We start from the raw sequence: 108334 nt of genomic DNA on the forward strand, positions 1-108334 counted from the left end.
TCCCATTCCGAACTCGGCAGTGAAAACGCGGCGCGCCGATGATAGTGCGGGGCCTCCCCGTGCGAAAGTAGGTCACCGCCAGGCATTTACGATAAGCCCCCGGGTACGCCCCGGGGGCTTTTTTTATGCACCGGCGAGGCCGATATGGCCGCATTTGCGCAAGGCTTCCTCCTCGACACGGGCAGTCCGGATCGGCTCCAGACCGATGCCCTCCGCGCCGAGTTCCTCCGGCTGGGAAGCCCGGAGGTGGAAGTCGTGGTCCATTCCCGGGTCGATTCCACCAACGCCCTCGCCCAGCGAATGGCCGCGGAGGGCCAGGGCCCCTGGGCCCTCATCGCCAGCGAGGAGCAGTCGGCCGGCCGCGGACGCCGGGGGCGCCAGTGGGATTCCGGCCGGGCGGGCGACCTTTACCTTACCCTCCTGGCCCCCCTGCCCTTCCCGGCTGCCCTTAGGCCCTGGGTCCCATTGGTGGCCGGGCTCGGCGCCTGGGAGGTCCTGCGGGAGGCGGGGGCCGGGGTGGTACTGAAATGGCCCAACGACCTGCTCGGTGATGACGGGGCGAAGCTTGGCGGGATCCTGGTGGAAAACGCGTCCTGCCCACCGGGGCCCGGCGCCCTTGCCGTGGGCGTGGGGATCAACGTCAACTCCCTCTCCCTCCCGGAGAATGCAACCTCCCTTGCGCGGATGACGGGCCGCCGCTGGAACCGAAATTCCCTTTCGGGAGCCATAGCCTCGCGAATTATCCAGTGGTTAGCTTGTCTGGCCCGGGAGGGTCCGCAGAAGGTCCGGGAGGCGTGGACCCGGGCCTGCCCCTGGTTGGGGGAAGCGGTGGTGGTACTCACCGAAGGCGGTTCCGTGGAGGGACGTTTTGTCGGTCTCGACGAATCGGGGCGTATGGTATTGGACACAGGGGCCCATGGCCTGGAAGCCTTTTCTGCCGGGGACGTCTCCCTCCGGCGCCTGTGGGGGGCATCGCATTGATCCTGGCCGTTGATGTCGGCAATAGTCGCGTTCGGCTCGGGCTTGTCGGGGACCGAGGAGTCGGCCCATTGGCCCGCGTCCCAACAGACTCCCCTTCCCTGGAGGAAGACTTCAGGGGGGCTCTGGAACGCCTGGTCCGGGGAAGGGCTGGGATACCGGTGGGTTTGGCCTCCGTGGTGCCGCCTGTAACCGAAAGGCTTCGGGCACTCCTGCAGGCGGACGGCCGGGAGGTGATGGAGGTAACGCCCGAGTCGGTGGCCGGGATGCGAATTGGCTATGCCGATCCCGGCGAGGTTGGCGCGGACCGCCTCGCCAATGCGGTGGCGGCCACCCGACACTTCGGAGCGCCGGTGATCGTCGTGGACGTGGGTACCGCCGTGACCCTGGAGCTCGTCGACGGGGTAGGGACCTTCTGGGGCGGGCCGATCTTCCCCGGGCCCGGGCTGGCGCGGAAGGCGTTGGGTGAACACGCAGCGCGGCTGCGGGGCCATCTCCGTCACCAAGGGATGCACGGGCTCCTGGGCGACTCAACGGCGGCCTGCTTGGCGGCCGGAATCGGGCAGGGCTATCCGGCCCTCATCGAGGGCCTAGTGGGGCGTGCCCGAGAGGAGATTGGCTACGAAGCCCCGGCGGTCCTTACGGGGGGCGGTGCGCCCGCCCTGGGAGGGACGTGTCGGGGGATCACGGCCTGGGATCCCCTGCTGACCCTTCGGGGGGTGGCCGCCTTCGCCGAACCGGCCCTCCCTTGAGGGAAGGTGCCCGGATTGGATAAGCTATTACCCCTTGCTGGCGTAGCTCAGCTGGTAGAGCAGCTGATTTGTAATCAGCGGGTCGCAGGTTCGACTCCTGTCGCCAGCTCCAGGCCTTGACATTACGGCCCATGGCCATTAACTTTTCATGCTTCCCATCGCTGGAGGGGTACCCAAGCGGCCAAAGGGAGCAGACTGTAAATCTGCCGGCTCAGCCTTCGGGGGTTCGAATCCTCCCCCCTCCACCAGACAAGCAGGCGAAAGCCTCAGCGCCGATGGCCCAGGCCATCGGCGGATTTCCTTCGGATGGCGAAAAAAGCGGTTGCCGGGGTGCGACGCCCCGCTCAAGCCCACGTAGCTCAGTCGGTAGAGCACACCCTTGGTAAGGGTGAGGTCCTTGGTTCAAGTCCGAGCGTGGGCACCATTCTTAATTGTACTGGCATTAGGGTGCACGATCCTCGAAGGGGAGTTAGTCGATGGCCAAGGAGAAGTTTGAGCGCACCAAGCCGCACGTGAACGTGGGCACCATTGGTCACGTGGACCACGGGAAGACCACCCTGACGGCGGCCATGACCAAGGTTTTGTCCTCGGAGTACGGCGGCGAGAGCCGTGAGTTCACGGACATCGACAACGCCCCCGAGGAGCGTGAGCGGGGCATCACCATCGCCACGGCGCACGTGGAGTACGAGACCTCCAACCGCCACTACGCGCACGTGGACTGCCCCGGGCACGCCGACTACGTGAAGAACATGATCACCGGCGCGGCGCAGATGGACGGCGCCATCCTGGTGGTCTCCGCGGCCGACGGCCCGATGCCGCAGACCCGGGAGCACATCCTGCTGGCCCGCCAGGTGGGCGTGCCGCAGATCGTGGTGTTCCTGAACAAGGCCGACATGGTGGACGACGAGGAGCTGCTCGAGCTCGTCGAGATGGAAGTCCGCGAGCTGCTCGACGAGTACGACTTCGCCGGCGACGATACGCCGGTGGTCGTGGGCTCCGCCCTGAAGGCCCTGGAAGGGGACACCGGGGAGCACGGCGAGGAGGCCATCAACAAGCTGGCCACCGCCATGGACGAATACATCCCCACCCCGGAACGCCCGGTGGACCAGGACTTCCTGATGCCCATCGAGGACGTGTTCTCCATCTCCGGCCGCGGCACCGTGGTGACCGGCCGTGTGGAGCGGGGCAAGATCCACACCGGGGACGAGGTGGAGATCGTCGGCCTCAAGGACACCGCCAAGACCACCGTCACCGGCGTCGAGATGTTCCGCAAGCTGCTCGACGAAGGCGAGGCGGGTGACAACGTGGGCTGCCTGCTGCGGGGCATCAAGCGCGAGGACGTGGAGCGCGGCCAGGTGCTGGCCAAGCCCGGCTCCATCACCCCGCACACCAAGTTCAAGGCCGAGGTCTACGTCCTGAAGAAGGAAGAGGGCGGCCGCCACACGCCGTTCTTCCAGGGCTACCGGCCGCAATTCTACTTCCGGACCACGGACGTCACCGGCACGGTGGAGCTCCCCGAGGGCACCGAGATGGTGATGCCGGGCGACAACGTGACCATTTCCGTCGAGCTGATCGCCCCCATCGCCATGGAGGACGGCCTGCGCTTCGCCATCCGCGAGGGCGGTCGCACCGTGGGCGCCGGCGTGGTCGCCGAAATCGTGGAGTAGCCCGGCTACCTGAGGAAGCAGTAAATGCGTGAACTGATAAGCTTCGCTTGCGGGCAGTGCGGGCGCCGGAATTACACCGGCGACAAGAATAAGCGCAACACGCCCGACAAGCTGGTGTTCCGGAAGTACTGCCGCTTTTGCCGGACGCACACGGAGCACCGTGAGGATAAGATCAAATAGGGCGCTCGGCGCCCTGACCGGTTTGCAGGCCAGTAGCTCGAATTGGCAGAGCAACGGACTCCAAATCCGTGGGTTGGGGGTTCGAATCCCTCCTGGCCTGCCATTTTTTTGGGATAGGGCCGCACCTTCCCTTCCGCCCAGCACCCCGAACCAATCCGGGCATCCAGATGACCGATAAGCCAAAAATCATCCTAGCCGTTGCCGTTTTCGCGGCGGGCGTGCTCGGTTATTACTTCCTCGGGGCGCAGGCCATGACGGCCCAGGGCGGGTGGATGCGCTATGCGGCCATTGCGCTCGGCGCGGTAGCCGGCGCGGGCATCTACGCCAGCACCGATCAGTTCTCCCAGTTCCGTCGGTTTGTCCGGGAGGCCCGTGTCGAGCTCAGCCGCGTGGTCTGGCCGACCCGCCAGGAGACGCTCCAGACCACCGCCGTCGTCATCGGCATGGTGCTGTTCGTGGGTGCCTTCCTCTGGGTCGTGGACTGGGTCGTCTTCACCGCCGTCCGTTACTTGATGGGCTAGGAGGCCCGAATGGCCAAGCGCTGGTATGTGGTCCACGCCTATTCCGGGTACGAGAAGAAGGCCAAAGCCATGCTGGAGGAGTCCATTCGCCAGCACGGCCTGGAAGACTACTTCGGCCAGATCCTCGTGCCGACGGAGGAGGTGGTCGACGTCACCTCTAGCTCCAAGGGTACGGCGGAGCGCAAGATCTTTCCGGGCTACATGCTCGTCGAGATGGAGATGAGCGAGAATACGTGGCACCTGGTCAAGGACGTGCCCCGGATAACCGGTTTCGTCGGCGGCAAGGCCGGGCAGCCCCATCCCCTTCCCGAAAAGGAAGTCCAGGCCATCCTCCAGCAAATCGAGGAAGGTATGGAGAAGCCGCGGCCGAAGGTCACCTTCTCGGTGGGCGAGGCCGTGCATGTGATCGACGGGCCTTTTTCGGGCTTCAACGGGGTGGTGGAAGACGTCAATTACGACAAGAGCACCATCCAGGCATCGGTTACCATCTTCGGCCGACCCACCCCGGTCGAGCTGGAGTTCAATCAGGTCGAAAAGGCCTGATCGCTGAGGAAACGGGGGAGCCATCCCAAGCCACGGCCCGAACGGCCGTCCGGAGAGTAATCCATGGCGAAGAAAATCGAAGCGTACATCAAGCTGCAGGTCCCCGCGGGCCAAGCTCAGCCTAGCCCCCCGGTGGGTCCGGCCCTGGGCCAGCACGGCCTGAACATCATGGAGTTCTGCAAGGCGTTCAACGCCCAGACCCAGGAGATGGAGCAAGGGCTGCCGGTACCGGTGGTGATAACCGTGTTCGCCGACAAGTCCTTCACCTTTACCACCAAGACCCCGCCGGCCGCCATCCTCCTGCTGAAGGCGGCGGGCTTGAAGGGCGGGAGCTCCAGCCCCCTGACCGACAAGGTGGGCAAGGTCTCCAAGGCGCAGGTGGAGGACATCGCGCAGACCAAGATGCCCGACCTCAACACGAACGACCTGGCCACCGCGGCCACCATGATCGAGGGCACCGCCCGATCCATGGGCATTGAGGTCGAGGGCTAGGAGGGGACCATGGCCAAGCAAGGAAAGCGCATCAAGGACCTGAATCAGCAGGTCGAGAAGGGTCATCCTTACGGTCTCGACGAAGCGGTACAGCTGGCGAAGAACACCAGCAAGGCCTCCTTCGACGAATCGGTGGATGCCTCCTTTAACCTGGGGATCGATCCCCGGAAGGCGGACCAGATGGTCCGCGGCACCGTAACCCTGCCCCACGGCACCGGCAAGACTACCCGGGTGGCGGTCTTCGCCGAGGGCGCCAAGGCGGACGAGGCTCGCGAAGCGGGGGCGGACTATGTCGGTCTCGAGGACCTGGCCGAGCAGATCGAGGCCGGCTGGACCGATTTCGACCGCGCCGTGGCCACGCCCGACTCCATGCGGGTTGTGGGCCGGCTCGGCCAGATCCTTGGTCCCCGGGGTCTGATGCCCAATCCCAAGGTGGGCACGGTTACCGACGATCTGGCCAACGTGGTAGCCCAGATCAAGGCCGGACAGGTGGAATACCGGGCCGACAAGGGCGGCATCGTTCACCTTCCCATTGGCCGGGCCAGTTTTGACGACGCGGCCCTGCAGGAGAACCTGAGGGCGGCGGCGGACGCGCTGGTACGCGCCAAGCCCGCTGCGGCCAAGGGTAAGTATCTGCGTAAAGTAAGCATTTCCACCACCATGGGTCCCGGGATCCAGGTGGATACTTCCTTCGCCCGCCTCTAGGGCGAGGGGCGTCCCGTTCCAACGGGATATGCGACGGCACCGGCCCTCCGGGGCCTGGGCCGTCGAAGACCGCAGGTGCCCGAGCGTCCCTCGGGCTTAAACCACCGGCCTGCCGAGACGGCGGTGCCGTTCGTGGCTCCCTTCCAGGGGGACGGCGAGCGGACCGCGAAACCGAGTAGGGGGATCAGCCTTGCTGAACCTGGAGCAGAAAAAGGCGGTCGTCGCCGATCTGCGCGCCCGTTCGGAGGCCGCCCAGGCGGCGGTCCTCGCCGACTACCGCGGGCTGACGGTGGACGAGGTCACCGACCTCCGCGCCCAGCTCACGGCGAGCGGCGTGTTCTTCAAGGTGGTGAAGAACAACCTCGCCAAGCGGGCCGTCGAGGGCACGGACATGGAGCCCCTCACCGAGCACTTCTCCGGCCCCACGGCCATGGCCCTCTCCGAGGACCCCGTGGCCGCGGCCAAGATCCTCACGGAGTTCGCCAAGGACCACGAGGACCTGGAGATCAAGGTCGGGGTGCTGCAGGGCAAGTCCATGTCCCAACAGGACTTGGTGGCGCTGGCTCAACTGCCGGACCGGCACACGCTGCTCACCCAGCTTGCCGTCGGGCTCAATGCCCCGGCTACCAAGCTGGCCCGCAGCCTGAACGCCGTTCCGGCGAAATTCGCCCGTGCCCTGGCCGAGGTTCGCGACCAGAAGGGCGAGGCCGCCTAACCGTCCGCACCGATTTTCCATTTTTACCCATTGGAAGGGAGCCGTATCATGTCCCAGGAAGAAATCCTGAACGCCATCGAGAACATGACTGTCCTCGAGCTGTCTGAGCTTGTGAAGGCCATCGAGGAGAAGTTCGACGTCTCCGCGGAGGCGCCTGCCGCCGTGGCCGCTGCCCCCGCCGCCGGCGGTGGCGGCGAGGCCGCTGCCGCCGAGAAGGACGAGTTCGACGTTCTCCTCACCGGCGAGGGCGAGAAGAAGGTGCAGACCATTAAGGTCCTGCGCGAGGTCACCGGTCTCGGCCTCAAGGAAGCCAAGGAGATGGTGGAGAACCTGCCCGCCACCCTGAAGGAAGGCGCCTCCAAGGACGAAGCCGAGGAGATCAAGTCCAAGATGGAGGAAGCTGGGGCCCCGGTGGAGCTCAAGTAACCCGCCTGCAGTTTCCGGTTTCTGCAACCGGTCGAAGCGGCTGGCGACCCGCGTATGGGGCGCCAGCCCTTCTGTGTTTCTGGCCAAAGGCTTCCGGACGCCCATTCGGCCCGGGGCCGCGGAGCCAGCCGTCGATGTTTTGTTGCGCCGATCCGGAGGGTTGGTGGCGGGCCTGAAGGCCCCCGCCGCAACATGCGCGCCACCCGGGAAGCCCCCGGTGGAGCCTTTCGGCCGCGGGCAGGTTCCCCACCTGTCGCCAATGCGGTTCCGAGGTCTGCGCAGCGGCCTATGACCGACCCCGCGAACGGCACGAGCCTTCCACTCCCGCAGGAGTAGCCATGTACTCGTTCACCGAGAAAAAACGGATCCGGAAGGATTTCGGCAAGAACCCGACCATTCGGGAGGTGCCGTACCTGCTGGAGACGCAGGTGGAGTCCTACCAACGTTTCTTGCAGGCCGAGCGTGGTCCGGAGGAGCGCGATAACGACGGCCTGGAGGAGGTGTTCCGCTCAGTATTCCCCATCGAGGATCAGAGCGGCAAGGCGGCGTTGGAGTATGTGGGCTACGAGTTCGGTCCGCCCTCCTTCGACGTGCGGGAGTGCCAGCAGTGGGGGCTTACCTTCTCCCGTCCCCTGCAGTGCAAGTTGCGCCTGGTGGTCTACGACAAGGACGAGACCACTGGTGGCAAGGCGGTGCGGGACATCAAGGAGCAGGAGGTCTATCTCGGGGAGATCCCGTGGCAGACTGAGCGGGGCACCTTCATCATCAACGGCACCGAGCGGGTGATCGTCTCCCAGCTGACCCGCAGCCCGGGCGTGTTCTTCTCCCACGACCGGGGCCAGACCCACAGCTCCGGCAAGCTCCTGTACAACGCGCGGGTGATCCCTTATCGCGGCTCCTGGCTGGACTTCGAGTTCGATCCCAAGGACCACCTGTACGTACGCATCGACCGGCGGCGCAAGCTGCCGGCCTCCGTCCTCCTGCGCGCCCTCGGCTACTCCAACGAGGAGATGCTCGATCTCTTCTTCGAGCGGGAGCATTTCCTCATGCAGGGCGACACCATCCGCATGACCCTGGAGCCTGAGCGGCTGCAGGGCATGAAGGCGCCCTTCGACGTGGTGGATCCCAGCAGCGGGGAGGCCCTGGTCACCATTGGCCAGAAGGTGACTCGACGCCGGGTCAATCAGATCGTGGAGGCGGGCATCGAGAGCGTGGAGGTCCCGGAGGGCCTGCTGCTCGGCAAGGTGCTCGCCCACGATATCCCCAACACGGAGACCGGGGAGCTGTTGGCGAGCGCCAACGAGGAGCTCACCGAGGACCTCCTGGAACGGCTCCGCGAGGCGGGTGTCACCCAGTTCGAGACGATCTACATCAATGAGATCGATCGCGGACCGTTCATGTCCGACACCCTGCGCCTGGACCACACCACCACGCAGTCCGAGGCGCAGATCGAGATCTACCGCATGATGCGCCCGGGTGAGCCGCCCACGGAGGAGACCGCGGCCAACCTGTTCAACAACCTGTTCTTCAACGACGACCGCTACGACCTCTCGGCGGTGGGCCGGATGAAGTTCAACCGGCGCGTGGGCCGCGGGACCGACGAGGGCCCGGGGACCCTGGACGCCGAGGACATCATCGAGGTCATGCGCACGCTCATCAGCCTGAAGAACGGGTACGGGGACGTGGACGACATCGACCACCTCGGCAACCGCCGCGTGCGGTCCGTGGGTGAGCTCGCCGGGGAGCAGTTCCGCATCGGCCTGGTGCGCATGGAGCGCGCCGTGAAGGAGCGGATGGCCCTGGCGGACGCCGATGACCTGGTACCCAAGAAGCTGGTCAACGCCAAGCCGGTCTCCGCGGCCATCAAGGAGTTCTTCGGCTCCAGCCAGCTCTCCCAGTTCATGGACCAGACCAACCCGCTGTCGGAGGTGACCCATAAGCGGCGGGTGTCGGCCTTGGGCCCCGGCGGCCTCTCCCGGGAGCGGGCCGGGTTCGAGGTGCGCGACGTGCACCCTACCCACTACGGCCGGATCTGCCCCATCGAGACCCCCGAGGGGCCCAACATCGGGCTCATCAACTCGCTGTCGAGCTACGCGCGGACCAACCGCTACGGGTTCCTGGAGACCCCGTACCGGCGGGTGGAGAACGGCCAGCCCACCAATACGGTGGACTACCTCTCGGCCATCGAGGAGGGCAACTACGTCATCGCCCAGGCCAACGCGCCGGTGGACGAGGACGGCAACCTGGCCGCCGACCTGATCTCCTGCCGCCACCGGGGAGAGTCCACCCTGGCCCGTCCGGACCAGGTGGAGTACATGGATGTTTCCCCGAAGCAAATCGTTTCGGTGGCGGCGTCCCTGCTGCCCTTCCTGGAGCACGACGACACCTCCCGGGCGCTCATGGGCGCCAACATGCAGCGCCAGGCGGTGCCGACCATCCGCGCCGACAAACCCTTGGTGGGCACGGGGATGGAGCGGCGCGTGGCCGTGGACTCCGGCGTCGCCGTGGCCGCCAAGCGTGGCGGGGTGGTGGACTCCGTGGACGCCTCCCGGGTGGTGGTGCGGGTTAACGACGATGAGACCACGCCCGGCGAGCCCGGCGTGGACATCTACAACCTCATCAAGTACAGCCGCTCCAACCAGAACACCTGCATCAACCAGAAGCCCCTGGTGCATCGCGGCGAGCGCATCGAGGCCGGGGACGTCCTATCCGACGGGCAGAGCACCGACATGGGCGAGCTCGCCCTGGGCCAGAACATGAAGGTGGCCTTCATGGTCTGGGGCGGCTACAACTTCGAGGACTCCATCCTCATCTCCGAGCGGGTGGTGCAGGAGGACCGGTTTACCTCCATCCACGTGGAGGCCTTCTCGGTGATGGCGCGAGACACCAAGCTCGGCCCCGAGGAGATCACCCGGGACATCCCCAACGTCAACGAGGAGGCCCTGGGCGACCTCGACGAGGCGGGGGTGATCCGCATCGGCGCGGAGGTGAACCCCGGCGAAATCCTGGTGGGCAAGGTAACCCCCAAGGGCGAGACCCAGCTCACCCCCGAGGAGAAGCTGCTGCGGGCCATCTTCGGCGAGAAGGCCTCGGACGTGAAGGACACCTCCCTGCGCGCCCCCACCGGCCTGAGCGGCACGGTGATCGACGTGCAGGTGTTCACCTCCGAAGGGGTGGAGAAGGACAGCCGGGCCAAGGCCATCGAGCAGGAGGAGCTCGAGCGCGCCCAGAAGGACCTGGAGACCCAGCACCGCATCGTCGAGGACGACGCCTACGCCCGGTTGGAGGACCTGCTGGTGGGGAAGGTGGCCGACGGCGGCCCCGACCTCCAGCCCGGTGCCGAGGTGACCAAGGACTACCTGCAGAACCTGGCCCGGCGCCGCTGGTTCGAGATCCGCATGCGCGACGAGGCGGTCAACGACCAGATCGACAAGATCCGGGAGCACCTCGAGGAGCAGCGCCAGCTTCTGGAGCAGCGCCTGGAAGAGAAACGCGAGAAGCTCACCTCTGGCGACGAGCTGTCCCCGGGCGTGCTAAAGATGGTCAAGGTCTTCGTGGGCGTGAAGCGGCCCCTCCAGCCCGGCGACAAGATGGCCGGACGCCACGGCAACAAGGGCCTGATCTCCAAGATCCTGCCCCAGGAGGACATGCCCTTCCTGGAGGACGGCAGCCAGGTGGATGTGGTGCTCAGCCCCCTCGGCGTGCCTTCGCGCATGAACGTGGGGCAGATCCTGGAGACGCACCTCGGCTGGGCGGCCAAGACGCTGGGCCTTCAGCTCGGCGGCATGCTGGACAACGGCGGCGATCTCCGGGAGGTCCGCGAATTCCTCGGCGAGGTCTACGACCACGACGAGGAGCGCACCGCACTTGCCGAAATGGAGGACGGCGAGATCCGTAATCTCGCCGAGAACCTCCGGGGCGGGGTGCCCACCTCCACGCCGGTGTTCGACGGCGCCAGCGAGGAAGAGATCAAGGGCATGCTCAAGAAGGCGGATGTTCCCGAGTCCGGCCAGGTGACCCTGTACGACGGGCGGACCGGCGACGCCTTCGAACGCCCCGTGACCGTGGGCTATATGTACATCCTGAAGCTGCACCACCTGGTGGACGACAAGATCCACGCCCGCTCCACCGGTCCGTACTCCCTTGTCACCCAGCAGCCGCTTGGCGGCAAGGCGCAGTTCGGCGGCCAGCGCTTCGGCGAGATGGAGGTGTGGGCGCTGGAGGCCTACGGTGCGGCCTACACCCTGCAGGAGATGCTCACCATCAAGTCCGACGACGTGGCCGGCCGCACCGCGGCCTACGAGTCGCTGGTGAAGGGCGACGACAAGTTCCAGCCCGGGATCCCCGAGTCCTTCAACGTGCTGCTTAGGGAGCTGCGGGCCCTGGCCATCGACGTGGAGCTGGAATAGCCCCGGCGCATTCCGCGGTGGGACCGGCGGGGGGCCGGTCCCTTCGGGCCGGCGGTAGCCCCGCCGGCGACCGCATCCAGGCGTAAAAGGCGCCAAGGAGGATGACCTTGAAGGACATCATGAACCTGTTCAAACAGACCAGCCAGCAGCTCGACTTCGACGGCGTGCGCATCGCCATCGCCTCGCCGGAGAAGATCCGCTCCTGGTCCTATGGCGAGGTCAAGAAACCGGAGACGATCAACTACCGGACCTTCAAGCCGGAGCGGGACGGCCTGTTCTGCGCCAAGATCTTCGGCCCGGTCCGTGACTACGAGTGCAACTGCGGGAAATACAAGCGGCTGAAGCACCGCGGCGTGGTCTGCGAGAAGTGCGGTGTCGAGGTCATCCAGTCCAAGGTGCGCCGCGAGCGCATGGGCCACATCGACTTGGCGGCGCCGGTGGCCCACATCTGGTTCCTGAAGTCCCTGCCCTCCCGCATGGGGCTGCTGCTCGGCATGACCCTCAAGGACTTGGAGCGGGTCCTGTACTTCGAGTCCTACGTGGTGGTGCATCCCGGTATGACCCCGCTGGAGCGGGGCCAGCTGCTCACCGACGAGCAGTACCTGGACGCGGTGGAGGAGTACGGCGACGAGTTCACCGCCATGATGGGCGCCGAGGCCATCCGCGACATGCTGCGGGACATCGACCTCGAGACGGAGGCCCGGCAGCTGCGGGAGGAGCTGGAAGAGACCCGCTCCGAGGCCAAGCGCAAGAAGGCCGCCAAGCGCCTGAAGACCGTGGAGGCCTTCCTCTACTCCGGCAATCGGCCGGAGTGGATGATCCTGGAGGTGCTGCCGGTGATCCCGCCGGAGCTGCGGCCCCTGGTGCCGCTGGATGGCGGCCGTTTCGCCACCTCGGACCTGAACGACCTGTACCGGCGGGTGATCAACCGCAACAACCGCCTCAAGCGGCTGCTCGACCTCAAGGCGCCCGAGATCATCGTGCGCAACGAGAAGCGCATGCTGCAGGAGGCGGTGGACGCCCTGCTGGACAACGGCCGGCGCGGCAAGGTGATGACCGGGCCCAACAAGCGGCCCCTGAAGTCCCTGGCCGACATGATCAAGGGCAAACAGGGCCGCTTCCGGCAGAACATGCTCGGCAAGCGCGTGGACTACTCTGGCCGCTCCGTGATCGTGGTGGGTCCGGAGCTCAAGCTCCACCAGTGCGGCCTGCCCAAAAAGATGGCGCTGGAGCTGTTCAAGCCCTTCATCTACAACAAGTTGGAGTCGCGGGGCTACGCCACCACCATCAAGGCGGCCAAGAAGCTGGTGGACGCCGAGCGGGCCGAGGTGTGGGACATCCTCGAGGAGGTGATCCGCGAGCACCCGGTGATGCTCAACCGCGCCCCCACCCTGCACCGCCTGGGGATCCAGGCCTTCGAGCCGGTGCTCACCGAGGGCAAGGCCATCCAGCTGCACCCGCTGGTTTGCGCCCCCTACAACGCCGACTTCGACGGTGACCAGATGGCGGTGCACGTGCCGCTGTTCACCGAGGCCCAGATGGAAGCCCGGGTGCTCATGATGAGCTCCAACAACATCCTGGGCCCGGCCAACGGCGAGCCGATCATCACCCCCACCCAGGACGTGGTGCTGGGCCTGTACTACATGACCCGCGAGGCGGTGAACGCCAAGGGCGAGGGCTCGGTCCTGCGCGACCCCGAGGAGGTGCGCCGGGCCTACGACACCGGCGCAGTGGATCTGCAGGCGCGCGTTGAGGTCCGCATCCGGGGTGAGCGGGTAACCACCACCGTGGGCCGTGCCCTGCTGCTCGACATCCTTCCCGAGCAGCTGGACTTCGCCATGGTGAACAAGGTCCTCGACAAGAAGGCCATCGGCGCCCTGGTGAAGGCCAGCTACCGCAAGGCTGGCCTGAAGACCACGGTGGTCTTCTCGGACCAGCTCATGTACACGGGCTTCCATTACGCCACCAAGTCGGGCATCTCCTTCGGGCTGGACGACATGGTCATCCCCGAGGAGAAGCACACCCTGCTGGATTCCGCCCAGAGCGAGGTCAAGGAGATCTACCAGCAGTACACCGACGGCCTGGTGACCAACTCCGAGCGCTATAACAAGGTCATCGACGTCTGGGCGCACACCAACGATAAGGTGGCCGAGAAGATGATGGACCGCCTCGGCACCGACAAGGTGGTCGATGCCGAGGGCAACGAGGTGGAGCAGGAGTCCTTCAACTCCATCTACATGATGGCCGACTCCGGGGCCCGGGGCTCGGCCCAGCAGATCCGGCAGCTCGCCGGCATGCGCGGCCTCATGGCGAAGCCGGACGGCTCCATCATCGAGGCGCCCATTACCGCGAACTTCCGCGAGGGCCTGAACGTCCTGCAGTACTTCATCTCCACCCACGGCGCGCGGAAGGGTCTGGCGGATACGGCGCTCAAGACCGCCAACTCCGGCTACCTCACCCGCCGCCTGGTGGATGTGTCGCAGAGCTGCATCGTCGAGGAGGAAGACTGCGGCACCGAGAACGGCACCGTCATGACGCCCCTGGTGGAAGGCGGCGACGTGGTGGAGCCCCTCTCCGAACGCGTACTCGGCCGGGTGACCGCGGAGGCGGTCTACCACCCCAACAGCGGGGAGGTCCTTTTCGAGCGGGGCACCCTGCTGGGCGAGGACGAGGTGGAGCAGCTTGACGAGCTGGGCGTGGACCGCGTGGTGGCGCGCTCCGTGCTCACCTGCGAGTCCCGCCACGGCGTATGCGCCAACTGCTACGGCCGGGACCTGGGCCGCGGCTCCCGGGTGACCACCGGCGAGGCGGTGGGCATCGTGGCCGCCCAGTCCATCGGCGAGCCGGGCACCCAGCTCACCATGCGGACCTTCCACATCGGCGGCGCCGCCTCCCGCTCCGCGGAGCAGTCCTCGCAGGAGACGAAGTACGGCGGCTACGTGCGGTTCGAGAACCTCAAGACGGTTACCGACCGCAACGAGCGGCACGTGGTGGTTTCCCGCAATGGCGAGCTGACGGTCAACGAGGAGACCGGCCGGGAGCGGGAGCGCTACAAGATCCCCTATGGCGCCACCCTGACGGTGGACGAGGGGGGGTACGCCGAAGCCGGCGCCACCCTCGCCGAATGGGATCCGTACACCATGCCGATCCTCACCGAGGTGGGCGGTACCACGGTTTTCCAGGACATCGAGTCCGGCACCACCGCGACCCAGCAGGTGGACGAGGTCACCGGCCTCACCAGCCTGCAGGTGACCGACGTCTCCGGCACCAAGGCCCGGGACATGCGGCCGCGTCTGGAGCTGGTGGACGAGGCGGGCACGCCGGTCAAGATCCCCGGCACCGACCTCCCCGCCCGCTACTACCTGCCGGCCGGGGCCATCATCTCCGTGAACGACAATGATGAGCTGCACCCCGGCGACGTGCTGGCGCGGATTCCGCGGGAGACCTCGAAGACCAAGGACATCACCGGCGGCCTGCCGCGTGTGGCCGAGCTCTTCGAGGCGCGCAAGCCCAAGGACCACGCCGTCCTCGCGGAGACCGAGGGCTTGGTCTCCTTCGGCAAGGACACCAAGGGCAAACGCCGGGTGCTGATCCGCTCCGAGAACGGGGAGGAGCAGGAATACCTCATCCCCAAGGGGCGTCGCATCGCGGTGAACGAGGGCGACCACGTGCGCCCCGGCGATCCCATCGTGGATGGCTCGCCGGTGCCGCAGGACATCCTCAACATCCTCGGCATTGAGGCCCTAGCCCGCTACATCGTGGACGAGGTGCAGGAGGTCTACCGCCTGCAGGGCGTGAAGATCAACGACAAGCACATCGAGATCATCGTCCGGCAGATGCTGCGCCGCCGGGAAATCCTGGAGGCCGGGGACTCCCGCTTCCTGGAGGGCGAGCAGACCGACCGCGCCGTCCTCGAGGAGGAGAACGACCGCCTGCGCGCGGAAGGCAAGGCGGAGGCCGTGGGTCGCCCGGTACTGCTGGGTCTGACCAAGGCCAGCCTGTCCACCGAGTCCTTCATCTCCGCCGCCTCCTTCCAGGAGACCACCCGGGTCCTCACCGAGGCCGCCATGGAGGGCAAGAAGGACACCCTGCGCGGCCTGAAGGAGAACCTCATCGTCGGCCGGCTCATCCCGGCGGGTACGGGGCTCGCCTACCACCAGCTGCGGCAGGCTCCGTTCGAGGCCGAGGCTGGCGGGGAGGCCCCCTCCGCGGAGCAGGAAGGCGAGGCGGTGGACGCCCAGTGGGCGTGACCCGCGGCCGGTAACGGACGCGCCGGCGGGCCCGCGGCCCGCCGGGCCCTTACCTTGACAGTACGTTGGACGCAAACTACAATTCCCCGCTTTCCCATGACGGGCCGATAGCGGCCTGTCATTTATTTTGAAGGGAGCGAGTCGCATGCCGACCATCAACCAGTTGGTGCGCAAGCGGCGCAAGAAGGTCGAAGAGAAGAGCAATACCCCCGCGCTGGACTCCTGTCCGCAGCGCCGTGGCGTATGCACCCGGGTTTACACCGCAACGCCCAAGAAGCCGAACTCGGCGCTGCGCAAGGTGGCGCGCGTGCGGCTCACCAACGGCAAAGAGGTGAGTACGTACATCCCTGGTGAGGGGCACAACCTCCAGGAGCACTCCGTTGTCCTGGTGCGCGGTGGCCGGGTGAAGGACCTTCCGGGTGTGCGCTATCACGTGGTCCGCGGTGCCCTGGATACCGCCGGGGTGAGCGACCGCCGGCAGGCACGCTCGAAATACGGCGCCCGGCGCCCGAAGTAGAGGGAAGGTAAGATGCCCAGGAGACGTGAGGTACCGAAGCGCGAGGTGCTGCCGGATCCGAAGTACGGATCGAAAACGGCGGCCAAGTTCATTAACCACCTCATGCGCGACGGGAAGAAAAACACCGCCGAGCGAACCCTCTACCGCGCGTTCGATCAGATCCGCGATTCCAAGGGTGAGGACCCTGTGGAGGTGTTCGAGACGGCGCTGGAGAACATCCGTCCCGTGGTGGAGGTCAAGAGCCGCCGCGTGGGCGGGGCCACCTACCAGGTCCCTGTGGAAGTGCGCGCCCAGCGGCGCACGGCGCTCGCCATGCGCTGGCTCGTGCAGTACGCGCGGCAGCGCCAGGAGAAGAGCATGCCGCAGCGCCTGGCCAGCGAGGTGATGGAGGCCGCCGACGGCCGTGGCGGCGCCGTGCGCAAGCGCGAGGAGACGCACAAGATGGCCGAGGCCAACAAGGCCTTCGCCCACTACCGCTGGTAACGCGGAAGAAATCCGAATTTTGTACGTAGACGGACCAAGAGGCTCCCGCCGTGGCTAGGAAGACCCCCCTGGAGCGGTATCGCAACATCGGCATCATGGCCCACATCGATGCCGGTAAGACGACCGCTACCGAACGAATCCTGTTTTACACCGGCATCTCCCACAAGATGGGGGAGACGCACGACGGTGCGTCGGTGATGGATTGGATGGAGCAGGAGCAGGAGCGCGGCATTACCATCACCTCCGCCGCCACTACCTGCTTCTGGCGCGGGATGGAGCAGCAGTTTCCCGAGCACCGCATCAACATCATCGACACCCCTGGCCACGTGGACTTCACCATTGAGGTGGAGCGCTCCCTCCGGGTGCTGGACGGCGCCATCGCCGTCTTCTGTGCCGTGGGCGGGGTGGAGCCGCAGTCCGAAACGGTCTGGCGCCAGGCCGACAAGTATGAAGTTCCGCGCATGGCGTTCGTCAACAAGATGGACCGTATGGGCGCGGACTTCTACAACGTCGTCGATGAGATGAAGAGTCAGCTTGGCGCCCGCCCCGTCGCGGTGACCCTCCCCATAGGCGCTGGGGAGGAGTTCGAGGGCGTGGTGGACCTCCTGCGGATGAAGGCCATCCATTGGGACATGGAGACCATGGGGGCCAACTTCACCGAATCCGAGATCCCCGCTGATCTCCAGGAGCTCGCCCAGGAGTATCGCGAGACGCTGGTGGAGGCCGCCGCAGAGGGCGACGAAGAGCTGATGGAGAAGTACCTCGAGGAGGGCGAGCTCTCCGACGAAGAGGTGCTTAAAGGTCTGCGCATGGCCACCCTGGCCCAGCAGATCGTCCCCGTCTACTGCGGCACCGCCTTCAAGAACAAGGGCGTCCAGTCGCTACTCGACGGCGTGATCGAGTTCATGCCCAGCCCGAGCGATATCCCCGCCATCAAGGGTGACGATCCCGACTCCGGCGAGGAGTTGGAGCGCCACCCCGACGACGAGGAGCCCTTCTCGGCCCTCGCCTTCAAGGTGGCCACCGACCCCTACGCCGGCCAGCTGACTTTCATGCGCTGCTATTCGGGGAGCCTTTCCTCCGGTGCCAACCTCTTCAACCCGCTTAAGAACAAGAAGGAGCGCATCGGCCGCCTGCTGCACATGCACTCCAACGAGCGGAAAGAGGTTACCGAGGTGCACGCCGGCGACATCTTCGCCGCCGTGGGGCTCAAGAACACCGGGACCGGCGAGACCCTGTGCGACCCCAAGAATCAGATCATCCTGGAGCGGATGGAATTCCCCGACCCGGTGATCTCCGTGGCCATCGAGCCCAAGTCCAAGGCCGACCAGGAGAAGCTTGGTACGGCGCTCGGTAAGCTGGCCCAGGAGGACCCCTCCTTCCAGGTGCGCACGGACGAGGAGAGCGGTCAGACCGTGATCTCCGGCATGGGGGAGCTGCACCTGGAGGTGATCGTTGACCGCCTCAAGCGCGAGTTCAACGTGGAGGCCAACGTCGGCCAGCCCCAGGTTGCCTATCGGGAGACCATCCGCAAGCCGGTGGAGCAGGAAGGGAAATTCATCCGCCAGTCCGGCGGTCGCGGCCAGTACGGTCACGTTTTCCTCAACATCGAGCCCAACGAGCAGGGTGCGGGCTACGAGTTTGTCGACAAGATCGTCGGCGGCGTGGTGCCCAAGGAGTACATCCCCGCGGTGAATCAGGGTGCGCGCGAGGCCCTGGATAACGGCATCCTGGCGGGCTACCCCATGGTGGACGTCAAGGTGACCCTGTTCGACGGCACCTTCCACGAAGTGGACTCCAGCGAGGCGGCCTTCAAGATCGCCGGCTCGCAGGCTTTGCAGGAGGGCGCCCGAAAGGCCGACCCGGTGCTGCTCGAGCCCATGATGGAAGTCGAGGTGGTTACGCCCGAGGAGTTCATGGGCGATGTCATCGGCGACCTCAACAGCCGGCGCGGCCATGTGGGCTCCATGGAGGACAGCAAAGCCGGCAAGGTGGTCAGCGCCGAGGTGCCGCTCGCCGAGATGTTCGGCTACGCCACCACCCTGCGGTCGCTGACCCAGGGCCGCGCCACCTACACGATGCAGCCGAGCAGCTACGCGGAAGTGCCGCAGAGCGTTGCCAAAGAGATCATCGCCAAGGCCCACGGCTAGGCGAACGGACCGCTTGAGGGGAGGGACACGCCATGTCCAAGGAGAAGTTTGAGCGCACCAAGCCGCACGTGAACGTGGGCACCATTGGTCACGTGGACCACGGGAAGACCACCCTGACGGCGGCCATGACCAAGGTTTTGTCCTCGGAGTACGGCGGCGAGAGCCGTGAGTTCACGGACATCGACAACGCCCCCGAGGAGCGTGAGCGGGGCATCACCATCGCCACGGCGCACGTGGAGTACGAGACCTCCAACCGCCACTACGCGCACGTGGACTGCCCCGGGCACGCCGACTACGTGAAGAACATGATCACCGGCGCGGCGCAGATGGACGGCGCCATCCTGGTGGTCTCCGCGGCCGACGGCCCGATGCCGCAGACCCGGGAGCACATCCTGCTGGCCCGCCAGGTGGGCGTGCCGCAGATCGTGGTGTTCCTGAACAAGGCCGACATGGTGGACGACGAGGAGCTGCTCGAGCTCGTCGAGATGGAAGTCCGCGAGCTGCTCGACGAGTACGACTTCGCCGGCGACGATACGCCGGTGGTCGTGGGCTCCGCCCTGAAGGCCCTGGAAGGGGACACCGGGGAGCACGGCGAGGAGGCCATCAACAAGCTGGCCACCGCCATGGACGAATACATCCCCACCCCGGAACGCCCGGTGGACCAGGACTTCCTGATGCCCATCGAGGACGTGTTCTCCATCTCCGGCCGCGGCACCGTGGTGACCGGCCGTGTGGAGCGGGGCAAGATCCACACCGGGGACGAGGTGGAGATCGTCGGCCTCAAGGACACCGCCAAGACCACCGTCACCGGCGTCGAGATGTTCCGCAAGCTGCTCGACGAAGGCGAGGCGGGTGACAACGTGGGCTGCCTGCTGCGGGGCATCAAGCGCGAGGACGTGGAGCGCGGCCAGGTGCTGGCCAAGCCCGGCTCCATCACCCCGCACACCCGTTTCAAGGCCGAGGTCTACGTCCTGAAGAAGGAAGAGGGCGGCCGCCACACGCCGTTCTTTGCGGGCTACCGGCCGCAGTTCTACTTCCGGACCACGGACGTTACCGGCACCTGCACCCTGCCCGAGGGCACGGAGATGGTGATGCCGGGCGACAACGTGACCATGGAAGTCAACCTGATCGCTCCCATCGCCATGGAGGACGGCCTGCGCTTCGCCATCCGCGAGGGCGGTCGCACCGTGGGCGCCGGCGTGGTCGCCGAAATCCTGGAGTAAATTCCATATGGCCGTCGTAAAACAGCAAAAGATTCGCATCCGCCTCAAGGCCTACGATCACAAGCTTCTGGACCATTCGGCGGCGGAAATCGTCAATACGGCCAAGCGTACCGGGGCCCGTGTGCAAGGCCCCGTTCCGCTTCCTACGCGGGTGGAGAAGTTCACCGTCCTGCGGTCCCCTCACGTGGATAAGCGCGGCATGGACCAGTTCGAGTGCCGCACCCACAAGCGGCTGCTGGACATCGTGGACCCCACCGACCAGACGGTGGACGCCCTGATGAAGCTGGACCTGGCGGCCGGCGTCGACGTACAGATCAAGCTCTAGCGGGATCAGCTCATGGCTATCGGTGTAATCGGAAAAAAGATCGGGATGTCCCGTGTGTTCACCGAGACCGGGGAAAGCGTTCCCGTGACGGTGATCGAGGTGACCCCCAACCGCGTCACCCAGGTAAAGGAACCCGGACGGGACGGCTACGCGGCGGTACAAGTGGCCGCCGGGGAGCGGAAACCCCATCGGACGCCCAAGCCCCTCGCCGGCCACGCGGCCAAGGCCGGGGTCGCTCCAGGCCGAATCACCCGGGAGTTCCGTCCCGCCGAGGGCGAGGAGCTTCCCGAGACCGGTGGGACCCTGGAGCTGGACCGGTTCGAGTCGGGTCAGCGCGTGGACATTAGCGGCATTACCAAAGGCCGAGGCTACGCGGGGACGATGAAGCGGTGGAACTTCGGCGGAGGTCCCGCTACCCACGGTGCCCACAAGATCCACCGCAAGGCCGGCTCGATCGGGCAGATGCAGGACCCCGGTCGGGTGTTCAAGGGCAAGAAGATGGCCGGGCAGATGGGCGGACGCAAGACCACCCAGCAGAATCTGGAAGTGGTCCGGGTGGACACGGAGCGCAACGTCCTGCTGGTGCGGGGCGCGATACCCGGCGCGAAGGACTCCGACGTCCTCGTCCGCCCCTCCGTAAAGGCGTAATTTTCCGAGGGGGTCAGAGCCCGGCCCCTTCATGGAGAAAACAGGAAATTCAGCGCTAACACCGGGAGGTGGTCCTTGCCCGGGAGTGCGCCGCAAGTGCGGTCGCACGAACCGACACCGACCCGGGTAAGGGATGGGCGCGTAGCCGGTCCGGTACCAACCGGCCGGCGCGCCTCTGCGAATCGCAATCGAGTACCCCGGTGACTACGGCGGGCTGAAAGGGAAAACCATGCAGATCCCAGTAAAGACCCCTACGAACGAGGATAAGGGCACGGCCCAACTGGCCGACGAGGTCTTCGGCGTCCCCTTCCGCGAGGGGCTGGTCCATCAGGTGGTTCAGGCCACCCTGGCCGGACAGCGGACCGGGAACCACGATACCAAGACCCGTGGCGAGGTGGCCGGCGGGGGGCGCAAGCCCTGGCGCCAGAAGGGTACCGGGCGCGCCCGGGCCGGTACCATCCGCAGCCCGCTGTGGCGTGGCGGCGGCACGGTTTTTGGCCCGACGCCGCGCTCCTACGCCCAGAAGGTGAACAAGAAGATGCGGCAAGGGGCGCTCCGTTCGATGCTCTCCGAGCTCGCACGGCGGGAGGAGCTGCTCGTGGTGGAGGACCTCGGGGTGAAGGAAGGAAAGACCCGGGAGCTGGCCAGCACCCTCAAGGCACTTGAGGCCGAGGATGCCCTCGTCATCACCCCCTCGGGCGATGAGGCCGTTGCCCGCGCCGGCGGCAACCTGCCGCGGGTGGCCGTGATGCCGAGCAACCAAGTCGGGGCCCTCGCCCTGGTGTCGCACGCCAAGGTGGTGACCACCGAGAGTGCCCTGCGCGAGCTGGAGGAACGCCTCTCATGAACCACGAACGGCTGACCCAGGTGCTGCGTGCGCCCATCGTCACCGAGAAATCCACGCGGCTCCGCGCCGAGGGCAACCAGATTGCCTTCGTGGTGGCCCCCGATGCCACCAAGCGGGAGATCAAGAAGGCCGTGGAGGATCGCTTCGGGGTCGATGTGGAGAAAGTCCAGACCGCCAACGTGAAGGGCAAGCCCAAGCGTTTCGGTCGCATCCAAGGGCGCCGGAAGGATTGGAAGAAGGCCTACGTCCGCCTCAGCGAGGGGCAGGACATCGACTTCTTCGGCGCGGAATAAGGGTAGGAGCCTCGAATGCCGACCAAGAAACGCAAACCCACCTCTCCCGGGAGCCGTTACCGGATCACGGTGCTGCAGCCGGAGCTCCACAAGGGAGAGCCGGAAAAGAGCCTCATCGTCAAGAAGACCCGGACCGACGGCCGCAACGACGGCGGACGGATCTCGGTGCGGCGGCGGGGCGGAGCGCATAAGCGGCGCCTGCGCATCGTCGATTTCAAGCGGGACAAGGACGGCATTCCGGGGCGGATTGAGCGCCTGGAATACGATCCCAACCGCAGCGCTCATTTGGCACTGGTGGTGTACGGCGACGGCGAAAAGCGTTATATTATTGCGCCTCGCAACATCAAGGTGGGCGACCAGATCCAGTCTGGCGAGGAAGCGCCCATCCGCCCGGCCAATTGCTTACCGATCCGGAACATCCCTACCGGGACGGTAATCCATAACGTCGAGCTCAAGCCCGGTAAGGGCGGCCAGATTGCCCGCTCCGCCGGAGCCAGCGCCCAGCTGCTCGCCCGCGAGGGCCGGGAGGCCCAGATTCGCATGGCCTCCGGCGAGGTCCGCCGCGTGAGCGTTGACTGTCGTGCGGTAATCGGCGAGGTGGGCAATTCGGACCACGCCAACCAGGTGCTTGGCAAGGCGGGCGCAAGCCGTTGGCGGGGTCACCGGCCCAAGGTGCGGGGCGTTTCCATGAACCCGGTCGACCACCCCCATGGTGGCGGCGAGGGGCACACCAAGGGCGGTCGTCACCCGGTGACCCCCTGGGGGCAGCCCACCAAGGGCCACCGTACCCGCAACAACAAGCGCACGGAAAAGCTGATCGTCCGTCGCCGAAAGAAGAAGTAGGCCCGCGCGGCAAGAGGGAGCGTATCGATGCCTCGTTCAATCAAGAAAGGGCCCTTCGTCGACGACCACCTGGTGAAAAAGGTGGAAACGGCCTCGGCGGGGGGCGACAAGAAACCGATCAAGACCTGGTCGCGGCGTTCGACGATTACGCCGGAGATGATTGGTCTCACCATCGCCGTCCATAACGGTCGGCAGCACATCCCGGTGGCCGTCAACGAGAACATGGTCGGGCACAAGCTCGGGGAATTTGCCCCTACCCGCAATTTCCGGGGGCATAAAGTGGACAAGAAGGCGCGTCGGTAATGAGTGAAGAAAAGCTTGAAGCACGGGCCATAACCCGGTCAGTGCGGCTTTCTCCGCGCAAGACCCGTCTGGTGGTGGACCAGATCCGCGGCAAGCCGGTCGAGAAGGCGCTGGAATACCTCACCTTCGAGCGGCAGAAACCGGCCCACTACGTCCGCAAGACCCTGGATTCCGCCATCTCGAACGCAGAGCACAACGAGGGGCTGGACGTGGATCAGCTCGTCGTCAAGGAAGCGTTCGTGAATGAGGGCCCGGCCCTGAAAAGGTTTCGGCCCCGGGCGATGGGACGGGCCACCATGATCCAGAAGCCCACCAGCCACATCACCATCGTGGTGGCGCAGGCATAAAGGGACGCACGCTATGGGACAGAAAGTCCACCCGATCGGGATGCGCCTGGGGATCGTCAAGAATTGGGATTCCCGCTGGCTGGCGGAGCGCAAGGAATACTCCGACCAGCTCGCCGAGGACATCCGGATCCGCAACTTCATTGAGGACCGGCTCCGGCATGCCGCCGTCTCCAAGGTGGTGATCGAGCGCCCGGCCCGTAACGCCCGGATCAGCATTTATACCGCGCGTCCGGGCATGGTGATCGGCAAGAAGGGCGAGGACATCGAGAAGCTGCGCCGTGCGGTGCAGAAGCTCTCCTCGGAGCAGATCCATATCAATATCGAGGAGATCCGCAAGCCCGAGACCGAGGCCATGCTGGTGGCGGAGAACGTCGCCCAGCAGTTGGAGCGGCGGGTCTCCTTCCGGCGGGCCATGAAGCGCGCCGTGGGTAACGCCATGCGGCTCGGTGCCCAGGGCATCAAGATCTCCGCCGGCGGACGCCTTGGTGGCGCCGAGATCGCTCGCACCGAATGGTACCGGGAAGGCCGCGTGCCTCTGCACACCCTGCGCGCCGATATCGATTACGGTCTGGCCGAGGCCAAGACCACCTACGGTGTGATCGGCGTGAAGGTGTGGATCTTCAAGGGCGAGGTGCTCGAGGAGCAGGAAACCTCCGCCTCCACCTCCGCTCAGGCCCAGGCCGGCTAGGCGCACTGGAGAAGAGGCCATGCTACAGCCGAACAAGACCAAGTATCGGAAGCAGCAAAAGGGGCGCAACCGCGGCCTGGCGTACCGGGGCGACAAGGTCAGTTTTGGGTCCTACGCCCTGAAGGCCACCGGGCGCGGTCGGATCACCAGCCGCCAGATCGAGGCCGCCCGTATCGCCATCACCCGCCACATCAAGCGGCGGGGCAAGGTGTGGATCCGGGTCTTCCCCGACAAGCCGGTGTCCAAAAAGCCGGCGGAGGTCCGCATGGGCAAGGGCAAGGGCAACCCGGAGTTCTGGGTGGCCCAGGTGCAGCCGGGCCGGATCCTCTACGAGCTGGAAGGGGTTCCCGAGGACATCGCCCAGGAGGCCATGCGGCGCGCCTCCGCTAAGCTCCCCTTCAAGACCCGGTTCGTCAGCCGCGGCGGCGGAAACTAGGAGGCGGTGATGGCGAGCAAAGTTGAGGAGATTCGGAACCTGAGCGCGGAAGATCGGGCGCAGAAGCTCAAGGACCTGCGGGACGAGCAGTTCAACCTGCGCTTCCAGCACAGCACCGGTCAACTGGAGAACACGGCCCGGATGCGCCAGGTTCGCCGGGAGATCGCCCAGGTCAAGACGGTGATGAACGAACAGGTCGAGGCGGCGGAATAACATGGCTCAGGAAACCCGTAAGCGCCGGATGAATGGCGTCGTGGTCAGTAACAAGGGCGAAAAGACCGCCGTGGTCCGCGTGAATTACCGGCGGCCGGACGAGCTCTACGGCAAGTACGTGCGGCGCTCCACCAAGCTCCACGTCCACGACCCGGAGAACACCTGCCAGGAAGGCGACTTCGTGACCGTCGAAGAGGCCCGGAGGGTCTCCAAGAACAAGGCCTGGCGCCTCGTGGAAGTCGTGGAGAAGGCCGTCCAGGTCTAGGCCGCGCCGAGCCCTGAGGGGAGATAGCTAATGATTCAGATGCAAACCCGTCTAGGGATTGCCGATAACAGCGGGGCCCGCGAGGTACAGGCCATCAAGGTGCTCGGCGGCTCCAAGCGGCGATTCGCGAACATCGGCGATGTGATCAAGGTGACCGTCAAGGAGGCCGCCCCCCGCGGCCGCGTCAAGAAGGGCGGGGTCTACAACGCGGTGGTGGTCCGCTCCGCGAAGGGCGTGCGGCGGCAGGACGGTTCCGTGATCCGGTTCGACCGGAACGCGGCGGTCCTGCTCAACGACTCCCTCGAGCCGATCGGCACCCGGATCTTCGGTCCGGTTACCCGTGAGCTCCGGTCCAAGAACTTCATGAAGATCATATCCCTGGCCCCGGAAGTCCTGTAAAGCCCGCGGGAGAGTGGCAGATGCAAAGAATTAAGAAAGGCGACGATGTGGTCGTCCGCAGCGGGAAGGACGCCGGCAAGCGCGGCACCGTGCAACGGGTTCTCCCCCGGGATAACCGGGTGGTGGTCGCCAACGCGAACATGGTGAAGCGGCACGTCCGGCCCAACCCGCAGGCAGGAATCGCGGGGGGGATCCAGGAGCGGGAGGCAGCCTTGGATTTGTCCAAGGTGAACCCCTTCTGCCGGACCTGTAACAAGGGTGTCCGGATCGGATTCAAGACCCTCGAGGATGGTCGCAAGGTTCGGGTATGCCGTTCCTGCGGCGAGGCATTGGACAGTTAGGAGTGTCGGCGATGCAAGCCCGGTTACAGCAGCGCTACAAGGAGGAGCTCGCTCCCCGGCTGTTGAAGGAGTTCGGCTACGCCAGCCCCATGCAGGTTCCCCGGCTGGATAAGATCACCATCAACATGGGGGTCGGGGACGCCGCGCGGGACCGCTCCGCTCTGGATAACGCCATGGAGGAGCTGACGGCCGTCACCGGCCAGAAGCCCATGGTGACGCGGGCGCGGAAGTCCGTGGCCGGTTTCAAGATCCGGGCTGGCATGCCGGTGGGGTGCAAGGTCACGCTGCGGCGCGAGCGGATGTACGAGTTCCTCGAGCGCTTCATTCAGGTGGCTTTGCCCCGGATCCGCGATTTCCGCGGCCTGAACGGCAATTCCTTCGACGGCCAAGGCAACTATGCCATGGGCGTGACCGAACAGATCATCTTCCCCGAGGTGGATTACGAGAAGATCGATCGCGTCCGGGGAATGGACATCATCTTTTCCACGACGGCACCCACCGACGAGGAAGCCAAGGCCCTCCTCGACGGTTTCGGTATGCCGTTCCGGAACTAAGTAAAGAAGTGAGGTAGGCCGTGCCACGGAAATCGTTAATCGCCAAGGCCAAGCGCAAGCAGAAGTTCACGGTGCGGGAATACAACCGCTGCAACAACTGCGGACGTGCGCGCGCCTATTATCGGAAGTTCGGACTGTGCCGGCTCTGCCTCCGGAAGCACGCCCTGAAGGGCGAGGTTCCGGGCGTGACGAAGTCCAGCTGGTAGTGGGGGCTGAGCAATGAGCATGACCGACCCTATCGCCGACATGCTGACCCGTATCCGCAACGGGCAGATGGCCGAAAAACACACGGTCAGCATGCCGGCCTCGAAGCTGAAAACCGCCGTCGCCCGCATCCTTCAGGAGGAAGGGTTCATCGCCGGCCATGAGGAGCACGACGAGGGGAACGGTAAGCGCACCCTTACCGTCGAGCTCAAGTACTTCAAAGGCGAGCCGGTGATCACCTACCTCCAGCGGGCGAGCCGCCCTGGCCTCCGCCGTTACGCCGGCGCCGACGAGATCCCCAAGGTCCTCCGCGGCCTGGGGGTGGTGATCCTCACCACGTCCAAGGGCGTGATGACCGATCGCCAAGCGCGGGCCGAGAACATCGGCGGCGAGCTACTCTGCACCGTCTACTGAGGGGAACGGACCCATGTCCCGTATCGCAAATGCCCCCGTGCGGGTCCCGGAAAAGGTCGAGGTCAAGATTGAGCCCGATACCATCCGAGTGACGGGCCCCCAGGGCGAGCTGGAGCAGCCCGTGCACCCGCGGGTCCGCATTGAGGAGGAGGAAGGCGCCCTGCGCTTCCGCCCCACCGACACCTCCCGGAAATCCGTGGCCTTCGCGGGCACCATGCGCTCGCTGGTGAACAACATGGTCACCGGCGTCAACGAAGGCTTCGAGCGGCGCCTGGAGATCAACGGGGTCGGTTACCGCGCCGACGCCAAGGGCCAGACCCTTAACCTGCAGCTTGGCTTTTCCCATCCGGTGGCCTACGAGATCCCGGAAGGGGTGTCCGTCTCCGTGGAGGGCAATGCGGTGGTGGTTCGCGGGGCGAGCAAGGAAGCCGTCGGTCAGGTTGCCGCCGACATCCGCAGCTATCGGCCTCCCGAGCCTTACAAGGGCAAGGGAATTCGCCTCGCGGATGAGCGCATTATCCGCAAAGAAGCCAAGAAGAAGTAGGCGGAGCCATGAGCAAGATCACGAAGAATCATCGCAGGCAACGGCGCGCCCGCAAGGCCCGCGCGAAGATCCGCGAGCAGGGGAAAGCTCGGCTGGCCGTTTTCCGGTCCTCCAAGCACATCTACGCCCAGATCATCGACGACCAGCAGGGCCACACCCTGGCGAGCGCGTCCACCGTGGACACGGAGCTCGCCAAGGACCTGACCCAGAGCGGCAACGTTGAGGCCGCCAAAAAGGTGGGCGCTACGCTTGCCGAGCGGGCCAAACAGGCCGGGGTCGGCGACGTGGCCTTTGACCGGGGCGGGTTTCAGTACCACGGCCGGGTCAAGGCCCTCGCCGAGGCCGCGCGCGAGAACGGCCTGAAGTTCTAGAAAAGGAGACGGTTGTGGCAGGCGCGAATCCAAAAGCCGACACCCCGGCGGACGATCTGCAGGAAAAGCTGGTTAACATCAACCGCGCGGCCAAAGCCGTCAAGGGCGGTCGCCAGTTCCGGTTTGCGGCCCTCGCTGTCGTTGGCGACGGCGAAGGAAAAGTGGGCTTCGGTCGGGGCAAGGCCCGGGAGGTGCCCGACGGCATCTCGAAGGCCATGGATCAGGCCCGCAAGCACATGCGGCACTATCCCCTGCATGGGGATACCCTCTTCCACACCGTGGAGGGGACCCACGCCGGCGCCCGCGTCCTTCTCAAGCCCGCGAGCCCTGGTACCGGCATCATCGCCGGCGGCCCGGTGCGCGCCGTAATGGAGGTGATGGGGATCAAAGACGTCCTCGCCAAGTCCCTCGGGTCGTCGAACCCGGTGAACGTGGTGCGGGCCACCTTCGATGCCCTGGACCAGATGGTCAGCCCGGAGCAGATGGCCGCCAAGCGGGGCAAGCCCGTGGACGAGATCTGGAGCTAGAGACGATGGCAGGTACCATCCGGATAACCCTTACCAAGAGCCCCATCGGCTCGAAGCAGAAGCACCGCGCCACCCTCCGTGGGCTGGGGCTGCGCCGGATGAACCATACCGTGGAGCGGGAGGACACCCCGCAGGTCCGCGGCATGGTCCGCGCGGTCGCCCACCTCGTGCGAGTCGAGGAGCCAGCATGAAGATCAACGAGCTGAAGCCGGCACCGGGTAGCCGCAAGGCGCGCAAGCGGGTCGGCCGGGGGGAGTCCTCGGGCTGGGGCAAGACCTCCGCTAAGGGCCACAAGGGGCAGAAGGCACGCTCCGGCGGCTCCATCAAGGCGGGCTTCGAGGGCGGGCAGATGCCCCTGCAGCGCCGCCTGCCGAAGCGAGGCTTCCACAACCGCTTTGCCGAGCGCTACGCGGAGATCCGCCTGGATCACCTGAACGCCTTTGAGGACGGGGCCGAGATCACCGAGGAAACCCTGCGCCAGGCCGGGATCATGAAGACCGCCGACCGCTGGGCCAAGCTGCTGGGCTCCGGGAACCTGGAGCGGCGGGTCACGGTGAAGCTGAGCAAGGTTACCGGGGGCGCCCGGAAAGCCGTGGAGGGCGCTGGCGGCACCGTGGTGGAGGGCTGATCCCCTCCCCTTCCCCGTTTCACGCGGCCGGGAAGGGTGCCCCGGCCCGACGGCAGGGGGCTGAGCGCCCCCGCCTGCCGGCAGCCAATGGCCGTCCCCTGGGGACGGTTCGCAAGCGCTGGAATTCCTCATGAACAAGGCGGGATAACCCATGGCAGTCGGGAGCAGCCTCGGCGGGCTCGCCCAGGTCGGTAACCTGACCAAGGTCGACGAGCTCAAGCGGCGAATTCTGTTCGTCCTCGGCGCCCTGATCGTGTACCGGATCGGCGCACATATCCCCACCCCGGGCATCGACCCCGATGCGCTGGCGAACTTCTTCAGCCAGCAGCAGGGGTCGATGCTCGGGCTGTTCGACATGTTCTCCGGGGGGGCCCTGTCCCGGCTGACGGTTTTCGCCCTCGGCATCATGCCGTACATCTCCGCCTCCATCATTCTCCAGCTCGGGACGGTGGTTTCACCCAAGCTGGAGCAGCTGAAGAAGGAGGGGGAAGCCGGGCGGCGGAAGATCAACGTCTACACGCGCTATCTTACGGTGGCCCTGGCCACCTTTCAGGGGCTGGGCGTATCCATCGCCCTGGAGTCCATGGAATCCGGCGGTAGCCAGGTGGTCCTCGATCCGGGCTGGGGCTTCCGGGCCACCACTGTGATCACCCTGGTGGCCGGAACCACCTTCCTGATGTGGCTGGGAGAGCGCATCACCGAGAAGGGCATCGGCAACGGCATCTCGCTGATCATCTTCGCCGCCATCGTGTCCGGATTGCCTTCGGCCCTGTACGGCACCCTGGAGCTTGCGCGCACCGGGGAATTCCAACCCTTGTTCGTGCTGTTCCTGCTGCTGATGGCGCTGGCGGTGACCGGTTTCATCGTCTTCATGGAGCGGGCCCAACGACGGATCACCATCCAGTACGCCAAGCGCCAGGTGGGGCAGAAGATGTTCGGCGGGCAGAGCACCCATCTGCCCCTCAAGGTGAACATGGCCGGGGTGATTCCCCCCATTTTCGCCTCCAGCATCATCCTGTTCCCGGTGACCGCGGCCAATTGGTTCGGGACCTCGGAGGGCATGGGATGGCTGCAGCGGGCGGCGGAGGCCATCTCCCCCGGTCAGCCGCTGTACGTGGTGCTGTATTCCATCGCCATCATCTTTTTCTGCTTCTTCTACACGGCCATTGTCTTCAATCCCCGGGACACGGCCGACAACCTGAAGAAGTCCGGTGGCTTCATCCCGGGTATCCGGCCGGGGGAGCAGACGGCCAACTACGTGGATCGGGTGCTGACCCGGCTGACCTTCTTCGGTGCCCTGTACGTGACCGCCGTCTGCCTGCTTCCCGAGTTCCTGATCGTTAACTGGAACGTTCCCTTCTACTTCGGCGGAACGTCCCTGCTGATCATCGTGGCGGTGACCATGGATACCGCCAACCAGATCCAATCCCATCTGGTCTCCCATCAGTACGAGGGTCTGATGCGGAAGGCGCGACTGAAAGGTGGACGAGGCTGATGACCCGAATGGTCCTACTTGGCCCTCCGGGGGCCGGCAAGGGAACCCAGGGGCAGATGCTCTCCCAGCGACTGGGCATCCCCCAGATCGCCACGGGCGACATCTTGCGCAACGCGGTGGCCAACGGCACCGACATCGGGCTGAAGGCGAAATCCTACATGGACGCCGGGGACCTAGTTCCCGACGAGATCATGGTGGAGATCATCCGGGAGCGCCTCCAGGAGCCCGATGCCCAACAGGGCTACATCCTGGACGGCTTCCCTCGGACCGTTGCCCAGGCCGAGGCCCTGGACGAGATGCTCGAGGCCATCGGCCAGCGGCTCGATCGGGTGGTCCACGTGGACGTGGATAACGAGACACTGGTGGAACGGCTTTCCGGGCGGCTGATCTGCCGGGATTGCGGGGCCACCTACCACGTCCGCTTTCATCCGCCCGCCAAGGACCGGGTATGCGATGAATGCGGGGGCGAGCTCTACCAGCGCGAGGACGACCAGGAAGAGACCGTCCGCTCGCGTCTGGAGGTGTTCGCCGAGCGCACCCAGCCCCTTGTGGATTATTACCGCCAGCAGGGGATCTACCACAAGGTGGACGGGGATCGGGAGCCCGAGACGGTGCTTGGCGACATCCTTCGGCTCACTGAGGCAGGGTAACGAGGACGTATGGCCAAGGAAGATACCATCGAGATGCAGGGCGAGATCGTGGAGACCCTGCCCAACGCCACCTTTCGGGTGGAGCTGGAGAACGGCCACGAGGTGATCGCCCACATCTCCGGAAAGATGCGGAAGAACTACATCCGGATCCTCCCCGGGGACAAGGTCACCGTGGAGCTCACCCCCTACGACCTAAACCGGGGCAGGATCACATACCGGGCGAAATGATCCGGACGTGAGGCCGGTCGGGACTGAGGAGAGAAGCGATGAAAGTGCGTGCGTCGGTTAAGCCGATCTGTCGGAACTGCCGTGTGATTAAGCGCAAGGGCCGGGTCCGGATCATCTGCTCCGATCCGCGGCACAAGCAGCGGCAAGGTTGACCGCAGGGCGGTTGCTGGCCTAAAATTCATTCTTTTCCCTCCGCCACGCAGGCGGAGCGGATGGATATGTAGCGAATACGAGGAATACCTATGGCCCGCATTGCAGGTGTCAATATCCCCGTGCGCAAGCGGGTGGAGATTGCCCTGACCTACATCTATGGGGTAGGTCACACCCGAGCGAAGGAAATCTGCCAGCAGGCCGGGGTGGACCCCTCCACACGCGTCAAGGATCTCACCGACAGCGAGGAGGTGGCCATCCGCGACACGGTGAACGGGTACACCGTGGAGGGCGATCTGCGCCGCGAGGTGACCATGAACATCAAGCGCCTCCGGGATATCGGCAGCTACCGGGGAATCCGGCACCGGCGAGGCCTGCCCGTTCGGGGCCAGAACACCAAGAACAATGCGCGCACCCGGAAGGGGCCGCGCAAGCCGATCAACCGCTAGTGCGGCCAGCACAGAGGCAGTGAACGGGAAATGGCAAAGCAACAGCGCCGCGCCACGCGCACGAAGAAGAAAGTCAAAAAGAACGTAGCCGAGGGGGTGGCCCACATCCAGGCCACCTTCAACAATACCTTGGTGAACATCTCCGACCGGCAGGGCAACACCCTCTGCTGGTCCACCCCGGGCGCCACGGGCTTCAAGGGCTCGCGTAAGAGCACGCCCTTTGCCGCGCAGGTCGCGGCGGAGCAGGCCGCCAGGGTGGCGCAGGAGCACGGGATCCAGAGCCTGGATGTGGAGGTGAAGGGACCGGGGCCGGGTCGGGAGTCGGCCGTTCGCTCCCTGCACGCGGCGGGTATCAAGATCACCAGCATCCGCGATGTGACCCCCCTGCCCCACAACGGCTGCCGGCCGCCGAAGAAGCGTCGGGTGTAACCAAACAACGAGGGTGTGGAGTTAGCCTTGGCGAAATATACCGGTCCCAAATGCCGCATCTGCCGTCGGGAGGGCGAGAAGCTCTACCTGAAGGGCGAGAAGTGCTACACCGACAAGTGCGCCATCGAGAAGCGCCCCTACCCGCCCGGAGAGGCGGGCCAGAGCCGGCGGCGGCAGTCGGAGTTCGGTCTCCAGCTGCGTGAAAAGCAGAAGGTGCGCCGTACCTACGGCCTCATGGAAGATCAGTTCCGGCGCGTGTACAAGGAAGCCGCTCGGCGCAAGGGCAATACCGGCGAGCTGCTGCTGCAGCTCCTGGAGCGGCGCCTGGACAACATCGTCTATCGGATGGGCTTCGCCAACTCCCGCGCCGAGGCCCGGCAGGTGATCCGGCACAACCAGGTCCAGGTGAACGGCGGCCGGGTGAATGTCCCGTCCTACCAAGTCAACGCCGGGGACGAGATCGTCGTGGCGGAGGGTGCGCGCCAGCAGGGCCGCATCCAGGGGGCCGGCCAGCGGGCCGAGGACCTGGGGCGGCCCGAGTGGCTGCAGGTGGACGCCGGAAACTTCAAGGGCACGGTGAAGTCCATCCCCGAGCGTTCGGAGCTTTCCTCCGCGGTCAACGAGCACCTCATCGTGGAGCTTTACTCCAAGTAAGGGGCTGCCGGGCGCAAGCCGCCCGGTGACCCCCTCCGAGCCCGATGCGGCGGGGCCCGTTGCGCGGTCCCCGCTCATCCCTTCCAGATCGTCGAGAGGGAGTGGCGGCCATGGCGGACGCCTTGATTACACCGGACAACATCGAGATCGAGCCCAATGGGAATCGCGGGGCCAAGGTGACCCTCGAGCCGCTGGAGCGTGGCTACGGGCATACCCTCGGTAACGCGCTGCGGCGGATCCTGCTGTCCTCCATGCCGGGGACGGCGGTCACCAAGGTGCAGATCGACGGGGTCCTTCACGAGTTTGGGTCCATCGAGGGCATCCGCGAGGACGTGGTGGACATCATCCTCAACCTCAAGGGTCTCACGGTGGCCATCTCCGGCGACCACGAGGAGATTACCCTCCGCCTCAGCAAGGACAGTGAGGGGGTGGTTACCGCCGCCGATTTCGAGGTTCCCGCCGACGCCGAGGTGATCAATCCGGACCTGGAGATCGCCCACATCGCCTCGGGCGGTAGCCTGAGCATGGAGGTAACCGTGTCGCGGGGGCGGGGCTATGAGCCCGCCGCCCTTCGGGAGGATGACGGCAGCTCCACTATCGGCGTGATCCCCGTGGACGCCACCTACACGCCCATCACTCGTGCCACCTACAAGGTGGAGAACGCCCGGGTGGGCCAGGTTACGGACTACGACCGGCTGATTCTGGAGGTGGACACCGACGGCGGCCTCTCCGCCGAAGAGGCGGTCCGGCGCGCGGCCGAACTACTTCGTAGTCAGCTGAACATCTTCGTGGAGTTGGCGCCCTCCGCCCCGACCGAGAGCCGCGAGGGCGAGCGTTCCGAGGTTGATCCCAACCTCCTCAAGAGCGTCGACGATCTGGAGCTCTCCGTGCGGTCGGCCAACTGCCTGAAGGCGGAGAACATCCGGTTCACCGGGGACCTGGTCCAGAAGACCGAGCAGGAACTGCTCAAGACCCCCAACTTCGGGAAGAAGTCCCTGAACGAGATCAAGGAGGTGCTAGCCTCCATGGGTCTTTCCCTGGGCATGAAACTGGAGAACTGGCCGCCCGACAACCTCCCCGAGCTGGAGGAGGAGGGCAACGGCGACCAGCAGGTCGGCTGAACGGCCGACACCGGCGGCCGAAGCCGGACAAGGAATCATAAAGGGACTCAAGCATGCGTCACCGCAAATCCGGTCGGAAACTGAATCGCCGCGCCTCCCAGCGCAAGGCCCTGCTTCAGAACCAGGCCAAGTCGCTGATCGAGCACGAGCGGATCACCACCACGGTGCCCAAGGCCAAGGAGCTCCGCCGCTACGTGGAGCCCATGATCACCAAGGCCAAGGAGAACACCGTGCACCGCAAGCGCCTGGCCTTCGCCAAGCTGCAGGACCGGCGGATCGTGGGCAAGCTCTTCGATGACCTCGGGCCGCGGTTTCAACAACGCTCCGGCGGCTACACGCGCATCCTGAAGGCGGGCTACCGCGAGGGCGACAACGCCCCCATGGCCATCATCGAGCTCGTGGATCGCCCCGAGGCGACCGAGGCTGCCGAGGCCGAGTAAGGTCTCCATCGCCTAGCTGGGGAGAAAAGGGCCGGGTCCTGCGGGGACCCGGCCCTTTTGGTTCGTCCCCCTACATGAGGAGGGAGCCATGTCCCAACCAGTCATCGCGCTGTTCACGGATTTTGGGGTCAGCGACCCCTATGTGGGGCAGATGCATGCCCGGCTCGTCGCCGAGGCCCCCCAGGCGCGGATCGTCGACCTTCACCACTACGCCCCGGCCTTCAGCCCGGGTCCGGCGGGGCTCCTTCTCGAGGCCCTCGTTCCCCATCTGACCCCGGGATCCGTGGTGGTGGGGGTAGTGGATCCCGGGGTCGGCACCGCGCGGGGCTCCCTGGCGCTCGCCACGGACGAGCACTGGTTCGTCGGCCCGGACAACGGGCTTTTCGCCTCGGTGCTCGAGGCCCGCGAAGGGCGGTGCTTCCGGCTCCGGGAGCCCGAAGGGGACGGCCTTTCCGTCAGCTTCCACGGGCGCGACCTCTTCGGACCGGCCGCCGCCGCCCTGGCCCGGGGCGATCGGATGGTCCTCGGGGAGGAGGTGGCGGAGCCGGTCCGCGCGGAAGCACGACGGGATGCGGTCCTCTACGTGGATCACTATGGCAACCTGATGACGGGGCTGGTCCCACCCGAGGACGGCGGGGCCCGGTTGCGGGTGGAGGGGCGGAACATCCCCTTCGCGCGAACCTTCGGGGAGGTGGGGCCGGGGGAGCTGTTCTGGTACCGCAACAGCCTGGATCGCGTGGAGATTGCGGCGCGGGAAGGCTCCGCGGCGAAGCGGCTGGGCGCCGGAACAGGGACGGCGGTCGCCTGGATTGGGGGCGTGTAGGGCGTTCGGTAACACGTTGCGGGGATCCCGCCCTGTGGGTTCCTTGGCCGCAAAGGACCCGTTCCTCTCGCCTGCCCTACGGTCTTCTAAGGATGGGCCCCGGTTCCCCCGTATTGACCGGGTCCTGGCCCCAGGTGACCGTGGCCCTGAGGAGGCGGGTTATGAAGGCACAGAGTTTATGCCCCATCGTTTGCCTGGGGATGGTGGCCGCGACTCCCGCCGTTGCGGCGGGGGACCGGGGCCCGGTCACCGTGGAGGTTGAGGGCGGCGGCGTCTGGTTCAGCGGCAACGACGTCCGGGTGCCCGGCGATTCGGGCACCCGCTTCGACCTGCTCGACCTCACGGGCACCGGCGCGAACGGCTTCTACCGCATATACGGCGCCTGGGACTTGACCCGGCGGCACGGGCTGCGCCTGGGAATTGCGCCCCTGAAGGTAAGTGGCACCGGGAAGCTCGGGAAGCGGACTCGTTTTGCGGGCACCACCTTCGATCCCGGACGGACCAAGGCCACCTACCGCTTCAGCACGTACCGGCTCACCTATCGGTATACCTTCGCGGAAGGACCCCGGGCGGCCTGGCGAATCGGCTTTACCGGGCTGGTCCGTGACGCCAAGATCCAATTGGAGCAGGACGGGCAGCGGGCCCGCGACACCAATGTGGGCTTCGTTCCCCTGCTGCATCTGTATGGCCGCGTCCGCCTCACGCCGGACTGGGATTTTGTCCTGGATTTCGACGGCCTGGCCGCTCCCCAGGGGCGCGCCCTGGACCTGGGCCTGAAGGTGGTGCGGGATGTGGGCAGGAACTGGCAGGTGGGCGCCGGGTACCGGACCCTGGAGGGTGGGGTGGACAACGACGAAGTCTACAACTTCGCCTGGCTGCACTACGGTTTCGCCTCATTGGCCTACCGCTTCTGAGAGGGGGCGGGGCCCTGGAGGGCCCCGGCGGCGCCTCAGGTGGCCTCGGGCTTTATCTCCGGGGCGGCCGGGGCCTCCGTGGGCTGCGCCTCGCGGCGCTCCTCCACCTTCGCGTTGACGATGTTCTTCAGGGCCAGGAGGAAGCCGAGCACCAGAAAGGCCCCCGGGGGCAGGATCATGAGCAGGAAGCTGCCGTAATCGGGAATGACGGTGGTCTCCATCCATGCCCAGGCCGGCCCGAACATGTTCCCCGCCCCCGAGAACAGGGTGCCGTTGCCGAGCAGCTCCCGGATCATCCCCAGGACGAGCAGCACGCCGGTGAAGCCCATTCCCATCATGAAGCCGTCCCAGGTGGCCAGGGGCACGGGGTTCTTGGAGGCGAAGGCCTCCGCCCGACCCAGCAGGGTGCAGTTGGTCACGATGAGGGGCACGAAGAGCCCCAGTACCTTATGCAGGTCGTGGAAGTAGGCGTTCATGAGGAGGTCCACCGCCGTGACGAAGGAGGCGATGAGGATCACGAAGGTGGGGAGGCGGACCTCCTCGGGGATCGCGTTCCGTACCAGGGACACTGTGGCGCCGGATAGGGTCAGCACCAGGGTGGTGGCCAACCCCATGCCCAGTCCGTTGACGGCCGTCCCGCTCACTGCGAGGAGGGGACACAGGCCCAGCAGCTGAACCAGAACCGGGTTCATGTCCCACAGGCCGTTGCGCCCGACCTTCTTCACTTCGTCCAGGGTGATCTCGCTCATTGCTCCGTCCTCGGGGTGTCCCGCCGGGGTCTAGGGCTGGCTCCCCTCGCCCGGCTCCCCCGTCGTTGGCTCGGCAAACAGGGCGGCGTTGCCCCGCCGCTCATAGAATGTAAGGGCCCGCTGTACGGCCTTCACCACCGCGCGCGAGGTGATAGTGGCGCCGGTCATCTGGTCGAAGGCGCCGTTGTCCTTCTTTACCTTCCACTCGCTGGCGGGCGGGTCCCCCAGGGACCGGCCCCGGAACTGCGTGATCCAATCGCTCTTGGCCACCTCGATGCCGTCGCCCAGGCCGGGAGTCTCGGCGTGAGTGATCGTACGGACCCCCGCCAGGGTCCCGTCGCTCCAGATGGCCACCAGGAGCTGGATGTCCCCATTGTATCCATCGGGGGCGACCACCCGGAAGGCGGCGGCCACGGGCTCCTCGTCCTGGCGCGCCCGGTAAACCGTGACGGGTCCGGGGATGCCCAGATGGGCGCGGTCCCGCACCTGGATGGTGTCCTCGAGCAGGTCGTTGTCGAAGCGGTCGTCCGGGATGAGCTCATGGAGCTGGGACAGCCGGTCGGCGCGCTGGTTGGCCTGAATGGTGGGCTCGGTCACCTCCTTGGTGCCCGCGAGCAGCCCGGCGCCCACCACGGCGATCACGGCCAGGATGGCCCCGACGATCCCCACCTGCCTCATTCCCCGCCCCCCAGCGGCGGGCCCCCGGCCCGTTCCTTGCCAAACACCCGGGGCCGGGTGAAGTGGTCAATCAGGGGCACGCAGGCGTTCATCAGCACAATCGCGAAGGACACCCCTTCGGGGTAGCCGCCCCAGGTGCGGATGATGTAGGTGAGCGCCCCGCAGCCCAGGCCGAACAGGATCTGCCCGCGCGGCGTGGTGGGGCTGGTGACCATGTCCGTGGCGATGAAGAAGGCCCCGAGTAGCAGGGACCCGTTGAGCACATGGTACAGCGGTCCCGCGAAGGCGTCGGGGTCGTACACGTGGAAGATGAAGGCGAGCGCGGCGGTCCCCGCCACCATGGCGCCGGGGATGCGCAGGTCGATGACGCCGCGCCACCACATGTACAGCCCGCCGAGCACGATGAGCACCGCCGAGGTCTCCCCGGCGCTCCCGGACAGGGTGCCGAACAGGGCCATGGTGTGGTCGTAGCCCTGCGCCAGGATCTCATCCACGGTGCGGTTAAGGGTCAGCTCGGTCTTGAGGTGGCCCAGGGGGGTGGCGGCGGAGGTCGCGTCGGGCGTCAGGGCGAGGCCTTGCTCGCCCAGGAACGTGACCCGCAGTCCCTCGGTGAAGGACAGGGCGCTGTCCGAGAACAGGGGGCGGATGGCCGGCCAGGTGGAGAGCTGCTGGGGAAAGGAGATCAGCAGCATCACCCGCGAGATCATGGCGGGATTGAAAGGGTTGGCGCCGAGGCCGCCGTACACCTGCTTGCCAACGCCGATGGCGAAGGCGGCGCCCAGCACCGCGATCCACCAGGGGGCGGAAGCGGGCAGGGACAGGCCGAGCAGCAGACAGGTGACCACGGCGCTGCCGTCCGTGAGCGCGGGCCGGACCGGCCGGCCCATGAAGCGGAGGGCGAGGGCCTCCGTGGCCAAGCCGGCGGCCAGGGTGGTCAGGAGCATAAAGACCACCGGCCAGCCGAACAGGTACACGGAGAACAGGGTCACGGGCACCAGGGCGATGATTACCGTGGCCATGACGCCGGAAACGCCCCCGCCGCCATGGGCGTGGGGGGAGCTGGGGGTGGCCAGGGGAGCGGTGTTGGACTGCGCCATGCGGGCCCTTTACTTCGGCTCTTGCTGGTCGGATCCGGGGGAGGGCTCCCCGCTGTCGGCGGTGGCATCCTCGGGGCCCGCGGCCTCTTCGCCGCGCATGGACCGCCGCTTCTCCGCGGCCTTCCGAGCGGCGGCCTCGCGGGCGTCGCCGGATTCCCCCTTGCCCTCCTCTTCCTTGGCGGAGGCCTTCTTCTTGGCGCGGCGTTTGGCCTCCTTCTCCTCCTTCTCGCGCTGGAGGCGGGCATCGCGCGCCTCGGTGCGGCGCCGGGCGATGTCCGCCTTCTCCTTCTCCCGCTCCTTGGCCTGGATCTCGCTCTTGGCGTAGCGGTAGTAGTGGACCAGCGGCAGGTGGGACGGGCAGACGTAGGTGCAGCACCCGCACTCGATGCAGTCGAACAGATCGTAGTCGGCGATCCGCTCGAACTCCTTGTTGCGGGCCAGGTTGTACATCTCGTTGGGCATGAGGTTCACCGGGCAGGCGTCCACGCAGGCGCCGCAGCGGATGCAGGGCAGGGCCAGCGCCCCGTCCACCTCTGCCCGGGCCTGGAAGATCAGGCCGTTGGATTCCTTGACCACCGGCGCCGTGGTGGCGTGCAGGGCCGAGCCCACCAGCGGCCCGCCCATGATCAGCCGGCCCAGGTCCGTGTAGCCGCCGCAGGCCCGGGCCACCTCCTCGATGGGCGTGCCCAGGCGAACCAACAGGTTGGCCGGCTCCGCCAGCGCCGCCCCCGACGCGGTCAGCACCCGCTCGACAAGTGGCTCGCCGTGCACCACGGCGCGGTAGATGGCGTAGGCGGTGCCCACGTTCTGGTTGACCACCCCCACATCGGCCGGCAGGCGGCCGCTCGGCACCTCGCGGCCGGTGATGGTCTGGATCAGCTGCTTCTCCGCGCCCATGGGGTAGCGGTTCTCCACCATGACCACATCGACCATGGGCCACCCCGCCGCCGCCTCTTGCATGGCCGCGAAGGCCTCGGGCTTGTTGGCCTCGACCCCCACCACGATGCGCTCGGCGCCCACCGTGTAGGCGATGATGGAGCCGCCCTGCAGGATCTCGCCGGCCCGCTCGCGCATGAGCCGGTCGTCGCAGGTGAGGTAGGGCTCGGATTCGCCGCCGTTGAGGATGACCGTGTCCACGGCGCGGTCGGGGCCCGGGTTCAGCTTGATGAAGGAAGGGAAGCCGGCGCCGCCGAGGCCGACGATGCCCGCTTGGCGGACCAGGGCCCGGATCTCCCCCGGCTGGAGGTGCTCGAAGTCCGGGTGGGGCTCCAGGTCGGTCCACTCGTCGCGGCCGTCGGCCTCGATGGTGACGGCTGGGGCCGACAGCCCCGAAGGATGGGGCGCCGGATAGTCCGCCACGGCGGTGACCGTGCCGGAAGTGGGGGCGTGCACGGGCACCGAGACGAAGCCGTCGGGCTTGCCGAGCACGTCCCCCTTGCGCACCCGGTCGCCGGCCTGGACCACGGCCTGGGCGGGGTTGCCGATGTGCTGGCTGAGGGGGACGTGGAGGACCTCCGGCACGCCGAGCTCCCGGATGGGCCGCCCGGCGGTGGCCTCCTTGTGCTCGGCGGGGTGGATGCCGCCGTGGAAGAGCCCTTGCAGGATGGGGGTGTCGTGGTCAGCCACCGGCGGTCGCCACCTTCCTGTCCGGTTCAATCTCGGGGGCTGCGGCGGACAGCTCGGGGTGCCGCCATTTCCAGTTCTCCAGGGTCTCGGGGATGGGCACCATGAGGATGCAGTCCACCGGGCAGGGCTCGATGCACAGCTCGCAGCCGGTGCAGGCCTCCTCGATCACCGTGTGCATCTGCTTGGGGGCGCCGACGATGGCGTCCACCGGACACGCCTGGATGCACAGGGTGCAGCCGATGCATTTGTCCTCCTCGATGATGGCCACCGAAGGCGGCCGCTCCTCCCCCTCCAGGCTGGGCGGCTCCACGCCGAGCAGTTCGGCCAGCTCCTCCACCGTCTCCTGGCCGCCCGGCGGACAGCGGTTGATCTCCGCCTCGCCCCGCGCGATGGCCTCGGCGTAGGGCCGGCAGCCCGGGTATCCGCACTGGGCACACTGGGTCTGGGGGAGGCGCTGGTCGATCTCCTCCACCAGGGGGTCCTCCTCGACGGCCAGCTTGCGCGAGGCGTAGCCCAGGAACAGGCCGATGGCAAGCGACAGGGTGCCCAGGCTGAGAATGGCAGCCCACATGCAGGTAACCTTTATGTCTATGGCGTAACGGCCCGGCGCCGTCGGGTTGCTAGATGCGCACCAGGCCGGTGAAGCCCATGAATCCGAGCGAGAGCAGGCCGGCGGTCACCAGTGCGATGGCCGACCCTCTGAAGGCTATTGGAACATCCGCCAGCGCGATCCGTTCCCGGATGCCGGAAAACAGGATCAGAACCAAAGAGAAGCCCAGGGCGGCGCCGAAGCCGTAGACGGCGCTCTCCAGGAAGCCGTGGCCCTGCTGCTGGTTGAGTAGGGTGACGCCCAGCACCGCGCAGTTGCTGGTGATCAGGGGCAGGAAGATGCCCAGCACCTGGTAGAGCAGCGGGCTGGTCTTGCGCACCACCATTTCGGTGAACTGCACCAGGGCGGCAATGAGCAGGATGAAGGACAGGGTGCGCAGGTAGCCCAGGTCGAAGGGCGAGAGCAGGAAGTGGTCGATCGCCCACGAGCTGACGGAGGCCAGGGTCAGTACGAAGGTGGTGGCCAGGGCCATGCCGACGGCGGTCTCCAGGCGCTGCGAGGTGCCCATGAAGGGACACAGGCCCAGGAACTTCACCAGCACGAAATTGTTCACCAGGACGGTGCCCACGAGGATCGCCAGGTAGTGCGTCATGGCTGTCCTGCCTTGCTGCCGGCTGCCCGGCGGCCGGCCAGGGCCCGCCGTGGTCTGGGGTAGAGATGTCGCATTGGATATATTAGAATTTGCTAAACCAAGGGTCAAGGCGCCGGCCCCGTTTTCGAGCCGGTGCCCGGATAGTATCATGTCCGGTTTATCAGCCGAGAAGTCCCCCGAATTCGATCCATAATCCTGACCAATAGGGTCAGGTAAACGCGCGTATTTCGCAAGGAGTCGAGGCCATGGCAACCCCGACCGAAGAGGCCATCTGGGAAGCCCTACGGCAGGTGGAAGACCCGGATTTTGAAAAGGACGTGGTCTCCCTGGGCTTCATCCAGGACCTGGAGCTCAAGAAGAACAAGGTCAGCTTCACCTTCGGCCCGGATACCCCGCTGTGTCCCGGCCGCAAGGAGGTGGGCGAGAAGGCCCGCGCCGCCGTGGAGGCGGTGGAGGGCGTGAAGAAGGTGGACGTGACCATGGAGGGCCGCATCCGGGCCCACAAGGTCCAGCAGGGCGTGCAGCTGATGGAGGGGGTCAAGAACGTCATCGCCGTGGCCTCCGGCAAGGGCGGCGTGGGCAAGTCCACCACCGCCGTGAACCTCGCCCTGGGCCTGGCCGCCTGCGGCGCCAAGGTGGGCATCCTCGACGCCGACATCTACGGGCCGAGCATCCCCCGCATGCTGGGCGTATCCGGCAAGCCCACCTCCAAGGACGGCAAGACCCTGGAGCCCAAGGAGGCCTACGGCCTCAAGGCCATGTCCATCGGCTTCCTCATCGACGAGGAGACCCCCATGGTGTGGCGCGGGCCCATGGTCATGCAGGCCCTGGAGCAGCTGCTGGGCGATACCAACTGGGGCGAGCTGGACTACCTGGTGGTGGACCTGCCGCCCGGCACCGGCGACACCCAGCTCACCCTCTCCCAGAAGGTGCCGCTCACCGGCTCCGTGATCGTCTCCACGCCCCAGGACATCGCCCTGCTCGACGCCCGGCGCGGCTTCCAGATGTTCGAGAAGGTGGGCGTGCCGAGCCTCGGCATCGTGGAGAACATGTCCCTGTTCATCTGCCCCAACTGCGGCGAGGAAACCGACATCTTCTCCCACGGCGGCGGCCAGCAGTTCGCCGACGACTACGGGGTGGAGTTCCTGGGCTCGGTGCCGCTCGACGCCGGGATCCGCGAGCAGGCCGACACCGGCCACCCCACCGTGGCCGCGGCCCCCGATTCCCGGCAGGCCGAGATCTACCAGACCATCGCCAACGCGGTGGCGGTGGAGATCGCCAAGCAGGGCGAGGACCACACCCACAAGTTCCCCAACATCTCCATCCAGGCCGACTAGGGCCTGCGGAGAGGAGAGCAGCGCAACGGCCCGGCGGGGATCCCGCCGGGCCGTTTGCTGTGGCGGCCCCGACGGGGCAGGCCTGCTAGAATGCGCTGCCAGCGAATCCATTTCCGAGGCAAGGGCGAGGGAGCCATGGCCATCAAGTCCGACCGCTGGATCCGGGAGATGTCCCGCGAGCACGGCATGATCGAGCCGTTCGTGGACGGGCAGGTGAAGGAGCACGCCGAGACCGGCGAGAAGATGATCTCCTACGGGCTGTCCAGCTACGGCTACGACATCCGCGTGGCCGACGAATTCAAGGTGTTCACCAACGTACGCAACGCCATGGTGGACCCCAAGGCCTTCAGCGAGGACAGCTTCGTGGACTTCCAGGGGCCGGAGTGCGTGATCCCGCCCAACAGCTTCGCCCTCGCCCGCACCCTGGAGTACCTGCGCATCCCGCGCGACGTGCTCACTATCTGCATCGGCAAGTCCACCTACGCCCGCTGCGGCATCATCGTTAACGTCACGCCGCTCGAGCCGGAGTGGGAGGGCCACGTGACCCTGGAGTTTTCCAACACCACCCCCTTGCCGGCGAAGATCTACGCCAACGAGGGCGTGGCGCAGATCCTGTTCCTGGAGTCGGACGAGGCCTGCGAGGTCTCCTACGCCGACCGCGCCGGCAAGTACATGGGCCAGTGGGGGGTTACCCTGCCCCGTTCCTGAGCCCGCCTCCGGGCGCAAACCCCGGCCGGGCGTCCCACGTCACACCCCGGAGCCGACACCGGTGGAGCCGAATCCGCCCCCGCCCCGTGCCGTCTCGTCCAGGTCGTCCCGGGGCTCCCACGCCACTCGGGTGACGGGGGCCACCACCAACTGGGCCATGCGGTCCCCGCGCGCTAGGGTGACTGGCTCCGCCCCCAGGTTGATCAGGATGACCTTGATCTCGCCCCGGTAGTCGGCGTCGATGGTGCCGGGGGTGTTGAGCACTGTGACCCCCTGCTTGGCCGCCAGGCCCGAGCGGGGCCGCACCTGCGCCTCGAAGCCCGGCGGAAGCGCCATGGCAACCCCCGAGGGCACCAGGGCCCGCTCACCGGGGTCGAGGGTGAGCGGCTCCTCCACGGCGGCCAGCAGGTCCACGCCGCTGGCGTGGTCGGAGGCGTACTCGGGCAGGGGCAGGTCTCCCGCGTGGTCCAGTTGCACGATGGGTACCTGGAGGGGGGAATGGCTCATGGGGCTCCTTTCGGCGCAGGCAGGGCCGGGGGAAAACGGTGCGAGCACGGGCGGCTTGGCGCCCTGGGAACCATAGGGGGTTTGGGGCCGTTAGGCAATGCGCCGGTGCGGGGAAGGCGCGGCTAGGCCAGACGGGGGGCGATCCGGGCCAGCAGGGCGCGGGCCACCTCATGCTTGGTGCCGAAGGGCAGGGTCTCCTCGCCGTCGGGGCCGAGCAGGGTGACCCGGTTGGTGTCCGCCTCGAAGCCGGCGTCGGCCTCGGTAACGTCGTTCACCGCCAGCCAGTCCGCCCCCTTCGCGGCGCGCTTTTCCCGGCCGTGGGCCAGGGCGTCGTGGGTCTCGGCGGCGAACCCCAGGGTCACGGGGCCGTTATCCAGGGCGGCCACCGCGGCGAGGATGTCCGGGTTGGGGGTGAGCTCCAGGGCGAAGCCCCCCTTGCCCTTGCGCTTGCGATCGAGCCGTTCGGCGGGTTTGTGGTCGCTCACCGCGGCGCAGCCAACGAACAGGTCCGCGTCCGCGGCCCGCTCCTGTACGGCGTCCAGCATCTCTTCCGCGGTCTCCACACGCACCGTGTCCACCGCCACCGGATCGGGGAGCGCGGTGGGCCCGCTCACCAGGGTCACTGCTGCGCCGAGCTCGGCGGCGGTGGCCGCCAGGGCGTAGCCCATCTTCCCCGAGGAGCGGTTGCTCACGAACCGCACCGGATCCAGGGGCTCGCGGGTGGGCCCGGCGGTAATGACCACCCGTTTTCCCGCCAGGGGCTTGACGGCCAGCCGGATGCGCAGGTGCGCCACCAGCTCGGCGGGCTCCAGCATGCGGCCGGGGCCCTCCTCGCCGCAGGCCTGGTCGCCCGCCGCCGGGCCCAGCAGGGTGACGCCGTCGGCTTCGAGCTGCTCGGCGTTGCGCCGGGTGGCGGGATGGGCCCACATCCGATGGTTCATGGCCGGGGCGGCGAGCACCGGTGCGGTGGTGGCGAGGTGCACCGCACCGAGCAGGTCGTCGGCCCGCCCCTGCACCAGGCGGGCGAGGGTGTCGGCGGAGGCGGGGGCCACCAGCAGCGCGTCCGCCCAGCGCGCCAGGGCGATGTGGTCCATGGCCGACTCCTCCGCCGGGTCCAGCAGGGCGGTGCGCACGGGGGCGCCGCTCACCGCCTGCAGGGCCATGGGGGTGACGAAGTGGGCACCCCCTTCGCTGAGCACCACGCGCACCTCCGCCCCTGCCTCGCGCAGCCGGCGCACCAGCTCCGGGGCCTTGTAGGCGGCGATGGAGCCGGTGACGGCGAGCAGGACGCGGGCCCCCGCCAGGGGGTCGGTGCCGGGGTTCTCCGGGGGTTGGCTCATGGCGGGCGCCCCGGGCTCAGTGACCGCGGCCGGGGACGCGGTCCAGGACGAGCCCCAGCAGCAGACCGGCGCCCAGTCCCACCCAGCCCGCCGTGGACGGGGCCAGGGGCACCACCTCGCCGCGCGCCAGTGCCCACAGGCCCACGAAGCCCACCAGGGCGAGCAGGGCGGGCGGGATCAGGCGGTCGAGCAGGTTGCTGACCGGGTTGGACTGGGGGTCCGTCATGCCGAAGCTCCGGGTCGCGAAAGGGTCACCATAGCAGGCCGGGCCACACATGATAGAACATCAGGGTGAGCAGCGCTGTAAGCACCGCGGTCATCACCAGGTTGAGCACGATTCCGGCCCGCAGCATGTGCGCCTGGCGCAGGTAACCGGAGCCGAAGGCCACGGCGTTGGGCGGCGTGGCCACCGGCAGGGCGAAGGCGAAGCTCGCCGCCACGCCGCCCGCCACCGCCAGGAACACCGCCGCGCCGGTCTCGGACAGGCCCAGCGTGCCGGCCAGCAGGCCGCCGATGCCGATGAGCAGCGGGGCGATGATGGTGGCGGTGGCCGTATTGGAGGTGACCTCGGTGAGGAAGATCACCAGCAGCACCACCGCCCCAACCAGCAGCACGATGGGGGCACCCGTGAGGGCGGAGAAGAAACCCTCCGCCACCCACTCCGTGGCCCCGGTGCGGGCGAAGGCGTCGGCCAGGCAGATGCCGCCGCCGAACAGCAGGATGGTGCCCCAGTCGATGGGCACCAGGTCCTCCCACTCCATGGTGTCCGCCAGCACCAGGGCGGGGATGGCGGCCAGGCCCACCAGCACGTAGTAGAGCAGCCCCTGGTGGCCGTTGCCGGTGCCCAGCAGGTTGGCGCCCTCGCCGCCGAACAGGGTGGTGCGAGCGGCTTCCGGCAGCCAGTCCCCGGCCAGGAAGTCCAGGCCGCCGAGCACCCATAGGGTGGCGGTGACGGCGAAGATCCAGGCCACCCGGCGGCCGCGCGGCTCCAGGGGGCCCTCCTCCGCCAGGGTGCGCCCCGCTTCGGCCCGGGCGCCGGCCACATCCAGGTCCCCCGGCGGGTAGAGCCAATAGGTGAGCAGGTACCAGGCCAGCGGCAGGGTCACCAGGACGATGGGCAGGCCGATGAGCAGCCAGTCGGCGAAGCCGATGGAGTAGTCCAACAGCCGGTCCAGTTGCGCCGCCACCACCGTGTTGGGCGGGGTACCGATGAGGGTGGCCACGCCGCCGATGGAGGCGCCGTAGGCGGTGCCAAGCAGCATGGCCACCTGCAGGTTGGTAAAGGCGTGTGGAGGCTCGGCGTCGGTACGGACCCCGTGGCGGCCCACCACCTGGGCCAGGATGCCCACGGCGATGGGCACCATCATGGCGGTGGTGGCGGTGTTGGATACCCACATGGACAAAAAGGCGGTGGCCAGCATCACCGCCAGCACCAGCAGCCGCGGCGAGCTGCCCATGACCGCCAGCAGGCGCAGGGCGATGCGTCGGTCGATGCCGTATTTCTGCAGGGCGTTGGCCAGCATGAAGCCGGCGATGAACAGGAAGATCAGGGGGTCGGCGAAGCCGGCCAGGGCCGGCTCCATGTCGCCGTAGACGCCGAGCGCGGTGAGTAGCACCGGGATGGTAAGCGCCGTCACCGCCAGCGGCAGGGCCCCGGTGACCCACAGGAAGGCGGCGAAGAACAGGGTGGCCAGGGCGTACTGCCCCGCAGCGGACAGACCGGCGGGGGTGGGCAGGGCGCCGATGAGGGCGGTGCCCGCCGCGGCGGCGGCGAACAGCGCCAGTCTACGGGCGGCGGGGGTGCTGGCCACGGAGACTCCCCTGCGGTGGGCCACGAAAGTCGGAAGAAAACGTCAACAAGCCAAGAAGCGGAGAACCGCAAAGGACGCCAAAGGCGCCAAGGGCAGCGGGGGTTGCAAGAATACCTTTTTGAGCAATGGGATGCAGCGGTTGGCTTTGCTCGGCACCCGGGGAGTGCTCCGGAAGGTCGCGGCGGGGGCCGCCGCTCCTACCACGGAGCTGAATCGAAGGTGTAGAAGGGACCTCCAGGTTGCGACAATCTCGTTTGGCCTACCCGGTCGCGGTCTGGAGACCGCTCCTACATTGACTGGATAGGCCCGTAGGAGCGGCGGCCCCCGCCGCGACCACCAACCCGGGCCTCCCGGTTCTTGGCGCCTTGGCGTTTTCGGTATCCTCCCCGCCCAACCAGCCCGAAAGAGCCAAGAGGCATGGCCACCAGGAAAGCCCACGCGCATACGCCCCTGGAGCGAGTGCTCGCCGATCTGGAGGGCCAGGACCGCTTCCGCCGGGAGCGGGCCCACTACCGCTACGTGCCGCCGCGGCCGGCGACGTACGGTGACCTGGACCTCGATCCGCGCCTTGCCGAGGTGCTGGCCGCCGGCGGAATGGAGCGCCTCTACACCCACCAGGCCGAAGGGGTGGCGGCGGCGCGCCGCGGCGAGCACGTGGTGGCCATGACGCCCACCGCCTCCGGCAAGAGCCTCGTCTACAACCTGCCGGTGCTGGAGGCGGCGCTGGCGGACCCCGCCGCCCGGGCGCTGTACGTCTTCCCCCTGAAGGGCCTGGAGCAGGACCAGGTGGGCGGCCTCAACGCCCTGGCGGGCGAGCTGGGCCTGCATCCGGCGCCGGGAGCCCGCGAACAGGGGCCCCTGCAGGCGGCGGAGGTCTATGACGGCGACACCCCGGGCCACCGCCGCACCAAGATCCGCCAGCAGCCGCCCACCGCCCTGTTCACCAACCCGGACATGCTCCACCTGGGCCTGCTGCCCCACCACGACAAGTGGGCGGAATTCTTCGCCAACCTGCGCTATGTGGTGGTGGACGAGATCCACACCTACCGCGGGGTGTTCGGCAGCCACGCCGCCCAGGTCTTCCGCCGCCTGCGCCGGGTGGCGCGCCACTATGGCGCCGAGCCGCAGTTCATCGCCTGCTCGGCCACCATCGCCAACCCCGCCGAGCTGGCGGAGACCCTGCTCGGCGTGCCCTTCACCGCGGTCACCGAAAGCGGCGCGCCGGCCGGCGGCAAGCACTTCTATTTCGTCCGCCCCGAGGCCAGCCCCTACACCACCGCCACGGACCTGTTCCTGCGCTGCCTGGAAACGGGCCTCAAGTCCATCGCCTTCACCCGCGCCCGGCGCGCCACCGAGCTGGTCTACCAGTGGGCCGCCGAGCGCGGCGGGGCCCTGGCCGAGCGCATCAGCCCCTACCGCGCGGGCTTCCTGCCCGCCGAGCGCCGCGCCATTGAGCAGCGCCTGTTCTCCGGCGAGCTGGACGGCGTGGTCTCCACCTCCGCCCTGGAGCTGGGCGTGGACATCGGCGAGCTGGACGCCTGCGTGCTGGTGGGCTACCCGGGTTCGGTGGCAAGCACCTGGCAGCGCGCCGGGCGGGTGGGCCGGCGCGGGGAGGACGCGGTGATCTTCCAGGTGGCCGGCAACGACGCCCTGGACCAGTACTTCATGCGCCACCCCGAAACCTTCTTCGAGCGCAGCCATGAGGCCGTGGTGGTGGACCCGGCCAACCCGCGCCTGCTCGGCCAGCATCTGCCCTGCGCCGCCGCCGAGCTGCCCCTGCGCGGCGACGATCCGGTCTACGCCGGAAAGGATCCGGGCCCCTTCCAAGAGGCCTTGGCGGGCCTGGAGGCCGACGGCGGCCTGCGCCGCGAGGGGGACACTTGGTACGCGGTCTTGCCCAGCCCCCACCGCGCCGTGGGCATCCGTGCCATCGGCTCCGCCTTCCGCATCCTCGACGAGGCGGGCAAGCCCCTGGGCGACCTGGACGGCGACCGGGTGCTGCGCGAGGTCTTCCCTGGCGCGGTCTACCTGCATCGGGGCCGGAACCACCGCATCGTCGAGCTGAACCTGGAGGGCCGCTACGCGGTGGCCCGCCCCGCCAAGGTCCACTACTACACCCGGGCCCTGTCCGACGAGGACACCGACATCCGCGAGACGAGGCGCCGGCGGCGCGGCAACCGGCTCATCCCCCATTTCGGCGACCTGCGCATCACCCGCCGCGTCACCGGCTACGAGCGCCGCCGCACCTCGGATGGCAAGCGCATCGGCACCCACGACCTGAGTCTTCCCGCCACCACCTTCGACACCGAGGGGCTGTGGCTGCCGGTCACCGGGGACGCGCAGACGGCCATCCGGGAGGCCGGCGCCGACCTGCCCGGCGCCCTGCACGCCGCCGAGCACGCCCTGATCAAGATGCTGCCGCTGTTCGCCCTGTGCGACGCCACCGACGTCGGCGGCGTCAGCTACCCCCTCTACCCGCCCCTGAACGGCCCGAACATCTTCGTCTACGACGGCTACGAGGGCGGCATCGGCTTCTCCCGGCGCGGCTTCGAGACCCTGGGCGACTGGCTCATCGCCACCCTCCAGGCCCTGCGGGAGTGCCCCTGCGACGCGGGCTGCCCCTCCTGCGTGCAGGACCCCCAGTGCGGCAACGCCAACGAGCCCCTGGACAAGCACGGCGCCATCGCCCTGCTGGCCCATTGGCTGGGGGAGCCAGCGGCCGCGGGTCCCGCGGCCCGCCGGGCAACGGCTTAATGGTCCCGGGCGGGAGCCGGGCTTTTCCCTTTTGGAGAATCCCCGCCGAACGGGGCGTTGGCCCTCAGGCCTGCTCCGGGCCGATCCAGCGGTGGGCGGGCGCGGGACGGGCGGTGGCGAGGGCCTCCAGCAGGGTCTCCGGCTCAGGGGCCTCGGCCAGCAGGGCGCGCTGCTCCGGGCGCAGGAAGCCCTCCGTGACGGTCTCGTCCAGGAAGCGGATCAGGGGGTCGTAGTAGCCGGCGGCGTTGAGCAGCCCGCAGGGCTTGGCGTGCAGGCCGAGCTGGGCCCAGGTGAAGACCTCGAACAACTCCTCCAGGGTGCCTATGCCCCCGGGCAGGGCGATGAAGGCGTCGGCCAGCTCTGCCATGCGCGCCTTGCGGGCGTGCATGGAGTCAACCACCTCCAGGTCGGACAGCTGGTGGTGGGCGAGCTCCCGGGTGCACAGGGCTTCGGGAATCACTCCGACCACCTCTCCCCCCGCTCCCAGGGCGGCATCCGCCAGCACCCCCATGAGCCCGGTGTGGCCGCCGCCGTAGACCACCCCAATGCCGCGGGTTGCGAGGCGGCCTCCGAGCGCGGCGGCCGCCTCGGCGTAGGCGGGCCGGTTACCGGACCCGGAGCCGGCGAAGACGCAGATGCGTTCCATGGCTTCCCTCTTTAGTAGGTTGGCGTTGGCCGGCCGCGGTCTAGGGGCTCTCCGGGGAGGTCGGTCGGCGGTTGTACCAGCGCCCCAGGAACACCAACAGGAGGGCGGCCAGATTGGGATACCACACCCAGGGCTGGGCCCAGGAGACCCCGTCCACCGTGTAGCCGGACAACGGCCACAGGAACGGGGTGGGGAAGTAGGCCGCCGTGTGGGTGGGGATGTCCACCAGGATGTGCAGAGGCCAGGCCAGCATGGCGAACCCCAGCGGACGGTTGTAGCGCCAGGCCAGGGCCGCGCACAGCCCCGCCACCAACAGGCTGTGGCCCCAGGCGTAGTTGGCGAACACCCACCCCGGGAGGAGCTCCAGCGGCGGCGGGCCGTCGTGGCCGCCGAATTGGCCGGTGAGTAGCCGTCCGGTGAACCAGGGCCCGAAGGAGACCAGGTCGGGGAAGGCGCCGAAGAACAGGGCGGTCTTTATCCGGCCGCGGAAGCCGAACAGCCCGCCGCCCCACAGGGTGTGGCTCAGGGTGTCCACGTCGGGTCCGCGCTCCTGCGTCGCTGGGAACCCGCTCGATCCTGCCGCGGCCCAGCGCCGGGCGCAAGAGGAGCAGTCAGATCCAGAACTGCGGGTAGCGGCGGTTTTTGGGCAGGTTGTTCACCAGCAGCCCCACCGCCAGCATGAGCATCGCCCCCGTGCCGGCGGGCACCAGCGCGAACAGGTAGCCCAGCTCGTGGACCTGCTCGCTGCCGATCACCGCGATCAGGGCGGTGGCGCCCCCGGGCGGGTGCAGGGTGCGGGTGGCGTGCATGGCGGCGATGGCGGTGGCTACGGCCGCCGGAATGGCCACGGAAGGTAGGTCGCCGAGCAGCTGGTAGCAGGCCACACCCACCAGCGCCGATACCACGTGGCCGCCCACCAGGTTGCGCGGCTGGCCCAGCGGGCTGCGGATGGCGCCGAAGACCAGCACCGCCGATGCGCCGAAGGAGCCGATGAGCAGCATCAGGTCGCTGCGGGACACCATCTGCATGTGCAGCTCGGCGATGAGGGCCATGCCGAGGAAGGAGCCCAGCCACGACCAGCCGATCTCGGCCAGGGGCACGCGCGGGGGGGCGTGGGTGGCGCCGCGCATCTTGAGGAAGTATACGAGCAGTCGCCGGAAGGGACGCCCCTTCCGCCAAAGGATGCCTTGCATGTCGGTATGGTTCCCTAGGGGGTCTGACTGCCGGCGGAGAAGGCGGTGAAGACGGATTCCACCAGGTCCCAGCGGGACACGATGCCGGCCAGCCGGTCCTCATCGTCGAGCACGGGGAGGCGGTTCACCTGCCACTCCGCGAACCGGGCGGCGATCTCGGGCAGGGGGGTGTCCTCCCGGAGGGTGGCCACCTCCCGGGTCATTATGTCCGTCGCCACATGGGCGTAGGCGTGCTCCTCCGCCCCGGCTGTGGCCGGCAGGATCTCGATGACGGTGTGGTCGCCCTCCTCGCGGGCGTGGGTGACGAAATCGTGCTCCGAGACGATGCCCGCCACCCGTCCGCGCTCGTCCACCACCGGCAGTCCGGAGATGCGGTGGCGGATCATCAGCCCCGCCACTTCCGTGAGCGGCGTGTCCGGGGTCACTGTGACCACGGCCCGGACGAGGAGGTCCCGTGCCCGCAGCGCCCCGCTGAGGCGCTGCAGGGCGTGGCGGAAGGCGAGGTGGTAGATCTCCCGGAAGTCCTCCGGGGTGATGTCTATATAGGCGCGGATGGCCGTCATGGCCGTCTGGATGTCCTCCTCCGTGAGCTCCACCTCCACGGGGGGGACCCGGCCGCTGCCTTCTCCTGAACCCGGCATGGGGAAAAATATCCTGATATTAGAATGAAGCAAAAATTATACATCATTGAGAGGGTGAGGGGAGACCGGCCTGTCCCCCGTGCGGGCGGAACGTGCTAGTGTCCTGATGATGAAGGGGAGGCGAGAAAGGGGAGCCTATGGCGATCACCGACTGGCCGGCGGAGGCCCGGCCCCGGGAGAAACTGACGGAGCGCGGGCCGGAGGCGCTCACCGACGCCGAGCTGCTGGCCATCTTCCTGCGCACGGGCACCCGCGGCCGCTCGGCGGTGGACCTGGCCCGCGACCTGCTGGAGCGCTTCGGCGGGCTGCGGCCGCTGCTAGCGGCGGACGAGGCCGCCTTCTGTGCCGCCCCGGGCCTGGGGGCCGCCAAGTACGTTCAGCTCCAGGCGGTTACGGAGATGACGCGCCGCTACCTGGCCGAGGGGCTGTTCCGGGACGAGCCCATCGAATCGGCCCGGGCGGCGCGAGACTACCTGACCGCCCGGCTGCGGGAGCGGGCCCGGGAGGTGTTCGCGGCGCTGTTCCTGGATACCCGGCACCGGGTGGTGGCCTTCGAGGAGTTGTTCCAGGGCACCATCGACGGCGCGGCGGTGCATCCCAGGGAGCTGGTGAAGCGGGCCCTCCACCACAACGCCGCCGCGGTGATCGTGGCCCACAACCACCCCTCGGGGGTGGCCGAGCCCAGCGCCGAGGACGAGCGGATCACGGCGCGGCTGCGCCAGGCCCTGGAGCTGGTGGAGGTGCGGCTGCTGGACCACTTCGTCATCGGCGACGGCGAGGCGGCGTCCTTCGCCCAGCGTGGTCTCCTCTAGGAGTGCCCCGTCTGCTATCCCTGGGCGGGAACCTCCCCGAGCCAAGGGGATAGGCCGCAGAAGACGGGTCCGTTCCGGGACATCCATCGCGTAGGGAGGTAGCCATGAACGGGGGCATCCGCCTGGGCAGCGTAGCGGGCATCGAGGTTCGCATGGACTGGAGCCTGCTGGTGATCTTCCTGCTGATCCTGGTCAGCCTGGGCGCCGGCACCTTCCCCGCCCTGCATCCCCAGTGGGCCCTTGCCACGTCGTGGGCCACGGCCCTGGTGGCCGCCGTGCTGTTCTTCGCCTCGGTGTTCCTGCACGAGCTGTCCCACGCGCTGGTGGGACGGGTCTACGGCATAACCGTGCGCCGCATCACCCTGTTCATCTTCGGCGGCCTGGCGCACATGGAGAACGAGCCCCGCCACTGGCGCGGCGAGCTGCTCATGGCCCTGGCGGGGCCGGTGACCAGCCTGGCTCTGGGGGTGGGCTTCCTCCTGCTCGGCGGGCTCGCCCTGGGCCCGGAAGGGCTGGATCCGGAGCGGCCGCGGGAGAGCCTGGCCCGGATGAGCCCGGTGGCCACCCTGCTGTTCTGGCTGGGCCCGGTGAACCTCATCCTCGGCGTCTTCAACCTGGTGCCGGGCTTCCCGCTCGATGGCGGGCGCGTGCTGCGGGCGGTGATGTGGGGGATCACCGGCAACCTGCGGCGCGCCACGCGCTGGGCCTCCCGGGCCGGCCAGGGCTTCGCCTGGCTGCTGATCCTCACGGGCGCGGCCCTGATCCTGGGGGCGCGCCTGCCCGTCCTCGGCGCGGGCCCGGTCAACGGCCTGTGGCTGGCCTTCATCGGCTGGTTCCTGCACAACGCCGCCCTGGCCAGCTACCGCCAGCTCCTGGTGCGGGAGGCCCTGCACGATGTCCCCGTGCGCCGGCTCATGGAGGCGGACCCGGTGGCGGTTCCCCCCGACATGACCCTGGGGGCGCTCGCCGACGGCCCCTTCGAGGGGGCCGGCCAGCGGGTCTTCCCGGTGGTGGACAACGGGCGGATGGTGGGGCTGGTGGGGTGGCCGGAGGTGCGGACCCGCGACCGCGAGGCGTGGGAGCGCGTGCGGGTGGCCGAGGTCATGGTGCCGGAGGAGCGTGTGGCGCGGGTGGCCCCCGGGCAGGAGGCGGAGGAGGCCCTGGCCGTCCTGACCCGGGCGGGAGTCAACCAGCTACCGGTGGTGGAGGACGGGCGGGTGCTCGGCCTGCTGCGGCGGCGGGACCTGCTCCATTGGGTGGCCCTGCACGGCGACCCCGAGCTGGCGGACCTGGAGCGGGGCGGCTAGCGCCGCCTCCGGCCCCGCACCATGCGGGCCAGACCGCGGTCCGAGGGCGGCAGGAGCAGCAGCCGCAGCAGGATGCGGTAGACCTCGCCGCGGGGGACCTTGATGGTGTCCTGGGCGTCCAGGAGGCGCTCGGGCTGGGCCTCGATGCGGTCCAGGGTGCGCTTCGCCAGGACGGCCGGCAGGGCGGCCGCTGCCCGGCGCCGGAGCCAGCGGTGGGGCAGGTGGTGGAAGAATTCCAGGCCCGCTTCCAGATCGGCGTGGGCCGCGGCGATCTGGGCGTCCAGGAGCGGGCGGAGGGGGCCGTGGGCGTCCGGGAAGAACAGGTCGCGTGGCTCCAGGCCATGGGCGGACAGGCTGCTCTCCGGCAGGTAGCAGCGGCCCTGGCGAATGTCCTTGGCCAGGTCGCGCAGCACGTTCACCCGCTGCAGGGCCTTGCCCAGGCGGACGCCGGCCTGCTCCATATTCTGCAGGTCCAGCCCGGTGATGCGGTGGGAGGTGGCGGCCAGCTCCTTGGCCCAGTAGCCGCCCACGCACCCGGCGTTGCCGTAGAGGTAGTCCTCCAGGGCGGGCTCGTCGGGCAGGGCCACCACCCGCTCGCCCGCCTCGGCGAAGCGCCCCAGGTCCTCGCGCATGGCGCCGATCAGGGTCACCGCCACCTCCCCCGCCCGCTTGCGGGCCGGCACCTCCATCTCGCTCACCCAGCGGGCCACGTCGGGAAGGCGCTCCAGCAGGGTGCGCTCCTGCGGACCGCCGCCCGGGCCCAGGGGGGCGGGCTCCAGGGTGACCGGCTCGCCGCGGGCCAGCCGGGTGGCCGTGTCCTCCAGGGTTTCCAGCACCCGCAGGCGCGCGGCGGGGTCCACCGCGTCGGTGTCGGCCACGGTGTCCGCCGCCCGGGCGAAGAGGTAGGCGCGGGCGAAGTGGTCGCCCATGGCGGGCGGCAAAAGGCGCAGGGTCAGCGCGAAGGAGCGCGCCAGGACGTCCAGCAGCTCCTTGGGGTCCGGGGCCTCTTCCAGCCTCGCGTATTCAGCACTGTTGTCCGAAATGGCTCGCCTTCTCCCGGAAATAGGCACGCAATTGGGCTTCGAAGTCCTCGGGGACGGACCCCGGGATGCTCGGGCGCTCCGCCAGGGCCTGCCACCAGGCCCGGACCCGGGGGAAGTCCCCGTAGTCGGACAGGTCCACGATCCGCTCCAGGATGGCGAAGCGCTGCAGCAGGGGCGCGTAGGCCGCGTCCACCAGGGAGAAGCCCTCGCCGTTGAACAGGGGTCCGGTGATGGCCTCCTCGAGGCGGGCGAGGCGGTGCTCCGCCTGGTGCCACCGGTCCTCGAACCCCTTGGCGTCCTCCGCGATCATCATCTGGAACTGATCGAAGATCAGCTGCTCGCCGAAGGCGATCCAGGCGCGGTTGTGGGCCCGCCGCACGGGGTCTTCCGGGTGCAGGTCGCCCTCGGTCACCTCGTTGACGAACTCGCTGATGACCGCCGACTCGAAGATCACCTCCGAGTCGTCCACGCGGAGCACCGGCACCTTGCCCTCGGGGCTGATGGCCAGGAACCAGTCCGGCTTGTCGGCCAGGTCGATATAGGTGGTTTCGAACGCCGCGCCCTTCTCCAGCAGGGTGATGATGGAGCGCTGGACGAACGGGCACAGTGGAAAGCTGATCAGCTCGAGCTTCATGGGCTCCCTACCTCTCTCCAGGACGGGGCTAGTTTAGGGACAAACCGGGGCCTTGCCCACCCCGGGGAACGGTCGGCAACGGGGGGGCGGGCGGCTACAATAGGGCCCACCTTGAGCCCACCCATGCGAAGGAGGCCCGGCTTGAAGATCGCCACCTGGAACGTGAACTCCATCCGCACCCGCAAGGAGCATGTGCGGGCCTTCCTGGAGGAGCACCGTCCCGATGTCCTGGGGCTGCAGGAGATCAAGGTGACGGACGACCAGTTCCCGGCGGCGTTCTTCGCCGAGGCGGGCTACCGGTCCACGGTGTACGGCCAGAAGACCTACAACGGGGTGGCCTTCCTGGCCCGGGAGGGCTTCCACGAGGCCGCCGACGTGGCGCGGGGCTTTCCGGACGAGGGCGAGGACGCCCATTCCCGCCTGATCGCCGCGCGCTTCGGCCCCGTGGTGGTGGTCAACATCTACCTGCCCAACGGCTCCGAGGTGGGCTCGGAGAAGTACGCCTACAAGCTCGACTGGATGCAGCGGCTGCGGGAGTGGCTGGACGCCACCTACGGGGCCGAGGAGCCGGTGGTGCTGGTGGGGGACTTCAACGTCGCCCCCGAGGACCGCGACGTTCACGACCCCGAGGCCTGGCGCGGCCGGGTCCTGTTCTCCGAGCCGGAGAAGGAGGCCCTGGAGGCCATCCGGGCCTGGGGCTTCACCGACTGCTTCCGCCTCCACCACGAGGACGCCGGCCGGTTCTCCTGGTGGGACTACCGCATGAACCAGTTCCGCCGCGACATGGGTCTGCGCATCGACCACGTCTGGGCCAGCCGCCCCGCCGCCGAGGCCTGTTCCGTTTGCGACATCATCGTGGAACCGCGCCGCTGGGAGCGGCCCTCGGACCACGCGCCGGTGGTGGCCGAGATCGACCTCTAAAAAATTTAACCGCCAAGGAAAAACGGAAAAGGCAAAGAAGGCTCGGTAGCACCTACATCCAGGGTTGGCAATTGGTAATGGGGTGGTAATCCACCCATTGCCTGGCTACCTGGACCTTTTCCGTAGCTTTTAGCCGTTTCTTGCTGTCTTTGGCCGTTCTTGGCGCGCTTGGCGTCCTTGGCGGTTAGGTGCCGTTAGCCGTTTTTCTCCGCCTGCTGCACCTCCTGCACCGCGAAGGCGCTCATGTTCACCACGTCGGTGGCCGAGGCGCCCCACTCCACGATCTGCACCGGTTTCTCCATGCCCACCAGGATGGGCCCCACCGCCTGGGCGCGGCCCAGATGCATGAGCAGCTTGTAGGCGGCGTTGCCGGCGTCGAGGTCGGGGAACAGCAGCACGTTGGCCCCCGCCGACAGGCCGGCGAAGGGGAACAGCTCCTGCAGCAGGTGCGGCTCCACGGCGGCGTCCGCTTGCATTTCGCCCTCCACCTCCATCTCCGGGTGCGCCTCGTGCAGCAGCGCCACCGCGTCGCGAACCTTTTGGGCCCGCGGCGAGCGGGAGGCGCCGAAGTTGGAGAAGGACAGCATGGCGATACGCGGCTCCATGCCCAGGTGGCGCACCAGGCCGTTCGCCTCCACCGCCAGGCGCGTCAGGTCTTCGGCGGAGGGGTCGATGTTGACGGTGGTGTCGCCGAGGAAGTAGATGCGCTCGCCGACGAACAGCATGTGCATGCCGAACACGCGGCGGTGGGGGATGATCTGCAGGGAGGGCCGCAGGAGGGTGGCGTAGTGATTCTCCACGCCGCCCACCAGGGCGTCGGCGTCGCCGCGGCGCACCATCATGGCCGCGAAGCGGAACGGATCGATGCGCATGGCCCGACGGGCGTCGCGCAGGCTCAGGCCCTTGCGGCCGCGCAGGGTGTGCAGGTCGGCGATGTAGTCTTCGATGGCGGGGAATTGCGCCGGGTCCACGATCTTCAGGCCGTCCGGGGACACGCCCTCCTCGGCCAGGCGCTCGCGGATGACGCGCTCCCGGCCCACCAGCAGCGGCTCCGCCAGCCCCTCGTCGCGGACGGCCTCCGCCGCCCGCAGGATGGTGCGGTTCTCGCCCTCCGGGTAGACCACCCGCTTCGGGGCGCGGTGGGCGCGGCGCATGACCTTGCGCATGAGCAGCATGGAGCGGTCCAGCAGGCCCTCCAGTTGCGCGGCGTACTCCCGGGCCTCCGGGGCGGCCACGGTGGCCGCCCCGGTCTCCGCCGCGGCCTGGGCCACCGCCGGCGGCACCCACTGGATCAGCCGCGGATCCAGCGGCTTGGGGATGAAGTAGTCGGGGCCGAAGGCCAGCCGGTCCACGTCGTAGGCCTGGGCCACCTCGTCGGGCACCGGCTCGCGGGCCAGGGCGGCCAGGGCGCGGGCGGCGGCGAGCTGCATCTCCGTGTTGATCTCGCGGGCTCGCACGTCCAGGGCGCCGCGGAAGATGAAGGGGAAGCCCAGGACGTTGTTCACCTGGTTGGGGTAGTCGGACCGGCCGGTGGCTATGATCAGATCGTCACGCACCGCATGGGCGTCCTCGGGGAGGATCTCCGGGTCCGGGTTGGCCAGGGCGAAGACGATGGGATGGGGGGCCAGGGAGGCGATGTGGTGGTCCTGGAGCATGCCGCCCACCGAGACGCCGATGACCACGTCCGCGCCCTCCAGGGCGTCCTCCAGGCTGCGTGCGTCCGTTTCCGCGGCGAACTCGGCCTTGTACGGGTCCACCTCGTCCTTGCGCCCCGCATGGACCACGCCCAGGCGGTCGGTGAGCCGCAGGTTCTCGCGCCGCGCACCCAGGGCCACCAGCAGGCGCAGGGTGGCGATACCCGCGGAGCCGGCGCCGATGCAGACGATGCGCGCGCTGCCGATGTCCTTGCCCTGCAGCTCCAGGGCGTTGATCAGCCCGGCGGCGATGATGATGGCGGTGCCGTGCTGGTCGTCGTGGAAGACGGGAATGTCCATGCGCGCCTTGAGCGCCTCCTCGATGCGGAAGCAGTGCGGCGCGCCGATGTCCTCCAGGTTGATGCCGCCGAAGGTGGGCTCCAGGCGGGCCACGGTGTCGATGAAGGTGTCCGGGTCCTCGGCGTCCACCTCCAGGTCGAAGACGTCGATGTGGGCGAAGCGCTTGAACAGCACGCCCTTGCCCTCCATCACCGGCTTGGCGGCCAGCGGCCCCACGTCGCCCAGGCCGAGGACGGCGGTGCCGTTGGTGATCACCCCCACCAGGTTGGCGCGGCTGGTGTAGTCGTAGGCGGTGGGCGGGTCGGCGTGGATGGCCCGCACCGGCTCGGCCACTCCCGGGGTATAGGCCAGCGAGAGGTCCCGCTGGGTGGCGCAGGGCTTGGTGGGCTCCACCTCGATCTTCCCGGGGCGGGGCTGGGCGTGGTAGCGCAGGGCGTCGGCGCGGAAGGATTCCTGGCTGGACATGGTGGGTCGCGTCGCTCCGTCGGATCAGGGCAGGTAGATGCGGCGGTCGGCGAAGCCGGCGTGCTCCAGGGCATCCACCGCCACCGGCACCTGGGCGGCGGGGAGGGTGATGACCAGGAGCGTCCCGCCGTCGGTGACATGGGTCTGCCAGAAGGGGGCGTCCTCCTTGGGGATCCCCAGCTCCTCCAGCTTTTCGGTCTGGTCGCCCTGGAACAGGTCCAGGTAGAAGCGGGCGAACCAGCCCCATACGGCGCCGATGGCCACCACCCCCGGCAGCCACAGCCAGTGGAAGCCGGTGGCCCACAGCAGCAGGCCCAGGGGCAGGGCGTATAGGGCGCCTTTGCGCGCCCAGAGCCACGGGGAGGTGAGCTGGCCGAAGTGCTCCGGGGCCTGTTCCGCGTCCACGCCGCCGGGCAGCTGCTGGTGGAAAACCCGGATGTGGCGCCCCTCGATGCCGGCCTCGGTGAGGGCCGTGACGGCCTGCCCGGCCGCGGGCAGGTCGGGGGTGGTCAGCACCACGCGGTGGCTGAGCTCGCCGTGCTCGGTCATCGCACCGCCTCGATCTGTGCGGGGTGGTGGATGCGGACGGCGGGCGTGCCCTCGTGCAGCCGGATCCAGCCGCGCACCACCACGGTTCGTGCCTGCAGCGCCTCGAGGGCCTTGCCGGCGTCGGCGAAGGCCTCGGCCCGGTCCTTGCGCAGGATGGCGACGAAGTCCTCCGCGAAGCGCAGGTAGACGTATTTGCGAGCCGTATCTACCGTTTTCACACGTCCGCGGATGCGGCGAAAGGAGTTGCGCAGGTCCCGGCCGCTATCGGCCCCCTGGACCTCGTAGCGGGACAGGGCCCAGATGCCGCGCCGGTCCCGGCGGGCCTGCCGCTCGGCGGCGAAGTAATCCGCCACCCGGGAGAGGTTGGGCGGGTGGACGGCCACGTGGGCGTGCCCGCGGCGCAGAAGCAGGGCGTTGACGCTGGTGCCGTCGGCGGTGAAGACGTGGGCGAGGGTCCGATCGTAACGGTCCGTCTCCTCCGCCCCCCGCTCCAGCCGCACCCTGCGGCCCGCCAGGAGGTCGCGCAGGAAGCGCCGGGCCTCCGGTCCCCCGCGCTGCGCCGGATCGCCCCCGTGGGCCACCTCCGGGGCGTTGAGGCCGATGAGGCGAACCCGGGTGCCGTTGGCGAGTTCGAGGGTGTCTCCGTCCAGCACCCGCTCTACCTCCCGAAGCTCCCCGGCCTCGGCCGGATCCGGCTTCGTTCCGGCGATCCGCTCCGCCTGCGGGGGCGGACGGTCGCCGTAGTGGACGGTCCCGTCCTCATCCTCCCAGCGATAGACCTCGCTGCCCGGGGCCCCTGGCGCCGGGAGCAGGACAAGCAAAAAAAGGGCGCCCGCCGGCGCCCTTTTCCACATGCCCATCCCGCCGGGCGCGGCCGGCTACTGGTCGCCGGCCTGCTGGCCGTACTTGCGGCGGAACTTCTCCACCCGGCCGGCGGTGTCCACGATCTTCTGCTGCCCGGTGAAGAAGGGGTGGCAGGCCGAGCACACGTCCACGTGGATGTCGCCCACCGTGGTCCGGGTCTCGAAGCTGTGGCCGCAGGCGCAGCTCACCGTGGCGGGTTGGTATTCGGGATGGATCCCTTCCTTCATCGCAGGGCCCTCGAAGCGCTGTAATCGCCGTTGGAAAAGCTTTATAGGATATAAGGAATTGCCGCGCCCCGCAAGCTAGCGGTTCATGCTGGCGAAGAAGTCCTCGTTGTCCTTGGTGGCCTTGAGCTTCTCCTGCAGGAATTCCATGGCCTCGTTGGAATCCATGGGGTGCAGCAGCCGGCGCAGGATCTGGGTCTTCTGCAGCTCCTCCTGGGTCATGAGGAGCTCCTCGCGGCGGGTGCCGGACTTGTTGATGTTGATGGCGGGGTAGAGGCGCTTCTCCGCCATCTTGCGGTCCAGGTGCAGCTCCAGGTTGCCGGTGCCCTTGAACTCCTCGAAGATCACCTCGTCCATGCGCGAGCCCGTATCCACCAGCGCCGTGGCCATGATGGTCAGGCTGCCGCCCTCCTCGATGTTGCGGGCGGCGCCGAAGAAGCGCTTGGGCTTGTGCAGGGCGTTGGCGTCCACGCCGCCGGTGAGCACCTTGCCGGAGCTCGGCACCGTGGTGTTGTAGGCGCGCGCCAGGCGGGTGATGGAGTCGAGCAGGATCACCACGTCGTTCTTGTGCTCCACCAGCCGCTTGGCCTTCTCGATGACGATTTCCGCCACCTGGGTGTGGCGCTGGGCGGGCTCGTCGAAGGTGGAGGAGATCACCTCGCCGCGTACCGAGCGCTGCATCTCCGTCACCTCCTCGGGCCGCTCGTCGATGAGCAGCACGATGAGGTAGCACTCGGGGTTGTTGGCGGTGATGGAGTGGGCGATGGACTGCAGCATCATGGTCTTGCCGGCCTTGGGCGGGGACACCAGCAGGCCGCGCTGCCCCTTGCCCACCGGCGATACCAGGTCGATGACCCGGCCGGTGAGGTCCTTCGGGTCGCCGTTTTCCACCTCCATGCGCAGCCGCTCCTCGGGGAACAGCGGCGTCAGGTTGTCGAGCAGGACCTTGTGCTTGGTGCTCTCCGGCGACTCGTAGTTGATCTGCTCGACCTTGAGCAGGGCGAAGTAGCGCTCGCTATCCTTGGGCGGCCGGATCTGGCCGGCCACCGTATCGCCCACCCGCAGGTTGAAGCGCCGGATCTGGCTCGGCGACACGTAGATGTCGTCGGGGCCGGCCTGGTAGGAGGCATCCGCGGCGCGCAGAAAGCCGAAGCCGTCGGAGAGGATCTCCAGCACCCCCTCGCCGTAGATGCTCTCACCCTGCTTGGCCCGGGCCTTGAGGATGTTGAAGATCAGGTCCTGCTTGCGCAGGCGGCCCACGCCTTCAATTCCCATCTCCTGGGCCAGCTCATTGAGGTCGTAGGCAGTTTGTGCCTTGAGTTCGTTGAGGTTCATGGGTGCGATTCGGTCCTGACTGCGTTTCCTGGATAGCGAGGGAGTTCGGGTCGGTGTGCTCGGGGTGGTCTCGGCTAGGGAATGGCCGTCATAGGCGGCGGAACGGCGGCGCCTGGGGGGAGCCGCCTCTTAGGGTATGTGATGGCCTACGCCACGGCGGCCAGGGGGTTGTCGGAAGATCCTGACGGGCCGGGCGAACGGCAAGCTTGCGGTTGGGGGCAGGGGCCCGGCGGACCGCCCTCTGGCGGCCTCGCGCTGGCCTCCGGCCCCGCCGGTGGTCCGGGTCGGGGGAAGGGCTCCCACTCCGCGGCAGGGGCAGCCCTGGGACGATGTTACAGGTTTTCCTCGACGAAGGCCTGCAGCTGGGCCTTGGACAGGGCGCCCACCTTGGTGGCCTCGACGTTGCCGTCCTTGAACAGCATCAAGGTGGGGATGCCGCGCACGCCGTACTTGGGGGGCGTGTTGGGGTTCTCGTCGATGTTCAGCTTGGCCACCTTGAGCTTGTCGGCGTACTCGTCCGACACCTCGTCGAGGATCGGGGCGGTCATCTTGCACGGACCGCACCATTCGGCCCAGTAGTCCACCAGCACCGGTTTGTCCGCGTTCAGCACTTCCTCTTCGAAGGTGCTATCGGTGACATCCAGAGTCGAGCTCATCCCTTCCTCCTGCGCTGGACCGGACGTACGGGATATTTAACCGCCCGGTCGCGGTTTCGGTAAAGGGGGCGCAGCCTGCCGGCGGCCCCCAGCGGGCCGCGGTGCTTGGTCAATGTAAGGGGGTCGGGGGCGGCGGTCAACCCTGCCTTGGCGGGAGAGGGCCGTCAGACACGCCGTTTGGCGTCCACCAGCTCCTGGAGGGTCATGGCGTCGAGGATCGCTTTGCCCCCTTCGACCGCGGTGAAAAAGACGAAGTTCGGACGCCCCTGGCGCCCCCGGGCCGCCAGGTGGTCCGCCAGGCGGCCCAGGGTCTCCGGGGCGTAGCGCCCGGGTCCCTCCAGGCGGCGATACACGGAGCCCGGAGGGTCGCCGTCGGTCGCCGGATGGGGGTCGGTGATCACCTCCCGGGGGGCGTCCACGTGGAGGGCGTTGGGCCAGAAGGCGGGCGCCTGGGTGGGGGGTTTCTGGGGCCAGACCAGGGCCGCCAGCTTTTCCCCCAGGGGCTCCAGGGCCCGGGCAAGGGGCAGCAGGTCGCCCCCCGCCGCCAGACGCCGGGCCCAGTCGCCCCCCAGGGGCAGGCTGAGGGCGGCGTCCTCCAGGGTGCCCTCCTCCCACGCGGCGACCGTCTCCGGGTCCGGGAGGGCCTGCACCGGCGGGAGCTCCAGGGCGTGGAACTGGGTGGTGTAGTACTCCAGCGCCCAATCCTCCGGGAGGTCCTCCGGGTAGAACCCGCTGGCGTCGTCGGGGAAGACCCAGCCGCGGGTGCCGATGTGGATGCCGCCGGCTCTCCGGTCCATCGGGGACGCCTCTTGGTTGCAATCGAACGGGGTTAGGCGGTTTTGCTATAGTGGCCCGGGATTTTATCAGTCCCGGGATGGTCCACGGAGAAGACGCATCCACTCCACCACCGACGGTTCTCTATGGAGAGGAGCTAGCCGATGAAAGCATGGTTCAAGCCGCGGAACGCCGCCTCCTCCGGCGGTACGGACACGGGCCGCCGGGGGGTGCTGCGCGGTCTGGCGGGGACCGTGGGCGGCGGTCTGTTGGCCCTGGGCGGAGCGCGGACGGCGCAGGCCCAGGACGAGCTGGCCTTCCCGGGGGAGAATCCCGACGCCAAGGTGCTGTATCAGCTCAACCGCAACGACCCCGAGTACCAGGGGCATATCATGCACAGCGCCTCCGTGGTCCTGCAGAACTACGACAACAACGCCGCCATCGTGGTGGAGTGCTTCGGACCGGGGATCCATCTCCTGCTCGAGGAGCCGCGTTCCCCGGTGGATCCGGAGGTGCGCGAGCGGATCCAGAGCTTGGCCGCCTACGACGTGAAATTCCACGCTTGCGGCGAGACCCTGAAGGCCCTCGGTCTCGGCAAGGAGGCCCTCATCGACGAGGCCACCTACGTAGCCAGCGGGGTGGTGGACATGGTCGAGCTGCAGAAAAACGAGGGCTACACCTACGTGGCCTGGTAAGGCCGGGCAAGGAGGAAGAACCATGCTGGGCAAGATCATACTGGGCGCCGGCGCCGTTTCCGTGGTGGCGGGCGGCATCGGCGGTTTCCTGACCGAGTTCCAGTCCGCCGTCTACGCGCTGGTGCCCGTGGGGCTCCTCCTGATCATGGTGGGCATGGTGCAATCCCTGAACACCTCGGACTGACCGCGGCCATGGCGACTCTCTACCATTACCCCTTCTGCCCTCCCGCCCAGCGGGTCCGCCTGGCGCTGGGCCTCAAGGAGATCCCGGCCGAGCAGGTGGCGCTGGCCTATACGGACCTGGAGACCCCCATCGAGCTTGCGGGCAAGAAGCAGGTGCCCATCTTCGTGACCGACGCGGGGGAGGTCTTGCTGGAGTCGGAGGCCATCCTGGGCCGGCTGGACCGGGACGCCCCGGAGCCGCCCCTGTTTGAGGGGGCCATCGATCCGGACGACTACGCCTCCCTGAAACGCTGGATGGAGGGTTTCGAGCCCCTGGTGGACCGGCTGCGCGGGCCGGTCCAGCTGGGCTACGCCGGGCTGGGCGACGACGAGGAGGCCGCCGCGTACTTCCGCCGCCAGGTGGAGAGCCGGCACGGCGCCCAGCTGGAGGAGCTGGTCAACGCCCGCTATGCGGACTACCGCCAATTCGAGGCGGAGGCCGAGCTGAAGCGCTTCGCCAACCTGCTGGCCAAGAGCCGCTTCTTCAGCGGCCGGCTGTCGGCGGCGGACCTCCTGATCGTCAGCGAATGGGGGTTCCTGCGCTGGGTGGACGGCGTGTCGCCGCCCCTGGACCTGCTCTATTACTTCGAGCGGGTGGAGGAGGCCTGCGGCGTGAAGCTGGCGAGCGGGGAGGACGCCCTCTTCTGAGGAGGCCCCCGCCTACACCTCCTTGTAGAACCGCATGCTCCCGGCGTCGGGATCCAGGTCCACCAGGTAGCCATTGCCGTCGGCCTTGTCGTGGAGCTGGGCCAGCGGCCTGAGGTTGTCGTGCCGGCCGGCGCCCAGCACCGCCTGCACGGGGTAGAGGCCGGGGCGCTTGAGCTCCGGCTTCTCGTTCAGGGGGTCCAGGTGCCGCGCCATGGCCACCAGGTCCTCCACCGGCTCGCCCTCGAACCAGACCACCACCTCGTCGCCGCTGTCCAGGGCCTCCGACAGCAGGTTCAGGGAATCATCGTTGTGCCATTGGATTTCCCGGGCCATGTTCCACTCCTTATGCTGAAGGGCTCGTACGTTCCAAGATGGGGCCGCGAGGGGCGCTCTACAACCGCCGGCCGCCTCGATCCCCTCCCGCCGAGCCGTCGTCGATCTGGTATTCCGACTCCTCCGCCACCGATTCGCCATTCTCGATCTTGGCCATCTTGACCGCCAGGCGCACGTCGTTGACGGAATCGGCGTGGCTCTGGGCCTCCTCGGCGGTGATCTCGCCGCGGTTGTACAGATCCAGCAGGGCCTGGTCAAAGGTCTGCATGCCCAGGTCCCGGGAGCTCTCCATCACCTGTTTGATCTCGCCGAATTTGCCCTGGGCGATGAGGTCGGCCACGGTCCCCGTGTTCAGCAGGATCTCCACCGCCGCCACCCGGCCGCGGCCGTCGGCGCGCGGGACCAGGCGCTGGGAGACGACCGCCTTCAGGTTGAGGGACAGGTCCATGAGGGTCTGGTTGTGGCGGTCCTCGTTGAAGAAGTTGACGATCCGCTCCATGGCCTGGTTGGCGTTGTTGGCGTGCAGGGTGGAGATGGCCAGGTGGCCGGTGTCGGCGAAGGCGATCACGTGCTCCATCACCTCGGCGTTGCGGATCTCGCCGATCAGGATCACGTCCGGGGCCTGACGCAGGGTGTTCTCCAGCGCCGACTCCCAGGAGTGGGTGTCCATGCTCAGCTCGCGCTGGTTCACCAGCGACTTCTTGTGGCTGTGCACGTACTCGATGGGGTCTTCCACCGTGATGATGTGGTCGGCGTGGGTGCGGTTGCGGTGGTCGATCATGGCCGCCAGCGAGGTGGACTTGCCGGACCCCGTGGCCCCCACCACCAGCACCATGCCGCGCTGGGCCTCGATGATCTCCCGCACCTGGTCCGGCAGGTTGAGCTCCTCGAAGGAGGGGATCTGGTCGTAGATGCGCCGGATCACCAGGCCGACGGTGCCCCGCTGGCGGAAGATGTTGACGCGGAAGCGCCCCAGCCCCTCGTAGGACAGGGCCAGGTTCAGCTCCAGGTCGCGCTCGAACTCGGCCTGCTGCCGCTCGCTGAGGATGGTGTGGGCGATATTCTCCGTGTCCGCCGGGCGGACCGCGGTCTTGCCGATCCGCGCCAGCTTGCCGTCCACCTTCATGGACGGCGGGGTCCCGGTGCTGAGGTAGAGGTCCGAGCCCTCCTTGTCCACCATGAACTTGAGTAACGCCTTCAGATCCATAAGGAATCGCCCCTGCATGCCCCGATTGGATGGCCGCGGAGCCCCCGGCTCCCGGCGCGGTCCCTAAAGGACTACCACAGCGGGGCGGGGCTGTGCAGGTGTGCCGTTACTCGCCCCGGATCCGAGAGCGGCAAGGTTGGGCCGGTCGAATGGAGTCCGGTGGGTCGCGCCAAAACCCATCCCCGTGGCCCTCGGGGTGCGGTATCCTTGGCGCGGCCGGACACCGGCCCCGATCTTTTCAACTCCCTGCCACGGAGGGTGCGCTTGTGTATCCGGATTCGACCTGGCTGATCGCGGTGGCGGCCGTCGCCGCCGCCTACGCCATCGGCTCCCTGACCTCCGCGGTGGTGGTCTCCCGGGCCCTCGGGCTGCCCGACCCCCGCTACGCCGGGTCCAAGAACCCCGGGGCCACCAACGTCCTGCGGTTGGGCGGCAAGCTGCCGGCGGCCCTGACCCTCATCGCCGATGTCCTCAAGGGCACCCTGCCGGTGGCCGTGGCCATGCTCTGGCTTTCCGGCTGGCCGTTGATGGCGGTGGCCGCGGCGCCCTTCCTGGGGCACCTGTTTCCCCTCTATTCCGGTCTGCGCAACGGCGGCAAGGGGGTGGCCACCGGGCTCGGGGTCTACATCGCGCTGGCGCCGCCGGTGGCCGGCTCCCTGGTGGCCACCTGGCTGGCGGTGGCCGCCCTCACCCGCTACTCCTCCCTTTCCGCCCTGGCCGCGGCGGTGAGCGTGCCCCTGTGGAGCGCCTTCTGGTACCCCGGCAGCACCCCGCTGCTCGGCCTGGGGGTGGTGCTCGCCGTGCTACTCGTCTACCGGCACAAGGACAACATCGCGCGCCTGCTCCGGGGCGAGGAATCCCGGATCGGCGACAAGTCTAAGACGGCCTGAAAGAGGCTAAAGGCGTCGAACCGCCAAGGACGCCAAGACCGCCAAGTACAGCGATAAGGCGCAAGCCCTTCCGGTCGTTGGCCGGGGGTGCGGCCCGTATCGCCTGTCTTTTTGGTCGTTGCCGCTTTCTTGGCGCGCTTGGCGTCCTTGGCGGTTAACCCTTTGTTTGCCGTTATCAGATCGAAGGCGGGGTGAGCTCGTCGAGGGGCCAGCGGGCCACGGCGGTGCGGTCCCAGCCGTCGCGCTCGCCGGCGAGCAGGCGCAGGCCCCCGGCGTGGGCCACCATGGCGCCGTTGTCGGTGCAGAATTCCGGGCGGGGGAAGTGCAGGCCGACGCTCCGCGCCTCGGCCTCCGTCGCGAAGCGCGCGCGCAGGTGGGCGTTGGCGCCCACCCCGCCGGCCACCACCAGGCGCTCCAGGCCGGTCTGCCGGAGCGCCCGCGCCGACTTGCGCCACAGCACGTCCACCACCGCCTCCTGGAAGCTGGCGCACAGATCGCGCCGGAAGGCCGCATCGGCGTCCTCGCCCCGGGTCTTGGCGGCGTTGAGCACCGCCGTCTTCAGGCCGGAAAAGCTGAAGTCGAGGTTGGGCTTGTCCACCATGGGCCGGGGCAGGGCGAAGGCCTCTGGGTCGCCGCCCTCCGCCGCCCGGGCCACCGCCGGGCCGCCGGGGAAGCCCAGCTCCAGGAGCTTGGCGGTCTTGTCGAAGGCCTCGCCGGCGGCGTCGTCCAGGCTCTGCCCCAGCAGCCGGTAGCGGCCCACCCCCGCCACCTCCGCCAGCAGCGTGTGGCCGCCGGAGACCAGCAAGGCCAGGAACGGGAACGGCGGGGGGTTGTCTTCCAGGGCGGGCGCCAGCAGATGGGCCTCCAGGTGATGGATGCCGAGGAAGGGCAGGTCCCGGGCGAAGGCGATGGCCTTGCCCGCCGACAACCCCACCAGCAGGGCACCGAGCAGGCCCGGGCCGGCGGTGGCGGTGACGCCGTCCACCCCGTCCAGGTCCACGCCGGCGTCCGCCAGCGTCTGCTCCACCAGCGGGATGGTACGCCGGATGTGGTCCCGGGAGGCCAGCTCGGGGACCACGCCGCCGTAGGCGGCGTGGACCTCGGTCTGGGAGTGGAGGCGGTGGGCGAGCAGCCCGGCCTCGCTGTCCCAGAGGGCAACGCCGGTCTCGTCGCAGGAGGTTTCGATGCCTAGAACGCGCACGGGGCCTCGCGCAGGTTGGTTGCCGGGCGGCCTATTCTAGGCGCTTCGCGCCCCGGCGGGAATCCGGGGCCCTTGGCGCTCCCGGTTGGGGGTAGTTGCAAGGGCTTGGTCGCCTTGCGTAGAATGAATAGTTTTCCGGTGAAGTCGGCTAGCCACGAGGAGGGGTGTCTATGACAGCCGTGAAGGTACGCGATAACGAGCCGTTCGAGGCCGCGCTCAAGCGTTTCCGCAAGTCCTGCGAGAAGGCGGGTGTGATCTCCGAGGCCCGTCGCCGCGAGCGCTACGAGAAGCCCACCGAGGCCCGCAAGCGCAAGGAAGCCGCCGCCCGCAAGCGCCTGCTCAAGCGCCTGCGCCGTCAGCAGCGCCGGATGGAGCGCGGTTCCAGCGGCTGGCGCAACCGCTAGGTCGCGCGGTGTCCCTCAAAGACCGGATCACTGAAGACACCAAGGCCGCCATGCGGGCCAAGGACAAGGCCCGTCTGGGGACTTTGCGCATGCTGAGCTCGGCCATCAAGGATGCCGAGATCAAGCAGGGCGGCGAGCTTCCGGAGCCCGAGCAGCTCGCGCTGATCAACAAGCTGATCAAGCAGCGCCGGGATTCCGCGGCCCAGTACCGCGATGCCGGGCGCGAGGAGCAGGCTGCCGCCGAGGACGCGGAGGCCGAGCTGCTCGCCGAGTACCTCCCGCCGGCCCTGAGCCCGGAGGAGATCGACGCGGCCATCGACGAGGCCGTGGCCGAATCCGGCGCCAGCGGGCCCCAGGAGACGGGCAAGGTGATGGGCCTGCTCAAGGGCAAGCTCCAGGGGCGGGCCGACCTCGGTGAGGTCAGCCAGCGCGTCAAGGAGCGTTTGGGCTCCTGAGCGGTCAAACAGGCAAGCGCACGGATCGCACCCCCGAGGGCCAACCCGGGGGCGTGCTGTATTTGGGGCCCCCGGCCATTTCCTGCCGCGGGCCCATGTCTTCGTTGGGGCCGGAAGGAACCCGTGGAGCGTAACGAAGCGGCGGTGAGCCAACCGATTTCGGACCGCGAGATCCCCCGCCGGGCCGGTGATCCGGGCCTGGCCACGGCGCTCGGCCGCTACGCCGCCGGCGCCACGCCTCCGGACGACCCCCTGGAAGCGGGCCGCGTCCGCCAGGCCCTGCGGGAGCGCACCGCCCACGTCTACGGGGCCGAGCGGGCCGAAACCCTGGACCCGCTGGCGGACGCGGCGGCGGTGGCTGGCCGCTTGGCCCTGGCCGGCGCAGTGGCGGAGGAAACGGCGGCAGGGCGGCCCCTGCCCCGTCTCGCCCTGGCGGAGATACGCCCCGCCCTGCAACGGGCCAGCATCGAAGGCGCCGTGCTGGAGACCGACGAGCTCGGTGCCCTGCACGGGTTCCTCAGCGCCGCCGCCGAGGTGGAGGCCTGCGCCGCGGAGGCGGAGAACCCGCGGCTGGCCGAATTCCTCGGCGGCTTCGCCCGCCCCGAGGAGCTGGTGCGCCACCTCGACCGGATCATGGATCCGGCCGGGGGGATCCGGGACCAAGCGAGCGCCGAGCTGGCCGCCGCCCGCTCCGGCGTCCGCCAGGCCCGCGACCGGGTACGTGGCCACCTCGAACAGCGGGCCCAGAGCAGCGCCCTGCGGTCGCTGCTGCAGGACACCCGCGTAACGCTGCGCCAGGGCCGCTACGTGCTCCCGGTAAAGGCCGAGAGCCAGGGCCGGGTGAAGGGCGTGGTGCACGCCGCGTCGGGCAGCGGCGAGACCGTGTTCATGGAGCCGCTGGACGCGGTTTCCCTGAACAATGCCCTGGAGAAGGCCGAGAGCGAGGCCCTACGCGCCGAGTACCAGGTGCGGGTCCTGGCCACCCGGGCCGTGGCCCGGGCCCGCGAGGAGATGGAAGGGGCGGTGGGCTTTCTCGGCCTGCTGGACCTGCTGCAGGCCGGGGAGCGCCTGCGCGCCGATCTGGGCGGTACCATCCCCGAACTCGCCGATGGCCCGGAATTCGCCCTGGAGGCCGTCGCCCACCCGCTGCTGGTGCTGGAGCACGGGCAGGAGGGCGTGGTGCCCACCGACCTTGCGCTGGGCGGCGACGACCACTGCCTGGTGGTCTCCGGCCCCAACACCGGTGGCAAGACGGTGCTGCTCAAGACCGTGGGCCTTGCCCACTGGATGGCCTACTGCGGCCTGCCGGTGGCGGGGCGGGGCCGCGTGGGACGCTTCAGCGACCTGTGGGCGGTGATCGGCGACCAGCAGAGCCTGGCCGCCGACCTGTCCACCTTCTCGGCGCAGCTCGTGCGCCTCAAGGGGGTCCTGGAGGGCCTGGACGAGCACCGGTTGGTGCTCATCGACGAGCTGGGCTCGGGGACCAACCCGGGCGAGGGCAGTGCCCTGGGCGTGGCCGTGCTGGAGCGGCTCCGTCAGGCCGGGGCCGTGGCCCTGGTCTCCACGCACCTCGATCGCCTCAAGCACTACGCCGTCCGCAGCCCGGGCGTGATCAACGCCGCCCTCTCCTTCGATGTGGAGCGGCTCGCTCCTACCTACCAGGTGGAGTGGGCCCAGGCCGGCCGTTCCCAGGCCCTGGAGATCGCCGAGCGTCTGGGGCTGCCGGACGACCTCCTGGAGGCCGCCCGGGAGGCCCTGGGCGAGGAGACCCAGGAGGTGGAGCGGCTGCTCGCCGAGCGCGACCGGCTGCTCGCCGAGGCCAATCGGGAACGGGACGAGGCGACGGCCGCGCGTCAGCGGGCGGAGGCCGCCGAGCGCGAGGCCCGGGCCCTGCGCGAACGCCTCGCCGCCGAGCGGGAGGAGGCCTTCGGCAAGGTGGAGGCGGAGTGGCAACAGACCCTGGAGGGCGCCCGGCGGGAGGTGCGGGAGATCATCCGCCACCTCAAGGAGTCCGGGAACACCGCCGCCGCCGACGAGGCCCTGGCCCGCCTGGACCAGCAGTTCCGTCGCCAGGCCCCGACGGAACAGGCGGAACCGGCCATTGTCGAAGAAGGTCCGAAGGTGGCCGTGGGCGACCGGGGGCGTCTGGCTCCCTTCCGGAAGGCGGGAGAGGTGGTGGCTGTGGACCACGACCGCGGTGAGGTGGAGATGGACCTGGGCGGCAAGCGGGTGCGCGGGGACCTGGCCAACTTCCAGCGCACCGAGGCCGCCGCGCCCCGCCCCGAGGAACCGGCGCCGGAGCCCGCCGGTGGCGGCACGAGCGGGCGGGGCCCCGCCCTCCCCGAGAGCACCCGGCTGGACCTGCGTGGGCAGCGTCGGGACGAGGCGCTGGCCACCCTGCAGCATTTTCTGGACAACGCCTATGGGGCCGGGCTGGGCCAGGTGACGGTCCTGCACGGCAAGGGGACGGGCGTGCTCGCCGAGGCGGTCCAGCAGGCCCTCACCGATGACCCCCGGGTGGCCCGCTTTGGCCACGCCCGCCCGGAGGAAGGCGGCGCCGGGGTCACCGAGGTGGAATTCAAGAAGGGCGGTTAGCGCCCGTTCCGGCTGACGGCGAAAAGAGGCCGGCCCATGGGGCGGATCCCCCAATCCTTCATCGATGAGCTCCTGGCCCGCGCGGACATCGTGGAGGTCATCGACGAGTACGTCCCCTTGAAGAAGCAGGGGGCCAACTACAAGGCCCGGTGCCCGTTCCACGAGGAGCGCACCGCTTCGTTCAATGTAAACCCCGATCGCCAGATCTTCCACTGCTTCGGCTGCGGTGCGGGGGGCAACGCGCTCGGCTTCCTCATGGAGTACGAGCACCTGCGCTTTCCCGAGGCGGTGCGCGAGCTGGCCGGCCGCTACGGGCTGGAGGTGCCGGAGGAGGCCGGGGGCGAGCGCCAGACCCGGCCCGCCGGGGGGCCGGATCCGGCCTTCCTGGCGGACCTGAACGAGAAGGCCGCCCGCTACTACGAATACCAGATCCGGCACAACGACCAGGCCGGGGACGTGCAGGACTACCTGCGCAACCGTGGGATCAGCGGCGAGATCGCCGCCCGCTTCCGGCTCGGCTACGCCCCGCCGGGCTGGCGCAACCTGGCCGGCGCCCTGGGCCGGGACGGCCAGAGCCGCGAGGCCCTGGAGGCCCTGGGCCTGGTGGTCAACCGCAACGGCTCCGTCTACGACCGCTTCCGCGGGCGGCTCATGTTCCCCATCCGCGACCGGCGGGGGCGGGTGATCGCCTTCGGCGGCCGCGTCCTGGGCGACGACGAGCCCAAATACCTGAACTCCCCCGAGGGCCCGCTGTTCCAAAAGGGCCGGGAGCTCTACGGGCTCCATGAAGGGCGGCAGGCCCTGCGCCGCGAGCAGCGCGCCCTGGTGGTGGAGGGCTACATGGACGTGATCGCCCTGGCCCAGGCCGGGGTGGACCACGCCGTGGCCCCGCTGGGAACCGCCCTCACCGGCGACCAGCTGCGTCTCCTGCTGCGCACCGTGCCCGAGGTGGTGTTCTGCTTCGACGGCGACGATGCCGGCCGGGAGGCGGCGTGGCGGGCGGTGGAGACCGCCCTCCCCGAGGCCGGCAAGGGCCGGCTGGTGCGCTTCCTGTTCCTCCCCGAGGGGGAGGATCCGGACACCCTGGTCCGCCGCGAGGGGGCCGAGGCCTTCCGCGCGCGCATGGACGCCGCCGTCCCTCTGCTGGAGTTCCTGATTCAGGGGCTCAAAAGCCGCGTGGACCTGGACTACCCCGAGGGGCGCGACCGCCTCCTGGAGCTGGCCGGGCCCTTCTACGCCCGCCTGGAGGACGAGAAGGCGCGTGGTTTGCTGGTTCAGCGCCTGGATGGCATTGTCAAACTAGGCCAAAAACAAGTCGTTCGGTATCTGCAACGGAGCACACCGCGAAATCGCGGGTCTAACCAAGCAGAGGCGGCGGAAACGGAACAACGCTCCCTGGAGTTCTTGCGCCGCCAACCGGTTACGCGGCGCGCCCTGCTCCTTTTGCTGAGCGACCCCCAGGAGCTGGCGGAGGACATCCTGGCCGTCGCGGACAACCTGGCCCGGCACCGCTCCACCGGTATCCGCCTGTTGCTGTCGGCGGCGGAGGCGGTGCGGGCCAACCCCGGGATCTCCGTGGGCGCCCTGATCGAGCACATGCGTCAGGTCCCCTACGGAGAGGCGCTCGGCCAATTGGCCGGGGAGGAGCCCGACGTGCCGGCGGAGGGCCGGCGCATGGAGCTGAAGGGCTGCCTCCACAAGCTCCAGGCCCACGCCATCCAGGCCCGGCTGGATGCCCTGGAGGAGGAGGCGCGCTCGGGATCGCTGGCGGCCGAGCAGTGGCAGGAGTTCACCGAGCTCAAGCGCCAGAAGCAGGCCCTGGAGCGGGTCAACGCGCCCCAGCCGGGCTCGGCGACCCCGTGAGCCGCTCCCGACCCGACGGGGTAACAGGATTTGCGCGAGGACGGTTCGATCCGGACGCGCCCGCACCGGCGCCCGTGTCTCAGCACCGGGACCAAGCATATGTTTCAGTTCAGTCAGGAGGGATTGCCGCATGAGTAACCAGGCCGAGCGCTCCGAGCTAAAGCGCCTCATCGCGCTGGGGAAAGAGCGCGGCTACCTCACCTATAAGGAGATCAACGATCACCTCCCCGAGGATGTTCTCGAGGCCGAGCAGGTCGAGAGCATCATCAGCATGATCGGGGACATGGGGATCGAGGTCCTCGACGAGGCCCCCCAGGATGAGATGCTCATCGGCGGGACGGCCGCCACGGACGAGGACGCCGAGGAGGCGGTAGCCAACGTCGAGGCCGACCTGGGGCAGACCTCTGACCCGGTGCGGATGTATATGCGCGAGATGGGCAGCGTGCCGCTGCTCACCCGCGAGGGCGAGATCGAGATCGCCAAGCGCATCGAGGAGGGCCGGAACCAGGTGATCCGCGCCCTGTGCAGCCTGCCCTCCACCTTCGAGGAGGTCCTCGCCCTCGGGGACCGGTGGGCCGAGGGCGAGGTGCGCCTCGACGAGATCGTCCTGGCCGTGGACGCCGAGGACGCCGAGCAGGGCGAGGCCAAGGAAGGCGACCTCGAGCAGGAGGACGCCGCCCTCGACGCCGCCGTGGAGCAGCTCGAGGAGGAAGAGGGCGACTCGGTGGCCGGCGAGGAGGAGGGTCCCAAGGAGCTCTCCAAGGAGGAGCTGGAGGCCCAGGCCAGCGAGTGGTTCACCCGCTGCCGGGAGCTCTACCGGGAGGCCATGGAGGTCCGCGCCGACCAAGGCGTGGGTGCCGAGGGCTACCACGAGAAACGGGATGCCCTGGCCGCCGAGTTCCAGCGTGTGAAGCTCAACCCCCGCCTGATCGACGACCTCACCGAGCGCGCCCAGCAGCAGGTCAACGAACTGCGCCAGTCCGAGCGTTCCATCATGGAGCTGTGCTGCAAGGAAGCCGGAATGGCGCGCAAGGAGTTCCTGCGCAACTTCCAGGGCTGGGAAGGCAACGCGGAATGGGTGGACCACCTCCTGGAAAAGGACCATCCCCAGGCCAACGGCCTCAAGGCGGTCCGGGATCGCGTCCGGGAGCACCAGGAGGGCCTGGCGGACATCGAGCAGCAGGCCGGCCTGCCCGTGCGCGAGGTGAAGGAGCTGCACCGCCAGATCACCACCGGCGAGGCCAAGGCCCGCCGCGCCAAGACCGAGATGGCGGAGGCCAACCTGCGGCTGGTGATCTCCATCGCCAAGAAATACACCAACCGCGGCCTGCAGTTCCTGGACCTCATCCAGGAGGGCAACATCGGCCTGATGAAGGCGGTGGACAAGTTCGAATACCGGCGCGGCTACAAGTTCTCCACCTACGCCACCTGGTGGATCCGCCAGGCCATCACCCGGGCCATCGCCGACCAGGCGCGCACCATCCGTATCCCGGTGCACATGATCGAGACCATCAACAAGCTCAACCGCACCAGCCGGCAGATGCTGCAGCGGATGGGCCGCGAGCCGACCCCCGAGGAGCTCGCGGAGGAGATGGAGATGCCCGAGGAGAAGGTGCGCAAGATCCTCAAGATCGCCAAGGAGCCTCTGTCCATGGAGACGCCCATCGGCGACGACGAGGACAGCGCGCTGGGCGACTTCATCGAGGACAAGAACACCCAGGCCCCGGTGGACGCGGCCATCTCCGCCAGCCTCGCGGAATGCACCGACGAGGTGCTCAAGGAGCTGACCCCGCGCGAGGAGAAGGTCCTGCGCATGCGCTTCGGCATTGGCATGCAGACCGACCACACCCTCGAGGAGGTGGGCAAGCAGTTCGACGTCACCCGCGAGCGCATCCGGCAGATCGAGGCCAAGGCCCTGCGCAAGCTACGCCACCCCTCCCGCTCCAAGCGGCTGTCCAGCTTCATGGAGGTGGACAGCGAGGGCAGCAGCGCCTAGCCCGTGCCGGAACCCCTTACCCCAGCGTCCGCCTTCCTTTTGCGGGAAGGGTTGGACCTGGGGTAAATTTTGTTCTCCTACGGGCTCGTAGCTCAGTTGGTCAGAGCAGGGGACTCATAATCCCTTGGTCGTCGGTTCAAGTCCGACCGAGCCCACCATTCCCTCTTCCGGAAGATCCGGGTATCCACCGGAGTGTCTGAAGCCCGCCCAGCGCGGGCTTTTTTTTCGGCTATGGCGGGACCGGGGGATTCGAACCCCTACAGGGCTGAAGAGCACTCCGCTTCCTTATTCCGTTAGGCGCCCGACCTAAAGCCCGTGGTGACTGGCCCCTCGGGCCCGATCCCATCCCGCTTGCTACCTCCGTCTGACACGTCCTTTCCCGTTCCCGAATCGGCCCCTTCGGCTTGGTTCCGGTCATGCCTCCGGCCCGGAAATGGCTTGTTTCTGGGGGCTTCCCCGGATGGCGTCTTTCCTTATCGGGAGGAATACTGATGGAAAGAATGCCGGATCGGGAGGGCTGCCGCTGCTAGGCCGCCTTGCGCCATTCGGCGTGTCGCCGCCCCGTCCCGCGCGGGCCGCCCGCGATGGTCCCAGGCGGATGGGCTCCTGCCCTGCCCGGTAGGGTGGGCCTGATGGGGGAAGGATGGACGGAAGACGGGGTGGAAACGCGCGCTGCGACCGAGGGAGTAGGGCATGGCGGCCGAGCCCCGAATCGACCTGGAGCGGGTAGGGGGCGAGGTGTTCCTTAGCCTGTCCGGGGACTGGGTGATCGACCACGCCATCAGCCTTGACCAGCGCATCCAGGCGATCCCGGGAAGGGTGAAGGGGGAGGGCCGGGTGATTGTCCGCGGCAGCGCCATTGGGGCCCTGGACACCACCGGCGCGTGGCTGCTGCAGCGGTTGCTCGAGGCCTTGGCGGAGCAGGGCCTGGACACCACCTCCGAGGGGTTCCGGGAGCCCCACTCCCGGTTCCTGGCCCGCATCAGCCAGGGGTTCGAGCCCCCCGTCTCTCCGCCCCGGCGCCACTGGGCCGGGCCGGTCACGCGGTTGGAGCGGCTCGGGCGCCATTCGGTGGGCGGGATCCGGCACGTCGGGGAGTTGACCGCCTTTCTGGCTCAGGTGCTGCTGGACTTTGTCCGCTGTCTCCTGCTGCCGCACCGGTTCCGGCTCGGGGTGATGGTGGCCAACATGTTCCGCGCGGGGGTGACCGCCATCCCGATCGTGGCCCTTATGGCCTTCCTCATCAGCATCGTCCTGTCCTACCAGGGAATGGTTCAGCTGGAACGCTTCGGGGCCGAGATCTACACCATCAACCTGGCCGTGGTCTCGCTGCTGCGGGAGATGGGAGTGCTGCTGACGGCGGTGGTGGTGGCGGGCCGATCGGGGAGCGCCTTCGCCGCGGAGCTGGGGGTGATGCGCCTCAACGGGGAGATCGACGCCATGCACGTCCTTGGCATGCCCCCGACGGAAATCCTGGTGCTGCCCCGCATCCTGGCCCTTCTGATCATGGTCCCTCTCCTGACCCTCCTCGCCGACCTCGCCGGGCTAGTGGGCAGCGCCTTCAGCGCCCGGATCCTCGTGGGGCTCTCCCTCCCCCAGTTCCTGCATCACGTGCAGACGGCGGTGACCCCGGCGTCTTTCTGGGTGGGCATGATCAAGGCCCCCATCTTCGCCTTCCTGATCGCCCTCACCGCCACCTTCTGGGGGATGAAGGAGGCGGATTCGCCGGAGAAGGTGGGGCAGCAGGTCACGGTCTCCGTGGTCCAATCCATCTTCCTGGTCATCGTCGCCGACGCCCTGGTCTCGGTGGCCCTTTCCCGGCTGGGGGCCTGAATGGGGGCTCCGGGCACGGAGCCCGTGATCCGGGTGGAGGGGCTGGTCAACCGCCTGGGGGGCCAGCTGGTGCATGACGGGGTGGACCTGGAGGTGCACCGGCGGGAGATATTGGGCCTGGTGGGGGAATCGGGGAGCGGCAAGACCGTCCTGCTGCGGAGCCTGATCGGCCTGCAGCGGCCTCTTGATGGACGAATCCTCTTCGAGGGACGGGATATACGGGCCCTGTCCGCGCGGGAATGGCGCGCGGTCCAGGAGGACTGGGGGGTGCTGTTCCAGCAAGGGGCCCTGTTCTCCGGGCTGACCGTGCAGGAGAACGTGGAGCTGCCCATGCGCGAGCACTTCAAGCTGCCGCCCGAGTTGCTGCGCCCCCTGGCGCGGCTCCGGCTGCGTCTGGCCCGGTTCCCCCTGGAGCATGGGGACAAGTTCCCGGCGGATTTGTCCGGCGGCATGACCAAGCGGGCCGCTCTGGCACGTGCCCTGGCCCTGGATCCCGAGGTGTTGTTTCTGGACGAGCCCACCGCCGGTCTCGATCCCTTGTCGGCCACGGCCCTGGACGAGCTCGTGCGCGACCTGCGGGACACCCTGGGCCTGACGGTGGTGCTGACCACCCACGACCTTCACACCCTCACGCAGATCTGCGACCGATTGACGGCACTGGTGGACGGCCGGGCGGTGACGGGGACCCTGGAGGAGATGCGGAGCCATCCCCATCCCTGGCTGCATGCCTTCTTCGGCGGGGCGCGCATGCAGTCGGCATTGAGGACGGACTGAGGCCATGGAGCGCAATGTCCCCTATCTGGTGGTGGGGATCGTCGTGATCCTCACCGGGATCGCCTTTTTCCTGTTTGTCCTCTGGTTCTCCCAGAAGCCCGGGGGCGACGAGGCCGAACACTACACCATCTATTTCCGGGGCAGCGTGGGCGGCCTCGACACGGGAAGCGAGGTCCGGTACCAGGGGGTGGCGGTGGGCCGGGTGGCGGGGGTGGAGGTGCTGAAGGACCGTCCCCGGGACATTCGGGTGACCATCCAGGTCGGGGCCGGTACCCCCATCAACCGGAGCACCGTCGCCACTAGCAGCTCGGTGGGACTCACCGGCCTCTCCTACGTGGGACTGCGCACCGAGGACGCCGGGGCCCCGCCCCCGGAACGGGTCTCGGGGGAGCCCTTCCCGGTGCTCGAGTCGCGCACCTCGGGCATGGACCGCATGCTCGAGGACCTGCCGAGGGTTATGGAGGGGATCCGGTCCGTAACGGCCCGGCTGGAGAAGCTCCTCGGTGAGGATACGGAGCGCCGGGTGCAGGCGATCCTGCGGAATTCCGAGGCGTTCAGCGAGAAGCTCGACCGGCGGGCCGGCGAGCTCGCCGACCTGATGGCGCAAAGCGACTCCACCATGGAGAGCCTGGAAGCCACCCTGGGGGAGACCCGGGAGACCCTGGCGACGGCCCGAGGCCTCGCGCCGGAGGCGGAGGCCCTTTTGAAGCGGCTGCGGGCCACGAGCCGCCGCCTGGACCGGTTTACCGCCCGACACGAGGAGTCCCTCGACCGGTTCGCCGAGGAGGGGCTGGAGGACGTGCATGTCCTCCTCGAGGAGGGTCGCGCCACCCTCCAGGAGATCCGAGAGCTGAGCCGGCGGCTGGAGGAGGACCCCTCTCGCATCCTCTATCCGCCGGGCAAGCAAGGCGTGGAGATTCCCCGATGAGATCCCCAATGCTCGGGGCGTTGGCGGCCCTGCTCATCCCGTTGCTGTTCGCCGGATGCCTGTCCCTTCCCGAGCCGGAGGAGGCCCCCGCCCTGTACCGGTTGAACGCCCCGCCTCCTGACGACCGACCAAGCGGGGAGGAGCGCGCGGGGGAGTCGGCCATGATGGCGGTGGAGGTGCCCCGCGTGGCGCCCGGGCTGGGCACGGACCGGATCGCGCTCATCCGGGACGAGCGGCGGATCGACTACTTCGCCGGGGCCCGTTGGGTGCGGCCCCTCCCCGAGCTGCTGCAGGACTTTTTCGTGGAAAGCCTGGGCCACGGCCTTCCCGAAGTTCAGGGGGCGCGGTCCGGCGAGGTGCGTGGGGCGGAGTATCGCCTGCGGGTGGTCGTGCGGGACTTCCAGGCGGTGTACCCCGAGGGGATGGATGGGCCACCCCGGGTGCGGGTCACCCTGGAGGGGAGCCTGGAACGCCCTGAAGCCGAGGCAATACGCATCCGGAGGACGCGGGACCGGGTGGCCCCGGCCAACCGCCTGGAGGCGGTGGTGGGCACGCTGGAGGAGCTGCTCGCGGACGCCTATGGGGCCCTCCTCCGTTCCCTGGCGGAGGAGCTGGGTCCCGGGGCGGCCAAGGAGGGCCACGCCGGCACCAGCCTGGCCCGTGGGCCGCATGGGACCCCGCTTGCCGGCCAGGGAGGCCGATAAGCCCCGTAGGGGCGCGGGCACGGGCAGCCGTGCGGGGGGGTCAGTCCCGTTCCCGTCCCTTGCGGGCGCGGTCCCACAGGGTCTCGGGGGCGCCGCCGCGCCGGTTGAGCAGCCGGGCCAGGACGAAGAGCAGATCGGAGAGGCGGTTCAGGTAACGCAGGGTTACCGGAGACACGTCCTCCTCCCGGGAGAGGGCGTAGACGGTCCGCTCCGCCCGACGGCACACCGCGCGCGCCGCGTGCGCCTGGGCCCCGGCCGGTCCCCCGCCCGGCAGGATAAACTCCTGGAGCGGGCCCAGCTCGGCGTTGAAGGCGTCGATGCGCTCTTCCAGCGCCTCCACCTGGGCCTCCCGCAGGGCCTCGTGGGACGGGACCACCAGCTCGGCCCCGAGGTCGAACAGGTCGTGCTGGATGTCCGCCAGCAGCTCCCCGAACTCTTCGGGAACCCCCTGGGCGGCGATCACCCCCACCTGGCTGTTGAGCTCATCCACGTCCCCGTAGGCATGGAGCCTGAAGTGGTCCTTGGGCACGCGGGTGCCGTCGCCCAGGTCGCTGGATCCCTGGTCGCCCGTGCGGGTGTAGATGCGGGAAAGCCGGTGGCCCATGGGGGCTGCCTCCTGCGGGGGCGGTTACTGGGCGACCTCGACGTAGTCGCCGCCCCAGGGATTGTCGATTGCCTCGCCCATCTCCAGGTTCACCGTGCCCTCGTCGGCGATGATGCGTTGCCCCTCGGCAGACAGCGCGAAGTCCACGAAGCGCTGCACCACCGGCTTCGGGTCCTTGGAGACGGTGAGATAGAGCGGGCGGTACAGGGGATACTCGGCGCTGGCGATGTTCTCTGGGGTGGGCTTCACCCCGTCCAGCGCCAGCAGCTTCACCTCACGCTTCTTGGCGCTGGACACCCCGGTTACCGCCATGGCGTCCGGGAGCTTTTCCACGGCGGTCTCCAGGGGTCCCGAGGACTGGCGAGCCAGCCCCTGGGTGAAATCGCCCGAGCCGGTGGTCTTGCGGAAGCCCAGCTCACGGAACGCGTAGCCCACCCCGGAGAGCGGCGGAGAGCGGTAGCCGACGATGATGAACTTGTCGGGGCCGCCGAGCTCCTTCCAGTTGGTGATCTCGCCGCGGAAGACCTGCTGCAGCTCCTCGCTGCTGATCTCGTCCACGGGATTGGAGGGGTGGACGATGGCCACCAGGGCGTCCCAGGCCACCTGCACCATCTGGACGTCCTCGCGCTCATCCCCCGCCACCGCCGGCCGGCAGGAGCCGCCGAGGTCGATCTCCCCTTCCTTGACCCCCCGCACGCCGAAGGTGGCGCCGCCGCCCTGGATCTCGATCTCGGTGCCGGTCTTCGCCTCGAAGCGCTCGGCCAGGGCGGACATGAAGGCCTTCTTGGTGATCCCGCAGCCGCCCCATTGCAGGGTTGCGGCGGACGCGGGGGAGGCCATGATCTGGGTGGTGGCCACGACCACGCCCAGGGCGACCAAACGAATGATACCGGGCATACTTGGGCTCCTCCTTGTCCGCCCGGCCCGGGGCCGGGCGCAGTAGGCCGGGGATCCCCTTAGGGGGTGTCCCCACGGTCACAGCTCAATGTGCGCTCCGCCCCAGGGGTTGTCGATCCCCTTGCCCATCTCCAGGTTCACCGTGCCTTCGTCGGCGATGATGCGCTGGCCTTCCGAGGACAGGGCGAAGTCCACGAAGCGCTGCACCTCCTCTTCCGGATCCTTGGAGACGGTCAGGAACAGGGGCCGGTAAAGCGGGTACTCGCCTTGGGCGATATTCTCGACGGAGGGGGCGACGCCGTCCAGGCCCAGGGTTTTCACGTCCCGTTTCCGGGCGCTGGAGGCGCCGGTGACGGCGATGGCGTCCGGCATCTTCTCCACGGCGATCTCCAGGGGACCCGAGGACCGTTGGGCCAGGCCCTGGGTGAAGTCCCCGGCGCCGGTGGTCTCACGGAAGCCCAGCTCGCGGAAGGCCAGGCCCACGCCGGACAGGTCCTGGGAGCGGTAGCCGACGATGATGAACTTGTCGGGGCCGCCGAGCTCCTTCCAGTTGGTGATCTCGCCGCGGAAGATCTTCTGGAGCTCCTCGCTGCTGATCTCGTCCACGGGGTTGTCGGGGTGGACGATGGCGACCAGGGCGTCCCAGGCCACCTGCACCATCTGCACGTCCTCGCGCTTGTCCTTGGCCAGGGCCGGGCGGCAGGCGCCTCCGAGGTCGAGCTCATGACTCTTCACCGCCCGGATGCCGTGGGTGGCCCCACCGCCCTCGATCTCGATGCGGGTGCCCGTTTTCTTCTGGAAGCCTTCCGCCAGCGAGGACATGAAGGCCTTCTTGGTGATTCCGCAACCGCCCCAGCGCATGGGGTCGGCGGCCACGGGGGTAGCGGTCAGCAAGGTGGTGGCCAATGCCGCCCCCAGGGCGATCGCGCGAATGAAACCGGGCATGCTTCGGATCCTCCTTCGTTTGGCCCCGGCCCCGTGCCGGGGCGTTTGCGTGCAGGACACCGGGCCGTACCGCGGCCCGGCAAAAGGTTTTATGGTCAGGGAGATGGGTCCGCACCGCCCGGGTGGGTGACCCCTTGGCCCCTGTGCGGGCCCCGGTATGTCCGCCCCCTCTCGGACTCCCGGCAGGCTTTCCAGGCGGTGGTTGATTCCGTGGCAAGGAGGGCCCCCGTAGGGGGCCGCTCGGCAAGGCCCACGCCATCCGCATTCCCCCAGGGCGGGGAAATGTTTGAATGGAGGACGGATTCTAGCATGTTTATCGATTTTGTCGGAAAAGGGGGACGTTGACAGGTGCCCGCCCCGTCGCTAGGTTCGGTGCCTTTCCCAGCCGGAGAAGCGATCATGGCCCGAATCACCCCCGAAGAGGTGCAAGCGCTTCTGGAGAAGCCCTTCCTCGATCTGGTCTACGAGGCCCAGACCGTCCATCGCCAGCACTTCCGCCCGGGGGCGGTCCAGGTGAGCAGCCTGCTGTCGGTGAAGACCGGGGGCTGCCCGGAGGACTGCGGCTACTGCTCCCAGGCCGCCCGCTACCACACCGATACGGAGCGGGACGGCCTGATGGAGGTGGACGAGGTGCTGGAACGGGCCCGCGCGGCCCGGGAGGCGGGGGCCACGCGCTTCTGCCTGAGCGCCGCCTGGCGGGGGCCCAAGGACAAGGACCTGGATCAGGTGACGGAGATGGTGGCCGCGGTCAAGGAAATGGGCATGGAGACCTGCGCCACCCTCGGCATGCTCCGGGAGGGCCAGGCGGAGCGCCTGGCGGATGCGGGCCTGGACTACTACAACCACAATCTGGACACCTCGCCGGAGCACTACGACGAGGTGATCTCCACGCGCACCTACGACGACCGGCTGGATACCCTGCAGAGGGTGCAGGACGCCGGCATGAAGGTCTGCTGCGGCGGCATCCTGGGGTTGGGCGAGGAGCGCAGCGACCGCGCCGGCCTCATCGCCCAGCTCGCCGCCCTCGATCCCCAGCCGCAGAGCGTGCCCATCAACAACCTGGTGCCGGTACCGGGCACCCCCATGGGCGACCGGGAGCCGGTGGACGCCGTGGAGTTCATCCGCACCGTGGCCGCGGCGCGCATCGCCCTGCCCACCTCCTACATCCGGCTCGCCGCCGGCCGCCTGTCCATGACCGAGGCGGAGCAGGCCCTGTGCTTCATGGCCGGGGCCAACTCCATCTTCTACGGTGAGCAGCTCCTCACTACGCCCAACCCCGATGAGAACAGCGACCGGGCCTTGCTGGACAAGCTGGGCATGACCATCGAAGAGGTCGCCCAGGACGCCCGGGCCTGAAGGCGGGCACCCCGGCGGCGAGCCGCCGGGAAAGGGCACAGCACGAACGGGGCCCGGCGTGATCGCCGGGCCCCGCGTGTTTGGTGCGGACCTCCGCCGCTGCCGCGGGGGTGAGGCGCCGCCGCCGGCGTCGGAGCGAGCCGGTCAGCTCTCCTGGCCGCCCCCCCGCCATTCCTGGATCCGCGCTATGAGCGTGTCCGTGTCCAGGTCCCAGGGGGCCTCGCCGGCGTAGAGGCTGACCCGCCCGCTGCGCAGGTGCTGGTACCAGGCCCCCAGGAACTTGCGGTAGGTCTCGTCCACGTACCGGCTGTCGGCGGCGGCCTCCGGGCCGAGATAGGCCGCCCCGGACAGGCTGTCCCCGTGGGCGGCCAGATCCGGGTCCCCGGCCAAGGGCTCGGCCTCGGGATCACGCAGACGGAAGTTGCCGTCGGTGTCCAGACAGAGGACTCGGCGCTCATCGGCGGGGGCCTGCGCCAGCACCCGCTGCAGGGCCTCCCGGTCCGGGACCCGTGCCGTGCCTTCCCGGTGGGCAATGGGGTGGATGCCGATCTCCCCCGGGGCGAAGGGGCCCCGGTCGGGGGCGGCCTCCCAGGAGAGTCGTCCCCGCCAGTCCTTCTGCAACCGGCCGGCGAGCCACCGCCGGGCCTCGGCGGGATCGGTGGTGGTGAGGTCGCCCGCGCTCAGCGGCTCGGCGAACTGGGCCTTGCGCCAGGTGTGGTCGTCCTGGAGGCGCCAGGCGCGGCTTCCGCTGGGGTTGAGGGCGTCGATGGAGTAGCGGGGCATGGCGGATCCCTTCCGGCGGTGCGCGGCGATTGCGGGGCTTTCCCCCAGGCTAGCGCCTTGGCCCGATCACCACCACCGTGAGGTTGTCCTGAAAGGGGTTGCCGGCCGCATGGACGGCTTCCGCGAGGGCGCTGGGCGCCTCGGGGGGCGGGGATTCCCGGAGGACGGCCGCGATCCGCTCGTCGCCGAGGGTGTCCGTGAGCCCGTCGCTGCACAGCAGGAAGGTCTCGGAGCCCGCCAGGGGCCCTTCTTGGGTGCCGGGGTAGGCCTCCTGCTCCAGGCCCGCGGCCCGGGTGAGGACATGTCCGTAGGGGTGTCGGCGGGCCTCGGCGGGGGAGATGCGGCCCTGGGCCACCCAGTCCTGCACCAGGGTGTGGTCGGTGGATAGCTGTTCCAGCCGCTCCCCCGTCCAGCGGTAGGCGCGGCTGTCGCCGAGCCAAGCCAGCTCCCAGCGGTGGGGGTGGAGGCGCAGGGCCACCAGGGTGGTGCCCATGTCGGAGTCGCGGCGGCGGGCCTCCTCCCAGGTGGCCCGGTTGGCGGCGACCACCGCTCCCGGCAGGTCCGCGTCTTCCAGGATGGCGTGCTTCAGGCCCGCCAGGGCCGTGCGGCTCGCCACCTCCCCGTGGCGGTGGCCGCCCATGCCGTCGGCCACCGCCCACAGGCGCAGGTCGGGGGCCTCCAGGAAGGCGTCCTCGTTGGCGCCGCGGGCGCCGATCTCGGAGACCGCGGCGCTGGTCCAGGGCTCCATGGCGGGCATCCCGCTGTCGGTCAGGGGTCTTCGACGATCCGTTCGGGGTCGGGGCGGGGCGGCAAAACCGCCTCGGCGGCCTCGGGGTCGAGGGCGTGGCCGATCCCCGCCTCGGCCTCGGCGAGCAGCTCCGCTTCCAGCTCCGCCTCCAGCTGCGGCAGCCACGTGCGCTCCTCGAAGCGCACGTGGGCGTTGACGCACTGACCGAGGCGCAGCGTCTCCTCCCAGGCACCCTCCAGGTCGTCGGCGCGCAGGCGGCGGCTCAGGCGCTGGGCCACCCGGTGGATGCCGACGTGCTCCTGCAGCACGCGCGTGGCCAGGGGGTCGGTGGCCGGCCGCTGCCAGCGGCCCAGCAGGCCCTCCTCCTCGGCCCGGAAGTGGGGGACCAGCTCCACCTCCCAGAAGCGGTGGGCGGCCTCGGCCACGGCCCGCTTCTCCGCCGCCTCCGGCGGCGGAGCGAGGCGGCCCCATTGGCGCAGGGTCTTGGCGAAGACCAGGGCGATGTGGTGCTGCCGGCTGAGGGGCTGGAGCGGGTCGCTGCGGCGCATGCTGTCCTCGTTTCCACCATTGCCTTCGGCGGCCGTCGGGGGCAAGGGCTGGAAGGCCGCCGTATGCCAGAATGCGGGAATCCCCATCCCTACCCGGAGACGCCGTGGACCGCAAGATCCTGTACCGCCATCGGGACGACGAGGGGACCATCGAGGTGGTCCAGGAACGGGACGCCCGCAGCCTCTACTTCGGCAGTCCCTCCAAGCAGAGCAGCGTCCGTCCCGACGCCCCCCACGAGCTGGTTCTGCCCTACACTCGGACCCTTACCGCCGCTCTCCTGTTCCGGCCCGAGCCGCGCCGGATCCTGCTGGTGGGGCTCGGCGGCGGGGCGCTGGCCCACTTCTTCCTGCACCACTTCCCGGAGGCCCGGGTGGAGGCCGTGGAGAACCGAGCGGAAGTGGTGGCGGTGGCCCGGGACTTCTTCGCCCTGCCCCTCGACCACCCCCGGCTGACGGTCCACCTGCGCGAGGCCGGGTCCTTCCTCGCGGAGCCGGGCACGGCGCCCCGGGAGGGCTGGGACCTGATCGTGGCCGACGCCTACAACTCCGAGGGTCCGGACCCCGCCACCCTGCTGGAGGACTTCTACCAGCGTTGCCGGTCGGGGATGCACCCCGAGGGGGTGCTGGCGGCCAACCTGTGGAGCAGCCGCCGCCGGCGCCTGCGGGCGGCCCTGGACGCCATGGAGCGGGTCTTCGGCGCCCCGGTCTACCGGCTGCAGGCGCGGGGAAGGGCCAACGTGTCGGCCTTCGCCGGCCGGGGCGGCCTGCCGGCGGAGCCCGGCCCCACCCTGGCGGACCGGGCGCGGTCCCTGGAGGAGCGCATCGGGCTGGCCTACGAACGCTACCTCGCCGACCTGGAGCCCAATCGCAGGACCTGGCTGGACGCTATCTTTCCCTAGCCCGGGCGGGTCAGTCCGTCAGCGGTCCCACCTCGTCGGCCAGCCGCTCCGCCCGCTCCACCATGGAGGCCAGCACGTCCAGACCGCGGTCCCAGAAGCCGGGATCGGCCAGGTCCAGCCCGAGCAGGCCCACCAACGCCTCCGGGGAGTCCGAGCCGCCCGCCGCCAGCAGCTCCAGGTAGCGGGGCACGAAGTCCTCGCCCTGGTCCCGGTAGCGCTCGTACAGGGCCAGGGTGAGCAGCTCGCCGAAGGCGTAGGCGTAGACGTAGCCGGGCACATGAAGGAAGTGGGGGATGTAGGACCACCACGACCGGTAGTCCTCGGTGAGCACCACGCTGTCGCCGAACATGGGGCGCTGGGTCTCCAGCCACAGCTCGCCGAGCCGCTCCGCCGACAGCTCGCCCTCCTCGCGCCGGGCGGTGTGCGCCGCGTGCTCGAAGCGGTTCATGGCCACCTGGCGGAACACGGTGGCGAACATCTCCTCGAGCTTGTTGCACAGCAGCCCCAGCCGGGCGCGCTCGTCGGACTCCCGGCCCATGAGGTGCTCGAAGGCGAGCATCTCGCCGAACACCGAGGCGGTCTCGGCGGTGGTCAGCGGCGTGTCGGCGTTGAAGTAGCCCCGCTCGCGGGCCAGGTACTGGTGGACGCCGTGGCCGAGCTCGTGGGCCAGGGTCATGACGTCCGAGGGGGTGCCGGTGAAGTTCACCATCACGTAGGGGTGAGCGTCCGGCGTGGCGGGGTGGGAGAAGGCGCCGCCCTGCTTGCCGTCGGCCACCGGGGCGTCGATCCAGCCGCGCTCGAAGAACATCTCGGCGATTTCGCGCATCCGCTGGGAGAAGCCGCCGAAGGCGTCCAGCACGGTGGCGCGCGCCTCGTCCCAGGAGACGGTGCGCTGGGTGCCCGGCAGCGGGGCGTAGCGGTCGTAGTCGTACAGGGTATCGAGGCCCAGCAGGCGCGCCTTGAGGCGGTAGTAGCGCGCCACCAGGTCGTAGCGGTCCGTGACCCGCCCCACCAGGGCCTCCACCATGGCGTCGGAGGCCTCGTTGTCCAGGTTGCGCTCCGTGAGCCAGTGCGGGTAGCCGCGCAGGCGGTCCTCGATGGCCTTGTCGGAGAGCACGGTGTTGAAGACGTGGGTGAGCAGGGGCAGCTGCTCCTGCAGCCCGGCGGTGAAGCCCGTCGCGGCGGACCGTCGGGTGGCGCGGTCCTCCCGCTTGAGGCGGGCCAGGACCTCCTCCTCGGGCAGCCCTTCGCCGTCCACCGTGAAGCGTAGCCGGGCGAAGGTCTCGTCGAACAGGCGGTTCCAGGCGGCGCGGCTGGTGAGCTGCTTCTCCGCCAGGATCCGCTCCTCCGGCTCGGAGAGGCGGTAGGGGCGGTGCTGGCGAGCGGTCTCCAGAAAGTGGCGGTAGCCGGCCAGGGCGTCGTCGGCCAGCAGGGCCTCGGCCCGGTCCGCGTCCACCCCCTGCCATTCCAGCTGGAAGAACAGCACCTGATTGCCGATGGCGGTGGCCCGCTCCTGCACGTGGGTGAGCAGGGCCCCCACCTCGGGGTCGTCCGTCCGCACCGTGTGCAGGAGCTGGATGTAGACCGCCGGCCGCGCCAGGCGCTGCTCCAGGGCTTCCAGATCGGTCACCGCTTTGGCCAGCTCGGCGGGCTCCAGATCCGCCACGCGGCCGTGGTAGCGCTCGCGGAAGGCGCCCGCCGCCGCATCGGCGGCGTCCAGGTCCTGCTGAAGGGCCGGGTCCTCCGGCCCGCTATAGAGATCGGAGAGGTCCCAGCGGACCGCTTGCACGTCCGTGGTCATTGCGCCGGCCCTCCCTTGTCGCGGGCCAGCCGCTGGACGCACTCCAGGTAGCCCTGCTCGTCGGGCTGGGTCCCGGAGCGCTGCGCCTCCCACAGGGCCCGGCCCAGGCACTCCATGATCTCGTGCTCGGCGGCGTGGGTGTCGCCCATGCCGGCCGCCAGGCGCTGGTAGGCCTCGCGGATCCCCTGCGGGCGGTCGGTGCCCACCTGCTCCGCGATGGCGATGTGCATGCCCATGTGGAGGAAGGGGTTGGTCTCGCCGCTCTCCGGGGTCCACTCGTAATCGGCGTAGCCGGCGCGGTCGCCCACCACCCGGTGGTACTCGGGGTGGCGGTGGAGGACGTCGATCACCAGCTGCTCCCCGGGCTCCAGGGTCTCGCCCTTGTGGAACTTCTCCCAGGAGCGGAAGAACACCTCGCGGGTCTCGGAGCGGTCGTTGCCGAATAGCATGGGGGAATCCTTGTTCGCTTTTTCGCAGGTCTAAATCGGATTATTTACCACGGAGGGCACTGAGGTCACGGATGGATGCCTCGCGACGTTAGCGCCTTGCGTAGGAGCTCGCTTCAGCGAGGGAATTCATCAATGGCTGGATGGCCGAATCGGGCTGGCGCTCGCTGAAACGAGCTCCCACAGGCGGGCCGTGGGTTCGAGTCTTTTCCTTGGCGTCTCTTGGCGCCCTTGGCGGTTTGGTGTTGGCGTTCTGCCGTTCACGAGGCCGCCGACTCGGCGTACTCCGCCTTCTCCGGCCACAGGCACAGATCGAACACCCGGCACTGGGCGCACTTGGGTCGCCGGGCGGTGCAGGTGTAGCGGCCGTGGAGGATGAGCCAGTGATGGGCGTGGCGCTTGTAGGCCGCCGGCAGGATGGCCTCCAGGGCCCGCTCCACGGCCGTCACGTTCTTGCCCGGGGCCAGGCCCGTGCGGTTGGAGACCCGGAAGATGTGGGTGTCCACGGCGATGGTGGGGTGGCCGAAGGCGGTGTTGAGGATGACGTTGGCCGTCTTGCGGCCCACTCCCGGTAGCCGCTCCAAGGCGGCGCGGTCCTCGGGGACCTCGCCGCCGTGCTCCGCCACCAGGATGCGGGCGGCCTCCGCCAGGTTTTTGGCCTTGTTGTTGTACAGGCCCAGGTTGCGGATGTAGTCGCGGATCCCCTCCTCCCCCAGCTCCAGCATGGCCTGCGGGGTGTTGGCCACGCGGAACAGCTTCTCCGTGGCCTTGTTCACGCCCACGTCGGTGCTCTGCGCCGACAGGCTCACCGCCACCAGCAGCTCGAAGGGAGTGGAATAGTTGAGCTCGGTGGTGGGGGCGGGGTCGGTCTCCGCCAGGCGGGCGATGAAGGCCTCGGCTTCCTCGGCGGTCATGGCGCGCGGGGCGTCGGACATGCGCTTGCTCCCTGGGCTACTGGGCGGGGTCGGGCCGATGCAACAAGCAGGGCGGCCCCGCGGGACCGCCCTTGTGTGGGTCCGGAGGGGCCGGGCCCTCAGGTGTGGCGGAAGCCCGGGATGTCGTCGGTTTCCTCCTTGGGCTTCTGCTCCGCCTTCTTGCCCAGCTCCGCCACCTTCTCCTCATGCCGCCGGGTAAACTCCTGCTTGTCCTCATCGGACATGGCCAGGTAGGCCGTCTTGCCGATGAAGTTGCCCAGATCGGCGGTGCGCACCGCCCACTTGTGGCCGTGGAGGTGGAAGTCCTCGCCGTGGTGCTGGCCGTGGGGGTAGTGCTGGAAGGTGGGGCCGAAGGCGGCCTTGAGTCCGTTGTCCTTCTCCATCCGCTCCAGGACGAAGTCGTACAGGAAGCGGTAGTACTCCTCCTCCAGCTCCTCGTCGAAGCCGTGGTACTCGAAGAAGCTATGCATGGTATTGCGGTCGACGCGCTTCTCGAAAGGCAGCTCGTGTCCGCTCATGGTTCTTTCCTCGTCGCTGGGTTTGCCTAACGGTGATGCAACCCGGTCATTCCCCCTCGCCGAAGCGATCCTCCACCAGCTCGCTGATGGCGTCGGCGGCGTCCTCCTCGTCCGGGCCTTCCGCGATGAGCTCGAGCTCCGTGCCGCGGCTGGCGCCGAGCATCATGACCCCCATGATGCTCTTGGCCGATACCGTCTGGCCTTCGCGGGTGAGGCTGACCTCGGACTCGTAGGAGGAGGCCAGGGAAACCAGCTTGGAGGCCGCACGCGCGTGCAGCCCCAGCTTGTTGATGATGCGCAGGGGCCGCTGGATCATAGGTGGCCCGGGGACGGGTGGCGCAGGGAGCGGCTGCGGCCGAGCACCACTCCCTCCCGGCCCCCCTCCAGGGCCTTCTGCACCTGCTCCTCCAGGGGCCGGGAGCGGTAGGTGAGCAGCCGCACCAGCATGGGCAGGCTGGCCCCGGCGATCACCTCGATCCGGCCGGGATCCAGGAAGTCCATGCCCAGGTTGGCCGGGGTCCCGCCGTACATGTCGGTGAGGATGATCACGCCCTCCTCCCCGGCCACCTCGTCGAGGGCGGCGCGGATGCGCTCGCGGGCCTCCTCGTAGGCGGTCTCCGGGCCGATGTCCACCGCCGCCAGGGCGGCCTCGTCGCGGCCCATGATGTGCTGGGCGGCCCGCACCAGCTCGTGGCCGAGGTGCTGGTGGGCGATGATCAGGATTCCGGCCATGGGCAATGTCATTGCGCTCCTGGCCCCGGTTGATGCCCCGCCGGCTGCCCGGACCCCAGCTCCCGGTGGCGCACCAGCACATGCGGCGCCCGGTCGCCGAAGCGCTCGGCCAGGCGTTCCACCATGTACACGGACCGGTGCCGGCCCCCCGTGCAGCCGATGGAAACCGTCAGGTAGCTGCGCGGCTCCTCGGCGTAGGCGGGCAGCCAGTCCTCCAGCAGCCGGTGGACGTCCGCCAGCCGCTGCTCCAGCTCGGGCTGGGCCTCCAGGTAGTCCCGGACCGGCTGGTCCAGCCCGGTGAGCTCGGCCAGGCCGGACTCGTAATTCGGGTTGGGCAAAAAGCGTATGTCGAAAAGGAGGTCGCTGTCCATCGGTATGCCGTGCTTGAAGCCGAAGGACTGGAAGAGCAGCGTCAGGGGGCGCGGGGCCGAGCCGCCGGAGGCGAAGTCCTGCACCCGCCGCCGCAGGGTGTGGACGGAGAGCTCGCTGGTGTCCAGGACGCGGTCGGCGGCCTCGGCGAGCGGAGCGAGGTGGCGCCGCTCCAGGCCGATGGCCTCGGGCAGGCTGAGGCCGCCCTCGGCCAGGGGATGGCGGCGGCGGGTCTCGCTGAAGCGCCGCAGGAGGCTGGTCTCGTTGGCCTCCAAAAAGAGGCCGCGGATCTCCAGGTCGCCCTCCTTCTCCAGGCCGTGCAGGACCTGCGGCAGATCCTCGAGGTGGGCGCGGGTGCGCACGTCCATGCCCACCGCGGCCTTGCGCACCGGTTTGGGCCCGGAGGCCAGCACCCGGGCCAGGTCGCACAGCAGGTCGGGCGGCAGGTTGTCCACGCAGTAGTAGCCGGCATCCTCCAGGGCATGGATGGCGCTGGATTTGCCCGAGCCGGAGATGCCGCTGACGATGATCAGTTCCATTCGCCGCCCCGGTCGTCCTCCAGCAGCCGCTTGCGCAGCCGGTCCCGGAAGTCCTTCTCGGGGTTGAACCCCGAGGCCTTGTGGAAGTAGCTCTGCACGGCCACCTCCACCATCACCGCCAGGTTGCGCCCCGGCGTCACCGGCAGCACCACCCGGGGGATCTCGATGCCCAGGATGGACTGGGTATCCTGCTCCTGCTGGAGACGGTCGATCTGGGAGAGGTCGTCGCCCTGGACCCGCTTGAACTGGATGATGAGCCGTAAGCGCTTGCTGGCCACGATGGTGGCCGGGCCGAACAGGTGGCGGATGTTGAGGATGCCCAGGCCGCGCACCTCCATGTGGTCCTGGAGAAGCTCCGGACTGCGTCCCACCAGCATGCCGGGGACCTCGGCGGCGAGCTCGGGGGCGTCGTCGGCGATGAGGTGGTGGCCGCGGGTGAGGAGCTCCAGGGCCACCTCGCTTTTGCCCACCCCGCTGGGGCCGGTGAGCAGGGTGCCCAGGCCCATGACGTCCAGGAAGACGCCGTGGACCGTGGTTCGCTCCGCGAGCACCCGGCTCAGGTAGTGGTGGAGGTGGTGCACCAGTCGGGGGCTGGAGAGGCGGGCCAGGAGCAGGGGGGTGCTGTGGGCCTCGGCCACCTCGGTGAGCTCCGGTGGCAGGTCCTGGCGGCCGCGGTCGCTGACCACCAGGGCCGACAGGCCCTTGCCGAACAGGCCCTCCAGGGCGGCGCGCCGGTCGCCCAAGGCCATCTTGTTGAGGAAGCTGATCTCGGCGCGGCCGAAGACCTGCAGGCGGTTGGGGTAGACGAAGTCCAGCTGGCCGGCGAGGGCCAGGGAGGGCTTCTGGACCATCTCGGACTCGATCTCGTGGTCCCCGGCCGCCCGCGCCGCCACCCATTCCAGGCCGAGGGGCTCGGCCTGGGCGTTGAAGACCTCCTCAACGGTGATGGTGGTGGCGCTCACTGGCTCGCCATTTCCTCGTCCTTGCCCACCAGGAGGTCGTAGAGCTCACGCCCCGGGGCGTGGCGCAGGCGCTCCCGGAATTCCCCGTCGTCGAGCATGCGCGCCAGCCGGGAGAGCACCTGCAGGTGCTGGTCGTTCTCCTCGTCCGGCACCAGCAGGGCGAACACCAGGGACACCGGCTGGTCGTCGAGGGCGTCGAAGTCCGTGGGCTCCTCGAGCCGCGTGAAGGCGCCGAGGGGCCGGTCCAGGTCGGCCATGCGCCCGTGGGGGAGGGCGACACCGTGGCCGACGGCGGTGGAACCGAGCTGCTCCCGGCGCAGGAGGGTCTGGAACACCTCGCGCTCGTCCAGCTCGGGATGGTCGGCGTGGAACTCTTCCGCCAGCTGGTCCAGGAGGCTCTTCTTGCTGGAGGCGGCCAGATCGGTGCGGATCCGCCCCCGCGACAGAAGGTCCCGCACCCGGATGGGCCCGTTGGCCTCCTGGGGCTCGCCGTCCTCCGGCTCAGTCGGTGGCTTCGGGGGGCTGTTCCTTGGCATCGCGGGCTTCACGCTGGTGGTGGTCTTTTGCTTTGCCTTGGTGCCGGCGCGCCTGCCGGTCGATCTTGTCGGCCATCGCATCGATTGCCGCATACATGTCCTTGTCTTCGGCTTCGGCGTGCAGGGTGGCGCCGTCGACGGTGATGGTGATCTCGGCGATGTTGCGGATCTTCTCCACCGACAGCACCACGTGCGCCCCGGTGGGGTTGTCGAGATGGCGCGCTACCCGGTCCGTCTTCTCGCGCACGTAATCGCGCAGGGCGTCGGTGATCTCCAGGTTTTGACCGCTAACCTCTGGCTGCATTTGCTTCCTCCCAGTGGGGGGCGGGGGCCGCCCGGTTCAGCGCCGCGTCATCCGGCGCCGCTGGCTGGAGGAGGGGATGCCCAGGGCCTTGCGGTATTTCACCACGGTCCGGCGGGCCACCTGGAACCCCTGCTCTTCAAGGATCTCGGCGAGCTTGGCGTCGCTGTACGGCTTGCCCGGCTCCTCCTCGTCCACCAGCCGCTGGATCATGGCCCGGATGGCGGTGGCGGAAACGCCCTCGCCGTCGGAGGTGCCCAGCTGGCTGGAGAAGAAGTACTTGAGCTCGAACACCCCCTGCGGGGTGTGCATGTATTTCTGGGTGGTGACCCGGGAGACGGTGGACTCATGCAGGTCCACGGCTTCGGCGATGTCGCGCAGGACCATGGGGCGCATGGCGGTGGGGCCGTTCTCCAGGAAGCTCTGCTGCCGTTCGACGATGGCCGTGGCCACCTTGAGCAGGGTCTCGTTGCGGCTGGCCAGGCTCTTGATGAACCACCGCGCCTGCTGGAGGTGGTCCCGCACGTACTTGCGGGCCTCCTGGTCCGCGGCGGTGCCTCGCACCAGATCGGAGTAGGCGGCGTTGATGCGCAGCCGGGGGATGGCCTCGGCGTTCAGCTCCACCTGCCAGCGGTCGCCCCGGTGGTAGACCAGGACATCGGGGAGGACCGTGGGGGCGGTCTGGCCGCCCATGACCGAGCCCGGACGGGGGTTGAGGGTACGGATCAGGTCCACCGCCCTGTCCAGCTCCTCTTCCCCCACGCCCAGGGCCTTGCGGATGCCCTTCAGGTCGTGCTTGCCCAGGTCCTCCAGGTGGTGGGCCACCACCGCGCGGGCCGTGTCCAGGCCCGGGGTGTCCTGTTCCAGGAGGTCCAGCTGCGCCCCCAGGCACTCCGCAAGATCCCGGGCCCCCACCCCCACCGGGTCCAGGTGCATGACCCAGACGTGCACCGCGTGCACGTCCTCCTCGGGGACCCCAAGGGTCTCGGCCACCTCGGCCAGGGTCGCCGTCTGGTACCCCTCGTCGCTGATCCCGGAGACCAGGGCCTCGGCGATGGCCCGGTCCCCCGGGGACAGGGGGGCCATGTGGATCTGCCACAGGAGGTGGTCGCCGAGGGTCTCGGGCGCGGAGTTGCGGGCCTCGATCCCGGGCAGCTCGTCCTCCTCGCCGGAGCCCGAGAGCCCGGGGCTGTCGGGGGCAACCCCCGCGTCCCAGTCGGTATCCACCGACTCCGCCGTGCCCTGGTCCTCGGAGGCCCGCTCGGGCTCGGAGGTCCGGTCCTCCACCTCCATGGAGGAGAGGGGCTCGGAATCGGCCTCCGTCTCGAACTCGTCCTCGTTCCCGGGGGTGACCTCCTCCAGCAGGGGGTTCTCCTCGAGGGTTTCCCGGATCTCCTGATCCAGCTCCAGGCGCGATAGCTGCAGCAGATGGATGGCCTGCCGCAGCTGCGGGGTCATCTTGAGCTGCTGGGAGACCTTGAGTTCGAGGGCTGGTTTCATAACCTACAGTTGGAAGTTCTCGCCCAGGTAGACGCGCCTGACGCGCTCATCACCAATGATAGCGTCTGGCCGTCCGGACGTCAGCACGGTGCCTTCGGAAAGGATGTAGGCCCGGTGGCAGATGCCGAGCGTCTCGCGGACGTTGTGGTCCGTGATGAGGATGCCGATGCCCCGCTCCTCGAGCTGGTGGATGATGTGCTGGATGTCCCGCACGGCGATGGGGTCCACGCCGGCGAAGGGCTCGTCGAGGAGGATGAACTGGGGATCGGTGGTCAGCGCCCGGGCGATCTCCACCCGGCGGCGCTCACCGCCGGAGAGGGACTGACCCTTCTGCCGGCGGACGTGGTCCACCCCCAGCTCCTGGAGCAGGCTCTCCAGACGCTCCTCCATCTGGGCCCGGGTCAGGTCCAGGGTCTCCAGGATGGCCAGCAGGTTCTGCTCCACGGTCAGCCGCCGGAAGACCGAGGCCTCCTGGGGCAGGTAGCCGATGCCCAGCCGGGCCCGGCGGTACATGGGGAGCTCGGTGATGTCGGCCCCGTCCAGGGCGATGGAGCCGTCGTCGGGCCGCACCAAGCCCACGATCATGTAGAAGCTGGTGGTCTTGCCCGCGCCGTTGGGCCCGAGCAGGCCCACGATCTCACCGGGACGCAGGGCGAGGTCAACCCCGGAGACCACGGTGCGGCCCTTGTACTGCTTGGTGAGGTTGGTGGCCTCGAGCTTACTCATCGTCCGGCGCGCCGCCTTGCTCTCGGGATTCCCGCGCTCCCGGCTCGCTGCCCGGCTGGAACACGCCCCGGGCCCGGCCGTTTTCCTCCCCCTCGCCGCTGAAGACCTCGGTGCGCTCCTCGTCGAGGTAGTACCGGATGCGCGCCCCCTCCAGGGAGTTGGGTCCCTCCTCCAGATAGGCCGAGCCGGTGAGCAGCACGGTGCCCTCCCGGGCGTCGTAGAGGGCCTCCTCCGCCTCCCCGTGGCGCTCCCCCTGGTCCAGGGTCACCGGGGCGCCGAAGGCCCGGATGGTGCGCATCCCCTCCTCGCCGTAGCTCACCACCACGCGCCGGGCGCGCAGCACCATGTCCCCGCGGGTGGCCACCACGTTGCCGGTGTAGATGGCCTCCTGGTCGGCGTCGCGGATGGTCATCTCGTCGGATTCCACCACCAGCGGCTCCTCGCGGCTGGGGCCGTCCTGCGCGGTGGACGGGGAAGGGGATTCCTGGGCCGCTGCCCCCGGGGACAGGGCGGCGGCCAGGACCAGGAGGAACAGGGGCGGGAGGATGCGGTCAGCCGGGCTCACTCGGGACCTTCCAGAAGGTGGTGTTGACCTGCTCGTGGATCCGCACGCGGCGCTCGTCGGTCCAGACGGTGGCGCCCACGCCGTCGGCGGTGCCGAAGTCGGCGGTGACCTGTACCGGCTCCTCGGTGGAGGCCCGCTGCTCCTGCGGGAAATAATGCAGGGTCTCGGTGGTCATGCGATAGCCCTCCGGGTCGGCGACCCGGACGTTGCCCTCCAGGGTGACCTGGTTGCTGTCGTCGGCCACCCGGCCCCGCCGGGAGCGCACGGTCAGGGGCGGCCCGTCGGGGCGGCTCACCTCCAGGTGGACCGTGCGCAGGCGGGTTTGGCCGGCCTCGGGGAAGTGGGCGGCGTGGTCGGCGATGAGCTGCCAGCGGTCGCCGTCGGCGGAGCGCTGGCGCAGCCGCACGTCCCAGGCCTCCATGTCGGCCTCGGGGCCCTCTTCCGCGACGGTGGGGGCCCGGCCCCGATCCTGCCAGAGCAGCGCCACGCCCACCCCCGCGGCCACGGCCACCACCAGGGCCAGGAGGAAGGGCCGTCCCCCCGGGGCCAGGCCCCGCCCCGCCCCCCGCGCCGCCATGGTCAGGGGCCGCCCCCGAGGTAGCCTGCCAGGATCTCCGCCTCCAGGCCCTTGGCCCATAGGAGGCGGTCGGTCACCTCGCGCACGGCCCCGTGCCCGCCGGGGCTTTCCGTGCACCAATGGGCGCGCGCGCACACGGCGGCATGGGCGTTGGGCACGGTGACGGCCAGCCCTGCCCGGGACAGGATGGGCAGGTCCACCACGTCGTCGCCCACCATGGCCACCGCCTCGGGGGCTACGTTAACCCGCTCAAGCAGCTCCTGGAAGGCCGGTGCCTTCTGCTCGCGGCCCTGGTAGAGGTGGGCGATGCCCAGCTCCTCGGCGCGGGCCGCCACCACCCGCGAGGTGCGGCCGGTGACCACGGCCACCGGCACGCCGTGGCGCTGCAGGAGCTTGATGCCGTGGCCGTCGCGCACGTGGAAGCGCTTGGACTCCTTGCCGTCGTCGTCCAGGACGATGCCGCCGTCGGTCAGCACGCCGTCCACGTCCAGCACCAGCAGCTCCACCGCCGCGGCGCGCCGGTCGACCTCGGCCGGGCTCAGGGGCTGGAGGTCGCTCATATGACACCCGCCCGCAGGAAGTCGTGCATGTTCAGGGCCCCCACCACGCAGTGGTCGCCGTCCACCACCAGCAGGCCGTTTATGGCCTTCTCTTCCATGAACTGCAGGCCCCGGGCGGCGAGCTCGTCGGGGCCGATGGTGTGGGGGTCGGGGGTCATGGCCTCGCCGGCGGTGGTGGCGAGGAGGTCCATCTCCTCGTCCAGCGCGCGGCGCAGGTCGCCGTCGGTGATCAGGCCCGCCAGGCGTCCTTCGCCGTCCTCCACGGCGGTCATGCCCAGCCGCTTGGAGGTCATCTCCAGCAGGGCCTCGCGCATGGAGGCGGTGGTGGGCACGCGGGGGATGTCGTCGTCCGTGTGCATGAGGTCGCGGATGTGCAGCAGCAAGCGCTTGCCCAGGCTGCCGCCGGGGTGGAAGCGGGCGAAGTCCTCGGGGGTGAAGCCGCGCTCCTCCAGCAAAGCCACGGCCAGGGCGTCGCCCAGGGCCAGGGTCACCGTGGTGGATGCGGTGGGCGCCAGGTTCATGGGGCAGGCCTCCGTCTCCACGCTGATGTCCAGCACCGCGTCGGAGCGGCTGCCCAGGGTGGAATCCAACCGGCCCACCATGGCCACCAGCGGGACCTTGAGGCGCTGCAGCAGGGGCAGCAGGGCCACCACTTCCTGGGTCTCGCCCGAGGAGGAGATGGCCAGCACCACGTCCTGCCGGGTCACCATGCCCAGATCGCCGTGGCTGCCCTCGGCGGGGTGCATGAAGAAGGCGGGGGTGCCGGTGCTGGCCAGGGTGGCGGCGATCTTGCGGCCGATGAGGCCCGATTTGCCCATGCCGGTGACCACCACGCGCCCCTGGGACCCCAGGATCAGCTCAGTGGTACGCTCGAAGGCCCCGTCCAGGCTGCGCTCGGCGGCGCGGATGGCGTCGGCCTCGATGGCTAGGGTGCGTCGGGCGTTGTCCAGGGCTCGGCTCATGCGGCGTTACCTGTGCTTGCGGGGCGACCGCCCCGGCCGTAGAGTGAGGGCGGATTCGGACCGGCTTCGGGGTGCCCATGGATAAGGTGTTCGTCACCGACCTGCGGGTCAGCGCGGTGATCGGTATTTTCGAATGGGAGCGGCGCATCCGCCAGACCCTTGCCGTGGATCTGGAGGTGGCGGCGGACTGCGCCGCCGCGGCCGCCACCGACCGGGTGACGGAGGCCGTGGACTACAAGGCCCTGGCCAAGCGGGTCTCCGCCTTCCTGGTGGAGGGCGAGTTCCAGCTGGTGGAGACGGCCGCCGAGCGCACGGCCGAGATGGTACGGGCCGAGTTCGGGGTGCCGTGGATCCGCCTCCGGCTGCACAAGCCCGGGGCCCTGAGCGGTGCCCGCGACGTGGGCGTCGAGGTAGAGCGCGGCCAATGCCCCTGACCCGGAACGCGGCCCCATGACTATCGCCTATGTCGGCATCGGGAGCAACCTGGATCCGGCCGCCCACGTGCGGGCCGGGGTGGAGGAGCTGCGGGCCCATTTCCCCGCGGTGGCCTGCTCGCCCGTCTACCGGACCGAGCCCGTGGGCTTCGAAGGGCCCTCCTTCCTCAACCTGGTGGTACGCCTGGCCACCGAGGACTCCCTGGAGGCGGTCCGGGATCGCCTCCGGGCCATCGAGGCCCGCTGCGGGCGGGAGCGGTCGGGCGGCGGGTCCGGGGATCCCTCCGGAAGCCGCACCCTCGACCTGGACCTGCTCCTGTTCGGCGACCGGGTCATCGCCGAGCCGGTGGTCCTGCCCCGCGAGGACGTGACCCGCTACGCCTTCGTCGCCAAGCCCCTGGCCGATCTGGATCCGGAAGGGCGGTTGCCCGGAGACGGCCGCACCTTCCGGGAGGTGTGGGCGTCCTTCCCGGAGGGCGCGGAGGCCGGGATGCGCCGCGAGGAGCTGGACCTGCCCTGCTGAGAGGGCCCCGGGCCTTTCTCCCCCAGGACCGATCGGCCTGCTGTAGGAGCCCGCTTTAGCGGGCGATGGTTCGATCTTGCCCGGAAGACAAGTTCGGACCGCTCACTGTAAGTGAGCTCCTACAAACGCGCTCCCACCGCGGGAGCCGCGGACTCAATACAGCAGCCGTCCGCCCTCGATGCCGAGCACCTGGCCGGTAATATAGTCGGCGCGGGCCAGGAAGTGAACCGCCTCGGCGATGGGCTCGGGGCCGCTGGCCCGGGCCAGGGCCGTATGGCGCAGGATGGCCTCCTTGTCCTGCTCGCTCTTGCCCGACTCCGGCCACAGGGCCGCACCGGGGGCCACGGCGTTGACCCGCACCCGCGGCCCCATCTCCTTGGCCAGGGCGCGGGTCAGCATCACCAGCCCCGCCTTGGAGATGGAGTAGACGGCGTGGTGCTCCAGGGGGCGCTCGGCGTACACGTCGGCCAGGCTGATGATGGCCCCGCCGCGCTCCTCCAGGTATTCCTGGGCCGCCTGGGCCAGGAAGAAGGGGGCCTTGAGGTTGGTCCCCAGGAGATCGTCCCAGGCCGCCTCGCTCGCCTCCCGCAAGGGGGTGGGGTAGAAGCGGGCGGCGTTGTTGACCAGGATGTCCAGGCCGCCGAAGGCGGCGGCTACCGACTCCACCAGCGGCGCGAGGTTGGCGGTGTCCTCCAGGGCGCAGCCGAAGGCCCGCGCCCGGGCCGGCCCCCGGGCCTCCAGCTCCTCGGCCAGGGCCTCCGCCTCGGCCCGGCTGGTATGGTAGTGGATGGCCACGTCCGCCCCGGCTGCGTGCAGCTGCCGGGCGGTTGCCCGCCCGAGGCGGTGGGCGGCCCCGGTCACCAGGGCCACGTGGTCGGCGAGATTGCCATCGGCCATATGCCGTCCTCAGAAGGTTGGGGAGCTCCCATCGCTTTTCCCGCCCCGCCGTCCGGGGCCGGGCCCCGGCGGCCCGTGTAAAGGCCGCCCCGATCGCCAAGCATTGCCAATCCCGCCGAGGATGTCCATGGAATACACCGAGTCCGCCCTCCCCGAGCCCAACGACGCCGAGCGCGAGCGCGCCGAGACCGTGGCCGCGGCCCTGCGCGAGCGCATGGCCGGAAGCGGTGCCATCCCCTTCGACGCGTTCATGCGCACGGCCCTCTACGAGCCCGGCCTGGGCTACTACGTGGGCGGCCGTGAGCGGCTCGGGCGCGGCGGCGACTTCGTCACCGCCCCCGAGCTGACCCCCTTCTTCGGGTACACCGTGGCCGGGCAGGTGGTGGACCTGCTGGCGCGCTGCGGGGGCGGGGACGTCCTGGAGGCGGGGGCCGGCAGCGGCGCCCTGGCCACCCAGCTGCTCGCCGAGCTGGAGCGGCTGGGCAACCTCCCCGAGCGCTACCGCATCCTGGAGGTGAGCCCCGACCTCAAGGACCGCCAGCGTCGCACCCTGGAGCGCACCCTGCCGCACCTCCTGGATCGGGTGGAATGGCTGGAGGATTTCCCCGCCGAGCCCTGGTCCGGCGTCCTGGTGGCCAACGAGCTGCTGGACAGCCTGCCGGTGCACCGGGTGCGCATCACCGAGGAGGGCCTCAAGGAGCTCTACGTGGCCCCGGACGAGGACAGCGGCGGCTTCAAGTGGCAGGAAGGCCCCGTGAGCGACCCCCTCGTGGCCGACAGCCTCGGCGACCTCTCCGGGCTGCCGGTGGGCATGGAGACGGAGGTGAACCTGGAGGCGCCGGCCTGGGTGGCCCAGGCCGCGGAGCGCATGGAGCGGGGCGGGCTGCTGCTTATCGATTACGGCCATCCCGCCGCCGAGCTCTACCGTCCCGAGCGCGCCCGCGGCACCCTCATGTGCCACTTCCGCCACCGCGCGCACGACGACCCCTTCTACCTACCCGGGGTGCAGGACATCACGGCCCACGTGGACTTCTCGGCGGTCGCCGAGGCCGCCCAGGCGGCCGGCCTGGAGGTGGGCGGCTTCACCAACCAGGCCCAGTTCCTCATCAACCTGGGCCTCACCCACCGGGTGGAGGAGTACCTGGGCGGCGGCGCGGTAAGCGACGAGGAACAGCTTCAGCTCGCCACGGCCCTGAAGCAGCTCACCCTGCCCCAGGGCATGGGCGAGTCCTTCAAGGCCCTGCTGCTGGTGCGGGGGGTGGAGGGGCCCTTCCCGGGCTACCGCCAGGGCGACCGCGCCGGGGAGCTGTAGGCGCCGAAGACATCGAACCGCCAAGTACGCCAAGAAAAGTTGAAAAGGAAACAAAAACATAAGGAATACATGCCAAGGCTGCATCCCCTTCAGATGGCGATGCTTCCCTTCTAGGTTTTGGGATCTCGCCGTTTTTCCTTGGCGTGCTTGGCGTCCTTGGCGGTTAATTCCCTTTTTCCTGCCGCTATCCGACTAAAGGGGACTCCATGACCTACCTCCAGGCCCTGGTGCTGGCTCTGATCCAGGGCATCACCGAGTGGCTGCCCATCTCCAGTTCCGCCCACCTGATCCTGTTCCCCGCCCTGGCAGGCTGGCCTGACCAGGGGCTGGCCTTCGACGTGGCGGTGCATGTGGGCTCGCTGATGGCGGTGCTGCTCTACTTCCGCGCGGACATCGCCGCCATGGCGCGGGACTGGGGGCGGTCGCTGGTTACCCGTCGGCTGGCGGGGGAGGCCCGGCTGGCTTGGGCGGTGCTGTTCGCCACCATCCCGGTGGGGCTGGCCGGGCTCGCCTTCAAGGAGCAGGTGGAAGGGGTCATGCGCGATCCACACGTGCTGGCCTGGGCCCTGATCGGCTTCGGCGTGCTGCTGTGGGGGGCGGACCGCTGGGGGCGGCGGGTGCGCACCGAGCGCCAGCTCACCTGGAAGGACGTGGCGGTGATCGGCTGCGCCCAGGCCCTGGCCTTGATCCCCGGCACCAGCCGCTCGGGCATCACCATGACCGCAGGGCTGGCGGTAGGCTGGACCCGCGAGGCAGCCGCCCGCTTCTCCTTCCTGCTTGCCATCCCGGTGATCGTTCTGGCCGGCGGGCTGGATGCGGTGGACGTGGTCCGCGGCGAGGCGGGGCAGCCGCTGTCCCTGCTGGCCGTGGGCTTCCTCGCCAGCGCCCTTTCCGCCTACCTGTGCATCTGGGCCTTCCTGGCCTGGATCCGCCGCATCGGCATGGGGCCCTTCGTCATCTATCGGATTGCGCTGGGCCTGCTGTTGCTGGCGGTGTTCTGAAAACGGTGAACCGCCAAGGCCGCCAAGCACGCCAAGAAGGAAACGGCCAAGACTGTGCCTTATGAATTCGGCGATGGAGGCCCCTACCGGGCCCATATCCATTCGCCTTCGGGTGGTTGGTCTTTTTGGTCTTCCTTGGCGTGCTTGGCGGCCTTGGCGGTTGGATGTCGTTCTGTCTATTTCCCTCGCTGCTGCCCCCCGCCGAAGGCGTAGCTGATCGCCAGGATGCCGCTATAAGACGTGCTGCGGTCGACGATGGGGCTGTCGGTGATGGCGTCGTCCAGCCAGCTGTGGCGCAGGTAGGCGAACAGCCCCCAGCGGCCGGTGAGGCGGGCCCGCCCCACCAGGGCCACGTAGGGGTTCCAGGCCGCCGTCCCCGTGTAGGCCGGACGCCCGGCTCGGGCCTCTTCCGGCCGCACGCCGTAGTAGTAGTCCACGAAGGGGCCGCTCGCCCACTCCATCCCGGCCCCGGGCGAGACGCTGAGCCGGCGGCCCCCCAGCCGGTAGGTGACCTCGACGGAAACCTCCTGGCCGTCATGCCGCCCGAGCAGGTCCGTTACCCCCTGTGCCCGCAGGCGCCACGGGCCGAGGCGCCGGGTGAGCTGCAGGCCGGCCTCGGCGGTCCGGCGTCGGGTCTCCATGCCGGCGAGGGCCGGGCTGTCCTCGGCCCGGAAGCTCTGGAAGCGCGGCCGGGCCACCGCCTCCAGGCGGAAGTCGCGGTCGCCCCACAGGCGGTACTGCGCCTGGATGCCGCGAAGCTTGAACCGGCCGAGGTCCAGGTTGACCACCGGCACCGGGGTCAGGTTGCTGGACACCCCGGCGTAGGGCGAGGGCGAGGCCACCACGCCCATCCCCACCATCACCGGCGGCTGGCCGGGCGGCCCCTGGGCGGCGCAGAGCGCCGGGGCAGCCAGGGCCAGGAGGGTGATCGGGCCGATGCGGCGTTTCATACAGGGTTCCCATAAGCGATCAGCACCAGGATCAGCAGGGCCACGATGGCGGTCATGATGGTGGTGTCCAGGATCCCCAGGGTGTGGTTCTCCTCGATGAGCTCCAGCAGCACGAAGAAGGTGGGGAACAGGAACAGCAGCAGGAAGGTGTTGGACAGGTCGAAGCCCAGCGGCAGGGTCGGATGGTCCGGGGCCACCCAGCCCTGGTAGGCGGCGATGGCCAGCAGGGTGATCGGCACCACCAGGAACATCACCTGGGTGATGCCGCCGAAGGCGTTGGCCAGGGCGATGCCGTACTCCCCCTTGCGGTGCGCTTGCCACAGGATCACGTACTCGCTCATGCCGGCGAAGCCGGCCAGGACCAGGGCGGTGAGCAGGGGGTTGAAGCCGAAGTCCGCCATGGCCACCTCGGCGAAGTGGGCCACCCGCTCGCCGCCCAGGAAGGCCCCGCCAATACCCGCCAGCAGCAGCCAGCCGATCACCGGCAGGGGGCTGCGCGCCACGCCCCGGTAGACCAGGTCCAGGCGCCGTTCCACCTCCGCCTCGGAGAGGTCCAGGGTCTCCCGCACCTCCGTTTCCTCCCGGGCGTACTCCGCCAGCAGCTTGTAAATGTAAACGGCGAAGATGGCCAGCAGGACCACCGCCACCACGGCCAGGTCCAGGGGGGCGAAGGCGTCCTTGGCGTGGCCGTTGGCGTTGAGGGTCAGCATCACCAGCCCCAGGATCAGCCCCATGGCGGCCCCGGCGATGAGCACCTGGGTGCCGGCTTCGGTGATGGGGCGCGGCATGAGGAACTTGCCGTGGATGTCCTTGGGCAGGAAGTAGGAGTACAGGCTGAACACCAGGGTGTTCAGGTAGATGGTCACCAGGGCCAGGGTGAAGGCGGCCACCGGGCTCACCGGAACCACGAAGGCGATGGTCACCAGCTCGGGAAGGGTGGACAGGACCTCCGCCACCGTGCCGGCCACGTAGTGGTCCCATTCCAGCCGCGCCGCCAGGCGCTGGCTCCCCACCACGAACGCCTCGCAGGCCGCCTGCAGGAGCAGGATCCCCGCGACTAGGGCCCCCGCGGCCGCGGCCCACTCCGGCAGGGCCACGCCGAGGCCCTCGCCGAGGTACAGGAAGGCCCACAGGACCACCCCTAGCACCATGCGGCGGGCCCAGTGGGGGTAGGGTGGCCGGAGGGCCCCCGCAGGCAGGCCCAAGTGGAGGATGGGCAAACGGTCCGGGTCGATGCCGGCCCGGCGCAGGCGGCGCTCCGCCCGGGAGGGAGCCTCGGGCAGGCCCGCAGCGGCGCGGTCGCGGGAGGAGGGTGGCTCCTGGTGTGGCGGTTCGCGGCCCATGGGGCGTCCGGGGAAAGGTGGGGATTCCCGGATTATGGCGCAGGCGCCAGAGTCCGTCATCCGGGGAGCCGGGCTCAGGTGGACTCGGAGCCGGTGCGGATCCGTTGGCGGTAGCCGAAGGCCGCCTGACGGACGTTCTCCTCGTCCTCCAGGCCGCTCCCCAGCGCCCCGCCAATGGTGGCCAGGGAGCTCGCCAGCCAGGCCAGGGTGAGGTAATCGGGCCAGGACAGGGGGTAGCCCTTGATGACGTTCTGTATCGCCGCCCGGAAGACGTTCTCAGGAACGAAGAGCCAGGCGCCCGCCAGGAGCAGCACGAACAGGGTAAGGTAGAACAGGAAGGCGGCGGTGCTCATGGTCAGGACGGTTACGGTGTTGTACAGCACCGTCAGCCCCCGGCTGCTCCGCTTGTAGCGGCCGGCCTCCCACAGGTGGTGGGCGACGATGGTCCAACCGGTGAGGCTGGCGAGGGAGACCGCCATCAGGGCGAGAAGCTTCGTCTCCCCGAGGGACACGCTCACCTGGTGCACGCTCGTGAAGAACACGGCGTAGGCGCCCGTGGCGGCGGCCGCGGCAAGGGCCCCCCGGAAGCTCAGGAACAGGTTGCGTGGGCTGTTGTTCAGCACCATGCCGGCCAAGAGCCTCGGTAGCCCCCGGCGCTTGGGCGTAGTGTATTCCACGTTGCCCCCGATGTCGGCCTCTTCCCGGGCGATCTGGGCGTGCCGGCGGATGGGGGCCAGGAGCTGGGAAAGGGGGCCGAAGAAGAGCCGCGGCCGACGGCGTGCGCGGCGCCGTGGCTTCCTGCGACCGGCCTGTCCCGCCTCCGGGGCGGCCTCCCGTCCCGGCTCGGCGATCTCGCGGACGAGCTGCAGGACCGCATTCCGGGCCCGCCGGTGGAGCCTGCAGGCCCCCAGGGCGGGCAGCGATACCCCGCCGACCCCCTTCGCCTGGCTCTCCGTGGCCACGACGATCCGCTTGCTGCGCAAGATCGGCAGGTCAGTGAGGAACAGGGCCATATCCCAGCCTTCCCGCTCCTGCCGGTCCTCGCAGTGGGGCAACAGATCCGGGGCCTCCAGGTCGCTCCCCGTCAAAGGGTCGGTCCGGAGCTGTACCTCCCACGTGACGGAGGGGTCCACGCGTTCCTCCAGCAGTCCCGGGAGCTCGTCGGCGAGCCTGCGGGCCACCTGCTCGCAAAGCCCGGGGGCCGGCACCAATCCCAGCGTGATCCGTTCGGTCATAGGGGCTCCCAGTGCGGCCCCGTTCGGTTGGAGCTGGGGGCGGAGGCCGCTGGCCCCATCGTGGGCCGAAACAGGGCCCCGGATCAGTCCGGAAGGTTCCGGTTCCGGAAGGGGGTCGGGAAAGGCGGGAGGCGCGGCCCGGGAAGGGGCGGTGGTTACCGTCGGGCGAGCTCGGATCCCGCGCGGGCGGATAGCAGCCGGTCGAGGTCGTGGGCGATGGCGTCGGGGCCGTCGTCGGGCAGGGCCAGCAGGCGCGGCTCGCCCTCGGGACCGAAGATGAACAGCCCCGTGCTGTGGGAGACGTCGTAGTTTCCGTGGGCGTCGGGCTCGCCGTAGCCGTAGGCCACCCGGTAGCGCTTGGTGAAGGCGTCGAGCTGCTCGCGGTTGCCGCGCAAGCCCACGAACCGGGGTCCGAAGGCGCGCACGTAGGAGCGCAGCACCTCGCGGGTGTCGCGCTCGGGGTCCACGGTAACGAACAGCACCCGCACCCGGTCGGCCTTTTCCTCCCCCAGGCGGCCCAGGGCCTGGCGGACGTTGGCGAGGGTAGCGGGGCAGACGTCGGGGCAGTGGGTGAAGCCGAAGTAGACCAGGGTCACCTTTCCCCGGTAGTCGGCCCCGCGCACCGTCGCGCCCTGGTGGTCGGTCATGGTGAAGGCGAGGC

Annotated in this window: 126 protein-coding genes, 5 tRNA genes and 1 rRNA gene (1 of these 132 cut by a window edge); 79 read left to right on the forward strand and 53 right to left on the reverse strand. The window is 68.9% G+C overall.

Translation table 11 applies throughout. The features are described from left to right. From rrf to AN478_RS03325, 53 genes are all read left to right on the forward strand, one after another. Positions 1-84, forward strand: a 5S ribosomal RNA gene (gene rrf, locus AN478_RS14880); the annotation flags it as partial. Positions 85-144: 60 nt separating this feature from the next. Continuing rightward, positions 145-981 (forward strand): biotin--[acetyl-CoA-carboxylase] ligase, encoded by an 837-nt coding sequence (locus AN478_RS03075; protein ID WP_054965168.1) that lies wholly within the window; start codon positions 145-147, stop codon positions 979-981. After that, a complete protein-coding gene (locus AN478_RS03080) occupies positions 963-1730 on the forward strand; it encodes a type III pantothenate kinase (protein WP_231627327.1) in 768 nt (255 codons plus the stop codon). The genes AN478_RS03075 and AN478_RS03080 overlap by 19 nt, the downstream gene beginning before the upstream one ends. Before the next feature lie 36 nt (positions 1731-1766). Then, positions 1767-1842 (forward strand) — tRNA-Thr (locus tag AN478_RS03085). Positions 1843-1893: 51 nt separating this feature from the next. Continuing rightward, positions 1894-1978: transfer RNA gene (locus AN478_RS03090), tRNA-Tyr, on the forward strand. 100 nt (positions 1979-2078) lie between these two features. Continuing rightward, positions 2079-2154: transfer RNA gene (locus tag AN478_RS03095), tRNA-Thr, on the forward strand. Positions 2155-2206: 52 nt separating this feature from the next. Beyond that, positions 2207-3397: an elongation factor Tu gene (tuf, locus tag AN478_RS03100; protein ID WP_054965170.1), complete on the forward strand. Its 1191-nt coding sequence runs from the start codon at positions 2207-2209 to the stop codon at positions 3395-3397. Between the two features lie 24 nt (positions 3398-3421). After that, positions 3422-3577: a 50S ribosomal protein L33 gene (rpmG, locus tag AN478_RS03105; protein WP_054965171.1), complete on the forward strand. Its 156-nt coding sequence runs from the start codon at positions 3422-3424 to the stop codon at positions 3575-3577. Between the two features lie 26 nt (positions 3578-3603). Next, a tRNA-Trp gene (locus tag AN478_RS03110) sits at positions 3604-3680 on the forward strand. 64 nt (positions 3681-3744) lie between these two features. Beyond that, on the forward strand, positions 3745-4098 hold the full coding sequence (gene secE / locus AN478_RS03115; protein WP_054965172.1) for a preprotein translocase subunit SecE: 354 nt from the start codon (positions 3745-3747) through the stop codon (positions 4096-4098). 9 nt (positions 4099-4107) lie between these two features. Beyond that, entirely contained in the window at positions 4108-4641 is a 534-nt protein-coding gene (gene nusG, locus AN478_RS03120) for a transcription termination/antitermination protein NusG (RefSeq protein WP_054965173.1), read from the forward strand. A gap of 63 nt (positions 4642-4704) precedes the next feature. After that, positions 4705-5133, forward strand: a complete 429-nt coding sequence (rplK, locus tag AN478_RS03125) for a 50S ribosomal protein L11 (protein WP_054965174.1) — start codon at positions 4705-4707, stop codon at positions 5131-5133. Between the two features lie 9 nt (positions 5134-5142). Then, positions 5143-5838, forward strand: coding sequence for a 50S ribosomal protein L1 (gene rplA, locus AN478_RS03130; protein WP_054965175.1), 696 nt, complete (start codon positions 5143-5145; stop codon positions 5836-5838). A 190-nt stretch (positions 5839-6028) separates the two neighbouring features. After that, positions 6029-6553 (forward strand): 50S ribosomal protein L10, encoded by a 525-nt coding sequence (rplJ, locus tag AN478_RS03135; RefSeq protein ID WP_054965176.1) that lies wholly within the window; start codon positions 6029-6031, stop codon positions 6551-6553. A 48-nt stretch (positions 6554-6601) separates the two neighbouring features. Continuing rightward, a complete protein-coding gene (gene rplL / locus AN478_RS03140) occupies positions 6602-6979 on the forward strand; it encodes a 50S ribosomal protein L7/L12 (RefSeq protein ID WP_054965177.1) in 378 nt (125 codons plus the stop codon). A gap of 338 nt (positions 6980-7317) precedes the next feature. Beyond that, positions 7318-11388, forward strand: a complete 4071-nt coding sequence (gene rpoB / locus AN478_RS03145; protein ID WP_054965178.1) for a DNA-directed RNA polymerase subunit beta — start codon at positions 7318-7320, stop codon at positions 11386-11388. Positions 11389-11495: 107 nt separating this feature from the next. Further along, complete coding sequence (gene rpoC / locus AN478_RS03150; protein WP_054965179.1) at positions 11496-15638, forward strand: DNA-directed RNA polymerase subunit beta'; 4143 nt, start codon at positions 11496-11498, stop codon at positions 15636-15638. Between the two features lie 145 nt (positions 15639-15783). Continuing rightward, positions 15784-16155 carry a 30S ribosomal protein S12 gene (gene rpsL, locus AN478_RS03155; protein ID WP_054965180.1) on the forward strand — a complete coding sequence of 124 codons (372 nt, stop codon included), beginning with the start codon at positions 15784-15786 and terminating at the stop codon, positions 16153-16155. Between the two features lie 12 nt (positions 16156-16167). Continuing rightward, complete coding sequence (gene rpsG / locus AN478_RS03160) at positions 16168-16638, forward strand: 30S ribosomal protein S7 (protein WP_054965181.1); 471 nt, start codon at positions 16168-16170, stop codon at positions 16636-16638. A gap of 50 nt (positions 16639-16688) precedes the next feature. Continuing rightward, positions 16689-18788, forward strand: coding sequence for an elongation factor G (gene fusA, locus AN478_RS03165; protein ID WP_054965182.1), 2100 nt, complete (start codon positions 16689-16691; stop codon positions 18786-18788). Positions 18789-18820: 32 nt separating this feature from the next. Next, on the forward strand, positions 18821-20011 hold the full coding sequence (gene tuf, locus AN478_RS03170; protein ID WP_054965183.1) for an elongation factor Tu: 1191 nt from the start codon (positions 18821-18823) through the stop codon (positions 20009-20011). A gap of 7 nt (positions 20012-20018) precedes the next feature. After that, positions 20019-20336 carry a 30S ribosomal protein S10 gene (gene rpsJ, locus AN478_RS03175; protein ID WP_054965184.1) on the forward strand — a complete coding sequence of 106 codons (318 nt, stop codon included), beginning with the start codon at positions 20019-20021 and terminating at the stop codon, positions 20334-20336. 12 nt (positions 20337-20348) lie between these two features. After that, positions 20349-20984 carry a 50S ribosomal protein L3 gene (rplC, locus tag AN478_RS03180; protein ID WP_054965185.1) on the forward strand — a complete coding sequence of 212 codons (636 nt, stop codon included), beginning with the start codon at positions 20349-20351 and terminating at the stop codon, positions 20982-20984. 229 nt (positions 20985-21213) lie between these two features. Continuing rightward, on the forward strand, positions 21214-21831 hold the full coding sequence (rplD, locus tag AN478_RS03185) for a 50S ribosomal protein L4 (RefSeq protein WP_054965186.1): 618 nt from the start codon (positions 21214-21216) through the stop codon (positions 21829-21831). After that, a complete protein-coding gene (rplW, locus tag AN478_RS03190) occupies positions 21828-22124 on the forward strand; it encodes a 50S ribosomal protein L23 (protein WP_054965187.1) in 297 nt (98 codons plus the stop codon). Before rplD ends, rplW begins: the two co-directional genes overlap by 4 nt. A 15-nt stretch (positions 22125-22139) precedes the next feature. Next, positions 22140-22967, forward strand: coding sequence for a 50S ribosomal protein L2 (gene rplB / locus AN478_RS03195; RefSeq protein ID WP_054965188.1), 828 nt, complete (start codon positions 22140-22142; stop codon positions 22965-22967). A gap of 27 nt (positions 22968-22994) precedes the next feature. Beyond that, positions 22995-23270, forward strand: coding sequence for a 30S ribosomal protein S19 (gene rpsS / locus AN478_RS03200; RefSeq protein ID WP_054965189.1), 276 nt, complete (start codon positions 22995-22997; stop codon positions 23268-23270). Beyond that, entirely contained in the window at positions 23270-23617 is a 348-nt protein-coding gene (gene rplV, locus AN478_RS03205) for a 50S ribosomal protein L22 (protein WP_054965190.1), read from the forward strand. Before rpsS ends, rplV begins: the two co-directional genes overlap by 1 nt. Before the next feature lie 13 nt (positions 23618-23630). Next, positions 23631-24305, forward strand: coding sequence for a 30S ribosomal protein S3 (gene rpsC, locus AN478_RS03210; RefSeq protein ID WP_054965191.1), 675 nt, complete (start codon positions 23631-23633; stop codon positions 24303-24305). Positions 24306-24324: 19 nt separating this feature from the next. Next, complete coding sequence (gene rplP / locus AN478_RS03215; protein ID WP_054965192.1) at positions 24325-24741, forward strand: 50S ribosomal protein L16; 417 nt, start codon at positions 24325-24327, stop codon at positions 24739-24741. A gap of 9 nt (positions 24742-24750) precedes the next feature. Then, a complete protein-coding gene (gene rpmC / locus AN478_RS03220; protein WP_054965193.1) occupies positions 24751-24954 on the forward strand; it encodes a 50S ribosomal protein L29 in 204 nt (67 codons plus the stop codon). 28 nt (positions 24955-24982) lie between these two features. Continuing rightward, positions 24983-25219, forward strand: a complete 237-nt coding sequence (rpsQ, locus tag AN478_RS03225; protein ID WP_399353433.1) for a 30S ribosomal protein S17 — start codon at positions 24983-24985, stop codon at positions 25217-25219. Positions 25220-25249: 30 nt separating this feature from the next. Beyond that, entirely contained in the window at positions 25250-25618 is a 369-nt protein-coding gene (rplN, locus tag AN478_RS03230; RefSeq protein ID WP_054965195.1) for a 50S ribosomal protein L14, read from the forward strand. Positions 25619-25638: 20 nt separating this feature from the next. Beyond that, positions 25639-25959, forward strand: a complete 321-nt coding sequence (gene rplX, locus AN478_RS03235; protein ID WP_054965196.1) for a 50S ribosomal protein L24 — start codon at positions 25639-25641, stop codon at positions 25957-25959. Between the two features lie 11 nt (positions 25960-25970). Beyond that, positions 25971-26513, forward strand: coding sequence for a 50S ribosomal protein L5 (rplE, locus tag AN478_RS03240; RefSeq protein ID WP_054965197.1), 543 nt, complete (start codon positions 25971-25973; stop codon positions 26511-26513). A gap of 20 nt (positions 26514-26533) precedes the next feature. Further along, on the forward strand, positions 26534-26719 hold the full coding sequence (locus tag AN478_RS03245; RefSeq protein WP_054965198.1) for a type Z 30S ribosomal protein S14: 186 nt from the start codon (positions 26534-26536) through the stop codon (positions 26717-26719). A 13-nt stretch (positions 26720-26732) separates the two neighbouring features. Continuing rightward, positions 26733-27131, forward strand: coding sequence for a 30S ribosomal protein S8 (gene rpsH, locus AN478_RS03250; protein WP_054965199.1), 399 nt, complete (start codon positions 26733-26735; stop codon positions 27129-27131). Positions 27132-27144: 13 nt separating this feature from the next. Next, entirely contained in the window at positions 27145-27675 is a 531-nt protein-coding gene (rplF, locus tag AN478_RS03255; protein ID WP_054965200.1) for a 50S ribosomal protein L6, read from the forward strand. 8 nt (positions 27676-27683) lie between these two features. Next, entirely contained in the window at positions 27684-28046 is a 363-nt protein-coding gene (gene rplR / locus AN478_RS03260; RefSeq protein ID WP_054965201.1) for a 50S ribosomal protein L18, read from the forward strand. Between the two features lie 14 nt (positions 28047-28060). Then, positions 28061-28573, forward strand: coding sequence for a 30S ribosomal protein S5 (gene rpsE, locus AN478_RS03265; RefSeq protein WP_054965202.1), 513 nt, complete (start codon positions 28061-28063; stop codon positions 28571-28573). 5 nt (positions 28574-28578) lie between these two features. After that, positions 28579-28764, forward strand: a complete 186-nt coding sequence (rpmD, locus tag AN478_RS03270; RefSeq protein ID WP_054965203.1) for a 50S ribosomal protein L30 — start codon at positions 28579-28581, stop codon at positions 28762-28764. Further along, the gene (rplO, locus tag AN478_RS03275; protein WP_054965204.1) at positions 28761-29201 is read left to right on the forward strand and encodes a 50S ribosomal protein L15; all 441 of its coding nucleotides are present in this window, start codon (positions 28761-28763) and stop codon (positions 29199-29201) included. The genes rpmD and rplO overlap by 4 nt, the downstream gene beginning before the upstream one ends. Positions 29202-29352: 151 nt before the next feature. Continuing rightward, entirely contained in the window at positions 29353-30696 is a 1344-nt protein-coding gene (secY, locus tag AN478_RS03280; protein ID WP_054965205.1) for a preprotein translocase subunit SecY, read from the forward strand. Between the two features lie 8 nt (positions 30697-30704). Continuing rightward, complete coding sequence (locus AN478_RS03285) at positions 30705-31346, forward strand: adenylate kinase (RefSeq protein ID WP_054965514.1); 642 nt, start codon at positions 30705-30707, stop codon at positions 31344-31346. A 9-nt stretch (positions 31347-31355) separates the two neighbouring features. After that, positions 31356-31574, forward strand: coding sequence for a translation initiation factor IF-1 (gene infA, locus AN478_RS03290; protein WP_054965206.1), 219 nt, complete (start codon positions 31356-31358; stop codon positions 31572-31574). Between the two features lie 38 nt (positions 31575-31612). Continuing rightward, positions 31613-31726 (forward strand): 50S ribosomal protein L36, encoded by a 114-nt coding sequence (gene rpmJ, locus AN478_RS13455; protein WP_074471390.1) that lies wholly within the window; start codon positions 31613-31615, stop codon positions 31724-31726. A gap of 90 nt (positions 31727-31816) precedes the next feature. Next, complete coding sequence (gene rpsM / locus AN478_RS03295; RefSeq protein WP_054965207.1) at positions 31817-32173, forward strand: 30S ribosomal protein S13; 357 nt, start codon at positions 31817-31819, stop codon at positions 32171-32173. Positions 32174-32203: 30 nt separating this feature from the next. Then, positions 32204-32602, forward strand: a complete 399-nt coding sequence (gene rpsK / locus AN478_RS03300; protein ID WP_054965208.1) for a 30S ribosomal protein S11 — start codon at positions 32204-32206, stop codon at positions 32600-32602. 27 nt (positions 32603-32629) lie between these two features. Beyond that, on the forward strand, positions 32630-33256 hold the full coding sequence (gene rpsD / locus AN478_RS03305) for a 30S ribosomal protein S4 (protein ID WP_054965209.1): 627 nt from the start codon (positions 32630-32632) through the stop codon (positions 33254-33256). 101 nt (positions 33257-33357) lie between these two features. Then, a complete protein-coding gene (locus AN478_RS03310; protein WP_399353445.1) occupies positions 33358-34377 on the forward strand; it encodes a DNA-directed RNA polymerase subunit alpha in 1020 nt (339 codons plus the stop codon). Positions 34378-34430: 53 nt separating this feature from the next. Continuing rightward, positions 34431-34817 carry a 50S ribosomal protein L17 gene (rplQ, locus tag AN478_RS03315; protein WP_054965211.1) on the forward strand — a complete coding sequence of 129 codons (387 nt, stop codon included), beginning with the start codon at positions 34431-34433 and terminating at the stop codon, positions 34815-34817. A gap of 88 nt (positions 34818-34905) precedes the next feature. Next, complete coding sequence (locus AN478_RS03320; RefSeq protein ID WP_054965212.1) at positions 34906-35640, forward strand: SAM hydrolase/SAM-dependent halogenase family protein; 735 nt, start codon at positions 34906-34908, stop codon at positions 35638-35640. Between the two features lie 161 nt (positions 35641-35801). Further along, on the forward strand, positions 35802-36554 hold the full coding sequence (locus tag AN478_RS03325; protein WP_143004137.1) for a hypothetical protein: 753 nt from the start codon (positions 35802-35804) through the stop codon (positions 36552-36554). A gap of 35 nt (positions 36555-36589) precedes the next feature. On the opposite strand, the gene AN478_RS03330 is transcribed toward AN478_RS03325, so the two are convergent. From AN478_RS03330 to rsxA, 6 genes are read right to left on the reverse strand one after another with little or no spacing between them, the layout of a single operon-like run. Then, complete coding sequence (locus AN478_RS03330) at positions 36590-37303, reverse strand: electron transport complex subunit E (protein WP_082432778.1); 714 nt, start codon at positions 37301-37303, stop codon at positions 36590-36592. A gap of 30 nt (positions 37304-37333) precedes the next feature. Then, positions 37334-37981 carry an electron transport complex subunit RsxG gene (gene rsxG, locus AN478_RS03335; protein WP_054965214.1) on the reverse strand — a complete coding sequence of 216 codons (648 nt, stop codon included), beginning with the start codon at positions 37979-37981 and terminating at the stop codon, positions 37334-37336. Further along, positions 37978-39078, reverse strand: a complete 1101-nt coding sequence (locus AN478_RS03340) for an RnfABCDGE type electron transport complex subunit D (RefSeq protein ID WP_054965215.1) — start codon at positions 39076-39078, stop codon at positions 37978-37980. Before AN478_RS03340 ends, rsxG begins: the two co-directional genes overlap by 4 nt. A 9-nt stretch (positions 39079-39087) precedes the next feature. Then, positions 39088-40704, reverse strand: a complete 1617-nt coding sequence (gene rsxC / locus AN478_RS03345) for an electron transport complex subunit RsxC (RefSeq protein WP_082432780.1) — start codon at positions 40702-40704, stop codon at positions 39088-39090. Continuing rightward, positions 40697-41275 carry an electron transport complex subunit RsxB gene (rsxB, locus tag AN478_RS03350; protein ID WP_054965216.1) on the reverse strand — a complete coding sequence of 193 codons (579 nt, stop codon included), beginning with the start codon at positions 41273-41275 and terminating at the stop codon, positions 40697-40699. Before rsxB ends, rsxC begins: the two co-directional genes overlap by 8 nt. Before the next feature lie 49 nt (positions 41276-41324). Continuing rightward, on the reverse strand, positions 41325-41906 hold the full coding sequence (gene rsxA / locus AN478_RS03355; protein WP_054965217.1) for an electron transport complex subunit RsxA: 582 nt from the start codon (positions 41904-41906) through the stop codon (positions 41325-41327). Between the two features lie 245 nt (positions 41907-42151). Here rsxA and apbC point away from each other — a divergent pair, with 245 nt between their 5' ends. Next, positions 42152-43243: an iron-sulfur cluster carrier protein ApbC gene (apbC, locus tag AN478_RS03360; RefSeq protein ID WP_054965218.1), complete on the forward strand. Its 1092-nt coding sequence runs from the start codon at positions 42152-42154 to the stop codon at positions 43241-43243. Between the two features lie 135 nt (positions 43244-43378). Then, positions 43379-43951 carry a dCTP deaminase gene (gene dcd, locus AN478_RS03365; protein ID WP_054965219.1) on the forward strand — a complete coding sequence of 191 codons (573 nt, stop codon included), beginning with the start codon at positions 43379-43381 and terminating at the stop codon, positions 43949-43951. Positions 43952-43990: 39 nt separating this feature from the next. Here dcd and dut read toward each other — a convergent pair whose 3' ends face one another. From dut to AN478_RS03385, 4 genes are all read right to left on the reverse strand, one after another. Further along, complete coding sequence (gene dut / locus AN478_RS03370; RefSeq protein ID WP_054965220.1) at positions 43991-44458, reverse strand: dUTP diphosphatase; 468 nt, start codon at positions 44456-44458, stop codon at positions 43991-43993. Positions 44459-44580: 122 nt separating this feature from the next. Continuing rightward, the gene (gene coaBC, locus AN478_RS03375) at positions 44581-45798 is read right to left on the reverse strand and encodes a bifunctional phosphopantothenoylcysteine decarboxylase/phosphopantothenate--cysteine ligase CoaBC (protein WP_054965221.1); all 1218 of its coding nucleotides are present in this window, start codon (positions 45796-45798) and stop codon (positions 44581-44583) included. A gap of 16 nt (positions 45799-45814) precedes the next feature. Beyond that, the gene (locus AN478_RS03380) at positions 45815-46024 is read right to left on the reverse strand and encodes a hypothetical protein (RefSeq protein WP_054965222.1); all 210 of its coding nucleotides are present in this window, start codon (positions 46022-46024) and stop codon (positions 45815-45817) included. A gap of 25 nt (positions 46025-46049) precedes the next feature. Further along, positions 46050-47609, reverse strand: coding sequence for an SLC13 family permease (locus AN478_RS03385; protein WP_143004136.1), 1560 nt, complete (start codon positions 47607-47609; stop codon positions 46050-46052). Positions 47610-48026: 417 nt separating this feature from the next. On the opposite strand from AN478_RS03385, the gene AN478_RS03390 reads away from it, so the two are divergent. Beyond that, positions 48027-50363, forward strand: a complete 2337-nt coding sequence (locus AN478_RS03390) for a DEAD/DEAH box helicase (protein ID WP_082432782.1) — start codon at positions 48027-48029, stop codon at positions 50361-50363. A gap of 64 nt (positions 50364-50427) precedes the next feature. On the opposite strand, the gene AN478_RS03395 is transcribed toward AN478_RS03390, so the two are convergent. The 4 genes from AN478_RS03395 to AN478_RS03410 form a co-directional block, all read right to left on the reverse strand. Beyond that, entirely contained in the window at positions 50428-51009 is a 582-nt protein-coding gene (locus tag AN478_RS03395) for an LOG family protein (protein WP_054965225.1), read from the reverse strand. 40 nt (positions 51010-51049) lie between these two features. Beyond that, positions 51050-51544, reverse strand: a complete 495-nt coding sequence (locus AN478_RS03400; protein WP_054965226.1) for a hypothetical protein — start codon at positions 51542-51544, stop codon at positions 51050-51052. Positions 51545-51620: 76 nt separating this feature from the next. After that, complete coding sequence (locus tag AN478_RS03405; RefSeq protein ID WP_054965227.1) at positions 51621-52202, reverse strand: HPP family protein; 582 nt, start codon at positions 52200-52202, stop codon at positions 51621-51623. 14 nt (positions 52203-52216) lie between these two features. After that, on the reverse strand, positions 52217-52843 hold the full coding sequence (locus tag AN478_RS03410) for a CBS domain-containing protein (RefSeq protein ID WP_074471389.1): 627 nt from the start codon (positions 52841-52843) through the stop codon (positions 52217-52219). 137 nt (positions 52844-52980) lie between these two features. On the opposite strand from AN478_RS03410, the gene radC reads away from it, so the two are divergent. Together radC and AN478_RS03420 are read left to right on the forward strand one after the other, a co-directional pair. After that, entirely contained in the window at positions 52981-53655 is a 675-nt protein-coding gene (gene radC, locus AN478_RS03415; protein ID WP_054965229.1) for a RadC family protein, read from the forward strand. Positions 53656-53759: 104 nt separating this feature from the next. Beyond that, positions 53760-54962: a site-2 protease family protein gene (locus AN478_RS03420; protein WP_054965230.1), complete on the forward strand. Its 1203-nt coding sequence runs from the start codon at positions 53760-53762 to the stop codon at positions 54960-54962. On the opposite strand, the gene AN478_RS03425 is transcribed toward AN478_RS03420, so the two are convergent. Continuing rightward, positions 54959-56032, reverse strand: coding sequence for a phytoene/squalene synthase family protein (locus AN478_RS03425; protein WP_074471388.1), 1074 nt, complete (start codon positions 56030-56032; stop codon positions 54959-54961). The two genes, AN478_RS03420 and AN478_RS03425, sit on opposite strands and share 4 nt — an antisense overlap. Next, entirely contained in the window at positions 55986-56639 is a 654-nt protein-coding gene (locus tag AN478_RS03430; protein ID WP_054965232.1) for a glutathione S-transferase family protein, read from the reverse strand. The genes AN478_RS03425 and AN478_RS03430 overlap by 47 nt, the downstream gene beginning before the upstream one ends. Positions 56640-56780: 141 nt before the next feature. Here AN478_RS03430 and xth point away from each other — a divergent pair, with 141 nt between their 5' ends. Continuing rightward, the gene (gene xth / locus AN478_RS03435) at positions 56781-57560 is read left to right on the forward strand and encodes an exodeoxyribonuclease III (protein ID WP_054965233.1); all 780 of its coding nucleotides are present in this window, start codon (positions 56781-56783) and stop codon (positions 57558-57560) included. 194 nt (positions 57561-57754) lie between these two features. On the opposite strand, the gene AN478_RS03440 is transcribed toward xth, so the two are convergent. The 7 genes from AN478_RS03440 to AN478_RS03470 form a co-directional block, all read right to left on the reverse strand. Beyond that, complete coding sequence (locus AN478_RS03440; protein ID WP_054965234.1) at positions 57755-60019, reverse strand: NADP-dependent malic enzyme; 2265 nt, start codon at positions 60017-60019, stop codon at positions 57755-57757. A 24-nt stretch (positions 60020-60043) separates the two neighbouring features. Beyond that, positions 60044-60568 carry a hypothetical protein gene (locus AN478_RS03445; RefSeq protein WP_054965235.1) on the reverse strand — a complete coding sequence of 175 codons (525 nt, stop codon included), beginning with the start codon at positions 60566-60568 and terminating at the stop codon, positions 60044-60046. Continuing rightward, the gene (locus AN478_RS03450) at positions 60565-61389 is read right to left on the reverse strand and encodes a thermonuclease family protein (RefSeq protein WP_054965236.1); all 825 of its coding nucleotides are present in this window, start codon (positions 61387-61389) and stop codon (positions 60565-60567) included. The genes AN478_RS03445 and AN478_RS03450 overlap by 4 nt, the downstream gene beginning before the upstream one ends. Positions 61390-61446: 57 nt before the next feature. Next, entirely contained in the window at positions 61447-61659 is a 213-nt protein-coding gene (rpmE, locus tag AN478_RS03455; protein ID WP_054965237.1) for a 50S ribosomal protein L31, read from the reverse strand. A 75-nt stretch (positions 61660-61734) separates the two neighbouring features. After that, entirely contained in the window at positions 61735-62991 is a 1257-nt protein-coding gene (rho, locus tag AN478_RS03460; protein ID WP_054965238.1) for a transcription termination factor Rho, read from the reverse strand. A 332-nt stretch (positions 62992-63323) separates the two neighbouring features. After that, a complete protein-coding gene (gene trxA, locus AN478_RS03465; protein ID WP_054965239.1) occupies positions 63324-63647 on the reverse strand; it encodes a thioredoxin TrxA in 324 nt (107 codons plus the stop codon). Positions 63648-63811: 164 nt separating this feature from the next. Beyond that, positions 63812-64444: a DUF72 domain-containing protein gene (locus AN478_RS03470; protein ID WP_054965240.1), complete on the reverse strand. Its 633-nt coding sequence runs from the start codon at positions 64442-64444 to the stop codon at positions 63812-63814. A gap of 141 nt (positions 64445-64585) precedes the next feature. Here AN478_RS03470 and AN478_RS03475 point away from each other — a divergent pair, with 141 nt between their 5' ends. From AN478_RS03475 to AN478_RS03480, 3 genes are read left to right on the forward strand one after another with little or no spacing between them, the layout of a single operon-like run. Continuing rightward, positions 64586-65116 carry a DsrE family protein gene (locus tag AN478_RS03475; RefSeq protein ID WP_054965241.1) on the forward strand — a complete coding sequence of 177 codons (531 nt, stop codon included), beginning with the start codon at positions 64586-64588 and terminating at the stop codon, positions 65114-65116. Between the two features lie 22 nt (positions 65117-65138). After that, on the forward strand, positions 65139-65300 hold the full coding sequence (locus AN478_RS13880; RefSeq protein WP_156344084.1) for a hypothetical protein: 162 nt from the start codon (positions 65139-65141) through the stop codon (positions 65298-65300). A gap of 8 nt (positions 65301-65308) precedes the next feature. After that, positions 65309-65986 (forward strand): glutathione S-transferase N-terminal domain-containing protein, encoded by a 678-nt coding sequence (locus tag AN478_RS03480; RefSeq protein ID WP_054965242.1) that lies wholly within the window; start codon positions 65309-65311, stop codon positions 65984-65986. A 12-nt stretch (positions 65987-65998) separates the two neighbouring features. Here AN478_RS03480 and AN478_RS03485 read toward each other — a convergent pair whose 3' ends face one another. Both AN478_RS03485 and AN478_RS03490 read right to left on the reverse strand, forming a co-directional pair. Next, the gene (locus AN478_RS03485; protein WP_054965243.1) at positions 65999-66319 is read right to left on the reverse strand and encodes a hypothetical protein; all 321 of its coding nucleotides are present in this window, start codon (positions 66317-66319) and stop codon (positions 65999-66001) included. A 58-nt stretch (positions 66320-66377) separates the two neighbouring features. Then, on the reverse strand, positions 66378-67526 hold the full coding sequence (locus tag AN478_RS03490) for a PilT/PilU family type 4a pilus ATPase (protein WP_074471387.1): 1149 nt from the start codon (positions 67524-67526) through the stop codon (positions 66378-66380). Between the two features lie 287 nt (positions 67527-67813). On the opposite strand from AN478_RS03490, the gene plsY reads away from it, so the two are divergent. Continuing rightward, the gene (plsY, locus tag AN478_RS03495) at positions 67814-68416 is read left to right on the forward strand and encodes a glycerol-3-phosphate 1-O-acyltransferase PlsY (protein ID WP_054965516.1); all 603 of its coding nucleotides are present in this window, start codon (positions 67814-67816) and stop codon (positions 68414-68416) included. Positions 68417-68591: 175 nt separating this feature from the next. Here plsY and tsaD read toward each other — a convergent pair whose 3' ends face one another. Beyond that, a complete protein-coding gene (gene tsaD / locus AN478_RS03500) occupies positions 68592-69617 on the reverse strand; it encodes a tRNA (adenosine(37)-N6)-threonylcarbamoyltransferase complex transferase subunit TsaD (RefSeq protein WP_054965244.1) in 1026 nt (341 codons plus the stop codon). Positions 69618-69787: 170 nt separating this feature from the next. Here tsaD and rpsU point away from each other — a divergent pair, with 170 nt between their 5' ends. The 10 genes from rpsU (at position 69788) to AN478_RS03550 (ending at position 81169) form a co-directional block, all read left to right on the forward strand. After that, positions 69788-70021: a 30S ribosomal protein S21 gene (gene rpsU, locus AN478_RS03505; protein WP_054965245.1), complete on the forward strand. Its 234-nt coding sequence runs from the start codon at positions 69788-69790 to the stop codon at positions 70019-70021. 8 nt (positions 70022-70029) lie between these two features. Continuing rightward, positions 70030-70476 (forward strand): GatB/YqeY domain-containing protein, encoded by a 447-nt coding sequence (locus tag AN478_RS03510; RefSeq protein ID WP_074471386.1) that lies wholly within the window; start codon positions 70030-70032, stop codon positions 70474-70476. Positions 70477-70599: 123 nt separating this feature from the next. Next, complete coding sequence (locus AN478_RS03515; protein WP_054965247.1) at positions 70600-73071, forward strand: endonuclease MutS2; 2472 nt, start codon at positions 70600-70602, stop codon at positions 73069-73071. Between the two features lie 36 nt (positions 73072-73107). Next, positions 73108-74934 carry a DNA primase gene (dnaG, locus tag AN478_RS03520; protein WP_054965248.1) on the forward strand — a complete coding sequence of 609 codons (1827 nt, stop codon included), beginning with the start codon at positions 73108-73110 and terminating at the stop codon, positions 74932-74934. A gap of 130 nt (positions 74935-75064) precedes the next feature. Beyond that, complete coding sequence (gene rpoD, locus AN478_RS03525) at positions 75065-76930, forward strand: RNA polymerase sigma factor RpoD (protein ID WP_054965249.1); 1866 nt, start codon at positions 75065-75067, stop codon at positions 76928-76930. An 81-nt stretch (positions 76931-77011) separates the two neighbouring features. Then, positions 77012-77088: transfer RNA gene (locus AN478_RS03530), tRNA-Ile, on the forward strand. A gap of 535 nt (positions 77089-77623) precedes the next feature. Further along, a complete protein-coding gene (locus AN478_RS03535) occupies positions 77624-78763 on the forward strand; it encodes an MlaE family ABC transporter permease (protein ID WP_054965250.1) in 1140 nt (379 codons plus the stop codon). Continuing rightward, positions 78764-79537 (forward strand): ABC transporter ATP-binding protein, encoded by a 774-nt coding sequence (locus tag AN478_RS03540; protein WP_054965251.1) that lies wholly within the window; start codon positions 78764-78766, stop codon positions 79535-79537. A 4-nt stretch (positions 79538-79541) separates the two neighbouring features. After that, complete coding sequence (locus AN478_RS03545) at positions 79542-80465, forward strand: MlaD family protein (protein WP_054965252.1); 924 nt, start codon at positions 79542-79544, stop codon at positions 80463-80465. Continuing rightward, entirely contained in the window at positions 80462-81169 is a 708-nt protein-coding gene (locus tag AN478_RS03550; RefSeq protein WP_082432790.1) for an ABC-type transport auxiliary lipoprotein family protein, read from the forward strand. Before AN478_RS03545 ends, AN478_RS03550 begins: the two co-directional genes overlap by 4 nt. A 40-nt stretch (positions 81170-81209) precedes the next feature. On the opposite strand, the gene AN478_RS03555 is transcribed toward AN478_RS03550, so the two are convergent. The 3 genes from AN478_RS03555 to AN478_RS03565 form a co-directional block, all read right to left on the reverse strand. Continuing rightward, complete coding sequence (locus tag AN478_RS03555; protein WP_054965254.1) at positions 81210-81773, reverse strand: cob(I)yrinic acid a,c-diamide adenosyltransferase; 564 nt, start codon at positions 81771-81773, stop codon at positions 81210-81212. Between the two features lie 24 nt (positions 81774-81797). Continuing rightward, on the reverse strand, positions 81798-82670 hold the full coding sequence (locus AN478_RS03560; protein WP_054965255.1) for a phosphate ABC transporter substrate-binding protein: 873 nt from the start codon (positions 82668-82670) through the stop codon (positions 81798-81800). A 78-nt stretch (positions 82671-82748) separates the two neighbouring features. Then, positions 82749-83615 (reverse strand): phosphate ABC transporter substrate-binding protein, encoded by an 867-nt coding sequence (locus AN478_RS03565; protein ID WP_054965256.1) that lies wholly within the window; start codon positions 83613-83615, stop codon positions 82749-82751. 399 nt (positions 83616-84014) lie between these two features. Here AN478_RS03565 and bioB point away from each other — a divergent pair, with 399 nt between their 5' ends. Continuing rightward, a complete protein-coding gene (gene bioB, locus AN478_RS03570) occupies positions 84015-84971 on the forward strand; it encodes a biotin synthase BioB (RefSeq protein ID WP_054965257.1) in 957 nt (318 codons plus the stop codon). A gap of 144 nt (positions 84972-85115) precedes the next feature. Here bioB and AN478_RS03575 read toward each other — a convergent pair whose 3' ends face one another. From AN478_RS03575 to AN478_RS03585, 3 genes are read right to left on the reverse strand one after another with little or no spacing between them, the layout of a single operon-like run. Beyond that, the gene (locus AN478_RS03575; protein WP_054965258.1) at positions 85116-85754 is read right to left on the reverse strand and encodes a hypothetical protein; all 639 of its coding nucleotides are present in this window, start codon (positions 85752-85754) and stop codon (positions 85116-85118) included. Between the two features lie 49 nt (positions 85755-85803). Continuing rightward, positions 85804-86502, reverse strand: coding sequence for a PP2C family protein-serine/threonine phosphatase (locus AN478_RS03580; RefSeq protein ID WP_074471402.1), 699 nt, complete (start codon positions 86500-86502; stop codon positions 85804-85806). Between the two features lie 20 nt (positions 86503-86522). Next, positions 86523-87050: a hemerythrin domain-containing protein gene (locus AN478_RS03585; RefSeq protein ID WP_054965260.1), complete on the reverse strand. Its 528-nt coding sequence runs from the start codon at positions 87048-87050 to the stop codon at positions 86523-86525. A gap of 104 nt (positions 87051-87154) precedes the next feature. Between AN478_RS03585 and AN478_RS03590 the strand changes: the two genes are divergently transcribed. Further along, a complete protein-coding gene (locus AN478_RS03590) occupies positions 87155-87949 on the forward strand; it encodes a spermine/spermidine synthase domain-containing protein (RefSeq protein WP_054965261.1) in 795 nt (264 codons plus the stop codon). 10 nt (positions 87950-87959) lie between these two features. On the opposite strand, the gene AN478_RS03595 is transcribed toward AN478_RS03590, so the two are convergent. The 16 genes from AN478_RS03595 to AN478_RS03670 form a co-directional block, all read right to left on the reverse strand. Continuing rightward, positions 87960-89750 (reverse strand): M3 family oligoendopeptidase, encoded by a 1791-nt coding sequence (locus AN478_RS03595; protein ID WP_054965262.1) that lies wholly within the window; start codon positions 89748-89750, stop codon positions 87960-87962. Continuing rightward, on the reverse strand, positions 89747-90199 hold the full coding sequence (locus AN478_RS03600) for a DUF1841 family protein (protein ID WP_054965263.1): 453 nt from the start codon (positions 90197-90199) through the stop codon (positions 89747-89749). The genes AN478_RS03595 and AN478_RS03600 overlap by 4 nt, the downstream gene beginning before the upstream one ends. A 257-nt stretch (positions 90200-90456) precedes the next feature. Beyond that, positions 90457-91110 carry an endonuclease III gene (gene nth, locus AN478_RS03605; protein WP_054965517.1) on the reverse strand — a complete coding sequence of 218 codons (654 nt, stop codon included), beginning with the start codon at positions 91108-91110 and terminating at the stop codon, positions 90457-90459. 119 nt (positions 91111-91229) lie between these two features. Further along, positions 91230-91649 (reverse strand): hypothetical protein, encoded by a 420-nt coding sequence (locus tag AN478_RS03610; RefSeq protein WP_054965264.1) that lies wholly within the window; start codon positions 91647-91649, stop codon positions 91230-91232. 46 nt (positions 91650-91695) lie between these two features. Further along, positions 91696-91965: an HPr family phosphocarrier protein gene (locus AN478_RS03615; protein WP_054965265.1), complete on the reverse strand. Its 270-nt coding sequence runs from the start codon at positions 91963-91965 to the stop codon at positions 91696-91698. Then, on the reverse strand, positions 91962-92381 hold the full coding sequence (locus AN478_RS03620; protein WP_054965518.1) for a PTS sugar transporter subunit IIA: 420 nt from the start codon (positions 92379-92381) through the stop codon (positions 91962-91964). Before AN478_RS03620 ends, AN478_RS03615 begins: the two co-directional genes overlap by 4 nt. Positions 92382-92389: 8 nt before the next feature. Then, on the reverse strand, positions 92390-93289 hold the full coding sequence (rapZ, locus tag AN478_RS03625; RefSeq protein ID WP_054965266.1) for an RNase adapter RapZ: 900 nt from the start codon (positions 93287-93289) through the stop codon (positions 92390-92392). After that, positions 93280-94251, reverse strand: coding sequence for an HPr(Ser) kinase/phosphatase (gene hprK, locus AN478_RS03630; RefSeq protein ID WP_054965267.1), 972 nt, complete (start codon positions 94249-94251; stop codon positions 93280-93282). The genes rapZ and hprK overlap by 10 nt, the downstream gene beginning before the upstream one ends. After that, the gene (gene ptsN, locus AN478_RS03635) at positions 94248-94787 is read right to left on the reverse strand and encodes a PTS IIA-like nitrogen regulatory protein PtsN (RefSeq protein WP_143004135.1); all 540 of its coding nucleotides are present in this window, start codon (positions 94785-94787) and stop codon (positions 94248-94250) included. The genes hprK and ptsN overlap by 4 nt, the downstream gene beginning before the upstream one ends. Further along, positions 94753-95091: a ribosome hibernation-promoting factor, HPF/YfiA family gene (hpf, locus tag AN478_RS03640; protein WP_054965269.1), complete on the reverse strand. Its 339-nt coding sequence runs from the start codon at positions 95089-95091 to the stop codon at positions 94753-94755. The genes ptsN and hpf overlap by 35 nt, the downstream gene beginning before the upstream one ends. 36 nt (positions 95092-95127) lie before the next feature. Further along, positions 95128-96588, reverse strand: a complete 1461-nt coding sequence (locus AN478_RS03645) for an RNA polymerase factor sigma-54 (RefSeq protein ID WP_054965270.1) — start codon at positions 96586-96588, stop codon at positions 95128-95130. Positions 96589-96591: 3 nt separating this feature from the next. Next, on the reverse strand, positions 96592-97314 hold the full coding sequence (gene lptB / locus AN478_RS03650; protein WP_054965271.1) for an LPS export ABC transporter ATP-binding protein: 723 nt from the start codon (positions 97312-97314) through the stop codon (positions 96592-96594). After that, entirely contained in the window at positions 97307-97879 is a 573-nt protein-coding gene (lptA, locus tag AN478_RS03655) for a lipopolysaccharide transport periplasmic protein LptA (RefSeq protein ID WP_054965272.1), read from the reverse strand. The genes lptB and lptA overlap by 8 nt, the downstream gene beginning before the upstream one ends. Beyond that, complete coding sequence (gene lptC, locus AN478_RS03660) at positions 97866-98456, reverse strand: LPS export ABC transporter periplasmic protein LptC (protein WP_054965273.1); 591 nt, start codon at positions 98454-98456, stop codon at positions 97866-97868. Before lptC ends, lptA begins: the two co-directional genes overlap by 14 nt. A 2-nt stretch (positions 98457-98458) precedes the next feature. Further along, the gene (locus tag AN478_RS03665) at positions 98459-99016 is read right to left on the reverse strand and encodes a KdsC family phosphatase (RefSeq protein ID WP_054965274.1); all 558 of its coding nucleotides are present in this window, start codon (positions 99014-99016) and stop codon (positions 98459-98461) included. Continuing rightward, a complete protein-coding gene (locus tag AN478_RS03670; RefSeq protein ID WP_054965275.1) occupies positions 99013-99978 on the reverse strand; it encodes a KpsF/GutQ family sugar-phosphate isomerase in 966 nt (321 codons plus the stop codon). The genes AN478_RS03665 and AN478_RS03670 overlap by 4 nt, the downstream gene beginning before the upstream one ends. A gap of 77 nt (positions 99979-100055) precedes the next feature. On the opposite strand from AN478_RS03670, the gene folB reads away from it, so the two are divergent. Together folB and folK are read left to right on the forward strand one after the other, a co-directional pair. After that, positions 100056-100412, forward strand: coding sequence for a dihydroneopterin aldolase (gene folB, locus AN478_RS03675; protein WP_054965276.1), 357 nt, complete (start codon positions 100056-100058; stop codon positions 100410-100412). 16 nt (positions 100413-100428) lie between these two features. Next, positions 100429-100935 carry a 2-amino-4-hydroxy-6-hydroxymethyldihydropteridine diphosphokinase gene (gene folK / locus AN478_RS03680; protein WP_054965277.1) on the forward strand — a complete coding sequence of 169 codons (507 nt, stop codon included), beginning with the start codon at positions 100429-100431 and terminating at the stop codon, positions 100933-100935. Positions 100936-101088: 153 nt separating this feature from the next. On the opposite strand, the gene AN478_RS03685 is transcribed toward folK, so the two are convergent. Next, positions 101089-101832 (reverse strand): pteridine reductase, encoded by a 744-nt coding sequence (locus AN478_RS03685; protein WP_054965278.1) that lies wholly within the window; start codon positions 101830-101832, stop codon positions 101089-101091. A gap of 127 nt (positions 101833-101959) precedes the next feature. On the opposite strand from AN478_RS03685, the gene AN478_RS03690 reads away from it, so the two are divergent. Both AN478_RS03690 and AN478_RS03695 read left to right on the forward strand, forming a co-directional pair. Further along, positions 101960-103144, forward strand: coding sequence for a class I SAM-dependent methyltransferase (locus AN478_RS03690; RefSeq protein WP_054965279.1), 1185 nt, complete (start codon positions 101960-101962; stop codon positions 103142-103144). 206 nt (positions 103145-103350) lie between these two features. Continuing rightward, positions 103351-104145: an undecaprenyl-diphosphate phosphatase gene (locus AN478_RS03695; protein ID WP_054965280.1), complete on the forward strand. Its 795-nt coding sequence runs from the start codon at positions 103351-103353 to the stop codon at positions 104143-104145. Between the two features lie 176 nt (positions 104146-104321). Here the strand turns inward: AN478_RS03695 and AN478_RS03700 are convergent, their stop codons facing one another. From AN478_RS03700 to AN478_RS03715, 4 genes are all read right to left on the reverse strand, one after another. After that, a complete protein-coding gene (locus AN478_RS03700; RefSeq protein WP_054965281.1) occupies positions 104322-105095 on the reverse strand; it encodes a MipA/OmpV family protein in 774 nt (257 codons plus the stop codon). Next, positions 105092-106438 (reverse strand): sodium/calcium exchanger protein, encoded by a 1347-nt coding sequence (locus AN478_RS13885; protein WP_054965282.1) that lies wholly within the window; start codon positions 106436-106438, stop codon positions 105092-105094. Before AN478_RS13885 ends, AN478_RS03700 begins: the two co-directional genes overlap by 4 nt. A 74-nt stretch (positions 106439-106512) precedes the next feature. Beyond that, positions 106513-107673 carry a hypothetical protein gene (locus tag AN478_RS03710; protein ID WP_054965283.1) on the reverse strand — a complete coding sequence of 387 codons (1161 nt, stop codon included), beginning with the start codon at positions 107671-107673 and terminating at the stop codon, positions 106513-106515. 155 nt (positions 107674-107828) lie between these two features. Further along, positions 107829-108334, reverse strand: the 3' portion of a protein-coding gene (locus AN478_RS03715) for an SCO family protein (RefSeq protein ID WP_074471382.1). The gene runs 124 nt beyond the window's last position; the window shows 506 of its 630 coding nt (coding positions 125-630); its start codon lies off the right edge, out of view; it ends in the stop codon at positions 107829-107831.

Origin of the sequence: Thiohalorhabdus denitrificans (assembly GCF_001399755.1) — a bacterium.
GTDB lineage: Bacteria > Pseudomonadota > Gammaproteobacteria > Thiohalorhabdales > Thiohalorhabdaceae > Thiohalorhabdus > Thiohalorhabdus denitrificans.

Bases quoted from the DNA above. Each gene is read 5' to 3' on its own strand.
- AN478_RS03580 (WP_074471402.1), bottom strand. From the start codon at position 86,502: ATGGAGCCCTGGACCAGCGCCGCGGTCTCCGAGATCGGCGCCCGCGGC.
- AN478_RS03390 (WP_082432782.1), top strand. From the start codon at position 48,027: ATGGCCACCAGGAAAGCCCACGCGCATACGCCCCTGGAGCGAGTGCTC.
- rplV (WP_054965190.1), top strand. From the start codon at position 23,270: ATGAGTGAAGAAAAGCTTGAAGCACGGGCCATAACCCGGTCAGTGCGG.
- rplF (WP_054965200.1), top strand. From the start codon at position 27,145: ATGTCCCGTATCGCAAATGCCCCCGTGCGGGTCCCGGAAAAGGTCGAG.
- rpsU (WP_054965245.1), top strand. From the start codon at position 69,788: ATGACAGCCGTGAAGGTACGCGATAACGAGCCGTTCGAGGCCGCGCTC.
- AN478_RS03685 (WP_054965278.1), bottom strand. From the start codon at position 101,832: ATGGCCGATGGCAATCTCGCCGACCACGTGGCCCTGGTGACCGGGGCC.
- rplK (WP_054965174.1), top strand. From the start codon at position 4,705: ATGGCGAAGAAAATCGAAGCGTACATCAAGCTGCAGGTCCCCGCGGGC.
- dut (WP_054965220.1), bottom strand. From the start codon at position 44,458: ATGAGCCATTCCCCCCTCCAGGTACCCATCGTGCAACTGGACCACGCG.
- coaBC (WP_054965221.1), bottom strand. From the start codon at position 45,798: ATGAGCCAACCCCCGGAGAACCCCGGCACCGACCCCCTGGCGGGGGCC.
- rpsL (WP_054965180.1), top strand. From the start codon at position 15,784: ATGCCGACCATCAACCAGTTGGTGCGCAAGCGGCGCAAGAAGGTCGAA.
- rpsK (WP_054965208.1), top strand. From the start codon at position 32,204: ATGGCAAAGCAACAGCGCCGCGCCACGCGCACGAAGAAGAAAGTCAAA.
- rplA (WP_054965175.1), top strand. From the start codon at position 5,143: ATGGCCAAGCAAGGAAAGCGCATCAAGGACCTGAATCAGCAGGTCGAG.
- folB (WP_054965276.1), top strand. From the start codon at position 100,056: ATGGATAAGGTGTTCGTCACCGACCTGCGGGTCAGCGCGGTGATCGGT.
- bioB (WP_054965257.1), top strand. From the start codon at position 84,015: ATGGCCCGAATCACCCCCGAAGAGGTGCAAGCGCTTCTGGAGAAGCCC.
- AN478_RS03710 (WP_054965283.1), bottom strand. From the start codon at position 107,673: ATGACCGAACGGATCACGCTGGGATTGGTGCCGGCCCCCGGGCTTTGC.
- tuf (WP_054965183.1), top strand. From the start codon at position 18,821: ATGTCCAAGGAGAAGTTTGAGCGCACCAAGCCGCACGTGAACGTGGGC.
- AN478_RS03410 (WP_074471389.1), bottom strand. From the start codon at position 52,843: ATGCCGGGTTCAGGAGAAGGCAGCGGCCGGGTCCCCCCCGTGGAGGTG.
- rplX (WP_054965196.1), top strand. From the start codon at position 25,639: ATGCAAAGAATTAAGAAAGGCGACGATGTGGTCGTCCGCAGCGGGAAG.
- AN478_RS03285 (WP_054965514.1), top strand. From the start codon at position 30,705: ATGGTCCTACTTGGCCCTCCGGGGGCCGGCAAGGGAACCCAGGGGCAG.
- lptB (WP_054965271.1), bottom strand. From the start codon at position 97,314: ATGAGTAAGCTCGAGGCCACCAACCTCACCAAGCAGTACAAGGGCCGC.
- AN478_RS03325 (WP_143004137.1), top strand. From the start codon at position 35,802: ATGAAGGCACAGAGTTTATGCCCCATCGTTTGCCTGGGGATGGTGGCC.
- AN478_RS03575 (WP_054965258.1), bottom strand. From the start codon at position 85,754: ATGCCCCGCTACTCCATCGACGCCCTCAACCCCAGCGGAAGCCGCGCC.
- rapZ (WP_054965266.1), bottom strand. From the start codon at position 93,289: ATGGAACTGATCATCGTCAGCGGCATCTCCGGCTCGGGCAAATCCAGC.
- AN478_RS03330 (WP_082432778.1), bottom strand. From the start codon at position 37,303: ATGAGCGAGATCACCCTGGACGAAGTGAAGAAGGTCGGGCGCAACGGC.
- AN478_RS03380 (WP_054965222.1), bottom strand. From the start codon at position 46,024: ATGACGGACCCCCAGTCCAACCCGGTCAGCAACCTGCTCGACCGCCTG.
- AN478_RS03695 (WP_054965280.1), top strand. From the start codon at position 103,351: ATGACCTACCTCCAGGCCCTGGTGCTGGCTCTGATCCAGGGCATCACC.
- AN478_RS03340 (WP_054965215.1), bottom strand. From the start codon at position 39,078: ATGGCGCAGTCCAACACCGCTCCCCTGGCCACCCCCAGCTCCCCCCAC.
- lptC (WP_054965273.1), bottom strand. From the start codon at position 98,456: ATGGCGGCGCGGGGGGCGGGGCGGGGCCTGGCCCCGGGGGGACGGCCC.
- rho (WP_054965238.1), bottom strand. From the start codon at position 62,991: ATGAACCTCAACGAACTCAAGGCACAAACTGCCTACGACCTCAATGAG.
- rpsQ (WP_399353433.1), top strand. From the start codon at position 24,983: ATGAATGGCGTCGTGGTCAGTAACAAGGGCGAAAAGACCGCCGTGGTC.
- rpoD (WP_054965249.1), top strand. From the start codon at position 75,065: ATGAGTAACCAGGCCGAGCGCTCCGAGCTAAAGCGCCTCATCGCGCTG.
- AN478_RS03565 (WP_054965256.1), bottom strand. From the start codon at position 83,615: ATGCCCGGTTTCATTCGCGCGATCGCCCTGGGGGCGGCATTGGCCACC.
- dnaG (WP_054965248.1), top strand. From the start codon at position 73,108: ATGGGGCGGATCCCCCAATCCTTCATCGATGAGCTCCTGGCCCGCGCG.
- rplC (WP_054965185.1), top strand. From the start codon at position 20,349: ATGGCTATCGGTGTAATCGGAAAAAAGATCGGGATGTCCCGTGTGTTC.
- AN478_RS03615 (WP_054965265.1), bottom strand. From the start codon at position 91,965: ATGATCCAGCGGCCCCTGCGCATCATCAACAAGCTGGGGCTGCACGCG.
- AN478_RS03555 (WP_054965254.1), bottom strand. From the start codon at position 81,773: ATGGGCCACCGGCTTTCCCGCATCTACACCCGCACGGGCGACCAGGGA.
- AN478_RS03395 (WP_054965225.1), bottom strand. From the start codon at position 51,009: ATGGAACGCATCTGCGTCTTCGCCGGCTCCGGGTCCGGTAACCGGCCC.
- rplW (WP_054965187.1), top strand. From the start codon at position 21,828: ATGAACCACGAACGGCTGACCCAGGTGCTGCGTGCGCCCATCGTCACC.
- rpsM (WP_054965207.1), top strand. From the start codon at position 31,817: ATGGCCCGCATTGCAGGTGTCAATATCCCCGTGCGCAAGCGGGTGGAG.
- rplL (WP_054965177.1), top strand. From the start codon at position 6,602: ATGTCCCAGGAAGAAATCCTGAACGCCATCGAGAACATGACTGTCCTC.
- rpsG (WP_054965181.1), top strand. From the start codon at position 16,168: ATGCCCAGGAGACGTGAGGTACCGAAGCGCGAGGTGCTGCCGGATCCG.
- AN478_RS03490 (WP_074471387.1), bottom strand. From the start codon at position 67,526: ATGGATCTGAAGGCGTTACTCAAGTTCATGGTGGACAAGGAGGGCTCG.
- AN478_RS03560 (WP_054965255.1), bottom strand. From the start codon at position 82,670: ATGCCCGGTATCATTCGTTTGGTCGCCCTGGGCGTGGTCGTGGCCACC.
- rplQ (WP_054965211.1), top strand. From the start codon at position 34,431: ATGCGTCACCGCAAATCCGGTCGGAAACTGAATCGCCGCGCCTCCCAG.
- AN478_RS03595 (WP_054965262.1), bottom strand. From the start codon at position 89,750: ATGACCACGGACGTGCAAGCGGTCCGCTGGGACCTCTCCGATCTCTAT.
- trxA (WP_054965239.1), bottom strand. From the start codon at position 63,647: ATGAGCTCGACTCTGGATGTCACCGATAGCACCTTCGAAGAGGAAGTG.
- ptsN (WP_143004135.1), bottom strand. From the start codon at position 94,787: ATGCCAAGGAACAGCCCCCCGAAGCCACCGACTGAGCCGGAGGACGGC.
- nth (WP_054965517.1), bottom strand. From the start codon at position 91,110: ATGACCGCCGAGGAAGCCGAGGCCTTCATCGCCCGCCTGGCGGAGACC.
- rplD (WP_054965186.1), top strand. From the start codon at position 21,214: ATGCAGATCCCAGTAAAGACCCCTACGAACGAGGATAAGGGCACGGCC.
- AN478_RS03550 (WP_082432790.1), top strand. From the start codon at position 80,462: ATGAGATCCCCAATGCTCGGGGCGTTGGCGGCCCTGCTCATCCCGTTG.
- AN478_RS03405 (WP_054965227.1), bottom strand. From the start codon at position 52,202: ATGCAAGGCATCCTTTGGCGGAAGGGGCGTCCCTTCCGGCGACTGCTC.
- rplB (WP_054965188.1), top strand. From the start codon at position 22,140: ATGCCGACCAAGAAACGCAAACCCACCTCTCCCGGGAGCCGTTACCGG.
- AN478_RS03620 (WP_054965518.1), bottom strand. From the start codon at position 92,381: ATGGCCGGAATCCTGATCATCGCCCACCAGCACCTCGGCCACGAGCTG.
- rpmG (WP_054965171.1), top strand. From the start codon at position 3,422: ATGCGTGAACTGATAAGCTTCGCTTGCGGGCAGTGCGGGCGCCGGAAT.
- folK (WP_054965277.1), top strand. From the start codon at position 100,429: ATGACTATCGCCTATGTCGGCATCGGGAGCAACCTGGATCCGGCCGCC.
- tuf (WP_054965170.1), top strand. From the start codon at position 2,207: ATGGCCAAGGAGAAGTTTGAGCGCACCAAGCCGCACGTGAACGTGGGC.
- AN478_RS03470 (WP_054965240.1), bottom strand. From the start codon at position 64,444: ATGGACCGGAGAGCCGGCGGCATCCACATCGGCACCCGCGGCTGGGTC.
- rpsH (WP_054965199.1), top strand. From the start codon at position 26,733: ATGAGCATGACCGACCCTATCGCCGACATGCTGACCCGTATCCGCAAC.
- rplR (WP_054965201.1), top strand. From the start codon at position 27,684: ATGAGCAAGATCACGAAGAATCATCGCAGGCAACGGCGCGCCCGCAAG.
- rplP (WP_054965192.1), top strand. From the start codon at position 24,325: ATGCTACAGCCGAACAAGACCAAGTATCGGAAGCAGCAAAAGGGGCGC.
- apbC (WP_054965218.1), top strand. From the start codon at position 42,152: ATGGCAACCCCGACCGAAGAGGCCATCTGGGAAGCCCTACGGCAGGTG.
- secE (WP_054965172.1), top strand. From the start codon at position 3,745: ATGACCGATAAGCCAAAAATCATCCTAGCCGTTGCCGTTTTCGCGGCG.
- rplN (WP_054965195.1), top strand. From the start codon at position 25,250: ATGATTCAGATGCAAACCCGTCTAGGGATTGCCGATAACAGCGGGGCC.
- secY (WP_054965205.1), top strand. From the start codon at position 29,353: ATGGCAGTCGGGAGCAGCCTCGGCGGGCTCGCCCAGGTCGGTAACCTG.
- rplO (WP_054965204.1), top strand. From the start codon at position 28,761: ATGAAGATCAACGAGCTGAAGCCGGCACCGGGTAGCCGCAAGGCGCGC.
- rpmJ (WP_074471390.1), top strand. From the start codon at position 31,613: ATGAAAGTGCGTGCGTCGGTTAAGCCGATCTGTCGGAACTGCCGTGTG.
- rpmE (WP_054965237.1), bottom strand. From the start codon at position 61,659: ATGAAGGAAGGGATCCATCCCGAATACCAACCCGCCACGGTGAGCTGC.
- rpsS (WP_054965189.1), top strand. From the start codon at position 22,995: ATGCCTCGTTCAATCAAGAAAGGGCCCTTCGTCGACGACCACCTGGTG.
- AN478_RS03645 (WP_054965270.1), bottom strand. From the start codon at position 96,588: ATGAAACCAGCCCTCGAACTCAAGGTCTCCCAGCAGCTCAAGATGACC.
- AN478_RS03430 (WP_054965232.1), bottom strand. From the start codon at position 56,639: ATGAAGCTCGAGCTGATCAGCTTTCCACTGTGCCCGTTCGTCCAGCGC.
- AN478_RS03445 (WP_054965235.1), bottom strand. From the start codon at position 60,568: ATGACCGAGCACGGCGAGCTCAGCCACCGCGTGGTGCTGACCACCCCC.
- rpoB (WP_054965178.1), top strand. From the start codon at position 7,318: ATGTACTCGTTCACCGAGAAAAAACGGATCCGGAAGGATTTCGGCAAG.
- AN478_RS03485 (WP_054965243.1), bottom strand. From the start codon at position 66,319: ATGGCCCGGGAAATCCAATGGCACAACGATGATTCCCTGAACCTGCTG.
- rsxG (WP_054965214.1), bottom strand. From the start codon at position 37,981: ATGAGGCAGGTGGGGATCGTCGGGGCCATCCTGGCCGTGATCGCCGTG.
- rsxA (WP_054965217.1), bottom strand. From the start codon at position 41,906: ATGACGCACTACCTGGCGATCCTCGTGGGCACCGTCCTGGTGAACAAT.
- AN478_RS03320 (WP_054965212.1), top strand. From the start codon at position 34,906: ATGTCCCAACCAGTCATCGCGCTGTTCACGGATTTTGGGGTCAGCGAC.
- infA (WP_054965206.1), top strand. From the start codon at position 31,356: ATGGCCAAGGAAGATACCATCGAGATGCAGGGCGAGATCGTGGAGACC.
- AN478_RS03540 (WP_054965251.1), top strand. From the start codon at position 78,764: ATGGGGGCTCCGGGCACGGAGCCCGTGATCCGGGTGGAGGGGCTGGTC.
- rpsC (WP_054965191.1), top strand. From the start codon at position 23,631: ATGGGACAGAAAGTCCACCCGATCGGGATGCGCCTGGGGATCGTCAAG.
- rsxB (WP_054965216.1), bottom strand. From the start codon at position 41,275: ATGTGGGCTGCCATTCTCAGCCTGGGCACCCTGTCGCTTGCCATCGGC.
- AN478_RS03600 (WP_054965263.1), bottom strand. From the start codon at position 90,199: ATGCTATTCGGCAACGACCGCTCCGAGACCCGCGAGGTGTTCTTCCGC.
- AN478_RS03545 (WP_054965252.1), top strand. From the start codon at position 79,542: ATGGAGCGCAATGTCCCCTATCTGGTGGTGGGGATCGTCGTGATCCTC.
- AN478_RS03670 (WP_054965275.1), bottom strand. From the start codon at position 99,978: ATGAGCCGAGCCCTGGACAACGCCCGACGCACCCTAGCCATCGAGGCC.
- AN478_RS03700 (WP_054965281.1), bottom strand. From the start codon at position 105,095: ATGAAACGCCGCATCGGCCCGATCACCCTCCTGGCCCTGGCTGCCCCG.
- AN478_RS03075 (WP_054965168.1), top strand. From the start codon at position 145: ATGGCCGCATTTGCGCAAGGCTTCCTCCTCGACACGGGCAGTCCGGAT.
- AN478_RS03480 (WP_054965242.1), top strand. From the start codon at position 65,309: ATGGCGACTCTCTACCATTACCCCTTCTGCCCTCCCGCCCAGCGGGTC.
- AN478_RS03475 (WP_054965241.1), top strand. From the start codon at position 64,586: ATGAAAGCATGGTTCAAGCCGCGGAACGCCGCCTCCTCCGGCGGTACG.
- dcd (WP_054965219.1), top strand. From the start codon at position 43,379: ATGGCCATCAAGTCCGACCGCTGGATCCGGGAGATGTCCCGCGAGCAC.
- radC (WP_054965229.1), top strand. From the start codon at position 52,981: ATGGCGATCACCGACTGGCCGGCGGAGGCCCGGCCCCGGGAGAAACTG.
- AN478_RS13885 (WP_054965282.1), bottom strand. From the start codon at position 106,438: ATGGGCCGCGAACCGCCACACCAGGAGCCACCCTCCTCCCGCGACCGC.
- AN478_RS03690 (WP_054965279.1), top strand. From the start codon at position 101,960: ATGGAATACACCGAGTCCGCCCTCCCCGAGCCCAACGACGCCGAGCGC.
- AN478_RS03585 (WP_054965260.1), bottom strand. From the start codon at position 87,050: ATGCGCCGCAGCGACCCGCTCCAGCCCCTCAGCCGGCAGCACCACATC.
- rpsJ (WP_054965184.1), top strand. From the start codon at position 20,019: ATGGCCGTCGTAAAACAGCAAAAGATTCGCATCCGCCTCAAGGCCTAC.
- AN478_RS03440 (WP_054965234.1), bottom strand. From the start codon at position 60,019: ATGTCCAGCCAGGAATCCTTCCGCGCCGACGCCCTGCGCTACCACGCC.
- nusG (WP_054965173.1), top strand. From the start codon at position 4,108: ATGGCCAAGCGCTGGTATGTGGTCCACGCCTATTCCGGGTACGAGAAG.
- AN478_RS03420 (WP_054965230.1), top strand. From the start codon at position 53,760: ATGAACGGGGGCATCCGCCTGGGCAGCGTAGCGGGCATCGAGGTTCGC.
- AN478_RS03665 (WP_054965274.1), bottom strand. From the start codon at position 99,016: ATGAGCGACCTCCAGCCCCTGAGCCCGGCCGAGGTCGACCGGCGCGCC.
- AN478_RS13880 (WP_156344084.1), top strand. From the start codon at position 65,139: ATGCTGGGCAAGATCATACTGGGCGCCGGCGCCGTTTCCGTGGTGGCG.
- rplE (WP_054965197.1), top strand. From the start codon at position 25,971: ATGCAAGCCCGGTTACAGCAGCGCTACAAGGAGGAGCTCGCTCCCCGG.
- AN478_RS03535 (WP_054965250.1), top strand. From the start codon at position 77,624: ATGGCGGCCGAGCCCCGAATCGACCTGGAGCGGGTAGGGGGCGAGGTG.
- rpmD (WP_054965203.1), top strand. From the start codon at position 28,579: ATGGCAGGTACCATCCGGATAACCCTTACCAAGAGCCCCATCGGCTCG.
- hpf (WP_054965269.1), bottom strand. From the start codon at position 95,091: ATGCAGCCAGAGGTTAGCGGTCAAAACCTGGAGATCACCGACGCCCTG.
- AN478_RS03610 (WP_054965264.1), bottom strand. From the start codon at position 91,649: ATGAGCGGACACGAGCTGCCTTTCGAGAAGCGCGTCGACCGCAATACC.
- rpmC (WP_054965193.1), top strand. From the start codon at position 24,751: ATGGCGAGCAAAGTTGAGGAGATTCGGAACCTGAGCGCGGAAGATCGG.